Below are 115,343 nucleotides of genomic sequence, written 5' to 3'. Positions count from 1 at the left end.
AATTAATTCTGATTTAAAAGCTTGTTTTGAGAAGTTAACTCCGTTTAAACAAAAAGAATATAAAGAATATATTGCAACTGCAAAACGAGAAGCTACCAGAATTTCTAGAGTAAAAAAAATTACACCTATGATTATGGATGGTGTAGGTCTTAACGATAAATATCGTTAAAACTTTTGTTATTATTTTTTAATAATCTTTAAGGTACTGCTATTTTTTATTTTTAAAAAATACATCCCAATTGCATATTCAGATATATCGAGAGTGGCGCTTCTTCCTTTATCTATAATTTTACCAGAATTATCTAAAAGTATCCAATCATTTACGTTAGGAAGTTGTACTATTCCATTAGTGGGGTTAGGATAGAGATAAACCGTTTGCTGATCTGTATCTGGAATACTTAATGGATTTCCTGAAACCCACTTCGCTGTATTATTTGCAATGATTACTCCTGCACTTGAAAAGTTTCCACCAACAAAAACTTTATTTATTCCATCACTATCTGAAGCAAAATCCAAGGTGTTGATTTTAATATCTACTCCTACATTCATATTTGTACCTAAAGCTTCCCAACCATTAGTTTCGCTCCATCTTGCTATATTATTTACAATGATGCTATTACTATTATCAATATTTGCAGTATCAAAAGCACCACCAACGTATAGGTTGTTTCCATCGTAAATTAATGAATTTACAATGTTATTTACGCCATTGCCTAAAGCAGACCAGTTAGCTGTATTTTTATTCCATCTTGCAATACGATTTACAGTCTGACCTCCAGCAATAGAAAAGTTACCTCCTATGAATACTTCTGTTGAGCTTACCGCAATAGCCTCTACAAAACCACTAGTTCCGGAGCCTAATGTTCCCCAATTAGTTCCATTCCAAGTGGCAATTCTATTGGCAGTATTATTTCCGGCTTCATCAAAATTACCTCCAGCATAAAGTGTGCCATCACTATCTAATACTAAAGATCGAACTTCATTATTGGTACCTGGTATACCACTGGCGGCATCCGTTAATGCAGACCAGGTTGTACCATTCCATAAAGCAATATTTCGGACAGTATTTCCATCTACAGTTTCAAAAACACCTCCTGCATAAACATTTCCATTAGGATCAATCTCCAATGCTGCTACCGTTCCATCAGTTCCAGGTCCAAGTGAAGACCAATTACTACCATTCCACATGGCGATGTTTTGAGCAGAAATCCCACCAATTTCGGTAAAAGCTCCACCAGCATATAAATTTCCGTTTGGTGCTATCTTAAGAGCATTAATAGTTCCATTAGATCCTGTACCCAATGTACTCCAGCCAGAAGCTTCGTTCCATACTGCAATATTATTTGCGGTTATGTTTCCTGCTTGATTAAAGGTTCCTGCATGAAATACATCTCCGTTTGTATATGTAACTACGGATTGTACAATTCCATTAGGGATTCCTTGATTTAATTCTTCCCACTGTCCAATACCATTTACTGCAGTTCCAGATGGGGTGGATGTGCCATCTACTAGTTTATAAATTTGTGCATTACTCCCATAATCACTAAAATACAACTCACCATTTTTATCTACTCCAAAAGAAGAAACAAACTCACCAGATGTTTTAAATAACAAAGTACTATTGCTAGTTCCAGTTGAAGGATTGTAGTCTAATGCCCAAACTCTTCCGCTTACATAATCACCAAAAACGTATTTTGAACTTATATCTGGACTTAAACTAGTAATTTCTGATCCTCTATATACATAACCTCCCGTTATAGAGCGATCTCCTTGGTTACGGTTGTAGACATGTACAGGAAAAACGGTAGGTTCATTAATAGTAACATTACTATTAGCTACAGAATTCCCTTCGAATCGACTCCAACCATAGTTTTCTCCTTTTTCAATAATATTCACTTCTTCAAAAGCTCCTTGACCTACATCAGCGCCCCAAAGTCTACCTGTTACATTATCAAATGAAAACTTCCAGGTATTTCTTATTCCGTATGCATATATTTCATCCAATCCGCTTATATTAACAAAAGGATTGTCACTAGGTATTTCGTAATTTCCGTTGGGCAAATCTGAGTTGCTTTCTATTGGATTATTTCCATCCAAATCCACATCAATGCGCAGAATACTGCCAAAAACAGTATTCTTATTTTGTCCATTACCTTCGGGATCATTTCCACCACCACCATCACCGATAGAAATATAAAGGTATCCGTCTAATCCAAAAGCAATTTTACCGCCATTATGATTACTATTATTTTGATTTTTATCAAACTGAAAAAGAACTAATTCACTATTTGGATCTACAAAATTAGGATTCGTAGTGCTTACTGTAAATCTAGAAAGTACCATTCTTACTGTAATACCCGATACAGGACTATTGGTCGTATAGTATGTGTATAAATATCTGTTAGTACTATAATCAGGATGGAAAGCTAGTCCTAGTAACCCTACTTCTTGACCATCTCTAAAACGTACACGATCTGTAATATCCAAGAAAGTAGCTACATCACTAGCTGTGACATCACTTTTTCTGGGAAACACTTTGATTCTTCCTCGTTGTTCTACTATAAACATTCTATCTGTTCCATCACCGGGAGATTGTATTTCGGTAGGAAATTCGAAATCTATGTTAGAGAAAGCGGCTTCATACGTGATTTGTGCTGTACCAAAATAGGTGAAAAAAAGTAGCACGAAAACAATTGGGGTGATTAGCGTTTTCATTTTTAGAGTTTTAAGATAAGTGACTCTATTTCAACGAAAAAAAATATTACTTAGTATGATTTTTATAAGATTTCTAAAGGTGTTTACCCAGCCACTCTTTAAACTGATAAAAATTACGCGGATCTACTCCGTGGCCAACAGGGAATTCATTTAAGGATGTTTGTATTCCAAGTTTAGCAAGTTTCAATGGAGCTTTACGAGCCCAATCTATTGGAATTACTTGATCAACACTTCCGTGAGAGCAATATAAATTAAGTTTTGAAAAATCGTTACCAACATAATTTTCTTTGAGAATATCCTCATTTAAATACCCGCTCAATGCTATTACATTTTTTACTTTTTCAGGATAGGAGAGTGCTACAGCATAGCTAAGAATAGTACCTTGACTAAAACCAAGTAATGTAACATTATCAGGATCCAGATTATACGTAATTACAGCTTCATCTATAAAATTCGCTATTTTATCTCTCGATTCTATAGCCTGTGCATCATCGCTAAATTTTCCTTGTGCAGCATCAAAATAAATGGCATACCAAGCATTTCCATAGGGTTGCATAGGATATGGAGCTCTGACAGATATAATGAATAGTTCATCCTGAAGTTCAGAAGCAAATGAAAACAAATCATTCTCATCACTACCATACCCATGAAACATAAATAAAACAGGAGTTTTGTCTTTTTTTAGGGTAGGTTCTTTAATGATGTGATGCAATGATAATTTTTTGGTTTCCATACTAGTTATTTTATATCAGATTTAGTCTGCCTAAATCTATTTCAATTGTAAATGTATATGATCATCATGCCGAACTGCCTGACAACCGTGAAATCGTATTTTAGAATTTTGTATTCCTAACCTACTTTTAAGATGGGGTTCAATAAAAACTTTTCCTACCTTTTGTTGATTTACAATTGCCAAAAGTAAATCTTTTGTAGCTTTTTCTGAAAACTTAAGTTGATTATTTGAGACACCAAAAGTTAAGTATTTTGCAAAATCATATTGCCAATATCCTTTTTTCTTACAAGCTCTAACTTGATTATATTCTCTTGGATTTGGATCTTCATATACACCATAACCCCAAAGTGCTGGTTTTTTATTGGTAATTGTCCCTTTGTTATTTGTATAAATGAAAGAAATGTCAATTTTTTTTCCATCGTTATGACTTAGGTGTGGAGGTAAAGGAAATCCATTTATGAATGGAAAGTTAGCATCCAGATATACTAATCTAATGGTGTTATGACTCTTATTAATAGTTTTAGCAATTTTTTGTAAAGAGACATTTAGTTCGGGGGTTACGTAGTTTCTATTACTAAGTATTGTAAAAAATGTACAGGCTTCAATAAGATCATTATTCTTTATTTTTTCTCTGCCGAAAACAGGAGCTAGATAAGGTACTACTGTAAATGTTATTATTAAATACGTTATCGTAAAGACTCCTATCTTTATAAATCGATAGTTTCTTATAGTTTTTTTAATGGTTAATTCAATTGCCAAATAAATAATCCCTCCAATTTGAGTTGATAGTGTTAGAAATGTTATTATTAATATTTTAAAAGTTATTTTTAGAATCTTCTTCATAAAACTAAGATCTATTTTGTTTGAAATCTGAATTGACTAAAACTACGTTTTTTTAATAAACAATTATCAAGCTATCCTAGGTATATGATCTATAAAGCTCTGTTTAAATGTTAAATATGAATATTCTTACTTTTTTAAATAATTTATTTGTCTTTTTTTCTCATGTCGTATTTAATGATTTTTCATTGATTAATACTGTTAAACAAATCATAAATTTATGTTAAAAACATAAATTTATTATGGTTTTACCGTAGTATTGGTTTAAGTTTGAATAACCAAACTCAACAATCTATGAAAAAAAATACTTCTTTAGTTATTTTCAAAATTACTTGATAATCAATATTTTATTTTAATAAAAGATCTTTTTTCTTCTAAGAAATACTACAAGTTAAAAGATTTAGATTCTAAGTATACAGTGTTTTGTGTAATATGATAAATGAAATTTTAAAATTATTTTATTTCAAAATTATTTAAACTATATATTCCCTTAATTAGTTTTTATAAACAACAAGTTTTTTATTATTATTTTGTATTTAATCGATTAAAACTGTATTTCATCGATATTATATTATTTTTTTCAATCAGTTTATTGATAAAAAATGATACTTTAAAAGTAGATTTACTATGGCTAAACCGTAATACTAATTATTTATAACCCAAACTTTATGAAAAAAATTACCTACTTACTACTATTATGTGTCTGTTTTAGTTTTACACAGACAGAAGATAGTTATCAAATGACTATCACAAAAATAGCTGATGCGTATAATGCAAAAGATGCTAATAAGCTTTTCGAGTTATTCTCTTCGGATTTACAATCGTCATTTACCTTAGATAAGGTGCAAAGTTTTATAGCTAATAATCAAGCTAAAAAAGGAAATATAGGAGAGTCTTCTTTTTTAATGGATGATGAAGGCAGTAAGCGTTACTTAGTAGAATTCGAAAATTCATCAACAATTCTAATATTAAAGTTATCCTCGGATAATAAAATTACTCAATTATCCCTAGAAGAGTATTAAAAATCAATTTAAATTATAAAAAGAAAAAAATGAAAAAAAATTTAACGCTAAGATCTATGATGCTTATATTCTTGACTGGATTGGTAGCATTTGGGACAAACACGATTAGTGCCCAACAAAGTGTAAAATATGGAATGTTAACCTTTAATAAAGCGGTTAATATTTCAGGTAAGCAACGTATGCTAAGTCAGAAAATGGCTAAATCTTATTTATATCTAGTAGAGAACCCTAGTGATACAAAAGCAAAAAGAGATCTTTTAACTAGTAAAATTATTTTCGAAAAGCAAAATGGTATTATTAACCAAAATTCTGGTTATAAAGTAACTAAGGACAGAATCGCTAAGGTAGACGCTATTTGGGTAGAGTTTAAAAAGCTTATTGAAACTACTCCTAATTATGATAATGCAAAAAGTATTATAGATTTAAATACAGATTTACTTAAAGCAACAAATGATGTAGTATCTGCTGTTATTGTTGAGTCCAAAGGAGCTAATCAAAGTGATGAGAATTTACTTGAAGATGATGGTTCTAGTGAATCTGATTTAGAGCTTAAAAAAATGATAGACATGGCTGGAAGACAGCGTATGCTTTCTCAAAGATTGGCATTATATTATTTCGCAAATCAAACGACTTTGAAGACTAAAAATTCTGAGCAAATGCTGAATAATGTTTTTAATGAACTCGATGGTGCTATTACAATGTTACTTATATCTAATTTTAATAACGAACAAATTGATGAAAAGTTAGGAGTAGCTATGTCAAAATGGGAGCAAGTAAAAAACGGGAAGGAAAAGCTAATGAATCAAGGGTTTAAACCTCTAGAAATGTATAAGATAAGTAATGATTTAACAAAAGCATTTAATGCAGTAACTAGCTTATACGAAAAAGTTAAGATATAGATTATTATAAAATACCGTGAATAAAACGGGGAAAATTACGTATTTTAAACAAAATTTTTAATACGTATTTTTTTTGTCTAAACTTTTAAAAACCTATTGAGTATGAAAATAAAATTACAATTACTATTGTGTACTGTGTTATTAGCGAATGTTATAACAGCTCAGGAATTAAGTATTGATTTAGATTTTAGAGATCGATTTGAATATCGTCATGGATTCAATAATCTGGTTCCTCAAGGAGCGGATCCTGCTGCTTTTGTGCAACAGAGAGCCAGGCTAAAATTTGGGTACACTTCCGAAAAATTCAAAGCTCATTTTAGTATTCAAGATGTAAGAGTATGGGGAGATACCAGACAGATTCTGGATAATGATGCTAATAATAATTTACAAGTTGCAGAAGCCTGGGCGTCCTTGGCATTCGGAAAAGGTTGGTCCACTAAAGTAGGTCGACAAATGATATCATACGATGATCAGAGAATCTTAGGTGGTTTAGATTGGGCATTACAAGGTCGTTTTCATGACTTAGCTTTAATAAGATATGGAAACGAAAAGATCAAATTAGATCTTGGTTTTGCATTTAGTCAGAATGATCTAGATGCACTTCCTGGTAATCAAACAGGAACAATATATAATGTTACTGGTTTTTTTAGCTATAAAGCCATGGAGTATGCACACTTAACCTGGAAAGCTTCAGAAAAAGCAACGCTTAGTTTTTTAGCATTAAATAATACATTTCAGAATGTAATAAATGGTACTCCTACTGATGGATTCTATCATACACATACATTTGGTACACATTCTAAATTTAAACTAGGAGGAGTAGGTCTTGCTTTAAATGCATATTTACAAGCAGGAGAAGGCCCTGATACCACTGATCCTGCAAGTCCATCTACTGATCTTTCTGCATATTTAGTTGGACTAGAAGCCAATGGGAAAATTGGTGCTGTTGGTATTGGAGGTGGTTTTGAAATCCAAAGTGGTACAGATCAAAACGAAACGGATGGAAAAAACTATTCTTTCTTTCCTCTTTATGGTACCAATCATAAGTTTAATGGATATATGGATTACTTTTATGTTGGAAACCATGCAAACTCTGTGGGTTTAACTGATATATATGCCAAAGCAAATTTTAAATTTGGAAAATCCTCAAGTCTTCTTGTCAAAGGACACTATTTCTCATCAGCCGCTACTCTTATAGATGATACAGATGGATCAGAGGCAGACAAATACCTTGGAACGGAAGTAGATATTGTATTTACACAAAAATTACTACCCTATGCATCCGTAAAAGTTGGATATTCACAAATGTTTGCTGGAGAGGGAATGGAGTTTCTAAAAAATCAACCTAATCCAAGTGGATTACAAAACTGGGGATGGGTTCAATTAGTGATCAAACCTAATTTCCTTAAGTGGAGCCCTAAACCTTTACAATAGATTTGTTACTAGTATTTTATTCAAAAAAATCCTGATACATAAGATTCATCAGGATTTTTTGAATATTGTTTTTAAATTCTTACTACATTAAACTTAAAATTGTATAATTCTTATTTGTTAAATACGTATTAATACTTATTTTTGATGAAATTAGTGGAATATTCCCTTTTCTTAAAACCTTTTAAAATTACTTTTGCTATGAAAAAATTAATATATTTTGGTTTGTTCTTTTGTTTACACATAGGAGTAGCTCAATCAGATGCTGATTATGAAAATACAATGAAAACCATAATTGATTCATATAATGCTAATGATGCACAACAAATTTTTGATCAGTTCTCTACTGATTTGCAAGCCACTTTTACTATAGATAAAGTGAAAGAATTTTTAGCTAAAACTCTAGAAGATCAAGGCAAGTTTTCAGAATTTGATTTTATGGATCAGGACGGTGGTAACAGGTACTTAGTGCAATCCGAAAATGATTCTGTAATATTAGTTATAGTATTATCGGCCGATCTAAAACTCACTAAATTTGCTGTTGAATAGATAGATAGAGTGTTTATTTTATAAAAGTAAACCACTCCTGAAAATAAGGCCCAACGATTGGAACAGTTTTTTGTTCTTCTCTTATAGCGGTTATCAAACCAAAAACCCAAAGAACAAATATGAAGATGTAAAATGATGACGAAATTACCCATGAATCAAACATACTTACCAATGCCCCTAGTAAATAGAAGCCAATATTAATACCTAATGCTTGTCTTATATGAAAACTGGCAAACGTATTTTTATCATCTTGATTCATAAAAAAGGCTATAATCGTTCCGATGATAGTAATGTATGATATAACAGCGGCTGTTTTTCCTTGTTTTTCGTAATCTGATTCCATGATTGATGTTATTTTGTTATTCATTTTTAGTTATACTATCAAAGAAATATATCTGTGTTAGATAACTGAGGTTCTTTTTGGTTCTTATTCACCAAGTATTAATAAAACACTATTTTATTTCAATACCAACTGACCGTTTCCGACAATTCCATAGGTATTTCCTTTTATAGTCTTATTTATAAATGCACTATTCTTAGAAGTAGATAGTATAAGTTCTTCTACAAATGTAGTATTACCTTTTGGTGTAAATAATGATAAGTCAGCTTTATTTCCTTTATCAATAGAAATACTTTCAATTCCAAAAATTGATTTTCCTTGAGTAAGTAATGCTACAGTTTGTTCAATATCTAGGACATTGTTTAGTATTCCAAATGTACTTTCTAAACCAATTGTTCCATACTTGGCATTATCAAATTCTACCTTTTTATGTTCAACATCCATAGGTTGGTGATCGCTGGTTACCATATCGATAGTTCCGTCCTTAACACCTTCTAGTAAAGAATTGACATCTTTTTGAGTTCTTAATGGAGGCAATACTTTATAATTTGTTTCAAAAGTAGTTAGTTCTTCATCGGTAAGTGATAAATGATGTACAGAAACACTACAACTTACCTGTAATCCATTCGCTTTAGCTTCTCTAATCAATTGAACAGACTTAGCTGTAGATATTGTTGGAATATGTAATTTTCCTCCGGTATATTCCAGTAGGAAAAGATCTCTGGAAATTTGTAATTCTTCTGCGAGTGCAGGAATTCCTTTTAGACCTAGTACGGTGCTTTGCTCTTCTTCATTCACCATACCTTTTCCAGCAATATTATTATCCTGCGGAAAAGAAAGTACCAGCCCATCAAAGTTTTGAGCATATAATAAAGCTATTTTAAGCAAGTTCGGATTTTTAACAGATTTTTTATAATCTCCAAAAGCTACAGCTCCGGCTTGTTTCATATCATAAAGCTCTGCCATATCTACACCTTCGGACTTTGTTGTTAATGATCCAATAGGGTGCAGGTTAACTGGGTTTTGTAACGCTTTTCCTTTTAAGAAGCCTACAGAAGCACTTGTATCTGTTATTGGCAGTGTGTTTGGATTGAGAGCTATACTGGTAAAACCACTTTTAGCAGCAACATCTAATCCATTGTTTATAGTTTCTCGTTCTTCATATCCAGGTTCTCCAAAACTTACGCTACTATCAAACCACCCTTGAGATACATGCAGTGTGTCTAGTTTAATTTCTTCTATATTTTCTTTAGCCTCAATCAAAGCATCGATATCCTTAATTATTCCATTTTCGATTAGAATATCTACCGTTTGATTATGAAAGGGCGATGAGGGATCAATAATGGTAGCAGCCTTTAATAAGAAATTCATTTGAGATATTTTAATAATAGGATTTCAATTAATAAGAAAATCAGAGCAAAAATAATAAACCATTTCCAAAGTTCATGAATGCTACTTTCTTCTTTTATTTGTTCAAATAAGGAAGTTATAGAATCATTTACCACATATTCCGTCGTAGTAGAAAGATCGTAATATTGTAAATCACTTTCTGCGGTATTGTAATTATAGCTTACATTTTGGATAAGTTGCTCTTTATCTTTTAGTGCATATATTCCAGCCTTTGTAGGGACTTCATCGGTTGTAATTCGAACTTTGGCAGCAAAACTTTGTTGGAGAGGGATATTACTTTCTTCTTTAGATTCTAAAGATAATATTCCATCCTGTCCTAAAGATATCGGGATATCATAGGTGTTTGTTTGTCCAATAATGTATGATATATCAGAAAGTTGCAAGCTTTGTTTTCCAATGTTATATAAGGTAGGAACAATTAGTGGCGAATTCTTAAAATTCGAATTCTCGTTATCAATTGATGCTGTGAATATGTACAAAGAATTTGTTTTGTACAAAAAAGGTGTTTGATCCTCGAAAGATAAAATACTATTATCGGAATTTGTTCTATAGAACGAATTAACCTTTGGGTATTGAAAATTAGTTATTCTCTTGTCAAAAACTCCTCTGTATAACGGATGCGAAAAATTAATATTAGTTATACTCTTTTCCTGTGTATTTAAATCTAATAGGCCTTCTTTAGAAAAACTATTAATCAGTTGTTGATATGAAACGATATTACCATCTGTAGCAGGAATGAAGCATATAGTTCCACCTTGGTCTTCGAATGATTTAAGAGCATTAATTAATGAGACTGGAATTTGTTTTAGTTCATTAATTAGTACCAGGTTAGCATTACTAATATCATTATAATTTAGTTTTTCTAATACGGTACTTATTAGAAAGAACTCATCAGTAGTATAGATGTTTTTTATAAAACTATCGCTTGCCTCATTAATGGCTAATACCCTAATCTTTTCTGGAGTATTAATTGTAAAATACCTAGAGTTGTCAAAAGTTAAGGCAGGATCTTCTAGTACAATACGACCGTTAACCTTACTATTATCATCAACTTTAAACTGGGTATTTGTCGTCCCATTTTTAGGGATTGTAACAGAGGTTTTTCCTAATAACTTTTCGTCATTATAAAAGGCAATAGAGACATTATCAGCATTAGCATCTGTATTACTTACTAAAACATTAAGAACTAATTCATTACTTGCATTACGCTGCAATGAAAGACTGTCTATCGAAATATTCTGGCGAGTTACAGGCTGTAGTTGTACAAAATTTGTTTCGGTGTCAGTATCAAAAGGAAGATCAAAAGCTTCATTTTTTTGTTGAAAATCAGAAACCATAATAATCCGTTTAATAGTTTCTGGGGCGTTTCCGATAAGTTGTTTTCCTTTTAGGTATGCTGCACTATATGGTATCTGATTAGATGTATATTCAAGCTGAAGTAAATCATTCTGTATATCTTTTTTACTTACATCCTTAAATGTTTTGGTATTCGTAAAAATAGAGACCTTTTCATCTTCGGGTAATACACTTAATAACTCCTGGATTGCTCTCTGCAACAAAGGACCTTTAGAGCCTTTGGCTTGCATACTAAAAGAATTATCCAGATATATTGCAGTTTCACTTTTTTTACCAACGATTTCTTCTGAAGCTAAAAACGGTTGAGCAAAAGCAATAATAAGTCCTGCTAGCGCAAATAATCTTGCAAGAAGTGTTAACCATTTTTTGATCTGAGAACTTTTACGCGTCTGTATTGTAACCGCTTTTAGAAATTGCACATTAGTAAAAGGCACTTTCTGAAAACGACGTAATTGAAATAAATGAACTATAATAGGAATAACAAGTGCAAATAAAGCATAAAGAAATTCTGGGTGTCTGAATTGCATTCTTGATTAACGTTTGTCAAATATACTATAAGATTTGTTATTGACCGTTTAGGCTTAACGAATTTTTAGGGTAAGAAAATACCATAAGCTATCAAATCGTTTTTACTCATTTGTATTCTTTAATAATTCTATCAGATCTACTTTATATGTTTTTAGCCATTCCTTATTAACTGTAAAATAATAACTTTTGCCATTTTTTCTATTCACCAAACTATCGATATATACATTCGTTTTATTTTTTCTTTCTCTTACACCGATGGTTACTTTTTGTATTGTATCGTAATCTAAAACAATATTTCTAAGAATATATTTATCAAAAGTATCTCTTTTTACAATCAATATATCGTCTTTTTGGTAGTTGACCTTATCATTTTCTAATTGATGGAAAAATGAATCTTTAGACATTTTAATCATAATGTTTTTGTCTAGTTTCATAGCGGACGGAACTAAATAACGCTTTTGAGAAGTACTTAATAGAGCAAAGAAGGTTATACTTACTAAAACAGGTTTGGCTAATTTAAATACTATTGTTTTAGATTTAATTAAAAGAATAGAAGGGCTGTATGGATACAAAGGGATTAAGACTAAAACACAAATAATGTCAGTATAATCTATTGTCCTATCAAATTGTATAGTTTCTAAAGCATTCCAAAATTCAATAATCGGTTGACTATAAGATGTTTTCCAGAAGCTAAAAGCAATGGCTGTAATTATAAATATGCCCTTTTTAAATTTGCTAGCAAATGATGTTAAAAACAAAGCAAAAACTATAATTCCAAATATGTCAGATAATTTTCCGGTAATCCAATTATGAAAAGCATATTTAAGAAAGAAATCATTTATCAAAAGAATCAATAACGAACTGATAAAAATCGGATTAATGATATACTTAGATTGCATAATGTCTTTAAATTCTGTGTTTTAATAATCATTTCTATAATTAGCTAATATAATGAAGACTTACTTAGGATTTATAAAATACAGGAATTTAAACTTGATAATAAGGTATTGCATTTCGTAATAAGTAAAGTGTTTTTATAAGTTAGATTTCAAATAAATAGAGAAAACTATTAAGAAAATTTTAATACTAAAAAATAGGCGTACCTTTGCTGCTGCATTCAGAAATGGCATAACGTAATAGATTGTTGTTTCTTAAACAATTTATATGTCATTTAATTCATTAGGATTATCCGATGCTTTATTAAAAGCAATCGATAAAAAAGGATATACTGTTCCTTCTCCAATTCAGGAAAAAGCAATACCACCAATTTTAGAAAGAAAGGATGTATTAGCATCGGCTCAAACAGGGACTGGTAAAACAGCTGGTTTTACATTACCTATACTTCAATTATTATCACAAGGACAACACTATAGGAAGAGACCTATTCGAGCATTAATATTAACTCCAACTAGAGAACTAGCTGCTCAAATATTAGATAATGTAAAAGCATATAGCGAATTTGTTGATTTAAGATCTATGGTTGTTTTTGGAGGTGTAAATGCTAATCCACAAATAAGATCTTTAAGAAATGGAGTTGATATATTGGTTGCAACTCCGGGTCGCTTACTAGATTTACATAGTCAAAGGGCACTTTCTTTAGCAAAAACCGAAATTCTAGTATTGGATGAGGCAGATAGAATGCTGGATATGGGATTTCAGAGAGATATCAATAAGATATTAGCTTTGTTGCCTCAGAAACGACAAAACCTGTTGTTCTCTGCTACATTTTCTAAAGAGATCAAAAAATTAGCTAATGGTATTTTACATCATCCAGTATCCGTAGAGGCTGCTCCAGAAAATACAACTGCAGAGAAGGTAGATCAAAAGATGTATAAGGTGGATAAAGCTAAGAAATCTGAAGTAGTCATCAAGTTAATTTCTGAAGGGAGTTGGAAGCAAGTACTCATTTTTACTCGTACCAAACATGGGGCAAATCGCTTAAGCGAAAAATTAGTAAAAAACGGAATCACATCTGCGGCAATACACGGAAATAAAAGTCAAGGAGCAAGAACAAAAGCATTGACTGGTTTTAAACAAAATAAAATTAGAGTATTGGTGGCAACGGATATTGCAGCTAGAGGTTTGGATATCCCATTGTTACCACATGTAATTAATTATGAATTACCAAATATCTCTGAAGATTATGTTCATAGAATTGGACGTACAGGTAGAGCAGGAGCAAGCGGAGAAGCCATCTCATTAGTTTCTCAGGAAGAAGTTGCTTATGTAAAAGGAATAGAAAAACTATTAGGATTAACTTTACCTAAAGAGACCATAGAAGGTTTTGAACCAAGTTTTGTCTTTGATTATAATGCTGCACCTCCAAAGAAAAACCAACAAGGAAGGAATAAACGTAATAATAGAAATAATAACAGAAGACGTAAAAGATCATAAAAAATGCGGAAGTAAAACTTCCGCATTTTTTATGATCAAATGAAATATTTTTTATCATTAAAAGATATAATATCCAACAGAAAGTTGAAAAGTTCCGTTTTTAGAATCGACATTGTCTACCACATCGGTTAGTCCAAAGTTATATCTTGCTTGAGCAAAGAATTTTCCAAATTCTACACCAGCTCCTACGGCACCACTAACATCAAAGCTTTCAGGTTCTCCAACTTGAAAATCATCATTTACTACGATACCAAATTGTGGACCTGCTTCGAAACTAACGAACTTAAGAAATTTATATTTCACTAATATTGGCACATTCACATAGTCAATGTCTGTATCATCTGCTCCTTGAGCAGAATATAAAATTTCTGGCTGAATGGCAAATTTGTCAGCGATTCCCAATTGTCCAACAACTCCGATATGATACCCTGTTCTGCTGTCTAGATCCGTATCTCCGTTTATATTAGAAAAGTTAACACCTCCTTTTACACCAAATTTGATACTTTGTGCATTAGAAATTGTAGTAAAACCGATAAGCGCAATGGCTAAAAAAAATAGTTTTTTCATAAGTCTAATTATTGATTGTTCAAATCAAATATAGAAACTTATATATTAATAAAAGGTTAAAACAACGTAATTGAGATATAAATAAATATCGTTTGTTGGTATAAAACTCTGTAAACCCCAGTAATAGAAAGGATCGACAAAAGCTTTGTTTTTTCGGATTAAAAACTGCTAATAACGTATTTTGATAAAAAATAGACTTTTATTTCTCTATTTTATTTCATTATTTTCAAAAGAGATATTGTATTCTATCCCATTTTCCTGATAACAGATGGTAAAATCATTTATAATTCCAGGTCTATCTGTTGGGAGCCAATTTCTACTTTCTTTTGTTACAATGATCACTCCATTATGATCGCCAACCCAACAAAAGTTTTCTCTAAAACTATTTCTATCGATAGGGTTAATTCCGAATTCTTTAATCAATGTATTTGCCATTTTTATAGGATCTATATGTGGCAACCCGATTTCATTAAGCTTAATTACTTGATCTATAGAAAAATTATTGCTTTTGGGATAATTTACTAATGGCCGCTCAATAAATTCAACTATATTTTCATCCTTGTCATAAAAATAAATCGCTCTTCCGCTATCGAATTGAATGATGTTATCTCCTTTATAAGGTAGAAGTGAAATATTTTTATTCTCTAAAAAATCAATTGCTGTATGGATCGAACCTGTTGGTATTAAGAAAGCAAAATGATAATAAAAATCTTTTTTAGACTTTCTAAATGTTAGTATGTTTTCTTGAGTAAAAAGGCTAAGAGTGTCTGGATCTTTTTGACATTGAAATCCTAATAGGTCATTATAAAATTCCTTTTGTTGTTCTAGGTTTCTTGAAAATATGTTTAACGTTTTTATTTCCAAATATGCTGATGTAAAAGATATTTTTGGTTTGTTTAATAATAACTAAATTCAAATTTAATGGAATTAAAATTAATTAAACACGAACGTATCGAACCATTATTACTTTCTGAAGATTTTTGTATTAGCTTATTTACCATAGCAAGAAACTCAGAAGAGTCTTTTTCGGATAAATTTTCAAAGAATTTTTGTTCAGAACGACTTAATAAACCTGATGAATAGTTGCTTTTACAAGATAAAGAAGATGTATCATCAAGAAAACATTCAATTGTACCTTTTGGTTTTAATCCATTTAGTTTTTTACTTATAAACTTTGATGTTTTGTCTTCCAGATTCTTCATACTTATTGAGTTAATATAAATAAGTATGTAAACGTAAAATAGAGTTTACGTATTGTGTCATAGAAATTTAGCTGAAGATGAATCTTTTTCAAAATCTAAAATGTTTCATAATAGATATTTTTTAAAGACCTTTTATTAGGAGTAGTCAATTAATTTCTTTTTCTGCATTCCCCAAGCAATTACCTGAACTCCTTTTGAATATCCAATTTTATTAGGTTTTCCTTTCAATAAATTAACAAAGCGAGCATAGTTAACCGTTAAATTTTTAACTTCAATTTCTTGTAAGTGCCATTCTGGATGATGAATCTCATATTCATTTATGATGTCTTTAGAATCCTGAAAAAGAGCATATCGCTCCGTTAACCAAATATCCAGATTAGACTTCGTTTTTTGATCTTTCCCTATTTTAAATTGAATTTCGAAGAGGTCTCTAAAAGTATTATTAGATGAATTATAAAAATCTGATTCTCTTTTCATTTTAGAATATCGATAGGGTAGTTCTGAAATTTTCTTAGCGATTCTACAAGAAATCTTTTTTCCTCCTTCAATACTTAAGAAATAAACTCCAGTCTTTTTTCCTGATTTAATATATGTTCGAATATTAATTTCATTAAAATTAGAAATAGGAGTAAAGTACGGAAGATATTTCGGTCTAATCTTTTCCATTGAAAAAGCTACTAATGAAACCCAAGCATCTCCCTCAAATAGATCAATTTCCAGTTCTTTAGGAACAAATTTTTTAAGCTCGTCATAATCTACTTTCCAATGCAGAAAAATTGCATTATTCCATTCTTGATAGTATTTCCAAGGTTCATTAGGTAAATCCCAGGGTCTATGCCGAGTGTTTTTTAATATTTCCTGAATGGTCATTCGATTATTATTGAATACTTTTTTTAGATATCGTATTTACGTACCTTTAAAAACATGATTAAAGATACAAAATTGGCTGTCCTTATAGATGGTGATAATATACCGGCAAAATATCTAAAAGAAATGATGGAAGAGATTGCGAAGTACGGTACTCCAACTATTAAGAGGATTTATGGTGACTGGACCAAACCGTATTTAGCTAAATGGAAGAATATTCTTCTCGAAAATGCTATCAATCCAATACAGCAGTATAGCTATACTACAGGAAAAAATGCTACCGATTCTGCAATGATTATAGATGCTATGGATATTTTATATTCAGAAAAAGTCAATGGATTTTGTTTAGTCTCATCTGATAGCGATTTTACTAAACTAGCCATGAGATTAAGAGAAGCTGGTGTTGTTGTATATGGACTTGGAGAAAAGAAAACACCAGAACCATTTATAGTTGCTTGTGATAAGTTTATTTATTTAGAAATTCTGAAACAAGATACAGAGAAAAAGGATGGTAAAGAGAAGTTGGAAAAATCTAACTTAGATAAAATTACGCCTAAAGTAATAAGGTTACTAAGAAATTCTGTTTCTGATGCAGCTGATGAAGATGGATGGGCTTTTATGGGAGATGTTGGCTCTCTTATTCTTAAAAAGCAACCTAATTTTGATTCTAGAAATTTTGGATTCGAAAAATTAACACCATTGTTTAAGTCATTAAAGCAATTCGAGATCGAACAAAGAGATCAGAATAATCGAAAGTTTAAATTGGTTTATGTTCGTAATAAATAGATTTGTTTTTTTATAACATTGTATCTTCGCGAAAAATTAGAATCGATATCCTTTGCAACACGAATTCACCATACAAGTAGCACCAGAAATTGCTGCAGATCCAGACAAGCTAAAAGCTCAGGTGTCCAGAAAAAATGGTATCCCTTTAAATGAAATAAGGTATGTCCAAATTTTAAAGAGATCTATTGATGCCCGTCAAAAAGCTATTAAAGTAAATCTAAAAATAAAGGTATATGTTCAGGAAGATTTTGTCGATCAAGCTATTAAATTACCTGAATACCCGGATGTGTCTGAAGCAAGTGAAGTTGTCATTATTGGAGCAGGTCCTGCGGGATTGTTTGCAGCTTTACGTTGTGTAGAGTTAGGGTATAAACCAATAGTGTTAGAAAGAGGAAAGGATGTTCGTAACAGAAGAAGAGATCTTAAGGCAATAAATAGAGATCATATTGTGAATCAAGACTCTAATTACTGTTTTGGAGAAGGAGGAGCAGGGACTTACAGTGATGGTAAGTTATATACACGCTCTAAGAAAAGGGGAGATGTAAACCGTATTCTTCAATTGTTAGTAGGTTTTGGAGCAACTGATCAGATTTTGGTAGAAGCACACCCACATATAGGCACCAATAAATTACCTGCGATTATAGCGGCTATCAGAGAAAAAATAATAGCACACGGAGGAGAAATTCATTTTGAAACACGGGTAACTGATTTTAGTATCAAGAATTCCGAAATTACTGGAGTAACTTTACAAAATGGAGATACTATTGAAGCTAATAAAGTAATCTTAGCCACAGGACATTCGGCAAGGGATATTTTTGAGTTATTGCACAAGAAAAATATAGAAATAGAAGCAAAACCATTTGCATTAGGAGTTAGAGTAGAGCATTCTCAACAATTAATCGATCAAATCCAGTATAAATGTGAAGTTCGTGGACCTTACCTTCCTCCATCTCCTTATAGTATCGTAAAACAAGTAAAGGGTAGGGGGATGTATTCTTTCTGTATGTGTCCAGGTGGAGTTATTGCTCCTTGTGCCACGAGCCCTGGAGAAGTAGTAACTAATGGTTGGTCACCATCAAAAAGAGACCAACCTACCTCTAATAGTGGAATTGTAGTAGAGTTACGTTTAGAAGATTTTAAAGAATTTTCTGAGTATGGGCCTTTATCAGGAATGTATTTTCAGAAAAAAATAGAACAACAAGCCTGGCATCTGGCTGGAGAAACTCAACGAGTTCCTGCGCAACGATTAGTAGATTTAACACAAGGAAAAACATCTTTGGATTTACCTGAGACTTCTTATAAACCTGGTTTAACATCTGTAGATATGAATGAAGTATTTCCAAAGTTTATTCATAGTACGCTTCAAGAAGGTTTTAAAGCTTTCGATAAAAGTATGCGAGGTTATCTAACCAATGAAGCGGTTGTACATGCTCCAGAATCCAGAACTTCTTCTCCGGTAAGAATACCCAGAGATCGATATACATTAGAACATACGCAAATAAAAGGACTCTATCCTTGTGGAGAAGGTGCAGGTTATGCTGGAGGAATTATTTCTGCGGCTATAGATGGAGAAAAATGTGCTGAAGCTTGTATAGTTACTAGGACCTAAATCTTCATTTATTTTTTAATTGAGAAATCAAATGTGGTTTGTATTCCAAGATCAGATTTAACCTTGATACACCCTCCAAGTGTCTCTACTAATTTTTTTACCGTAGACAACCCTATCCCATTTCCTTTATTACCACTTCTATCAATTCCATTGGCGGTTGTAAATAATTCGAAAATAGAATCTATCTGATCCGCTGGGATACCCATACCATTATCAGTTATTTTAAAGAAATAAAAGACGTTGTCCTCTGTGTGTTCTATATCTATTATAATATGTTCTTTATCATTATACTTGATACTATTACCTATCAGATTAAAAAAAATCTGTTTTAATGCAGATTTATTACAGTTTAATGCAGGGTTTGATTCTGGGAAATTGATTGTGCAATCTGGTTTTATGCTTAGTAGCTCTGCAATTTCTCTAAGAAGGTAGTTAAGTTTAAATAGTTCGGGTTTATTTTGAGCTAAGCTATCACTTTCATAATGATCTAGGACATCATTGATATAGTCACTCATTGAAAATGAGGATTGTTTTATGTATTCAAAATATTCTGAAGTCTCCTTATCCAGATTATTTGCTAATTTTAGTTTTAATAAATCCGAAGTAGTAATAACATTAGCTAGTGGCATTTTTAAATCATGAGAAATTACTCTGGCAAATTCTTTTAAAGATTCGTTTCGTTTTCTCAGCTTATCTTCTACTTTCTTTAAATCATTATTTTTTTTATTGAGTTCAAATAAAATGATAACCTGATGAGCAAGTGATTTTAATGCTTCTAGCTGTTTGTCACTTAGTTCTTTAGGTTGACTATCAATCACGCATAAAGTTCCTAAAGCAAAACCATTTTTGTCAATAAGCGCTACGCTGGCATAAAAGATTACTGTACCATTTAATGTAAGCGGGTTATCACGAAAACGCTCATCTGTTCTTGCATCCTTAACTATTAATGGAGTTTTTGGCTCTAGAATTGCGTGTGCACAGAAAGATTCCTTTCTTGGTATTTCATTCGTAGAAAAACCATATGCGGACTTAAACCATTCTCTATCACTATCGACTAATGATATTAAAGCAATTTTTGTATCACATAAGTACGCAGCCAACGCTGTAATCTCATCAAACTTGTTTTCGGATTCAGTATCAAGAATATTCAATGATTTTAAAGCTTCAATTCTAAAATCTTCATTTATGGGGAGTGCTGGTACGATCATCTTCGTCAAGAATTGTCTTATTTGAAACAATTCTTAATAAAATTAACAAAAAAAAATCAGAAATTAAGAATTCCCTACTTAGATTATTCTAAAAACTCACAAATATCTAATATTCACCCATGTTTTCGTTTAAACTTTTTATAAATGCAATAATATCATCAATCTCCTGTTTTGTTAAATTTAAAGGATCCGGAGGTAAGGTTTGATATGGCTGATTTATTCCTATTCCGGCTCCGCCACCACGATTATAAAAATCCATTACTTCTTCTAATGTATTATATACACCGTTATGCATGTAAGGGGCTGTTATCTCTGCGTTTCTAACTGTAGGTGTTTTAAAAAAGTGTTTTCGTTCTGGTGTCTTGTACACCATATATCTTCCTAGGTCTTTACTTATAGTCGCATTAATAGTATCATTAGTTGATGGAACACCAATTAATTCTATTTCAGATTCTTTGTAATCTGGAGGAACGGTACCATTGAATAATGGAGCAAAATGACAAGTTGCACATTTGGCTTTCCCATTAAATAGGTTAAATCCGTTAATTTCACTCTTAGAAAGTGTGTTTTCAAGATTGTTAATGTTTCTATCAAATTTAGAACTAAAAGGAATAAGACTTCTGATATAGCTTGCAATAGCATTTCTGATATCATTATTGTTGATTTCCCTATTAGGGTAAACTTCAGAAAACTCTTCAACATATGCTTTATCTTCTAGAACAGCTTTTTCTAGTGTTTTTAAATCTGTATGGAATTCATTTTGATTCTCCACTACATTTATGATTTGACCTTCTAGTCCGCCAGCTCTTTTATCATAAAAGAAGGCTTGTTGTAATGCAGCGTAAACTAGTGTTGGACTATTACGAGTGACTCCTTTAGAAATTTTAAGCCCATCTGTAAATGCTTTATCAGGTTGATGACAAGTTGCACAGCTTATTTTTTTATTAGAAGAAAGATTTTTGTCATAGAACAATCTTTTACCTAGCGTTATTTTTTCTGAACTAAGTTTTTTCTGACTTTGATCAGCGAAATAATTTACATTAAAAGTGCTTGATGAGAAAAGAGAAATAGCATCATTTTTTATAGCCAATTCGAATGGAAATTTCACCTCCCAATCTGTAACTGTTTGATTCCATAGATTTAACTGTCGATGCGTATGATTTTTGATGAAATGATACCTGTCAAAGTTATTAAAATTTCCTTCTAAATTATTTAAAGTAGTTGTGATTTCAGTCTGCCATTTTTTGAATAAGTTTTCATCTTGAAATTCATTTTTGAATATTGATAAATAAGTAAATAAACTTTGGTAAACTATACGAGAATCTTCTAATGAATTTTCTAATACAGGAGAGTCAAAACCAGTAATTCCTGTAAGTGCTACTCTTACTATAGCTTTTCTAAGTAGCCATAAAAAATGATATGGTTTTAGATGATTAAAACTTGTGTTTTTCTTTATTAGTTTTAATCGGCCGGTAATTAGATTAACATGTTTTGCAACAGCGTTTGTATCTATTTTATCTACAAAAATCTCTTCTTCAAGAACTTGAAAGCCGCTTGGAGATTTAATTTTGATATCGGTAAAGTCTTCTTCTTCTACTTTTAAAATATTTGGTTGATTAAGAAAACCATAGTTTTCGACATCCAGACTCGATAGAATAGGTTCTAGTTTCTTAAAGTATTTTTTTGCTTTCTTAAAATTATATTCGATTTGAGTAGGATTATGTTTGATACTATCTGTATATGCAATCGCTAAGGTAATATCCTTATTAAATTGCTTATGCATTGTAGTATTAAATGCTATTTCTTCTGTTTTTATTTCTTTATTACAAGAGAGTAAAATAGATAAAACGAAGAGGCTTATCATACGATAAGCCCCTTTATTAGTTATATAATTTGACAATAATTTCATTTGATTACTATATGATGGTACAAATTATCTTCCTAATCCTTTAACAATATATAGCATACTACCTTCTTTTCTACTGTCTGCCACATTTGGATTGGCATTAGGATCTGTAAAAGGAGTTCCGTCGGCTCGTTCCCATCCGTGATTTTGAGTGATTAAAACAAAAGTTTCATCTACACCAATGATATCAGAGATGTCTATCATTCCTGTTATTTCCCAAGTTCTATCCGCAGGACCATAACCTTGAGCTGCTGCAGTTACTTGATCACATTCCAAAACAGCCTTTAGAGCGCCTGAATTAAGATCATATTGGTATAATCTTGCATAGTGAGCAGCGGCTGGTTTAAAGTCTTGAATTCCGTTTGGATCTTCTTGGATGTACGCATAATTTTCAGTTACTAGAATATTATCTGGACTGTGAAAAGCTTCGGCTTTGCCACCTTCTTTGTCACCATCTAAGACACAAATTATTTTACCAGCTCCTGTAGGATCATTTTCGTTTAATACTACTTTATATATTCTTCCGGAACGAGTTCCTTTTCCGATAAGGTCTGGCTTATCTCTTCCAGTTACTGCAAGATATACTTCTCTGTTGTTATCAGCGGATCCTCTTCTCCAATCGATATCTTCTAGTCTGGAAAACCCCATTACGCCTTTTGATTTAGCTTCAGTGTCTAATAGGTCAATATCTTTTTCGGTAAGTTCTACGAATTCCATATCATATGTAGTACCTTCTTCCATATCCATTTCATATGTAATTCCAGGAGAAGTTACTTTTAAACCATATAATTTTCCTCCTTCTAGATCACCTCTATTTCCAACATACATGCCTAATTGACCAGAAGGAATTTCATTATTACTATTGTCATCACCAATAAACACAACGGTTTTATCAGGGTAAGCATCTTTTCCGATTGCTACGGCATTTTCTGTAGACCATTGCCCCATTGCGGTTAACATTTTTGGAGTAGCAGCAACAGAAGGATCTCTATAGGGATCGGTAGCGAAAACTCCTTTAGAATTTCCTCCCCATTCTCCTCCTGATAAATACATAGGACCAAAACCGTGTTCCTCTGGAGTGATCATAGAACCAGAACATTGAGCCGTTTCTGCAGTAGCTACTGCATTAAGAATATGTTCTCCTTTTATAGGTTTAAAAGTTTCATCCAATGTAATTCTTGCTATAGCATAATCTGCTTCTATATTATTTATTAGCGTATATGTTCCATCTGTATTACGAAGTAAACCTGCACCATCAGCCATAGAACCATAAGTGAAATTAGGAATATACGTATCTTCAGATGAAAGTAAATTGTAGATTTCAATATCTGTAAAACCAGACATTTTTTTTAAAAGAACAGGTGAGGTTGATCTGCTTTCTAATTCAATTAGATCTCCTATAGGCGGTGTTGAGGTGTCATCATCATCGTTACAAGAGATAAATAACAAACCATAACATAGCGCAAAAGGTATTAAGTAATTTTTCATGATTGTGTAAATTTTTGTTTTCACAAATTTACTATGACTGTAAGCTGAATAACTTTATGGAAATGTTTTATGTTTATTAAAGAAACATCAACCTAATGTTTAGAATGTAAACAGCATGTTACTCTTTAGAATAGTTCTAAACTAAAATTTTTCGAAAACACCTAAGCCAAATAGAGCATAGTCATATTTCACAGGGTCTAACGGATCTAATAACCTTAGATTAACATCAAGTTGATGTAATGCTTTGGCATCATTTTGTTTTCTGCTTAGTAGATTTAATTTTCTGGCAACATTACCCGAATGCACATCTAGCGGGCAAGATAGTTGCGAAGGAGATAAGCTATTCCAGATTCCTAAGTCTACACCAGCGCCAGAATCTCTTATCATCCATCTGAAAAACATGTTAATTCGTTTAGCGGCCGAATTTTTATGTGGATCACTTACGTGCTTTTCAGTTCTGGCTTGATGTGGTAAGCTAAAAAACTCTTTTTTAAAATGGTGAATAGCAGTTTGTAGATATGCGTCGTTCGCATACTGATTATAAAACCCTTCCATATCTCCGAATTTTATATAAAGATTTTGTAAACCTTTGATAAAATATGTTAGATCAATATGATTAAAAGTTCTATGAACAAAACCTTCTAAATTATCAAGATCACTTTTCTTATGATTCATTATAAAATCATAAGGAGAATTACCCATTAGAAGCATCAGTTTATGGGCATTGGTAAGAATGCTTTTACGATTCCCCCAAGAAATTGTAGCTGTCAGGAAGCCTGCTATTTCGATATCTTGTTTTTGAGTAAAAAGATGTGGGATCTGAACAGGATCTGTTTCTATGAATTTTGGCTGTTCATAAAAAGCAGCTTTCTCATCAAGAAATTCTTTAAGTTCGGATTTGCTTAGTTTCTTCACGAAGTTTTATGCAGTGTTGAAAATTTCAGAAATTTAAAAGAGTAATTACGTTTTATCGACAATTTTACCATCTACCATAACCAATTTCCGATCTGCCATATTCGCCAATTCTTCATTATGGGTGACAATAACAAAAGTTTGACCATATTCATCCCTGAGTTTAAAGAATAATTGATGGAGATTCTCTGCTGATTCACTGTCCAGATTTCCCGAAGGTTCATCCGCAAAAATCACCTTTGGATTGTTAATTAATGATCTTGCTACAGCAACTCTTTGTTGTTCACCACCAGAAAGTTCTGCGGGTTTATGATCATATCGATGTCCCAAACCTAAAAAATCCAGTAATTCCTTCGCTCTTTTTTCTGCTTCGGCTTTAGGAACCTTTTTGATAAATGCAGGAATACATACATTTTCTAAAGCTGTAAATTCGGGTAACAACTGGTGAAACTGAAAAATAAACCCTAATTGTTCATTTCGGAATTTGGATAACTGCTTTTCGGATAAGAAATTAATAATATTATTATTGATCGATAAATCGCTTCCTTTTAACTCTGATGCTCTATCCAATGTTCCTAGAATCTGTAACAAGGTTGTTTTACCTGCTCCGGAAGCCCCTACGATAGAAACAATTTCACCTTCTTTAATATGCAGATCCACACCTTTTAATACATGTAAGTCCCCGTAATTTTTGTGAATATTCTTAGCTTTTATCATCTATATGTTTCTTGAAGCAGTGAAAATAACTAATATCCTAAAATTCGGCAAGATTATCCCTTAAAAGAACCTTTTAAATTATTTATGTCCAGAAAATATACCACTCTTAATGATAAAGTATGTTGAATAGGCTGACCAAAAAGATTATCTAAACTATCAGAATAGTTAATTGTGGAAAGTTCATCTTGATTAAAAATCTGATTTCGATAGAGTAGGGTAGCTTCACTTCCAGGAGCAAATCTCCAGCTAAAACTTAGATCAAGATTCCATATATTAAAATTTGTATTCGGGTCATTTTCAGAAATGTCATAATCGGTCTGAGTACGGGTTCCATCATTGTTTAACGTATAAAATACATTTTCTGAGTAATCTGCGGTGCTCCAGAAATTTCTAAAACGTAGATTAATCGCCTTATATGGGTCAAAGTTGTAACTAGCACTTAATGAATTTTCTATGGTAGTAATATCTCGTTGGCCCAAGAATACATCCGTATCGTCATTGTCAATATATCCGAAATTCCGTTTTCTTATAGAGTAATCGGTTGCCCAAATAACTAAGAATTTATCAGAAAATCTATATCTCGGAGAAAGGTTCATACTATAGGTTTGCTGATCATCTTCAAACCAATTACGATGGAATACACGTATATCATAAGCAAACTTTTTTCGATAATCAGAAGATACCCATAAGTTAACACCAAGATTCTCGCTGTATGTTACAAATCTGCCATCTACTCTAGGTTCAAAATAATCATCCGTATCAGAATCATAAATTGTAAACCCTCCAAAACCAAAGCGTTCTCTGGTTACGAAAAACCAATCTACCCCAACAGAATTAGAAGTTTGTACACTGGGATCATATAATCTTCGATGTCTGGCAAAGAGATTGATTCTGTAATTATTGAATAATCTTGTAGGTTCAAAAATCTGATAAGATGTACTAACTCTAAAGCTATTGAAGTTATTTCTAAAATTCACTCCTAAATCATTAATGTCAAAAGTAGTATTGGCCAGATCATGTCCAAACCCATATCTCCATTTACCTTTAATACGATCAAAATCCAACTCTGATCTAAAACCTCCAATATTATCTCCTGGCAGATTTACCTGACTTACTATTGATCGACCAGTTAGTCTATATGAATTTGCTTTGTTCGCTAGATTCCATACCAAACCAGTTACATTAGCATCTCTAAAATCACTGCCATTACGGGTTACATTAGTGTTTATTAATGAAATAGATGAGTTGTTATTAAACTGCTGATCTAGAACAAATATATTGTAGTTAGCCAGAGGTTCTACTACTTTACTTCTTTGTTCTCCGGTAATAGTATCTGTTATACGTACCTCTGTTTTTTCTGTAATAGCATTAAAAAAACCAATACCAAGATTTCCTTTAGTTCTTCCCGAAATTTTAAGAGCATTTAGTAGGTTCACCTTAGAAGGGTTGTCTTCGGCTACTTCATTTTCCATAAGTTCATCTTCAGAAACAAAACCAGAAGGTCCATTACCTACACGTCGGGAAAAGAAGATCCGTCCTTTATTAAATAGCTCTGTTCCTTCTGTGAAAAATTGCCTGTTTTCTCCAAAAGTTTGTTCGAAAGGTCCCAGATTAAGTCTAACTTCATCAAAAGCTGCTTGTCCAAAATCTGGTATTAACGTTGCATCTAATGTAAAACTATCACTTAATCCATATTTAACATCTAATCCTGCACTAAAATCAGTTTCAGTTTCTCCATCGAAGGTAGTACCTAATCCTTGTACAAAAGGAAAAAAGGTAAGTCTCACCGGAGGGTTTATATTTTCTATACCTTTTACTAATCCATTATATTGTGTTCGTTGCCCTACTTTATTATCTATAAAATTCCAAGAATGTGTTTCATTCCTATTTTGTAAGCGTCTATAAAAATTAATACTCCAATCTTGTACAGCCACTTCTGGAAAACGTAAAGCATTATAAGGGATTTTGAATTCAGCATACCAACCTTTTTCATCATAAGAAATTTTAGCATTAAAAACTACATTATAGCTAAAATCTTCATTAAACTGATCTGCTCTAGCATCTCCAATTGTTCCTGCACTTGTAATAAAAAAACGAGTTTCATTAATCCCGTCATTATAAGTGTTTATCGAAATATTAAAAAAGTCAGCTTGAGCAAAAACATCATCTCGTTGACTAAATTGCTTTAAAATTTTATCAGGTTGGTTATCATATAAATATGCGGCAAAATATACTGCTTTATTATCGTAGGCCATTTTGACTTCTGTACGCAGGTTTTCTGGAATAGTTCCTTCATTTCCAGGTTGCCACATCCTGAAATTACCGGAAGCAGGGATGTCATTCCAAATTTGATCATCTAGAATACCATCTATTTTAGGAGCTGTTGTTATTCTGTGCGCCGTAATTTGTTTTTTTTCTTGACTAAATAAAAAGGTTGCATACAGAATGAGTAGCACACTTAAGATAGGGCGTAATTTTCTATTCATGTTTTGTAAAAAAATCCTTACTTTTTCGACTTACTTGCAAAACTAGGATTTACAACTAAATGACTTACTAATGAAAAGTTAAAAAGCATTAGTGCTGTTTAGTATATATGTAAATTAGTTAAACAATATTTACTATTTAACAATATTATGGGAAAAAATAACCTAAAGACTGCTGTCTTTGCTGGTGGATGCTTTTGGTGTACCGAAGCTGTGTTTCAACGATTAGAAGGAGTATATAAAGTAATTTCTGGGTATACAGGAGGAACTATTAAGAATCCGGCATATCGAGAAATTACAACGGGAAGAACAGGCCACGCGGAGGCGATAAAAATTGAATACGATGCCGACATTATTAGTTATAATGAATTACTGGAAATCTTTTTTGCAACTCACGATCCTACAACTCTTAATAAACAAGGGGCAGATCGTGGTACTCAATACAGAAGTGCTATATTTTATGTAGATGAAGATCAAAAACGGTTATCACAAACAATGATTACGAACCTTAATTCGCAAGGCATCTTTAATGACCCTATTGTTACAGAAGTAGCAGCGTTAGGAGCTTTTTATAATGCAGAAGATTACCACCAGAACTATTATAATCAAAATAGTAATCAGGGGTACTGTCAGTTTGTGATTAATCCAAAACTAAGTAAATTGCAGGCTACTTATAAAAGTAAATTAAAAAAAGAAATACAGAACTAACATAGATATAATGCCATATAATAATTTCGAAGAATACAACATAAAAGTTACGGATGATGTAAAGGATAAATTTAAATCTATAATTACAGATCTGGGAGAAGATGTAAGTAGGGAAGGAATCGTGAAGACTCCAGAACGAGCTGCAAAAGCAATGCAGTTCTTGACTCAAGGGTATCATCAAGATCCTGAAGAAATTCTGAAAAGCGCTATGTTTAAGGAAGATTATGACGATATGGTTATTGTTAAAGATATAGAATTATATTCTTTGTGTGAACATCATATGTTACCGTTTTTTGGAAAGGCTCATATTGCGTATATTCCTAATGGTCAAATAGTTGGATTAAGCAAGTTGCCTAGGATAGTGGATGTTTTTGCAAGACGTCTTCAGGTGCAAGAACGCTTAACTCACGATATTTTAGAGTGTATTAATAATACTTTAAAACCTAAAGGTGTTGCTGTGGTAATTGAAGCTGCACATATGTGCATGATGATGCGTGGTGTTCAAAAACAAAATTCTGTAACTACAACTTCCGGATTTAGAGGACAGTTCGAAAAAATTGAAACCCGTACGGAGTTTTTAAGGTTAATTACTGCAGACTTGTCATAACAATTTTTTGGCATTTTTTTTGTTATATATTTAGTAAATAGAAACTTATGAAAAAGAACAAGTATAAATTATTAAAAAAAGGGGTTATTTATGATTTAATAGGTATGGCTTCATTGGCTATTCCTTTTGTTGGACCATTTTTAGATCTTATATGGGCTCCTTATGCTGCAAAAAAAATGATGGATATGTATCCTGGAAAGAAAGGTAAGATAGCTTCGGTAATAACTTTTATAGAGGAAATAATTCCGGGAACAGATATAATTCCTACTTTTACTATAATGTGGTTATATACTTTCGTGCTCAATAAAGAAGAGATTATGGATAAAGATGCTAAAATAATCGAAGTAGAAGTTATTTCTTAAAATAATGATATTTCTATAGTTTCAATTTAATGGAAACTATTTTTTTTATATTCTTTAATCTTTAATAAATCGAGCAAAACCCATTCTGCGAAGCATTTTTTTCTCAAACCACCAGAAGAATTTAAATTGTCCAAAAATCCATCCTACAATTAATAATATTATCTGATATACTGGAAATATCAGAAATATTCTCAATGGCCAGTATATCCATCCGGTTGTAGATTCTCTATGAAATCCCATTAATTGTATAATTGGGTCAGAAATTCTGGCTGCTGTAGAACCTGTAATGGCAAAGGCAATAAAAATCGCAATTAGCTCCCATCGATACGTAACATTCCATTTTTTTTCTAAGGGTCTAAAAATCTTTAAGGTAAATATCAATAATCCTGTAAAAATTAATACTGTTATTACGGATAATAATGGGAAATAAAAATCATGATTCTCCGTAAATTTTAAAATACCAAGTATTAATCTCTTAGCTAATAAAAACGATGAAACCAATAATCCTATTAATCCAAGGAGGGGAAAAAGTAGTTGCCAATTAGCCTGAATTTCCCAGCGATCTTTAAACTTTTGCATATCGCAAAAATACAACTTAAACTTTCCGTGTCAAAATCTTTAACCTCTACTTACTATAAATCGTTGATTATATTGTCGTTCAAAAAACAGAAAATAATTGTATAAAAGGTAGTTTACCTCGTATCCATAATCGGTCTGCAATTCATAGTTTATTCTCTGAATATATAAATTCGGATCAAATAGCTGCGGCTGCATAACCCTTTGATTATATTCAGTAACATATTGTCGATTTCTTACTTCCAGAAAACTTTGATTATAGTAGCCTCTTGGTCTCTGGGTAGCAAGCCATCCATTAAATCCAGGTTCTATTATAATAATTTCATACTCTAAACTATCATTAGCAATTCTTACAGTGTCAGAAATGCTATCCGCAGATGTAACATCGAGTTTTCTATCTTTAGTTGTTCCACAACTATAGATGCATAACACTAGAATAAATGTGTAAATACTATTTTTCATAATCTTAATAAAAATCAAATTACAAAAAGTACGTTAATTACTTTTAAGCTTTAACGTTTTTTTTGTTGTGTTAATTTATAAAAATTTATTTGAATAGGCCTAAATAGAAAAAGAGTCTTAATACAAACATCAAGACTCTTCTCAGTATTTATTAAACAATAGTTATAAATCTATTTTCCAAAAAGACCGCCTAATAATCCTCCAAGGCCGCTTTTTTTCTGACTACCGCCACCAAGTACCATACCAGCTACATCATCAAGGATACTGCCATCACCGTCTGCATCCAGAAAAGATTCTATTAGTGATTGCTGTTTAGACCCTTGTCCTCCTCCGAGCATTCCTCCGAGCATATTTGATAAACCATTAGCATCAGATACATTGTTTTGCGAAGCTTGTTTTCCTAAAACACCCATAAGGATTGGAGCAGCTACTTTAAGAATCTGAGCAACAGAACCAGCATCCATTCCGGATTTTTGACTCAATGCATTTTCTACAGCAGGTTGTTTTCCACCTAAAATATGTCCTAGAATTCCTGCTCCATCATTAGTGACATTATCTTCAACACCACCTTCAAATAACCCTCCTAGATTGTCTAAGATTCCACCACCAGAATGTTTTCCTGATAGCGCACTTAATAATCCTGATGCACCTTCAGGGGTTGACGCATTTTTCTGCATAGCACCCATTAACACAGGCATTGCCATACTTAATAAGCTTCCTGTTTTATCAGCAGATTGTCCTGTTTGACTACTAACACCGCTAACAATTTGTTGGCCCATTGGGCTATTTAAAAGATCTAAAATTCCAGACATGATTTAATGTTTTTTATTATGTGTTCTAAATTTACATTTTTATTAACAAAAATTGTAGAAAAGAAGCCTTTATTTTTTATGTAAAACCGATGAATGTTACTTTTTGTCGGTAAAATGTAATCGACTTTGTTTACTAGTGTCCCTAAGATGTTAATCATAACTTGAAACTTTCTTAATATTTGTTTTTATAGGCATTGAAACTGAATTGCTTGGACTTTTTTATACCCTGTTTAAGATTTTTATTACTTAATATTCTGGGTTTAGAGGCTAGAAAAAAAATAAAAGCCTTTAGTTTTGTCGAAGGGAAAAAATCTTTAAAAAATAACAAAATGGGAAGGATTGTTTTTATAACAGTAATGTTATTGGCTAAAAGTATGTTTGGACAGGAAATTATGTCTTCTTCTGGTTTTTCTGTTTTTGATGAAAATGTACAAGTATACTACACTATAGGTGAATTAGCAGTAACAGAAATGAGTAACTCCGACATTACTTTGAATCAAGGTTTCCATCAGGGTTTTAAAATTGAACGATTTATACAAAAAGATGAAGTACTAGTTGATATAAAAGTATGGCCTAATCCCGTTGTGAATTCTTTTAATATAAAAACAAATTCTTCAGCAATATCTTACGCTTTGTATAATAAGTTACAACAAAAAACTTCTATTAAAGGACAAGTTCCAATTCAAACTACCCAGTCTATTGAAATAGGAAATTTAGAACCTGCAATCTACCTGTTGTATGTTACTGATAGGGATAATAATACCAATGTATATAGAATTTTAAAAACAGATTAATCATTCAAACTTTGTTATGGGGAAATTTTTAAGGATTTTAATTTTAATTTATTGTGGTACGGTCTTTTCACAGACACCACAATCTTTTAATTATCAGGCAGTGGCTCGAGATGTATCTGGTAATGTAATCACTAATAAAGATATAAGTGTGCAATTCAGAATACAGCAAGGTGCTGTAGGGAATGTGGTATATGAAGAAACTCATAATGTAACTACAACAAATTACGGTTTATTCAATCTAAAAGTAGGAAGTGGTAAACCATTAGGTATCAGTAGGATTAGTGATATTTCTTGGGGAGAAGGTGAATATTGGTTAGAAGTATCAATAGACATGGAAGGAGGAAATTCTTTTTCAATTATAGGAAGTTCACAGTTACTTAGTGTTCCGTATGCTTTACATGCAGAGACTGTTGCTAACGATAAAGACACACGATATACTGCAGGCAAGGGGCTGCAATTAGTAGGAAATGAATTTTCTTTAATTGAGACTATTAATTATTCAAAAATAGGAGAAGATTCTGTATTTACTACCGTTGATGGTATTACTTCTAATGCACCAGGGGATGTGAGTGCTGATAGTTTTGTTTTTGGTAGCACTTCTATAAATAATAAAAACGGCGTAGATGATAATGCAAGGATGTTATTTGTAAAAAGTAAAGCAGCATTTAGAGCTGGAACAGCAACAACTGATCAATGGGATTTAGAGAATATAGGGAATAATTCTGTGGCAACAGGTTATAATACACCAGCTTCAAGTACATATGCAACTGCATCTGGTTTTTCTAGTAAAGCATCGGGGAATGCTTCTACAGCATCAGGGTTTATTACCAAAGCAGAAGGTAATTTTTCGTTTGCTGCTGGTTTTAAAACGAAAGCATCTGGTATACAATCGGTAGCATTAGGAAGTGAAACTCAAGCTAATAATCACGGCGCAGTAGCTATGGGAATCAAAACTATCGCTAGCGGAGCAAATTCTTTTGCTACTGGTGATGAGACAATAGCAAGTGGTAAAGGTGCAGTAGTATTGGGAACAAAAACAAATGCTACTAAGGATAATGCTGTAGCAATGGGGAATGAAACTATCGCTAGTGGTGTAAATTCATTTGTAACAGGAATTTCAAGTGTAGCAAGTGGAGATAATTCTTTTGCAACTGGTAGAAGTAGTGAAGCAAGTGGTAATAGATCATTTGCCTCCGGAGAAAGTACTAGTGCTCGAGGACAGGCTTCTACGGCTATGGGAAGTTTTAGCACAGCGATTGGAACTAGATCTTTTGCATTAGGAGGAGGGTCAATTGCTTCCGAAGCGGATGCGATTGCAATAGGGAGTAATGCAGAGGCTTCTGGAATAAGTGCAACTGCAATTGGGTTTAGTACCAAAGCAGAAGGTTCCGTTTCAACAGCATTAGGAAATAGTACAATAGCTTCAGGGAAGAATGCTACTTCAATGGGATCGAATACTATTGCTTCAGAAGAAGCTTCAACAGCAATAGGTATGGAAACAGTGGCAAGTGGAAAAAATGCATTAGCTGCAGGTCAAAATACAAAAGCATCTGGTATTTCTTCTACATCATTTGGATGGCTAACAGAAGCTAGCGGAATAATTTCTACGGCAATTGGTCATAATAATAAAGCTTCAGGATATGCATCTTTTTCTTCGGGATCTGCCTCAGAATCTTTGTCGTTTACTTCAGCTACATTTGGTGTAGGTACAGTAGCTGAGAAAACAAATCAATTTTCTATAGGTTCATATAATACAAGAGTTGGAGGTTCTAATAGTAGTACGACACCAGAATCACCACTTTTCGTAATTGGAAATGGATCTAATGAAGAGAATAGAAAAGATGCGTTACTTGTTAGGAGGAATGGTAACACAGAAATAAATGGATTAGTAACTATTAACCCTAACAATAACGAAACAGGGTATACTTTACCAGCAACAAAAGGACAAGCAAATCAGGTGCTAATAGCTAATACAGATGGTACAACTAGCTGGGGGAATACTATCGCGGAAAGCGTGTTTACAAGTGAATATCAAAATATCCCTTCAGAAGGAGGAGGTACAATACAAACGATTTTTGATAATACGGGAGCTCAAGCTTTTGTGATTGGTAAAAAGGAGTTATATATAATAGATAATACAGCACAGTATAAAACATTACTTTTTGATAGAGGAGCGTTTAGAGCAGGAGAAGTAACCGATAATTTATGGAGAAAAGAAAATGTTCCAGGACTCTCGTTTGCGGTTGGTTTGAATTCTAATGCTACTTCGGCGAGAGCATTTGCTTCTGGAACAAGTACATTAGCTAGCGGAATTAGTTCTGTGGCCATGGGTGGATTTACTAAAGCATCAGGAAATAGGTCTTTTGCAGCAGGTAGTCAATCCGTTGCATCAGAATCCGCGGCGACAGCCTTTGGTACGAGGACAACAGCTTCTGGTAAAAATTCTACGGCGTTGGGTCTAGATACAAAAGCTGAAGGTTTAAATGCTACTGCAATGGGGCAGAATTCAATCGCTAGAGGAATTGCATCTACAGTACTAGGAGTTCAAACAGTTGCAGAAGGAATTGCCTCCGTTGCTACAGGTGATTTAACCAAGGCGACTGGAAACTATTCTTTCACTTCAGGAAGTGGAACAACTGCATCAGGAATATATGCAATTGCATTAGGAGAGAATACACGTTCTATAAATAATGCAACTGTTGCTCTTGGATCTGGAACAGAGGCAAGTGGTGATTTTTCTACAGCTATAGGTAAGAATACAAAAGCTACTAGTGGAAGTTCGACCGCTATGGGGTTAGAAACATTAGCTAGTGGTGGAGTATCAATAGCAATGGGAAATAAAACTATTGCTTCCGGATCTTATTCTACAGCTACAGGAATTGAGACAAGAGCAGAGGGTTATGTTTCTACCACTATGGGTACAGGAACTATAGCTTCTGGTTTTGCTTCTTTCGCATTGGGTAGAACGACAGTAGCAGAAGGGTTTTCTTCTGTAGCAATGGGTAGTAATACGACGGCTAAAGGGGTATATTCTATATCACTTGGAAATCATACCGTTGCTGAGGAGATTTCACAAACTGTGGTAGGACAATATAACGAATTGACTGGTGTAAGTCCTGGTTTATCAAATTTAGAATCTCGTTTATTGGTTGTAGGAAATGGAGTGTCAGAAACTAATAGGAGTAATGCGTTTTATGTGGAAAGAAGCGGTAATGCAACTCTTGCAGGAACATTAACTCAAAACTCTGACCGTAGACTCAAAACAAATATTACACCACTAAAAAACACTTTAGATAAAGTTGAGCAAATAAATGGTGTGAACTATACTTGGAAAGATACTCAAAAACGAGGAAAAAATTTACAACTAGGAGTAATTGCTCAAGAGGTACAAGTACAATATCCAGAATTAGTAACGAAAGACCAAGAAGGTATTTTGAGTGTTAATTATAATGGTTTAGTTCCTGTGCTACTTGAAGCTATTAAAGAGTTAAAGTCAAAATTAGAAGTTAGTGCAAAAAGAAATGAAACCTTAACAGAAGAATTATCATTACTTACTTCTAAAGTAAACATGATCATTTCAGAATTGAGTATAGATACTGCTAAGAACTAATTTTATAGATGTTTTTAGTTAGTTTTTTGTAATGTAATAATAAAAAATGCCTCATATATTATGAGGCATTTTTTATTCTATACGTATTTATTTCTATTTTAAAATAGATATTATTTGATCGGCAAGTTCTTGACCAATTCTATCTTGTGCTTCACCAGTAGCAGCTCCGATATGTGGTGTTAATGATATTTTATTGTTCATTAATACCTTAATAGCTGGGCTTGGTTCATTTTCGAATACATCTAGACCAGCAAAACTTAATTTACCACTTTCTAACGCTTCTACTAAGGCTACTTCATCAATAACCCCTCCACGAGCGGCATTAATTAATCCAGCACCATCTTTCATTTGTCCAATCTCGGCTTTACCAATAACATAATCTTTTTGAGCAGGAACATGTAAGGTAAAGAAGTCTGCTTGTTTAAGAACTTCTTCTTTAGAAACAGTCTTTATTTTAAAATTTAATGATTGTCCATCAAAAAATTCTAAAGGAATTTCCACTTCTTCAATAAATGGATCAAATGCAACTACATTCATACCAACTCCAATTGCAATTTTAGCAGTTGCTTGACCAATACGACCAATACCTATTACACCAAGTGTTTTGCCTCTTAATTCAGTTCCACCGGCGTATGCTTTTTTAAGGTTCTTAAATTTGCTATCACCTTCTAATGGCATGTTTCTGTTTGCATCATGAAGGAAACGAACACTTCCGTATAAATGGGCAAAAACAAGTTCTGCTACTGATCCGGATGATGCAGCGGGAGTATTGATAACGTGTAACCCCTTTTCGCGAGCATAAGCAACATCAATATTGTCCATACCAACACCACCGCGTCCTATAATTTTTAAAGAACTACAATTATCAATAATATCAGTTCTTACTTTTGTAGCACTACGAACTAATAATACATTGATTTCATTTTCATTAATATAATTTACTAACTGATCCTGCGCAACTGTTGTAGTTTGTACTTCGAATCCAGCTTTTTCCAGGGCATCAATACCGCTTTGAGATACTCCGTCGTTTGCTAATACTTTCATTTTAAAGGTTTGATTTTTTAAATTTTGAATTCTTATTTCAGAATTTTTAGTTTCTAATTTAATAGGTTGGTTAATTAAGCTTTTCTTTCTAAGTCACTCATTACATCAACTAATGCAGCAACACTTTCCATAGTCATAGCATTATACATACTAGCTCTATATCCACCTACACTTCTATGTCCATTTACACCGCTGATACCAGCTTCTGTCCACATAGCGTCAAAAGTTTCCTTAAGATGACCATCTACCAAAGAGAAAGTAGCATTCATCATAGATCTATCTTCTTTTGCAGCAAACCCTTTGAAAAGAGGGTTTAACTCTATTTCAGAATAAATAAGGTTTGCCTTTTTCTCATTTTGCTCTTCAATAGCAGCAATTCCACCTAGTTTTTTCAACCATCTAAGTGTAAGCATGGATGTGTATACTGCGAATACAGGTGGCGTATTAAACATACTACTTTTACTAATATGCACCTTATAATCCAGCATCGATGGAATTTGTCTTTCCACCTTATCCAATATATCTTCTTTTATAACTACTAATGTAGTTCCAGCTGGACCCATATTTTTTTGTGCTCCGGCATAGATCAAGCTAAATTTTGAGAAATCTAATTGTCTAGAGAATATATCACTACTCATATCACAAACTAGAGGTGTATTGGTAGTTGGAAAATCTTTGATTTGTGTTCCAAAAATAGTATTGTTACTGGTACAATGCAGATAATCTAAATCCTCAGGTACATCATAACCTTTAGGAATGTAATTGTAATTAGCATCTTTAGAAGATGCCACTTCTACAACCTCTCCAAAAATTTTAGCTTCTTTAATTGCTTTATCACTCCAACTACCAGTATTGATATATCCAGCTTTTGATTGTAATAAATTGTATGCAGCCATTAAAAATTGAGTACTTGCTCCTCCTTGAAGAAAAAGTACTTTATATCCTTTACCCTCTAAGCCTAGTAATTCTAAAGCCAAACTGCGGGCTTCGTCCATTACATCTACAAAATCCTTACTACGATGTGAAATCTCCAAAATGGATAGCCCAGAATCGTTAAAATCTAATACAGCCTGGGATGCTTCTTTGAATACTTCTTGTGGTAGAATACAAGGTCCTGCGCTAAAGTTGTGCTTTTTCATCAGTAGTTTTTATTGTTTTTTATTAATTACTTTTCTTGTTATTTTCCGGCTCCTTAAACCAGTAAGAAAAAACACCACAAAGGTGCTAATAATCTAAAACAAAATCATTGTCAAAATGATAAATTATTTAGTCAATTTTTGTTAAAAATTCAATAACATCAACATTATCTGCATAATCTGATAGAGAAGGGTGTTGTGTGGTTCCGAAATCAACACTATTATCAGAAAAATTGTCGCCAACTATGCATTGTATAGCTTCTTGATCAGCTTCGAATTTTCGGAATAATTCCTCTTTTGATGTATATGTCTCATAAAACAAAGTGGCGATAGGTGAACTGTAACTTTCATCTTCTTTAAGCATTAGGAAACCATTGTCTAATAACTTAAAATTGCTCATTAAATACACGGCTTTATTATAATCATAATTATTGGCGTATTTTGCTCCATTAATGATGTCATTGTATTCATAAATAGATTTAAAAAATAAGTCAAAATCATAACCTTTTGGGACCATAAGTTTAGAAACACTTCTACAACCTAGCCCATAATAGGTAAAGATATCGCTCCCTAATGACGCTAGTTGCTCTTTGGACTCACTTCCGGTTAATATTGCTACAGAATTTCTATTTTTACGTATAATATTAGGTTTGTTGCCAAAATAATGTTCGAAATAGCGAGCTGTATTATTGCTTCCTGTAGCAATGATGGCATCAAAATCCGTAAACTTTTCTTCGGTAAAAGAAATTCGTTTTTCAAATCTTGGTTCAATCGCAATTAGATACGATGCTAGATATGGAAGTAATTGGTTGTCGTTAGAAGATTGTTTTACCAGAACATTATGACCGCTTATGAGTACCGAAATAAAGTCATGAAATCCAACTAATGGGATATTACCTGCCATAATAATACCGATTGTTTTAGCCACTTTGGTATCTAAGGAATAAGAAGACAACCATTGTTCTAAATTATGTTTTGTCAGCGTTTTACTCCATTGTGATAATGAAAACAAGATGTTTTCTTCTGTAAACCAACCATTATGATGTTTAGCAGATTCGATTTTTTGAATCATCCCATCAAAAAAATCTTCTTGACGGATAACATTGCTAATCTTCTCATAACCAGTATTTTTGAATTGACTTAAGAACTTGCCTAATTCAGTAAAAGCGACTATTCGATCATTTAATACCATTTCTAATTTGTTTATCACTAGTTTACGGGTTATTTTTGTGATGCAAATTTAGAATAAAAAAAGCTATGGCAATTATAATAACGGACGAATGTATAAACTGTGGTGCATGTGAACCAGAATGTCCGAATACGGCGATTTATGAGGGTGCGGATGACTGGAGATATGCGGATGGAACTGATTTAGAAGGAGATGTTGTGCTTCCTGGAGGCAAAGCTGTTAACTCAGAAGAGGCTCAAGAACCGGTTAGTGATGAGATTTATTATATTGTACCTGATAAGTGTACAGAGTGTAAAGGTTTTCATGAAGAACCTCAATGTGCAGCGGTATGCCCTGTAGATTGTTGTGTTCCTGATGAAGATGTCGTGGAAACCGAGGAGTTTTTATTACAGAAACAGTCATTTATGCATAAAGAATAACATATTTTTTTATAGACACCTATTATAAACCTGTCTGTTTAGGCAGGTTTTTTTATACTCGTTTTTTAAATTTTAGTATTTTCGTCAAGAATTTAACCTCAAATCTAAACATGAAATTATGAAAAAATTAATATTCTTCATCTTATTAGCAACTATTTCAGTTACTTCTTATGGGCAATATCGTTGGGAAGTAACGGGTGGTATAACAAGTTCTAGTCTTGATATTGAAAACTCTAAAAGTAACCGTGGTGTTGGTTTTCATTTTAATGCTGGATATGGATATGTAATGGGTGTTCGTGCCAAAACAAGTATTGTTTTTTCCGTTGAAATTTTACAAAGAAATAGTGAAGTTATAACAAATCTTCCCGGAGGAACGATTACTTCAGATTTTAAAGCACTGCAAGTAGGTTTTAATCCTAAATTCAGGTATTTGTTTGGTAGAGGTAAAGATCGTTTTAGACCTTTTATTAATGTTGGTCCTTCTTTTAGATTAAATACTGGTATAGAATTCGCTGGTGTGGATTTAGAATCAGATGCATATGAACAATTGGTTATTGGTGGAGTATACGGTTTGGGTTTTTCTCAGATGGTAGGAGAGATGTTTGATATTTTTTTCGAAGCTGGTGCGATGAATGACTTTACAGATAATCTAGTAGATGTTGATAGTAAATTCTTTGATATCTATGCAAGAGTAGGAGTACGTTTCCGAATTTATGATGCAAGACGATAAATTGTAATAAACATAATATTTGTTAAGATCCTGCTTCGGCAGGATTTTTTATGCAATTAAATTTAATTTTTTGTAAATTAGTTACTTACAAATATATTTAAAGGAATATTAATATGCCAAATTGGGGATACATAGCAATTATTATTCTTGCGTTTTATATCGTAGCTAGTGTAGCATTGTATTATTTGCAGGAGTATTTCATTTTCAAACCGGAGAAGTTAGATAAAGATTTTGAATTTCATTATAATAACCAAGTTGTAGAAGAGTATAATTTAGAAACCAGAGATGGCGCTATCATAAATGGGCTTCATTTTAAGGTTAAGGATCCTAAAGGAGTTGTTCTATATCTCAAAGGGAATTCTAAAAGTATTAAAGGTTGGGGGAAATTTGCAGTTGATTTTACGAGGCATGGATATGATGTATGTATGTTAGATTATCGAGGATTTGGTAAAAGTACAGGTAGACGCTCTTTTAAAGCTATTAAAAGAGATCTTCAATTTGTTTATAATAAATTAAAGGAAAAAGTAGATGAAAAGTATATCATCTTGTATGGTAGATCTATGGGATCTGGTTTTGCAACAAAATTAGCTTCTATTAATAATCCTAAAATGTTAATTCTTGATGCTCCTTATTATAGTTTGAGTAAAGTAGCGGGCAAATTTATTCCTTTTATGCCAGTTTCTTTAATTATGAGATATCCAATACCTACGTATAAGTGGTTAAAATATGTGAATTGTCCTATACATATCATCCACGGAACACAAGATAAATTAATCCCTTTTAAATCTAGTATTAAATTATCAAAAATAAAACCGAAACTGACACGATTATATACTGTTATTGGTGGAGGACATAAAAACCTTAATAATTTTGAATCTTATCATAAGATGCTAGGGGAAATTATTAATTCAAAGATGAGGAAAATAAATCTTTCTAATACCAGTATTGGTGTTAAGCATTCGTCAAAAAAAGTAAATGTCCAAGCTTAAAAAAGTCCTGCTATGGACATTGATACTATATTTTATGATATTAGGGTTATTAGGTTTCTTTCAGCATAAAATAATTTTTCAGCCTAAAAAACTTCCTAAAAATTATACTTTTCAATTTGATCATCCTTTTGAAGAATTTTTTCTAGAGACTACTAATGGCGAACGGCTAAATGCAATACATTTTAAAAACAAAGATCCCAAAGGGGTTATCTTGTATTTTCATGGAAATAAGGGAAATCTATCTAGATGGGGTAATATTACAGTTTTTTTTGCAAAAAAAGAATACGACGTAATAGTAATGGATTATAGAAGTTATGGAAAAAGCACTGGTACAATTACAGAAGAAAGTCTGTATAGTGATGCTCAATTGTTTTATGATTATACATTAAAACTATATGAAGAAGATCAAATAATAGTGTATGGTAGGTCTTTGGGTACTGGTATTGCCACAAAAATTGCATCAACCAACAAACCAGACAATTTAATACTAGAAACACCATATAATACCATGGAAGAAGTTACTTCGTATTGGTTACCGATTTTTCCTGTAAAAAGTATATTGAAGTTTAAGTTTACGTCTAATGAATTTATACAAAACGTAACCTGTGATGTTACTATTTATCACGGTACGGATGATGGAGTAGTACCTTATGTATCTGGTAAAAGATTGTTTGAAAGTATACCCACGTCAAAAAAGAGAATGATTTCTATTGAAGGAGGTTCTCATAATGATTTGATAGGCTTTAAAGAATATACTAAAACTATTGATAAAGTGTTAGAGAAAGAGTTTAACGAAAATTGGGATGCCACTTCGAGCGGAGTCGAGAAGTAGTTATTTATAGTTAAAATAATACATTTCGACTTCGCTCTAGATGACAGTATTTATTTAGAAATTAAAATCTAGTCTAGCGTAATAAAAAGCTCCGCTGAATCCCATTTGTACAGCATCCCAATATCCACCAGCTTCTGTTAAGTCGTCTTGTTGATCAGGATATTCATTGGTAATATTATTTCCACCAATAGTAAGTTTTAGTTGATCTGTTAGTTTATAACCAACGGTAAGGTCGGCTGTTATTTTTGCGTCATATACATCTTCATTATCATCAAAATCAACCAAGGTGATATCACTAAAACGAGTCAAACCAAGCCCTGCATTAAATTTATCGTTATTGTAGTTTAAGTTTAAAGCAAATTTACTTCTGGGTGCAGAAGCTAATAAAAATGCTTGTTCTCTTTTACCAAAAAAGATATCTGCATCTAAGTCTGTATTAACCGCAGTAATGTACATATTATTAACATTCCCTGCCAATAATGCAGACAACGTTCCAAAATCATAATTGCTTTTCCAGGAAAGCACCACGTCCATACCTACTGTTTCTGTATCTACTCCATTAGCAAAAAATTGAGCTTCATTTACATTGTCAAAATCAATTGCTTCAAAAGTTCCTGTTAATACAATACGGTCTTTGATATCTATATAATATCCATCTACAGTAGCCGAAAAATCACCTAATTTAGCTGTAACTCCTAAAGATGCATTAATAGAAGTTTCTTCTTTTAATCTATCTATCCCAAAAGATGCAGTTACACGACTATTATTTGGAGATAATAATGTTTCTGTAGCAATACCACCTTGGAAATCCGTAAATAATAAATTGTAATAGATTTGAGCTAAGGATGGAGCTCTAAAACCAGTACTAACCGAACCTCTGATATTAATGTTTTCTGATGCTTTTACTCTTAGTGCAAGTTTTCCATTAATAGTACTTCCAAAATCGCTATAGTTTTCAAATCTAGCTGCACCAGCTAGTAGGAAGGAATCCGTAATATCTAATTCTGCATCCGCATATAATGATAGATTCGACCTTGACCTATCCACTTCATTGGCTGGACTATATCCAGGAAACCCTTGTGATCCTCCGGGTCTTAATTGGCCACTATCAGGATCTATAGGTTGTGTTTGTGTAGCTGGATTAGTAATCGGTAATCCATTAACATCGTAGGTGGCATAAGAACCTTCTTCTCCAGCAAATATGATAAAGTTTTCTGTTCTGTATTCTGCTCCGAAAGCAAGGTTTAATCCTTTAGCTAGTTTCGGATAATACTTGGAAAAATCTAGGTTAATTGTATTCTGACTTAAACTATGTCCACCCGCATCGAATTCAGTAGGAGAATTTTCTTCAAGAGAAGCATTTAATGTACCTTCAATGAAATAGTGGAAATTATTTTTCCCCCAGGTATTACTAAGATCAATTTTCCAACCACTATCTGTCTCGGTTCTTACCCCAGCAGAAATGGAATTATCTATGATATTAGAAGTAATTCTTGGTGTAAATCCATTAGGATAAATCTCAGTCACCACACGCTCACCACCATTACGAGTAAAAGCAAAGGCATCAGTGTCACGGTAGTTTCTTCCTCCAAAAGCATATAACTCAGTTTTGTCTGATAAAGGAATACTTGCATTAGCAAAGAAATTAAATCCATCGATAGCAGCCTCACCAAAACCTCTCCTAAAATCAAATCCTGGTCTAAGTGTTTTGTTTTTACTTACATATTCTGTGGTAAAATTAATATATCCCTTTTCTCCAATACCAACTCCATAATTGGCTGTTACTTTTACAGAACCACCATCTAGACTTTTGTCATCAGCAAGTCTGTTACCATCATTTTCAGTATCTAATCGATTACCATCCGTATTTGGAGTTCCATCAGGAAAATCTCCTTTGGCATTAGTATTATATGCACCATAACTGATACTACCACTAAGTTTATCAATATTATCTCTTAGAACTATATTAATAACTCCCGCTATAGCATCAGAACCATATTGTGCAGCAGCACCATCTCTTAGAATCTCGATTCTTTTAATAGAAGTTGCTGGAATCGTATTAAGATCTGTCCCTGAATTTCCTCGACCTCTGGTACCAAAAATATTAATAAGTGAAGAAGTGTGCCTTCTTTTACCATTAATTAAAACCAAAGTTTGATCAGGTCCTAAACCTCTTAAACTTGCAGGATCAATATGATCGGCACCATCCGATCCAGATTGTTTATTTGCATTAAAAGAGGGGGCAGAATATTGTAATAATTCATTAATTTCTATTTTACCACTTTTGGTAACAATATCCTGCACATCAATGATATCCACAGCTACAGGTGTATCCGTAGCGGTTCTTTTTGGGCTTCTGGAACCTACAACGACTATGGCGCTAAGTGCTTCTCCTTCTTGAAGAACGACATCAATGTTGTCGTTGGAATCCACAAGAATTTCTTGAGTCTGAAAACCTATGAAGCTAAACACTAGTATAGCGTTTTCGTCTACAGCAATAGTGTATTTTCCGTTGTCATCTGTAGTAGTACCTTTATCAGAACCTTTTTCGATGATGTTAACAAAAGGTATAGGTACACCTGAAATATCAGTTACTGTACCTGTAATAATCCGTTGGCTAAACCCTAAAGTTGTGAATAAGCCAAATAAAATGAGTGTGAGTTTTTTCATGTAAATATATTTATTGGTTTGTTTAAAGGTATCTAATTTATTAGATTTTGCAATAAATAAGATCTTTTTATATAGATGAAATTATATGATAAGTGCTTGTAAAGAATTATTGTCATTCGATTTCAGCAATAATGGATAGTTCTACAAAGGCGTTATACGGTAATGACGTTACTCCATAAACCGTTCTAGCATGAAATTCGTTATCTGGAAAAATATTTGTAATTAGGTCAGATGCACCATCAAGCATTTTAGGTAGGTTTGTTCCCTCTATATGTCTAAAAAAGCCTTCTACTTTTACAATGCTTTTAACTTCCGAGATTGATTTATTTTTTACTAGTTGTAAAAATGCATTGAAGACAGCTATTTGAGATGCTTTATAACCAATTTCATTTATGTCAATATGATTCGTTAGTTCTTGATGCGAAGGGTATAATATTCCAATACCTGTAAAAGGCATTTGTCCTGAAATATATGCTAGATCTTTATGTATTTTTATTGCACCATAATTTCCAGCCGGGGATGGAGGAGATTTATCGAAATTACAATAAGGAATATTAGTTTCCTTTAGTTTGTTTATTAATATATCTGAAGTCATGAAATAAATGTTTAATGAATACACATCATCAAGTGTTGTAACCTGATGATGTATTGATAACTTATTATTCCAAAGGAGATAGTACAATATTTCCTTTTACTTGTTTATTAACTAACATTTCGTGTGCTAATTTGGCTTCTCTTAATGGGAGTATTTTGTCTAATTGAGCTGTTATTTTGCCTTTCCGTACTAATTCCAGACCGAATTCTAGATCTTCTTTTGTTCCCATGATTGAACCTTTTATCACTTTCTGAGGGAAAAATAAACTTCGCACGTCAAACGATACTATAGGATCATCTACAAAGCCCATCGCTACTACAATACCAGATGGTTTTAGAGCATTAATGCTTTGTTGGAGGAAACTTCCACCCAAATTATCAATTACTACATTTGCGCCTTTACCATTAGTCCATTCTTTAACCATTTCTACCAAATCGTTTTCGGAAGTATTAATAACCATATCCGCGCCTAAACTTTTGATGTATTCAGTTTTGCTTTCTGAAGTTGTGGTTGCTAATACTTTTGCGCCAAGAGCTTTGGCTAGTTGTACATGAAAGCTGCCCGTCCCAGAAGAACCACCTAGAATTACAACATTATCTCCCTCTTTTACTTTACCAACTTCTTTAATGGCTCGGACACCAGTTACCGTTACCATAGGTAATGTGGCTATTTCTTCCGGAGATAATTCGGTATTGTCTTTCACAATAAAGACTTCAGGAACTTTTACATACTCAGCGTAGGTTCCCCAGCACCCAGCTCCTAGTAGTCCATAAGAAGGAGCAAGGGTTATGGGATTTATATTATGATCTTGAATATTCATCGGAAATCCTGGCATTGGAATAACTCTATCTCCTATATTGAAATTAGATACTTGTGAACCGATTTCTATTATTTCTCCTACTGCGTCGGAACCAAGAATATGTGGTAACGGAATATTTGGCATCATGACACCTTCTCTTAGGTAATGATCAATTCTATTCACACCGGTAGCTAGAATTTTGATGATCACCTCACCTGAATTTGGACTTGGTGTTTCTATATCTGTATACTCAAACACATCGTATCCTCCAAAACTTCTTATTAATGCTGCTTTCATTTTATGCTTTTTAATTATTATTTATACAGCAAAATTCAACATTATTTAAAAATCGTCAAAACAGATTTTTTAGATTAGAATTATCTATATTTACGATTATGAATTTACAGTTTATTAAATATTTCGTTGTGCTAACGGAAACTCTAAACTTTACAAGAGCTTCTGAAAAGGTTCATGTAGTACAATCTACTTTTTCATCAGGAATTAAAAAATTGGAAGAACATCTAGAAACCAAACTTTTTCATAGAGATAAGCGAAATGTGAGTTTGACTAGATCAGGCGAGGTCTTGTTGCCTAAGGCGAAAAGATTATTGGCATTGTGGTCAGATATCGAGGAAGATTTTTTACAAACCGAATGGAAAACATTGGAACTTGGATTTGTCCAAAATTTGTCTCTAGACGCTGTTATTCCTTATATTAATGAGTTTAAATCCTTTTGCCCTCTTTCTGATGTAAATATTACAGAAGATAAACATAAAGCATTATTAAAATTGACCAAAAACAATGAGTTGGATGCCTTTTTTACAGAACAGCAGGAGATAAATGTTGACAGTTTAGAAGCTACTGTGGTTGCTTCTGAAAAACTTTTTTTAGCAGTGAATCGTAAACACCATCTTGCAATAAAAGATAGTTTAGAATTAACTTGTTTACATAAAGAAAGGTTCGTGGAAAGAAGTCATTGTGCTTTGTATCAAGATGTCTTTTTAAGATTCAATGAGCTCAGTATAGAGCCAAACAAGGTGTTCACCGCACATAATAATGAAACTGTCGCAGCCTTAGTTTCTTCAGGGATGGGTATAACGCTTATGCCAAAACCTATTTTTTCTTTGCCGGAAATAAAATTTATCCCTCTAAAAAATGATGAATTTGTAAGAGATATTCTTTTGGTATGGAACAGAAATTCTACCAATACCGTTTTAAGAGATTTTATTACAATGGTAACTAGAGCGTGAAAAAACTAGTAGATTATTTTTTCATGTAATAATATTCATTGGTTTAAGAATTAAAGATATTCAATAAATCTTAAAGCAATAGGGTGTGCACTATTTATTACAAACTTTCAGTAATGAAATGTAAATACTTGATAATTTTTGAATTTTTTTAGATTGTTTTTGACAAGTTTTTCTTCTTTTCTTAACTCCGTTAGCTGTTGGTTTTAGTTAAACAAAATAGTTTTGAAAAAAATACGCTCAATAATTTGTTTGATAATTATGTAATTATAGAATTGTTCAAAACGATAGAAAGATACTATTTGTAGGATTTTTCGCTTGTTCTGATTGGTTTTTAAGTAAGCTTAGGTTGAGTATTCATTCCATACTCAAATTACGGATATGAAAATAAATTGATAATTATTTTACGAAAACGTTTGCGGACTGTTAAAAAAATAGTAATATTGAAAAATTGGTTGACCAATTTAATCAAATCGGTAGTTTAAAGGGAAAAACGTTAACATTTTAAAAAAATTACTAACAAATGAAAAAATTACCAGCTATTAGGGGAAAGATGTCTTATTTGTCATTTATCACTACACTATTATTGTTGCTATTTATTTCAGCTGTAAGCTGCACAAATGAACAAATTGAAGATGAATTTTTAGAAGAGATAAAAGATGATTCTGAAATTAGAGCTTCAATATTAATTCAAAATCCAGGATTTGAATCGGGCGAAGTAGGTTGGGGAGATAATGCTAAATATGCAATCTCTGGTGACGAGTATTCTGGATCAAGAGCTGGTAAAGTTACTAACTCTTCTGGTAAAATAGAACAAACTGTAAATGTAAGTCAAAACACTGATTATATATTAAAAGCCTGGGTTAATGGAAACGGAAAACTTTCCATTGGTGGGCAAACTAATGATTTTAATACTAGCAATTATCAGGAAATTACAGTTTCATTTAATAGTGGTAATTCATCTTCTGTAAGAATTCTGGGAACAAGAGATAGCGGAGATGTTCGTTTTGATGATTTTACCCTAAATAGTGAATCAGAAGGTCCACTGGGAACTGGTCGAATCGTACCACAAAGTGTTTCTGCTAATGGAAATCAATCTGGTTATGGACCAGAAAACACAATAGATGGAGAAATCCAAAATACAGAATCAAGATGGTCATCTAATGGCTATACAGGAAAATATATCACATACGATCTTGGTGTTTCAAAAACAATATCAAGTTTAAAAATCGCTTGGTTTAAAGGTGATGAGCGAAATGCATATTTTAAAATTAGAGTAGGTAACTCAACATCTTCTCTAAGTACTGTATATGACGCAAAAACAAATGGTAGTAGTGGAACAACAGAAGGATTAGAAACCTATGATTTTGATAATGTAGAAGCTAGATATGTTAGAATATCTTGTTTTGGTAACTCGAGTAGTAGTTGGAATAGTATTATAGAAACAGAAATTCATGGAGAAGGAGGTAATCCAGGAGATACAACTCCTACCGGACCTGTTTCTGAATTAAATGCAACAGCTGGTAATGGTTTTGTCGCTTTGAACTGGAATAATCCTGGTGATGCTGATTTTAATAACGTACGTATAACATATAATGGTGGTAACGTCACCACTTCAGGAGAGAATAGAACTATTAGTGGTTTAACTAATGGAACATCTTATACTTTTACGTTGGTGGCAGTAGATAATGCAGGTAATATATCTTCTAGCAAATCTGTTACAGCTACTCCGCAAGGTACTACAGGAGGAGGTACCAATCCTTCTGATATTTTATCTAATCTGGATCAATGGAAAATTACATTCCCACTTGATGGAAATGGTAAGGATAGTACTAATGATGACAAGTCAGGAAATAACTGTAATGATAGAAATAGGAATGCTTCTGATAGCGAAATAGAAATGGGAGATCTTATCGGAGAAATTCCTATGCCTTATGCTGAGTATTTTTATGTAGAAGGTGATGAAGTAGTTTTTAAAGCACATTGTGGTGGAGCAACAACTGGAGGATCTAGCTATCCAAGATCAGAATTAAGACAAATGCCAGGAGGCAATGATAATTATTGGAGTATGAATGATTATCAATATTTAGATGTACGCGTTAGAGCTACACATTTACCTGTAGAGAAACCTGAAGTGTCTATGGTGCAAATTCACGGTCCAGGTGATGAGCCTTTGCGTGTGGAGTATAGGTCAGATGAGCAAGGGTTACATGTGGTTCAAAATGATGATATTGAGATAGATAATGTATTACCCTACAGTTTGGGAGAGCAATTAAGAGTTACAGTTACCGTTCAAAATGGCAGAGTTTATTGTAGGATAGAAAATGAAAGTAGATCTGGTTTAGATGCTTGGACAGATGATTGGGAATCTGCAGATAGTACTGGGTATTTTAAAGTAGGATGTTATACGCAATCTACAATGTTCTTAGAAGATTGTAAATCAGGAGAAGGCTATGATAATGAATCCCCTGATGCTTATGGAGAAGTTAGAGTTAAAGATATGACATTGGATGTAACATATTAAAATAAGTTATCTAGTAATAAAATAGGCTACTTCTAAAAGAGTGGTCTTTTTTATGATTAGAAGACTTGAAAATTATTGAAAGCAAGCTATTCACTTAAATATGTAAAATTAGTTTTATTAAAAATTAATGTTAAATATCTAATAATCTGATAATTAATTTTTAAATATTTTACGAAAACGTTTGAGTTGTGTTAATAAATCATTAATATTGTGATAACTAAATTGGTTAACCAATAATACAATTGGATAACCAAATATTTAACACAAATAATATTAATAATTAAATTTCACAATTATGAAAACTAATGTAAACCACAAGATTAAGGTGTTTTCGCCTTTTTTTGTCAAAATTTTCTTGTTACTAACCTTTGTAGCTTTTGTTTCTTGCGAATCAGAAGAGTTAGTAAATTCCACAGAATCTGATTTAGAAGAAGATGTTTTTCAAAAAGCAACTCCGGTTGCAGGGAAAACTTATTATTTGAGAAATAAAAAAAGTGGATTACATATGGATGTAGCTAATAAAAGTAATAATAACGGAGCTAATATTCAACAATGGGGTAATGCCAGTGGTACCCATAGACAATGGCAAGTTATTAGTGTTGGTAACGGTTATTTTAGACTTAAAGGTATTGATAGTGGTAAGTCAATTACTGTTAAGAATGGAAGTAATAGTAATGGAGCTAATATTGAATCAAGAGCTTATAATGGAAGTAGTCATCAAGAATGGCAAATAATAAGTGTTGGTAGTGGATATTACAGGCTGAAGTCTCGAGATAGCGGGAAATCTATAGGAGTTGCAGGAGGAAGTACTTCTAATGGTGGTAATGTAGAATCACGCTCTTGGAATGGTAATGATAAATTCAGATGGTTTTTTACAGAGGTAGGAGGTACACCACCACCACCAACAGGAGGAACTGCTGCTAGTATTATAGGAAATGGTTGGAAGTTAAATGGTTTTAGTGGTAATCTTAATGTTGGTAGTAATAATAACGGACTGAGTTATGCAGATAATGCAAGTAAAAATGAAAGTCATTTCTTCTTTGATAAAGATGGATACGCTGCATTTAGATGTTACCCAGGAAATCCTACCTCTGGAGGATCTAGTAATCCTAGATCTGAGTTAAGAGAAGTTATTAATGGAGGAGATGGCTATTGGAATGGTAATACAAATACAGAACACTCGATGAAATGGAGATTTAAAATAGAAGATTTACCTCCTTCTGGTAAATTAGCATTTGGTCAAATCCATGAAAGAGATGATTTTTATGATGATGTTATTAGAGTCCAGGTTCAGGGAAGTAGTGGTCAAAATTCAGGATCTGTTGATTTAAGAATATTAGGATATGTTACCGAAGAAATAGAAGGAAGTGGAAGAACCATTAATTTTAATATGCAAATGGATACAGAGTATTATTTTGAGTTAGCTATGAAGAATGGGGTAGTAAGTTTATATAACCTTAATAATAGCGGAAACAGAACGTCGACCTTATTTAGATCTGTCGATATAGGTAATGCGAATGAAAATTATTTTAAGGCAGGTTGTTATCTACAATCAACAAGTAGTAGTCACGAAAGTTCGAATGTTTATGGTCAGGTGTTAATTAAAAACCTACAAGTGTCTCCTGATAATTAATATAATAAGAATAACATTTTATAACGTAAAAACCTCCTAAATAAAATCTAGGAGGTTTTTTGTCTTAATAAAATAACCTATCTGTTTTGAGGTCATTTTGATACATTATAATACAGTTTATTTTAATTTGTAACTTAACGTGATAACAGAATCCTTAACTGTATCATAGGTTTCCATAATTAGATTTTTAGATTCATCAAAATGCCCTAAACAATTATCTTTTGGTCCCATATTTACTAAATAATATCCATTAGAAACAGGTTTAGCTTTAGATGTTTTTTCTCCTTTTTCATCAATGAGCGTTAATATATAACCTGAGCCATCAGGGATACTACTATATATCTTTTCGCTAGAAGTAGTTCCTGAGTTTTTGATAGATACTTTTTCTGGAGCATACACAGCTGTTCTGTTTGTTTCTCCGTCTTCCTCATCAGGACTTAGTTTTACTTCACTTTTTTTAGTAATCACCTGTTGTTGTTTGATTACTTTTTCTTCTCCATTAGCACCTTTAATTCTGATTATTTTAGTAACCACTTCCTCAGAAGTATTTTCTTTAGCTTTCATTTCCTCAGCTTTCTCTTTTTCTTCTTTTTTATCTTCGGATTGTGCATAGTTTATGAAGGTGCACAAGAAAAGCATAATTATTACTAAGTTTTTTAATGTTTTCATTGGTTTGTTTATTTAGTATTGTAAAATTACGAAAAAGTAATAAAATCATTTTATAATGTTAAATTATAAAGGTAATTATTGTGATAAACGAGATTGAATATATTTTCTTTTAATTGTAATCTCTTTACATAGTATTTGTATACTACGTGTTAATACTCTTATCTTTGCATTCTCAAAAATTTGAGCAAATATCACATTGGCTCTTATACATACATAAATATGAAAGCAGGAATAGTTGGATTACCAAATGTAGGAAAATCAACACTTTTTAATTGTTTGTCTAATGCGAAGGCGCAAAGTGCTAACTTTCCATTTTGTACGATTGAACCAAATATAGGCGTTGTAAATGTGCCTGATCCGAGATTAGAAAAACTTGAAGAATTAGTAAATCCTGAGCGTGTTCTACCAGCCACTGTAGAGATTGTAGATATTGCCGGATTGGTAAAAGGAGCAAGTAAAGGAGAAGGTCTGGGAAATCAGTTTTTAGGAAACATTAGAGAGACTGATGCTATTATTCATGTATTACGTTGTTTTGATAATGATAACATCGTTCATGTTGATGGTTCTATTGATCCAATTCGTGATAAAGAAACTATTGATATAGAATTACAATTGAAGGATCTTGAAACACTTGAAAAAAAGTTAGATAAGATCAAGCGTGCTTCAAAAACGGGTAATAAAGAAGCTCAGAAAGAAGAAGCAGTATTACTAAAGCTAAAAGAGGGGTTAGAAGCAGGAATGTCTATTAGAGCAATTGAAGTCTCTGAGGACGATCATCTAGCGTTTGTAAAACCATTGCAATTCATTACAGATAAACCAGTATTATATGTTTGTAATGTAGACGAAGGTGCCGCTGTTAATGGAAACGATCATGTAAAAAGAGTAAAAGAAGCAGTCGCATCAGAAAATGCAGAAGTAATTATTTTGGCCGTTGGAACCGAAGCAGATATAACAGAATTGGACGATTACGAAGAAAGACAACTATTTCTTCAGGATATGGGATTAGAAGAGCCTGGAGCATCTGTATTGATTCGTGCAGCATATAAGCTGTTAAATCAACAGACGTATTTTACTGCAGGAGTAAAAGAGGTAAGGGCTTGGACAATTCCGATTGGTGCTACAGCTCCTCAGGCAGCGGGAGTGATTCATACAGATTTTGAAAAAGGATTTATACGCGCAGAAGTAATTAAGTATAATGATTATGTGTCTTATGGCAGTGAAGCTAAAGTAAAAGAGGCTGGTAAGCTTGGAGTAGAAGGAAAAGGATATGTTGTTAGTGATGGTGATGTAATGCATTTCTTATTTAACGTATAATATAAGTTTATTCTTTATACAAAACCTCTTAGAAAATAATCTAAGAGGTTTTTTTGTTGGACATCGTAATTTTTATCAATTCAGAAAAAAAGCAGAAAATATTGCGATTACTTTTATACAATGAAAAAATCTAAACAGACTTCTTTAGGAATCATTTTAGCAGTCATTGGTGTGGTTTTATTCTCCGCAAAAGCAGTAATGGTTAAGATGGCCTATAAGTATCATATAAGCTCAGAACATTTGTTATTATTTAGAATGTCATTTTCTCTTCCTTTTTATTTTGCAATAGCTGTATTTAACAAACCTTCAAACCCTGAGAAAATAAGAAAAATAGACTATTTGTGGATTATATTCTTTGGTTTTGTGGGGTATTATTTGGCTAGTTACTTTGATTTCTTGGGCTTACAGTATATAAAAGCAGGATTGGAAAGGATAATTTTATTTGTATATCCTACTTTGGTTATTATCATTTCTAGAATATTTTTAAAAGATAAAATAACAAAACAACAGTTAGTAGCTATAATTATTACATACATAGGAGTAGTGATTACCTTTTGGCAAGAACTTCAATTGGATACATCTAACCTTGTTTTAGGAGTGTCTCTAATTTTTCTCAGTGCCCTTACCTATGCAACCTATTTAGTTGGTAGTGGTTGGTTAATACCTAAGTTTGGAGTTATTGCATTTACCTCATATGCAATGATTGTATCTTCTTTATGCATAATTTTTCAATATATAGCTTTTGATAGAGGAAACCTTTTAAATTATTCTTCAGAAGTATATGTCTTGGGTATGCTGATGGCTTTTTTTTCAACTATAATTCCGTCATATCTCATATCATATGCAATAGGAAAGTTAGGAGCTTCGAATGTAGCTATCATAGGTAGTCTTGGTCCAATATCTACTATTATACTTGCCTTTTTCTTTTTAGGAGAAAGTTTATCTTTAATACAAATTATTGGAGCTGGTATTGTGATTTTTGGAATTTACAGTATCACAAAAAAAAGTAAAAAAAAGAAGTAGTGTATGAGTGTATCTTAATCTTAACCTAACAAAATCAACGATTTTCTGTTTTTTTTTAGTAAATTAACCATACAGATTGAATTCATTTATTGATAGTTCATATCATTGTGTTAGAGAAGTTAAGGCATTTATAAAAGTTACATATTTTGAGGAAAATATTACTATTTACATATTTCATATTCTCTATTCCCTATTTGGTTTACAGTCAGAAAGAATCTAAATTCCCCATTAATGATAGTTTGCAATATTTAATAGATACTGCAAATAACCTAACCTTTGAGTATAAGATTAAAGAATCTCTTGAGTATGCAATTAAGGCAGCTAATTATGCACATGAATTAGATAATGATCATTATAAATCTGAGGCCTATTATTTAATGGCTTATAATTATCAAACACTTGCCGATTATAAAAATGCAGAACAGTATTTCAAAAAATCATTAAAATATGCTGAAGAAGCAAATGATTCATTACTTATACTATGGAATAATAATGGCTTAGGTAATGTATACTCTGATGGTTATAAAGACCTGGAAACTTCTTTGGTTTTTTATAGTAAAGCTACCAAGTTTGGGAAGTTGTTAGATAATTCACAAGAATATATGACTCCCGTAATTAATCTTGCTTGGACTTATATAGATGCAAAAGAATTTGATAAAGCTATTCCATATTTAGAAGAAGCGAACAAATTAGTAGTAGAAAATAGAGATATAGAAGGATATTGTGAGGTATATTATCTTAAAGGAAGGCTTGCATTAAGTCAAAATCAGTATGTAAAAGCAGAGGAGTATTTTAAAGAATCCATGGAGATTGCAGAAAAACATAATATGTTATTAGAGTTATCTTATCTTTATGAAGCAAGGGCAGAGATGTATGAAAAGAAAGGTAACCTTACAGAAGCTTATAATGATATTAAAAGTTTTCAGGAGTATAAAGATAAGGTTTACAATAAGGAAAAACTGAAGCAGATAGAGATTGCAAGAGTTAGTTTTAATGTAGATGAATATAAAAGAGAATTAGAAGTAACAAAAACTGAAAAGGAGTATCAAACCAAAATGGCAAATAATAACAGAACAATTAATATTATTTCTGTTGCGGCTTTGATATTTTTATTTGCTACAGCATTTTTTCTATATATAGGATATCGATCAAAGAAAAAATTGAATAATGTACTGAAAGATAAAAACAAACAACTTGTAGAGGCTAAAGCGGAAGCAGAAAAGCTAACTCAAGTAAAGTCTCAATTTATATCTACAGTTAGTCATGAACTGAGAACTCCTTTATACGGTGTTGTTGGAATAACCTCATTGTTACTAGAAGATAAAGATGTATTAGAGAAACATAGACAACTATTAGGATCTTTAAAGTTTTCTGGAGATTACCTTTTAAATCTAATTAATAATGTACTTCAGATTAGTAAGATCGAATCTAATAAGGTAAGATTAGCAAAAACACCTACAAATCTTTTTAAGTTATCACAGAACTTATTGAATTCATTTGAGTATCAGGCAAAAAGTAAAGAAAATGAACTCATTCTGGATGTGCCAAATGAGCTACCAGATTCTCTTAATGTTGATTCACTTAGATTATCTGAAATTCTGATCAATTTGATTGGGAACGCCTCTAAGTTTACCGAAAATGGAAGAATATGGTTAAGAATTAAAATACTCAATAAAGAAAATAATACCATCTATATTCGTTATGAAGTTGAGGATAGTGGTGTAGGAATTCCCGAGGATAAAAAAGATTTTGTATTTGAGAAATTTTCCCAAGTAGATAGGGAGTCTAATAAAGTAGAAGGTACAGGTTTAGGACTTTCCATTGTAAAAAACCTTTTAGAAATGATGGACAGTAAGGTCTATTTGGAGAGTAACGAAGGACGAGGAGCTAAATTTTATTTTGATTTAGAATTAGAAATATTAGAAGAAGGAGAAGAACATTCTGTAAACGAACGGAATAATGGAGCAACTAACGTTTATCGTAGAATATTGGTAGCAGAGGATAATAAAATTAATCAAATTGTAACTAAAAATTTATTGAGTTTGATTGGATATGACTGTGTTATTGTCGAAAATGGTTTTAATGCAGTGCAAATGGTTAAAAAGGAAGATTTTGATTTGATATTAATGGATCTTAATATGCCTTATCTAAATGGTAGTGAGGCTACAAAAAGAATTAGAGAATTTGATAAAACCACTCCTATAATAGCACTAACTGCTGCAGAATTAGGAGAAGTTCAGGAAGAATGCTTATCAATTGGTATGAATGATATCATTAATAAACCATTAAACAAAAATGATCTTCGAGATATTATTGCTAAAAATTTGTTGCCTTAATTAGATCCTTATAGCTAGTTATTTTCTTCGTGTATTGATCCTTTCTACTGTTATAAATTTAGGGTAAAATCTGTAGTTTTCTTAAGAACAACTTCTGTTGCCTCTTTATGTGGAGTGTGACCTACATTTGGTATAATAAGAGATTTAGAATCTCCAGAGGTTTTTCGAACAATACTAGAAACTTGATCCATCGAGCCATACTCGTCATTTTCACCTTGAATAATCAGAGAAGAGCATTGTATTCCAGGAAGATAACTTTCTATATTCCAGTCTTTAAATGATGGAGAAAGCCAAGTTTCTGTCCACATTCTAAAAACATCTTCTGTTTTTTCACCGTGATATTTAGCAAGCTTATCTTTTAAGTTAGTAGTTTCATAAGCAACTTTCGCATCTTTTATTCCTTGCAAAGTTTCTTTTTCTACAAAAACGTGCGCTCCTTCTGTAATAATTCCTTTTATTTTTTCTGGATATAAGGAAGCTGCAAGCAATGCAATACTTCCGCCATCACTATGACCAAATAGGATCACGTTTTTTAATGCAAGTTGATCTATTAACTTAGCAAGTACATCCGCTTCTTTATGAAGATATTTTTTGTTTCTTTTTAATTCAGAAAAACTATCTGATTTACCATAACCTTGACGATCATAAGAAAGTACGTTGCAATTGGAAGACTTACTTAGTTCTTCAGGAAAATCTCTCCAAAGTTTTATACACCCAAGAGAATCGTGTAGAAATATAATTGTAGAAAGTAAAGGATTAAATGATTTTGGATCGTTAGAAAGCCATAATCTATTTGTGTCAATTAAAATATCCAAACTGATATATAAATAAGTAAATAATTATCAAAAATAGGTTAAAGTCTATACAAATTATATATTTTGCGCGACCAAAGTTGTAACACTTACTAATTTTTTGCGTCTAGCATAGTAAATAATCGAATACATGAAGAACATATTTATTACACTATCCATTGGTTTTTTGCTAATTGGATGTGGATCTGTTAACCAAACAAAAGACATTGCTTCTAAATTACCAATTGCTACAGAGGTAGATTTAACACAAATAACAGATGATAAAGTTCCTGTTGTAATAAATCCAGGACGTTTTATTCAGGATACAGTAAAATACTACTTACCAAAAGTAGTACAAGGAACATATGCAGTTAGTGATTTTGGGAAATTTGTGGATGGTTTTAGAGCGCTGGATTATAATGGAGCAGAGTTGGCTACAGAAAAATTAGATGCTAATACGTGGTTAATTACGAATGCAAAACAATTAGATAAAATTGTATATCAGGTTAATGATACATATGATATAGAAAACACTGAGGTAGAAACACCTTTTTCTCCATCTGGAACGAATATAGAGGCGGATAATTTTGTATTGAACTTACATGGATTCATAGGATATTTTGATGTATTAAAAAATAATCAATATGCATTGGAAGTAAAAGCACCAACTGATATGCAAAGAACTTCTGCATTACAGAATGTTGGATCATCAACTAATGAAGATGGAACCATTACTACGGATAAGTATTTTGCCACAAGATATTTTGATATTACAGATAATCCAATGATGTATGGTAAGTTAGATGTAGAAGAATTCGAAGTAGGAGGGATTAAAATTGTTCTGAGTGTTTACTCTCCAAATAAAGCCTATACAGCAGCAGGAATTAAAGAAACCGTTTTTAAAATGATGAAGGCTCAAAAAGCGTATTTAGGTGATATCGATAGCACACCTCGATACGATATCTATTTATATCTTGCGCCTCAATCACAAACAGCACCTACAGGTTTTGGAGCGCTGGAGCATCATACATCTACAGTCGTTGTATTGCCAGAAGCAATTCCAGAAGATGCATTGACATCAGCAATGATAGATGTGGTATCTCATGAATTTTTTCATATAGTTACTCCCTTAAGCGTACATTCTGAAGACGTTCACTATTTTGATTATAATGACCCTACTTTTTCTAAGCATTTATGGATGTATGAAGGGGTTACAGAGTATTTCGCAAGTGTTTTCCAAATTAATCAGGATTTAGTAGCAGAAGATGAGTTTTATACTAAAATGATGGGTAAGATAGAATCTGCTAGCAGGTATGATGATGCTATGAGTTTTACCGTAATGAGTGAAAATATTCTGAATGAACCTTATGCTAAGAATTATGCCAATGTTTATGAAAAAGGAGCTTTGATAGGAATGTGTATCGATATACTTATGAGAGGAGAAAGTAATGGAAATCGAGGTATTTTATCATTAATGAAGGAATTATCATTAAAATATGGAAAAAACAAACCTTTTGAAGATGATAAGATTATTGAAGAAATCACCGCAATGACATACCCATCTATAGGAGAGTTTTTAAAAACTCATGTGATAGGTAACACTCCAATTGATTATAATGATTTCTTTAAAAAAGTAGGACTTTCTATAGGTGTTAAAAATATAGAAACTGATTATGTTAGAAATGGTAGTGCAATTATAGTTGGAGGAGATCAGGAGAAAGGAACTATTTTCTTTACAGAATTGGTAGCCGAAAATAGTTTTTGGGCAGATAATGGAGTACGAGCGTATGATGTAATAAAAGAGGTTAATGGAACAAAATTAACTTTAACAAATGCTAATTCGGTATTGCAGGGAACACTTCAATGGCAAGAAGGTGATGATGTAGAAGTAAAATTGGATAGAGCAGGAGAAGAGGTTGTTATAAAAACTAAATTGACAAAATCTTTTACAAAAGGAGAAGTTTTGAGTGATATTGAAACTCCAACAAAAGATCAGTTAGCGCTCAGAAATGCTTGGTTAAAGGGATAATGAATACATAGGAAAAAATATAGAGCGAAAAAACGGGTCATATTGACCCGTTTTTTTTACTTAGTGCACAATTTTTGATCGTATTATACGCATTATTATGGTTCAGGAAAACCACCCACGCCAGCTGCTAAGCGATCTTTTTTTACCTGAATTTTTTTACGCATCCAATCAGGATATTCACTGTCGTCTTCTGCTTCATAAATCTTAATGTTTTGATTTTCATCAGGTACTATCAGATCTTCCTGTCTACACTTAAGAATTTTTGACGCAGTCTCTACTCCAGAATAACCGGCTCCTGCTACTCCATGAGATAATACGCTAGCACCGCATAAATATAAGTTTTCAATTTCGCTTTTTGATTTATAAGCGAAAGGTCCAATTTGCCAGAAACTTTTTTCCGTTCCATACACACAGCCATTAGTAGAATTAATGTAGTACTCATTGGTTATTGGAGTACCTAATTCTTTTTGTACAATCTTATCACCAATTTCTGGAATGACTGTTTCCAGAGTTCTTATCATTTTTTTGATCAGCTTATCCTTAAAGCTTAGATAGGATTCAGAACGTCTGTCACTTTCATTTTTAAAAGCATTGAACGATTCATGATTAATATATGTAATTGCTTCAATTGTATGGTATCTACCATCAAAACTTATAGGATCTTTTAAGGTTGTGCAGCTAATAAACATTCCGGGAAATCTATCTCCTTCCAAAAGATCTGTTTTTTGTGTTTCCTCAAATACCTTGTCAAGGTCTTCGTTATTCATCATCCAGATATTGCCAGAATCTAAACCAGCTTTTCGCACATCCATATCCACAGTTAAGAAAAGCATTAAGGAAGTGCAAGAGTATTTTGTTTTATCAAGCCGTTTACTTAGTTTTTTACTTATATTATTTCTTCCTACTAAATCAAAAAATGTCTTATCAGGGTCTGCATTAGAGATAATTCTTTTGGCAAAAATCTTTTCACCATTTTCTAATTGTACTCCAATAGCTTTCTTTTTCTTATCTCCATCAAGCAAAATTTGCTTTACTTTTTGACTAGTTCTGATTTCTCCTTTATGTTTTTTAATAGCATTGGTCATAGCCTTTACCAATGCTCCACCACCACCAATAGGATAGTAACCTCCACTAGAATAATGCCCCATAACAGCTGCGTGTAAAGGAAAACTGGCTTTAGAAGGTGGTAAACCGTGATCTCCTATCTGGATATTTAGAACAGCTTTGAGTAATGGGCTCTTGATATGTTTTTTTATTACTTTTCTTAAACTAAAAACACTGTATTTACCCATGTTCTTAGTGCGGAAAGGTATGGTAAGGTGTGCCCAAAACCCTTTTACTTTGGGAATTAATTGTAACTCATAGCATACATCGCTAACCAACTTTAAATAACTTGCAACCCCTTTTTCTTCTTCCGGAAATCGTTTAGCCAATACTTCTTTTATGTTTTCATATCCAGCAGGCATATCGATACGTTCATCGCCGATCCAGCAGTGTTCATAAGCATCAGGATTCATTCTGAAAAAAGAAATATCATTAGCAATACCAAGTCCTTCATACAGTGTACTTGTAGATTCTCCTTTGTTTAGTAAACCTACATAATGAACTCCAGGTGTAAAACGGTATCCATTTAGGTAAAAACTATGACACCATCCTCCAGGAACATCATGCTGTTCTAACACTAATACTTTCTGACCTGAACGAGCCAAACATATCGCTGCAGAAAGCCCTCCTGCGCCAGAACCAATAATTATGGTGTCATACTCTTTATTTTGATTAAGAGAGTCCTTATCACCTTTTTCTTTTTCCATAAACTTTAATACCAATAATTACAATTTGTTTTCTATAGCATTTTTTTGTTAAAGGTATTATTTTTTTAGGATAGGAAAGAAATAGCTGAATAGCATATCTCATTTTTTTAGTATTAAATACTTAAAAGCAATAATTCTTAATGAGTTATTGTCCGCATTACTCTTTATCCGAAATATCTACAAATGATCCTAATCTATCAAAAACAGATCCCCAACCGTTCATGAAGCCCATTTTTTCTTGTTGCTGACAATACTCTTCAGTAGCATGGACTACATTAAAAGTAAAATTGGTTTTATCTCCATCTTCTTCAAACAGTGCTTGTATTTCTACTCCTTCGGTCATAGGTTTAAAATTAGCTGATGAAATTATTTTTTGAAACGGCACAATTTCTTTATAAATACCATCTGCTATAAATTCATTGCCATCTGGCATAATCATAACGTATTTCCATATCCCACCTTCACTAAAATTATGTTCTATAATTTTAGTTTCCATTCCTTTTGGTCCCCACCATTGTGCTATATGCTCAGATTGTGACCAGGCTTCCCAGACTAATTTGATAGGTGCATTAAAAGTTCTCTTTAAGGATAAAGTGCGATTGTTTAGGTTACTCATTGTCTTTTGTTTTAGATTGTAATTTATTTAAATAATTTTCGAAGGAGTCTAATTTTTCCTCCCATAAAGTTTTGTATTGATCGATCCATAGAAATGCTGGAATCAAGTTTCTAGGTTGAATTAAGCAGTATCGTTCTCTACCTTGTTTGCTAATAGAAATGATACCACATTCCTCTAAAATTTTTAGATGTTTGGAGATTGCAGGACGACTTATATCGAATTTTTCTGCGATAGCATTGATAGAGAGAGTTTGCTCTGCTAAAAGAGAAATAATATCTCTTCTCACGGGGTCTGCAATAGCTTGAAAAACGTCTCTTCTCATTCTTAAATGTAACTGATTGGTTACAAATTTAAATGTAATCATTCGGTTACGCAAATAATTATTCAGATTTATTTTATAATGATCATTTGGGTAGTATAGATATTATTGATTGTAGATTCATTTAAATATATGATTAATCTATACAAAGTAGTATGGCAATTCATTAAATTTGAGAAAACATACTTTAAAACTCAATAACATTATGGATAATACTAACAACGGGGGTGATATTAGTAAGTGCCCATTTATGGGAGGACCTCAAAAAGAAAGCGCTGGGGCTGGAACATCAAATAGAGATTGGTGGCCTAACGAATTAAAATTAAATATTCTTCGTCAGAATGCAACAAAATCTGACCCAATGGGGAATGATTTTGATTATGCTGCGGCATTTAATAGCATTAATTATGATGAACTGAAAGCGGATATTATAGCTTTAATGACAGATTCTCAAGATTGGTGGCCTGCAGATTATGGTCATTATGGAGGATTAATGGTGCGTATGGCATGGCATAGTGCTGGTACGTATCGAGTTGGTGATGGTAGAGGTGGAGCAGCTACAGGTAATCAGCGTTTTGCACCTTTAAATAGCTGGCCGGACAATGGTAACTTGGATAAAGCACGTTTATTATTATGGCCTATTAAACAAAAATATGGCAAGAAAATTTCTTGGGCAGACTTAATGATTCTTGCAGGTAATTGTGCAATAGAATCTATGGGTTTAAAAACATTTGGTTTTGCTGGTGGTAGAGAAGATGTATGGGAACCCGAACAAGATGTATATTGGGGAGACGAGACAGAATGGTTAGCTAATAAAGAGCGTTTTGCAGATGGTATTCTCGAAGGTCACCTTGGTGCAGCTCATATGGGATTAATATATGTGAATCCAGAAGGCCCAAATGGCTCATCAAACCCATTAGAAACAGCTAAACTTATGAAAGAAACTTTCGGAAGGATGGCCATGAATGATGAAGAAACAGTGGCACTTACTGCAGGAGGTCATACTTTTGGAAAGGCTCATGGTGCAGCCGATCCAGATAAATATGTAGGTGCAGAACCACATGGGGCTTCTATTGAAGAAATGAGTTTGGGATGGAAAAATACTTATGGAACAGGAGTATTAGATGATGCTATTACTAGTGGTTTAGAAGGAGCTTGGACACCTAATCCAGATAAATGGGATTATGATTTCTTCAAAGTATTATTGGATTATGATTGGGAATTAATAAAAAGCCCGGCAGGTGCAAATCAATGGACTCCTAAAGCAGATTCTGGAGCTCCAACTGCGCCAACAGCTGGTGATCCTTCAAAAAGACAAGCACTAATGATGACAGATGCTGATATGGCATTAAAAGTTGATCCTGATTACTTAAAAATTTCTCAACGCTTTCGTGATAATCCAGAAGAATTTGAAGATGCTTTTATTAGAGCATGGTATAAATTAACGCATAGAGATATGGGACCTGTTTCGCGTTATTTGGGTCCAGAAGTTCCAACAGAGGAATTAATTTGGCAAGACCCAATCCCAAAAGGAACATCTCTTCAGGATTCGGATATTACCTCCTTAAAAAAGATGATCTCTGTTTCTGGTTTGACTGCATCCCAGTTGGTAACTACAGCTTGGGCATCTGCTTCTACATTTAGAGGTTCTGATAAGCGTGGAGGTGCAAATGGAGGACGACTTCGTTTAGAACCTCAAAGAAGTTGGGAAGTAAATAGACCAAAGGCTTTATCTAAAGTTTTAGATGTTTATGAAGCTATTAAGAATGATTTTTCCGGAGATGTTTCTATTGCAGATCTTATTGTGCTTGGAGGAAATGTTGGAGTAGAACTAGCCGCTAAAAATGCAGGATTCGATATAACTGTTCCTTTTTCCAGTGGTAGAGGAGATGCCACTCAAGAGCAAACAGATGTCGATTCTTTTGGACATTTAGAGCCTTTGGCAGATGGTTTTAGAAATTACTTAAGAGGTAATTTAAAATTAGCTGCAGAAGAACTGTTAATAGATCGTGCACAATTACTAACATTGTCTATTCCAGAAATGACTGTTCTTGTTGGGGGGTTAAGAGTTATAGGTACAAATTATGATGAATCTAATCATGGCGTGTTTACCGATAATGTTGGAACATTAACTAATGACTTTTTTACAAACATTCTTGATTTCACATATACATGGAAGCCTACATCAACAGACGATACTTTGTTTGAAGGTAGTGATCGTAGAACGGGAGAGGCTAAATTTAAAGGTACTAGAGCTGATCTTATTTTTGGTTCTAATACAGAATTAAGGGCAATTGCAGAAGTGTATGGATCCGAAGATGCGAAGGAAAAATTTGTTAAAGACTTCGTAGCAGCCTGGTCAAAAGTGATGAACCTGGACCGATTCGATTTAAAATAGAAATGAATTAGAAAAATTAAATGTTTTAAAAAGGTGATCTTTTATTAGGTCACCTTTCTTTTGTTATGGCGTGTAAATTAAAAAAATAAGAAAATTAACATTGTATATGATAAAACTGACCATGTTTTATGTTAATCCATTGTGTGCCAATTAATCAACAAAAATCTTGTTATAATTGTTAATTACTTTGTAGTGTACCTATTTTAATTCAGTAAGTGAAACGTTATATTAGCAAGCATTCTACCCAAAATTTTATGAGTAAGGAAACTAAATATACCGAAGACAATATACGATCCCTCGATTGGAAAGAGCATATCCGTATGCGACCAGGTATGTATATTGGTAAACTAGGTGATGGATCATCCGCAGATGATGGAATTTATATTTTACTAAAAGAAGTACTTGATAATTCTATTGATGAATATGTCATGGGTGCTGGTAAAACTATCGAGATTTCTATTCAAGGAGATAAAGTAATTGTAAGAGATTATGGTCGTGGTATTCCATTGGGCAAAGTAGTGGATGTAGTTTCTAAAATGAATACTGGGGGTAAATATGATTCCAGAGCATTTAAAAAATCCGTAGGGTTAAATGGAGTTGGTACTAAAGCTGTAAATGCATTATCAAAGTACTTTAGAGTAGAATCCACACGTGATGGAAAATCTGCTTCAGCAGAATTTGAGAAAGGAAATCTTACCAATCAAGATACTTTGGGAGAAACTTCGCGTAGAAGAGGAACAAAAGTTTCATTCGTACCAGACGAAACAATTTTTAAACACTATAAGTATCGTACGGAGTACGTGGCCAAGATGCTTAAGAATTATGTGTATCTAAATCCAGGGCTAACCATTATTTTTAATGGAGAAAAGTATTTTTCAGAAAATGGGTTAAAAGACCTTCTTTCTGATAATATTAATGAAGATGATCGATTATACCCTATTATTCATTTATTAGGTGATGATATAGAAATTGCCATTACTCATAGTAAGACTCAATATAGTGAAGAGTATCATTCTTTCGTAAATGGACAGCATACTACACAAGGAGGAACACACCAGGCAGCTTTTAGAGAAGCTGTCGTAAAAACCATCAGGGAGTTCTATGGTAAAAACTATGAAGCAAGTGATATTCGTAAATCGATTGTATCTGCAATTAGTATAAAAGTAATGGAACCGGTCTTTGAAAGTCAGACTAAAACCAAATTAGGTTCTACCGAAATGGGAGGTAATCTTCCAACAGTTCGTACATATATCAATGATTTTGTAAAAACGAAGCTGGATAATTTCCTGCATAAAAATTCGGACACTGCAGAGGCTTTACAAAGAAAAATACTTCAAGCAGAAAGAGAACGTAAGGATTTATCTGGTATTCGTAAGCTGGCTCGCGAACGTGCTAAAAAAGCAAGTTTACATAATAAGAAGCTAAGAGATTGTAGAGTTCATCTTACAGACAGTAAGAAAGATAGAAATCTAGAAAGTACTCTGTTTATTACCGAGGGAGATTCTGCAAGTGGTTCTATAACCAAATCAAGAGATGTAAATACACAGGCTGTGTTTAGTTTACGCGGGAAACCGTTAAATAGCTATAACATGAGCAAAAAGATTGTGTATGAGAATGAAGAATTTAATCTTCTACAAGCTGCTCTTAATATTGAAGAATCCTTGGAAGATCTTAGATATAATAATATTGTAATTGCCACAGATGCCGATGTAGATGGAATGCATATACGATTATTGTTGATCACATTCTTTCTTCAATTCTTCCCAGAAGTTATTAAAGAAGGGCATTTGTATATTTTGCAAACTCCATTGTTTAGAGTCCGAAATAAAAAAGAGACGATCTATTGTTATTCTGAGCAAGAAAGAAGGGATGCGATCGAAAAATTATCAGGAAAACCAGAGATTACTCGATTTAAAGGATTAGGAGAGATATCACCAGATGAATTTGTACATTTTATAGGAGACGATATCCGTTTGGATCCTGTTATGTTAGATAAAGAAAAGTCTATAGAAGAATTGTTGTCTTTTTATATGGGAAAGAATACACCTAGTAGGCAAGAATTTATTATAGAAAATTTAAAAGTAGAATTGGACGTAGTAGAAGAGTAAACTAAAAGAATACAAAAAAGTGCCCCGGAAATAGGTATGGATATAGAGAACGAAAACGAAAACGAAGAACTACATAATGAATTAAACCCAGAGGATCATCAACCTCAGGAAGTAATTACCAAAGTAACCGGAATGTATAAAGACTGGTTTCTTGATTATGCATCGTACGTAATACTGGAGCGGGCCGTACCTGCTATCGAAGATGGATTAAAGCCTGTACAACGTAGGATTCTTCATTCTATGAAGGATTTAGATGATGGTAGATATAATAAAGTAGCTAATATTGTAGGACATACTATGCAGTACCATCCACACGGTGATGCTAGTATTGCAGATGCTATGGTACAAATAGGCCAAAGAGATTTGCTAATCGATATGCAAGGTAACTGGGGTAACATCCTTACAGGAGATAGGGCAGCGGCATCTAGGTATATTGAAGCACGTTTATCCAAATTTGCATTGGATGTAGTGTATAATCCCAAAGTTACAGATTGGCAGTTATCATATGACGGTCGAAAAAAAGAACCGATTAATCTTCCTGTGAAGTTCCCTTTGTTGCTAGCACAAGGAGCAGAAGGTATAGCAGTTGGATTAAGTACTAAGATACTTCCACACAATTTTATAGAACTTATCGAAGCTTCTATAAAGCACTTACAAGGTAAACGTTTTACAATATTACCCGATTTTCCAACAGCAGGAATTGCGGATTTCACGAATTACAATGATGGTAATCGTGGAGGGAAGGTGCGAGTGCGCGCAAAAATATCTCAATTAGATAAAAATACATTGATTATCAATGAGATACCTTTCTCTACTACAACTTCTAGTTTAATTGATTCTATCCTAAAAGCTAATGAAAAAGGTAAGATAAAAATTAAGAAAATAGAGGATAATACAGCTGCCGAAGTTGAGATTTTGGTACACTTACCGGGGGGCATTTCTCCTGATAAGACTATTGATGCTTTATATGCTTTTACTAATTGTGAATCATCTATTTCTCCTTTAGGATGTGTGATCGAAGAAAACAGCAGGCCAAGATTTATTGGAGTTTCTGAAATGCTGAAGCGTTCTACAGATCATACATTAGAATTACTGAAGAAGGAATTAGAAATTCAGTTAAATGAATTGCAAGAACAATGGCATTTTGCATCTCTAGAGAGAATTTTTATTGAAAACCGTATTTATCGAGAAATAGAAGAAGAAGAAACCTGGGAAGGTGTGATTCAAGCAATTGATAAAGGATTGCAACCTCATATAAAACACTTAAAACGAGCGGTTACAGAAGAAGATATTGTTCGTTTAACTGAAATTAGGATTAAAAGAATTTCCAAGTTTGATATTGATAAAGCTCAGCAGAAAATTGAAGCTTTAGAAGAGGATATTGCCCAGGTAAAACATCATCTGGAACATCTTGTAGAATATGCTATTTCTTATTTTAAAAGATTAAAAGACACCTACGGTAAAGGTAGAGAGCGTAAAACCGAAATCAGGATTTTTGACGATATCGAAGCGACTAAAGTTGTTATCAGGAATACAAAATTGTATGTAAATAGAGAAGAAGGTTTTGTTGGTACATCACTTCGTAAAAACGAATATGTTACTGATTGCTCTGATATTGATGATATCATATGCTTTACGGCAGAAGGTAAACTCATGATAACAAAAGTAGGTGCTAAGACTTTTGTAGGTAAAGATATTATCCATGTAGCAGTCTTTAAAAAGAAAGATAAGCGCACTATTTATAATATGATTTATCAGGATGGTCGAGGAGGCGCGTCTTATGTAAAACGCTTTGCGGTTACTGGAGTTACGAGAGATAAAGAGTATGATTTAACACAAGGGAAGAAAAGTTCTAAGGTTACTTACTTTACCGCAAACCCAAATGGAGAAGCAGAAATAATTACTATTTTCTTGCGTCAGGCAGGAAGCGTGAAGAAATTGAAGTTTGATCTCAATTTTTCTGATCTATTGATAAAAGGACGAGGTGTTAAAGGTAATATTGTTACTAAATATAACATCAAGAAAATTGAATTAAAAGAACAAGGTGTTTCCACATTGAAACCTCGTAAAATTTGGTTTGACGATACTGTTCAACGACTTAATGTGGATGGAAGAGGAGAATTACTAGGTGAGTTTAAAGGAGAAGATCGATTGTTGGTTGTTAGTCAAAAAGGGATTCTTAAAACTATTGTCCCTGAGATAACTGTACACTTTGGTTCTGATATGGTGGTTCTTGAAAAATGGAAACCAATGAAGCCTATCTCAGCTATTTATTGGGACGGAGAAAAAGAGCGGTATTATGTTAAGCGATTTTTAGTAGAAAATGCAGATCGCGAAGAAACGTTTATTTCGGATCATCAGAAATCATTTTTAGAAATTGTTTCTACAGATCATAGACCTGTTGCAGAAATAGTATACAATAAGCTTAGAGGGAAAGATCAAAAACCAAATGATGAAATTAGTTTGGAAGATTTTATTTCTGTAAAAGGAATCAAGGCACAAGGAAATCAATTGACTACTGAAAAGGTGAGACAGATAAATTTATTGGATTCATTACCTTATGATGAGCCAGAAGAATTACCAGCCGAAGAAATAGAGGTAATAGAGGAGGAAGCGGTTTCTGGTTCCAACAATATTTCTGAGGGTGATAATCCCGAAGATGATGAGAATAGTGATCAGCCAACATTATTCTAAAAAAAATATAGGAGAAAACTAGATCATTTCTCTGATTATGACTTATGTTTCTTGTTAATAGATGATTAGTTTATCTACAACTCTTTGTTTATCAATATTTAGTGAAATAAAGTAAACACCCTTTGTTAAATTAGAGATTTTATCTGTGTTCTCGGTATGATTATAGTTTTTTGATATTATCGTTTTTCCGGTAGCGTCATATATTTTGAGTTTTTTTATTGAACTAGACGTGTTTTTAAATTTTATATATGCTTCATCTTTTGTAGGATTAGGATAAATCTCAAAGTATGAATTAGGGGTGTTACTATTGTTTATTCCTAAAGTAGTATTATCTGCAAATACGTCGAGCTCCGTAAATTCGAAATTACCGCTACTTTGATATCCTTCTACAACAAAAGAAACTTCATGTAATTTACCTAAATTCATATCGATAGATTCCCATTGTTTAAAATGCTCAGAAATATCTATAGTACCGCTATTTCTTGTGTTTCTTCTTATACTAAAATATTGTTGAAACGTAGCAATACCTATAATCGAAGGTTGATTCACTCTTGTATTCTCGTATACATCATATATGCTTCCATTTATTTCAAAAGATTTTTTTAAAACAGCGCCATCTGCCATTGATGGAATCCAATTACGCCAATCTTCAATGATATAATATTCTACAAGAGGCTCAATAGTCCATCCATAAATAGATAAATAGGAATTCCCTGAATTGGTAGAAGGGTTGTAATTACAATTGTAAATGGTGTAAAAATCTCCAATTTCATGATGTAGTTGTGTTTGATCATATCCTAAACCTCTTCTTGCCAAATAATTCAATATGCCATCCCATTCTCCACTAAATAATGCTTCATTCCCAAGTGTCATGCAAGCAGTTCCTTGTGAGTTTTGGTTCCATAATTCATATCTGAATCCGTCTTCTTCTCCAGCAATCTGTTCTGATCCTGATTGTATGCAATAGGTTTGCGCTTTACCATTTAGAATATTTCCTAGAAAAAATACAAATAGTAATATTGGTAGAATTATTAGATTTTGTGGTTCAGAAAGCAATTTTTTCATGTTGTTTTATTTAGATAAGAATTTTATATTAAATAGTTTAAAGCAGTTGATTTAAAGCAACACTTTAACTATTTAAATTAGAATAAAATTCTTTAATAACAACGAAAAACAAAAATTATTGAGGATATTAAATGTTTTTTTTACTTAAATTTTAAGTAATCTATTGTTTATATACTTTAAATAAATGGATTAAGATTTCTTTACAAACTTGGTCAAAATCACGATGTGCTGACCACTGACTTTACCTTCTATATGTTCTGCATTGTCATAAACTAAAGAGATATTACGAACCGCAGTACCTCTTTTAGCAGTAAAATTAGCACCTTTTACGTTTAGGTCTTTAATCAACACAACATTGTCTCCAGCTTGTAAAATAGCTCCATTAGAATCAATATGCTTTAAGATGTCGCTTTGATCATCTCCTTCACCAGTAGCTTGAGCCCATTTTATGATGTCATCATCAAGATATAGCATATCGAGAAGATCCTGTGGCCACCCTTCAGATCGTAACCGGGTTAATATTCTCCAAGCCATAACCTGAACTCCAGTAACTTGACTCCACATACTATCATTAAGACATCGCCAATGATTAGGATTCATTTTCGAAGGATCTTCGATTTGTTCTTTGCAGGTTGAGCACACTAAAATACTGGAGTCTAGCCCTACATTAGGTGATTCAGGAATATCATATACTAATAAATCCTCGGTAGTGCTACATAATTCACATACAGATCCACTACGATCTTGTAATTCTTTTAATTTGCTCATTTGTTTCCTTCAATAGGTGAGATCACCATAGTTTTCTCAAAAATGTAATAAATTTTAATTTTCTTGACCACTCAATTTTCCTTTTTTACGAAGTTTGAAGTTAATAAACTCTACAAATAACGAAAATGCAATAGTAAAATATAAGTATCCTTTAGGAATCGTACCAACCTCACTATCAAATAATTGTAAGTGCGCTAGATGTGCTGCTTCCGCAATCAACATAAACCCTATTAGAATCAAAAACGAAAGACCTAGAATCTGAATAGAAGGATGTTTGTTTACAAAACGACCAACTGGTGTTGCAAACAACATCATGATTAAAACAGAAATTATAACAGCGATAATCATTATAATCAGTGCGTCCGTTGGGTTGTCGCTTAGTCCATTAGTCATACCAACAGCAGTAAGTATGGAGTCAAAAGAGAAAACTACGTTGATAAGTGTGATTTGAACAATTGCTTTGGACAATGAACTTGAACTTTTTTCTTTAATTTCTTTCTCTTCTTCCCCTTTTTCGTCAACTTTTTCGTGAATTTCGTGAACACTTTTATACAGTAGAAATATTCCTCCTCCGAATAATATCAGAGACTGCCCACTAATTCCAGCTTCGATCCAAGGTAGGTTAATATGCCAGAAAGGAGCTTCCATTGCTACAAGCAAGGAAATACCAAAAAGTAATACAATCCTCATAACCATGGCTAGTAATAAGCCGATGTTGGTTGCTTTTTTCTGTTCTTTATTAGGTAATTTACTTGAGGCTATTGAAATGAATATAATATTATCAATACCCAACACAATTTCGAGAAAAGTCAATGTTAACAAGGCTACCCAAGCATCAGCAGTTGCGAAAATCTCTAACATTATTTTATTTTTTTAGCGGTTCCTCTTTGTTTATTTTTTTTAGCACCTACCAATCCATATTCGAAAGTATAAGTGTCTTTGTCAGTAGTTAATATTTTCATGTGAATTGCTTTTTCTTCTGCCATGTTTTTTGGATGTAGTTTCTTTACTACATACTCGCAGTCATTGATCCATCGAATACTAGCAGTATCGCTTTTGCCCTGAAAATAATCAATTTCGATAGAGTCATTACGCACAAATGTAGTTTTAGCAAGTTCTCCGTTTAGATAGGTTTCAAATTCAAAAGTACCAGTATGAAAATCTTTACAGTCCCTTTCCTGTTGATAACAACTGGAAAACAACACAGTAATAATAAGTAAAAAAGCAGGTCGCCACATAGCATTATAATAATGATAAACGAAAATAAATCTATTTAAACAGATTTTACAGCAACAGTGAGAAAAGTTGTTAAGATTTTTAATTCTTGTAAACATCAAAAGTACCGTCTTTATAGAAAAAAACAATTTGATTAATTTCTTTAGTAACAGAAGGAGTCTCGATGATCTGTTTTTCTTTGTTCTCTGTGATATCCGAAGTGTTATTTTGAATATCGGATTCAGGGAGGGAAAATAAATCTTGTTCAGGTTCTTTAGTATTTGGTGTTTCGGCTAGAGTAGGAGTTGTTGGTGTTATTTGAGAAATTGTCTCTATAGATTTGTTGCTCTCTTCAGATTTAGGAAATGTACCCTTACCATATAGCAACCAATATAATTCTGCTTCTGGATACGCTTCAGTAATTTTCATTACAAAATCTAAACTAGGTTTATTTCTACCAGAAAGAATATGAGAAATGGAAGAACGACCTACGCCCATAGCGTCGGCAAATCCTGAAGCTGAAACATGATAAAATTTCATGATTTCTTGTATTCTTTTTCCGAAAGCAGCTGTGTTGACGATTGTAAACAGTTTTAAATTAACAAAGTGATTACAAAGTTAAACAAATCAAATACAACATGAGTTTACAATTGTAATTTAATGATAAATAAAAGAATAATGTATTAAATTAAGAGTTTAATTTACTTAGTTTAATCAATTGAAAATAAAATAATTACTGTAAATAGTTTTAATTATTAATCTAATTGTTAATAACTCACAAGTTTTAGATAATTAAGCAGTATTATCTGTTTAACATTCTAAACAATTAAAATTTTCAAGTTGTTTACATATGTAAAAGCACACAATTTACAATTGTAAAAATCATTATGGTTTACATATGTAAAAACTATACTATTTGCTATGAATCTTCAGTAAACAGTAGTAATTTAGGCGCTTTAATTAGCTTATGGATGTTGATAAATTATCTCATTGGTTCGAAATTTATAAAGAACCATCTTTGTCAGGACGTTATATACATTTAGGACATATAGCTCCGCTTTTGGATGATCTTTCGAAAACAGTAAATATTGAAGTTTTAGGAGTTTCAGAAAATAATGCTCCTATTCATCTTATAAAACTGGGTAGTGGAAATAAGAAGTTATTGTTCTGGTCACAGATGCATGGAAACGAAAGTACTACTACAAAAGCAATGTTGGATTTTATAAATATGTTAATGGATGATTCTAATGATCTTTCCAAGCATATTTTGGCATCTTGTACTTTATATATGATTCCTATGTTAAGCCCTGATGGTGCTAAAGCATATACCAGACTAAATTATAATCAAGTAGATCTTAATAGAGATGCTCAGGATAGGACTCAAAAAGAAAGTGTTATACTAAACAACCTAATTCATAAGATTCGTCCTGATGTTGCTTTTAATCTTCATGGTCAGCGTACTATTTTTAGTGCGGGAGAAACTTATTTTCCCGCTACAGTCTCTTTTCTTTCTCCTGCAGGAGATAAAGAGCGTACTATTACTAATTGTCGTAAGATAGCTATGGAAATCATCTCTGAGATGAATTCTGTGTTGCAACAGTATATACCAAAAAGCGTGGGGAGGTATGATGATGGCTTTAATATTAATTGTGTGGGTGATACTTTATCCGATATGGGGATACCTACCATATTATTCGAAGCGGGACATTATGCTGATGATTATGATAGAGATAAAACCAGAACCTATATATTCTATGCACTGGTTACTGCGGTTCGATATATTTCAGAGAAAAATATAACAGGAAATAAGTATGAAGAATACTTTGATATTCCTGAAAATGGAAAATGTTTCTATGATATTATTATTAGAGATGTTATTCTTGATAAAAAAAATGTAGATATAGCGATTCAGTATACTGAGCAATTATCCGAAAATGATATTAAATTCATTCCAAAAATTGTTAAAATTGAGAATTTAGGAAATTTTTATGGTCATAGAGAAATTATCGGTAACAAAAGGACGATATATAACGAAAACGTTACAGTAGAGGTACTTCCGGAAAATGAGTTGTTAAAATTCCGCCTAAACGATGAATTATTCTCAACAGAATTGAGAAAAAGTTGAAAAAAAATGTATGAAAACATTATTTTTCTGTTATTTTTGCAATGTAATTAATCGGGAAAATTTATTAGAATTACTATGGCAAAATTTAAATTAGACGAAGTAGATCACCAAATATTAGACATGTTGATCGAAAATACACGTACTCCTTTTACGGATATTGCAAAGAAATTACTGATTTCTGCCGGTACGGTACATGTGCGTGTAAAGAAAATGGAAGAAGCTGGAATTATTGAAGGATCTTCTTTAACATTAGATTATAAAAAATTAGGGTATTCTTTTATTGCGTATGTAGGTATATATCTTCAGAATACATCACAAACTAAGTTTGTATTACAAAGAATTAAGGAAATACCATTTGTTACTGTTGCGCATATTACAACGGGTAAATTTAATATCTTTTGTAAAGTAAGAGCAAAGGATACGAATCATGCGAAGGATATTATTTTCCAATTAGATGATATCGATGGTGTGTACCGTACAGAAACTATGATTTCGTTAGAAGAAAGTATAAATGATAAGAAACGTTTGATGCATTCTATCTTTCAAGAAATGTAAAGGGCATTCTATTCAAACATATAAACCCTTTAGGAACCAATCTTAGAGGGTTTTTTAATGTAAAATAATTTATTAATCAACCATATTCGTAACCACAATTATGGCAAGACAACCAAAAATAGAACGTTTTAACCATAACGTTCTTACTAAATATCAGATATACAACAGTATATTTATTACGTTACCTTTTGATGAGATCACTAATACAGGTGTTTTATTACCACTGTTTAAAGAGGTTTGTGAAAAAGGGTATGATGAAAAGAAAAATCCTTCAGAAATTGTAGAAAATTTTTTCAAGCTATATCAGGATAATCCTTCTGATAATGATAAACACGATCTTTTATTTAGGTTTATCCAGTATATAGAACGTCAGGTAGTATTATTTGATGCGATTGAAGATGCAGCTTTCCCTGTTGTTAATAATATGGACGGTCGCGGTACGCTAAGAAGTATTAAAGAAGAAGCACAGGCAAAGGGACAATTAGAAGAATTAAAAGATTATCTAAGAAGGTTTAAGATTAGACCAACCTTAACAGCACATCCTACACAGTTTTATCCAGGAACCGTGTTAGGGATTATTCATGATCTTGATACTGCTATCCGAGATAATGACTCGCAAAGAATCAAAAAATTATTAGCCCAATTAGGTAAAACGGCTTTCTTTAAAAAAGAAAAACCGACACCATATGATGAAGCGGTAAGTTTGATTTGGTATCTCGAAAATGTTTTTTATCATTCGGTAGGGACGATCTATAATTATATTCAGCAGAACATTTTTCAGGGAGAAGATCTGGAAAACGATCTTATTAATCTCGGGTTCTGGCCTGGTGGGGATAGAGATGGTAATCCTTTTGTAACGACAGAGACAACACTTAAAGTTGCAAAAAGATTGCGAAAAACAATTCTTATCAATTATTATAGAGATATGCGTAAACTAAAGCGCAGAATCACTTTTGGAAACCTACAGGATAAGCTCGGAGTTCTGGAGGAAGCATTATACGATAATTTTTATTATGCAAAAACTGCAGAACCTTTATCGATTGAAACATTAATGAATGGTTTGCTTGAAGTAAGAGAAGAATTGATTAACAAACATCAATCACTCTTTTTGGAAGAATTGCAGGATTTAATTAATAAAGTTAAGATTTTCGGATTCCATTTTGGGACCTTAGATATCCGTCAGGATTCTAGAGTACACCATAGTGTTCTTACAGAGATAGTAAAAAAGACTAACGATTTAGGGTTAGGTTTCTTTCCTGATAATTATGATTCCTTATCAGAAGAAGAGCAGATACAAGTATTATCCAATGTTACTGGAAAATTAGATCCATCGGTACTAGATGATGATATGGCAAGAGCAACAATGGAATCTATCTACGCTATACAAACCATACAGCAAAATAATGGAGAACGTGGAGCAAATCGTTACATTATTAGTAATAACGGAAGTGTTCTTAATGTGATGGAGACCTTTGCGATGATTAGATTAAGTGATTGGGAGCAACCATCAGTAGATGTGATACCGTTGTTCGAAACCGTTCCAGATCTGGAAGTTTCTCATCAAGTTATGGAGGCATTATATAGTAATCCTGTATACATGGAGCATCTAAAACGTCGTGGAATGAAGCAAACAATTATGCTTGGTTTCTCTGACGGAACAAAAGATGGAGGATATCTAATGGCAAATTGGGGTATTTTTAAAGCTAAAGAAGCGTTAACTGAAATGTCAAGAAAATATGGTGTAAAAGTCATATTCTTTGATGGTCGTGGAGGACCACCAGCAAGAGGAGGAGGAAACACCAATCAGTTTTATGCATCACTAGGGCCAACGGTAGAGCATGAACAAATTCAGATAACAGTTCAGGGACAAACAATTAGTTCTAACTTTGGAACTTTAGATTCGTGTCAGTATAACCTAGAACAATTGTTAGGTGCAGGTGTGGAAAATCAATTAACTGATAATGAGGCTAATTTGTTTTCTAAAGAGAACAAAAAGACCATGCAGGAATTGGCAGATGTTAGTTACCAAACCTATGTAGATTTTAAGAACCATCCTAAGTTTTTACCATATTTGGAACACATGAGTACGCTTAAGTACTATGGAAAAGCCAATATCGGTAGTCGTCCTTCTAAACGAAGTAAAAGTAGTAGCTTAGATTTTGGAGATTTACGAGCAATACCATTCGTAGGTAGTTGGAGTCAATTAAAACAAAATGTTCCTGGATTCTATGGTGTGGGAACTGCTTTAAAAACCTATGAAGACAGAGGAGAGTTTGATAAGATAACAGCACTATACAAAGGGTCTGCTTTCTTTAGAGCTTTGGTGGGTAATAGTATGATGAGTTTGACTAAATCATTTTTTCAGCTTACTGCCTATATGAAAGACGATAAGGAGTATGGTGCTTTTTGGAATATTATTCATGAAGAATATGAGCTAACCAAGCGTCTTTTATTGAAATTAACAGGATATACTGAGTTGATGGAAAACGAGCCAGCAGGTAAGGCATCCATTGATATCAGAGAAAATATTGTATTGCCATTACTTACCATTCAGCAATACGCTCTGAAGAAGATTCAGGATATTACCCGATCAGGTAAGGATACAGAAGATTTAGAAATCTATGAGAAAATGGTGACTCGTTCGTTATTTGGTAATATCAACGCCAGTCGTAATTCGGCATAGGAAACTATAATTTTTATGTAAAGACCACAGCAGTAATGAATTGCCCCCAAAAAGTTAGATACTATTTGGGGGTATTTTTATGTATAGAAAAGTAAAGTTCAGTTTAACATTTAAGAAAGAGTGTTTAGATTTGATTATTTTAGGTAATCATTCTATGAATAGTATTTCAAAACAAAAAGGTATCTCTAGGCACATGTTAAATACATGGTTAGATCTCTATAATCAAAAAGGGGTAGAAGAATAAAAACTACTGCTAACAATGTGCATAATTTATTGTTAGTTAGAACCTACAGGGGGAAGTCCTCGTGGACTTTCTATTCGTGATTTATTTGCTAACTTTAGTGCTTAAACACACAACATACTTATACATTAGACCGTCGTATTCAATTATGAAAAAATCATTACTATTAATATGTATGTTATCATTTATAAATCTTTATTCTCAGGATAAACAGCAAGATTTATTGGTGAAAAATAAAATAACAAAGAAAATAATTCAAGGATTTGAGTATAAGAATGACTCTCTAATTAAACAAACTTATCTCGTTGACGATTTAGATAAATTCGGTAACACAATATCATTTAAAGAATACGATTTAAATAATTCATTAATAAAAGAAACTAAATACAAATTTTCAGATGATGGAATGACCGAATATGGAGAAATGCGTGATAAAGAAGGTAGCTTAAAATATTCTATGGTTACTATCAAAAATAAAGAAAAACGTTCAATTAGGCGCATGCAAATAAACCCAAAAGGAGATACACTTGTTGAACAAATATGGATTAGAGATAAGAACCTGAATGATAGTATTCTATTTAGGATAAGAAATGGAAAACGAATTTTAAGCCAAAAATGGAATTATAATCAAGATGGTATTCTCAATTCGAAAAAGCGTTATGATAAAAATGGTGACGTATTGTTGAGCGAATCATTTACATATCAAAAAAATGGAAATTGTATAAAGAAAAAGAATAGTAGAAGTAAGTTAGTTTCAATTAGATGTATTGAAGGAAATAAAGAAACTTGGAAAATTCTTAAAAACAGTGAAGGCTATAGTTCGGGAATAAAAGTTATTTCGGAAAAAGGAGGTGAAAGAATTGTAACCAAATCAGAAAATGGATTTGTTGAAAAAATTGAATATTTTTCGAAAAAAGCAAAGTTGTTAGCTAAAGTAAAGTATACTTATTTAAAAAATAACTAAGTTCAATGTCTCATCTATATTATTTGAGCTCACCATATGGAAACTTCAAAAACTTTTTTTAAAAATACAACGATTGATAATCCAAAAGTCTTAATGGAGGATATAAAGCAATGGCTAATTCATCAAGAGATTATATCATCAAAAGAGCAGCCATTAGAGCTAGAAGCACCTAACACCTATTATGGAGGTATAAATTATAAGAATATAATAGAAGAAGAAGGTTTTTATGGAAAGGTTGAGTTCGTTGCTAAAAGAACTGAAATAATGCATAGAGTAGGTTGGGATTGGGGTGTAGATTTTTTATTACCAGATGTTGTTTTATGCCCTCAATGCAAAAAAGATTTAATAAAAGGAATTGACCCTGCAACCTTTTATGGAGAAAATAATTTAGAACAAGACCCTAATGGAATTAGAATTTTACAAGAATTAAGAGCTGGTATTTCATTATGGGAATCAAATGAGGAAGTTAATATTACCTGTTATAACTGTGGTGTTCAAAACTTGATTGAAGAGTATGATTACAACAACAGTTTAATTTTTACAAATTTTGCTATTATTTTTTGGAACTGGCCAAAATTAAAACCAGAATTTAAAAATACTCTGATAAACAAATTAGGTGTGGATACAACATTATTTATTGATATGTAAAACAATTTATAAGAAACTTGTAGGTTATCTGTTTTAAATACAAGTCACTATATATGTTTACTACTAACACTCTTGACAAAGTTACAATTACTGGTCAATTAATATGCAACTTTGGAATTTCAAGCACTCCAGGATAGATTATATTTTAGCAAAAAGAAATAATTATTTCAGAAAACACCTTGTATCCAGATGGAGATATGTATCACTACACAGCAAATGAAGAGTATATCCCTTAATTAGAAAGTAATTAAAAAATAAACGGTTCATCTAAAATAAACAACAACTGCTAATGGTGTATATAAAAAACAGTAGCGTAAGTACTTAATTCAAGGCGAGTTTTATATATTTATCTTCAGTTATAAATAGGAAAAGTAAATATGTGAGAAATTGCTGCTTTAGAAGAGTAAGAGAAGGATGATAAAATTTTTAAAAAAAATTAGACGAAACCTCTTGAGTGAAAACAAGTTTAAGAAATATTTGATCTATGCTTTCGGAGAGATTATACTTGTCGTATTTGGAATTTTAATAGCAGTATCAATAAATAACTGGAAACAATCTATTGAGTTAAAAAAGGTGGAGCAAAATTTATACGGCGACCTTAAACAGGAATTAGAAACTGATTTAGGAGAAGTAAAAGATAATCTTGATTATAACCACCAATATTTATTGAGATACAACCGCGCAAGCGAAATAATCCTAAATGATTCTCAAAGGTTATTGGCAGATACTTTGGCAGTTATAGCAACAGAACTCACCAATTTTTCGGATTTTAAAAATGATCAATCAGCTTACAACAAATTAGCCGCAAGTGGTAAACTAGAATTAATATTGAACAAAGAGGTTCTAATGCGTTTACAAAACCTTGGAATACTTTACAATTATATTAATAGGTTAGAGAAAAATCAAGAACAATTTATGTATACAATTGTTCCTAAAATCTCCAAATATTTAAGAATAAAACCGTTTAAGGTAATGATGCCAGAACAATTGTATGACTACAAATTTCATAATGATATTGAGTTTATGATAAAAATAGGAGTAGAAAAGGATGGGTTATATAAACAAGCCGAGAACGATTTAAATCACTTAATTAAAGTATTGGAAAGAGAATTGAATTAAAAACAAATACTAACAATAAAAAAACGAGATTAAAACAATCATTTCTTCCGACCTATAAGCATACTTCAAAAGTAACAAAATCGGACTTTTAATATTATGAAGCTTTTTTGTACGTAAGAGTTTTTAGCTTACCTTTTTTCTTGCAAATCCAATAAAGATAAGAGGCGAGTATCGTCATAAAAAGAATGGAGAAAAAAGAGTCTTCTATCCCAAACTCAGAGCCTATAAATAAACTAGGTCCACTAAATTTACTAGATACTAAAGCATTAAAATTAGTATCACCAGAAAGAGGTGTACCATACACTATCTGGGTAAAATTCCAACTAAAATGAAAAAAGAATGGTAACCAAAGCCTTTGTGTATACGTATACAAAAGACTTAAAACAACGCCTAGTATTATCACGAACCAGACTGAAGTAATCGTAGCATTTACATTCGCATAATGTAATACACCAAAAAATAAAGCCTGACTTAATGCGATGTTAGTACCAAATCGTTCTTCTAGAATTCTATAAATAATTCCACGGAAAATAACTTCTTCAAACAAAGCCGCCGATACTAATAATGTAAGCGGTAGTAATATAACTGATAATTCATTAAAACTATATACTTCAAAATATCCCAAAAGGTATAGTATGCCTACACAAAGTGAAATGAGTCCAAAACCACTAGAAATACCAATTGAGAAATCTTTTCTAATTTTATTCAGGGATAATTCGTGAACCTTCCTTTTCTCTAAAAATTTATAGAAAACATAATAAATACTGATGATCACAAAACCAGATATTAAATTCTGGATTCCGTCTTTTATTTCTTGAGAATCTAGAATTAACCCAAGTATTGGCTGAGATATAGCTTTTTTAATAATTAATACACCTGAGATGCATATAATAATTCCTAAGGCTATTCTTAGGATCCAATGTTGTATAATTTTTCTTAATTTAATATTCATTATATCCATTTGAATTTTGATACTGTTTGTTCACAATATGTATCTCCTGTATGTTTTATTTCTGATGGCTCAAATAGTACTAACCAACATTCTTCTTGGGCTATAGGTTTATGTTTTATTCCTCTGGGAACAATAAGCATTTCACCTTCTTTAATCGTTTTTTCTGAATTTTCAAAACATATTTTTATAGACCCTTTAATAACATAAAACAACTCATCTTCATGCTCATGAGTGTGATAAACTAGTTCTCCTTTTACTTTTACAACTTTAATTTGTTGTCCATTCAATTCTGCTACTATTCGTGGATTCCAATAATCCTGAAATAAATCATATTTCTCTTTTAGATGAAATGTTTTGATCATGGTTTTATGCTATTTAGGTCTAAAGCTACTTCATAAGTTCCATTTGCACAAGTAGTTATTTTAATATAACTTAGTCTTTAAATTAGACTAATACTGTTATTACTGATTAAATTTTAAAATAAAAACATGAATAAAGACAAGATAATGTATGATAATTGTCCAGTTGTATATTGTATGACAAAGATTGGAGGAAAATGGAAGCCCATAGTTTTATATCTAATTTCTAAAGATCTTAATCGTTTTGGGAAACTATATAAAAGAATTCAAGGTATAAGCAAACAGATGTTAACCACACAATTAAGGGAACTTGAAAGAGATGAAATTATAGTTAGAAAAATTTATGCGGAAATTCCACCAAGAGTCGAATATTCTTTAACAGAGACAGGTGATTCATTAATGCCTATTATTCAGAGTATGCAGCAATGGGGTAAGGAAAATAAAATTAAATAGGAGTTTATGAAGTTAATCATTGCTGAAAATACTTAATAAAATAAATGAAAGTTTCTATTCTGTTAGTAATTGCCAACTTGTTAACTTAAACTATTTAAAAAATATCTAAGTGAGTATTAAGGTTAACCAATACGTTACGCAACCTATTTCATTTTGTAACATCTAAAAAGAAAGAAATGTTTAAGAAAGTACTCAAATTTATATGTATTGCGCCATTATTAATGGCTTTTCAATGCGATGATGAAATTGGAAACCAACTAAGGTTTAATCCTTATAAAATAAATATAACACCAAATGCTACTTTATCTTTAAACGATACAATTTGGATTACGGCTAGAGTTTCATCAAAAGTTTATGATTTATCAACCAACGATTCTATTTTTAACGAAGATCCAAATAAGATCTTTAATCAATTTACACTTTTTAAATTAATAGAACCTATAAATGATAGGGCTGCAAACACTGAAGGGGCTATACATAAGTTTGATATAATTTATGATATAGGAGATTACTCTCCTAGAACCGTTTGCGAAAATACCAAAAAAACAATATTTCCAGAATTGAATAATGATGGTTCGTTATATATGTATAGAATAGGATTAAAACCACTAGTTGTTGGGGATTACATGATTAATTGGCCTTCGATTAATAGTGCAGTTGTTCAAAATGAAAATAGGAATGAATCTATTATCGAAAATTATCAAATAGAAAATCGTCCATACCAAATTGATTTTAATCAATGCGGCAATCGTTCTGTATTATTTATAGATGAAACTGAAAGGATCTATTTTTTCAGCATTCGATAAACATTTTATAATTTTTAACAAGCATAATTTTAAACCTTTCTGAGAGTTTTTTCATTTTTATAATGACTGCTAAATCAATTGATTTACAACTTCATTTTTGTTTTTTGATAGTTGTTAGTTTTTAGTGTACTTTGAAATAAAAGATGAAACTAAACTTTTCCCTGAATGCTTACTCAAAAGTTTAGTACTTTTAATTTATAGGCTGCCTATAGTAAAAAACCTAATGGCAATTATTACAGAATATAACAAATGAAACTCCAAGAACCAGATTATACATTAATAAATTAAAGTTAATCATATTCATTGAGTACAACAGAATCTTGTAAATTTACAGGATGATTTCTAAAACTCAGGTACAGTTTTTACGTAAACCATTCATCTATAAAAAAATGATACAATAGACTATAATGTTTTAAATATCATAGTTCTTTTTGGAGGAATACAAGGATTTACATTGTGTCTTTATTTGCTTTCCAAAAGAAGAGAGAATAAAAGAGCATTTAATTATTATATGTTATTTTTATTTTCCTTATCCTTTTATAATCTAACATATGCATTCTTGTATATGAATGTAGATTCAATAGGGTTTATTCCTTTAGCTTCTTTTCCATTTCCTTATAAGTATCTAATTGGTGTGGGCTTTTATTTCTATATAAAAAGCCAAATTAATAAGAAGATAGACGTTATTTCTTCAATCGAATATTTACTATTTATTCCTGCTATTTTGTATGGAATATTAAGAGCTTACTGGTATGTTATGCTCCATAGCGGTATTGACGAATATATCTTTTATAGAGTGTATCAAACTGGATTTTTCTTGTATAATGATTTTGCCTATCTAATTTTCAATCTACTACTGATGATTAGTGTTCTAGGGTTTATAAAGAAGAATAAAGACAGGATAAAGGGATCTGTGTCAATACGTAAAAATTGGGAATGGTTGGCGATATTCTCCTGGATGTTTATTGTGTTTATTATACTTAATATATTACATCAGGTTATTGCAGTACTTTTTAATCTTCAGGATAGTGGAGAATTTTATTATATAATATTAGTTTTAAATTCTGTCTATATATATTGGATAGGTTTTATTGGTTTTACTAAATCTAATCTGTTGTTTAAAACTTTTAATCTAAAAGATCAAAAAGAAGAGGATCAAGGTGATTTGTTAAAAAACAGCATCGAACATTATATGAAGAATGAAGAAGTTTTTACCAATCAAAATCTTAAAGTTTCAGATGTAGCTTCTTTATTATCTATATCCGAAAAAGAACTCTCCTTATATATTCATGATATCTATCATATGTCTTTTACAGATTTTATAAATACCTATAGAATAGAAAAAGTAAAATCATTGTTAGTTTCTTCTGAACAAGAAAAATTCACATTGTTAGCGATTGCAGAAAAATCCGGTTTCAGTTCTAAATCTTCGTTTAATTCTGTGTTCAAAAAAATGACAGGTTTAACTCCTACTCAGTATAAAGCAAACCATAAAAACTAATATGTCCAGTATTTATTTTCTGGACATTATTCCGCTGTTTCCTAAGTTATTTTCCTATAAAAGCCAATAGTTTTGAAATCATAAAATTTTAAAACTATACTTATGAGAAAATTATTTTTAGCCGTGATGATTAGTGTTTCTATACTATCTTCAAAGGTCTATGGTCAACAAAAAGTTATGTCAGTTCAGGATAGTATTAATGTGTTCTATGATCAGTTTTTTGAAGAACTAGAAGCTAATTACTTATATCGAAAAAACGTTAATTGGAGCCAAATAAAGCCATATATAAAAAAGGAAGCACTAAAAAGTGGAACCTTTGAGAAATCATTAGAGATCAGTTCAAAACTTTTTGACACTATACGAGGAGATCATTTATTACTATTTTCAGAAAAAGGAATGTATCAAAGTAATCTCAAACGAAAAATTGTAAAAGAAGACTTACATAAAAGCTTACTCATAGCATATAGTGAAGAACCAAAATTTGAGGTAAAAGTAATCAATGATCATTATGGGTATGTTTTTATTCCTGGGATGCTTTTACTTAACGCTACGGAGAAAGAGTTAAATGAAAGGGCACAAAAAATATACGATGCTATCTTAGAATTGAATAAAACTAAAAAAATCAAAGGATGGATCATCGATTTGAGATTAAACATAGGAGGCAATTCTAATGTTATGTTAGCTGGATTATATCATTTAATAGGAGATAACACCGTTTCATTGTATTTAGATGCAGATAAAAATGTAAAAAACCGTTCGGGTCTGCATAATGGTATTTACTATGAGGATCAAAAAATACAAGCACGTGTAAAGACAATTCCAAAACCTAATACCGAAATTCCTGTTGCTCTAATTACAGGAGTGATGACTGCTAGTGCGGGAGAGTTTGTGGCTTTAGGGTTTAGAGGAAGAAAAAAATTAATCATTATAGGAGAGGAGAGCTTTGGACTGACTACAGCTAATGATTTATTTGAGTTACCATTTAAAACAAAAGCTGCAATTACATTAAGCTATGCAACAGATAGATCAGCAGTATTTACCAACAATATTGAACCTCAAATAGAAATTGTTAAAGAGGCTAATTTTCAAGATTTAGAAAAAGACAAAAATATTATCGAAGCAATTAAATTTATAGATAGTAAGTAATGGAAGTATCTACTTAGAGTATTTGTTTAATTAAATATGTTTTAAATTAGATAAAGTTTTAAAACCATACTTATGAAACTTAAATACGTATTTTTTTTATTAGCTATTTTCGGACTATGTTATACTTGGTATTTTAACATTCAGTTTTATATAAACGCCGAAGATACCTCTCTTTTAAACTATATTGCTCAAACAAAAACTACATTTCCGGCTAAATCATTTAATGCAGATTTATTAGTTGTTGTATTTACTTTTTTTGTTTGGTATATCCCGGAAGCTATTAAATTAAAAATGAAACATTGGTGGGTATTTATACCATTAACTTTTATGGTAGCTATAGCATTTGCCTTTCCACTGTTTTTATATTTTAGAGCACGTAGGTTGGAAAAAATGGCAGTGATTGAAGAGTGAGATGTGTGTAGATAATAAAGAACTGTTAATGATTTTATGGATTGAAATAAGAATTAGTACATTTCTACTTTATTTATAAATAATAATGTATGCAGTCTTTACTAACTTCGGGAGAGTATAATCCTTATTACGGTGTATTTATTGATCAAGCTGAAAACGCTAATATTGTGACAGGCTTACAACAAAGTAAACAGAAATTCATTGATTTTGTAAACGCTATTTCTGATGAAAAATTAACATATGCCTATGCTGAAGGGAAATGGACAGTTGCCGAAGTGCTCCAACACATAATTGATACAGAACGCATTTTTTCTTATAGAGCGCTTCGTTTTGCCAGAAATGACAAAAGCCCATTGATTGGTTTTGATCAAGACGAATACGTTCCTAATTCTAATGCGAATAATTATAGTAAGAAGGAATTCATAGAAGATTTTGAAGCTGCTAGAAATAACTCGATTGGATTATTCAAAAGCTTTACGCAGAATATGTTAACCGAAATAGGAGAAGCTAGTGGTAGCCCAATGAGTGCGAGAGCGGCAGGTTACATACTTTCGGGTCATCAGAAACATCACCTGAATGTAATTAAAGATCGATATTTATAATTTGCAAGGCCTATCAGTTTTAAAAAAATGGTAGGTCTATGTGTTTTTATCAACAAATGAAATGACTAAAGAAGAAGTAGCAAGAAAGTATCTTTTCTTTTTAGAAAAAGGAGAGATGGATAAGGTAGTTGATTTGTTTACAAGGGATGGTGTGGTAGAGTCTCCATTATATGGAGTGCTTTCTGCCAAAGAATTTTATAAAACCTTAGCAGCAGATACAAATTCCTCTAAACTTAGTTTTGACGGATTGTTCTTTGAAAAGAATACGAATAGGGTTTCTTTGCTTTTTGATTATGTGTGGGTCCTAAAAAATAATAAAACTGTTGAGTTTAAAGTAGTAGATATTTTAGAGCTTACTTCTGAAAACAAAATCAAAAAGTTAATCATTATTTATGATACGGTGAATGCTAGAAGTTTGATAGACACATTATAAAGTTTTTTTTCTTTAAATTACTTTAATTTCAAACAATATTCTTTAAAGATTCTATATCTAATTCGTGACCTCCAGGATGTGATCTAAATGCTATCTGTGGTAATATACCCTCTACTCGAATTTTTTCGGCTTCTACTTTGGCAATTTCAAAATAAGGATCCTTATCTCCTAAAATATGTGTTACACTAGTTTTGCTAGTCAAAAATGTAAAATCTTCTTTCCCTAATTCTTTCGGAAAACCTCCAGAAATCATTACAAAACCATCTGGTTGTATTTTTCTACTGGCAATCCATCTACTTGCAATACTTACACCTTGTGAATATCCAAGAACAACAAACTTAGCAGTAACGGGAAGTTTTTCTTCTTCAATAACAGCATCTATATAATTGAGTACATTTTTTGTTTCGGTTTTTGTGTTTTCCTTAGTGAGCCAGCTAGATCCTACTTTCTTATAATCATTATTTTTGTAATATTTAGAAGGAGCTTGCGGAGCAATGATATAGTTTTTATTAGCATCCAGACTTTGGAATAATCTGATGAAATATCTACTTAGATAGCCGATCCCATGAAAGACTAACCAAACGGTTTCTGTTTCAGAAGTTAATTTATTTAAAGTGTCGTAGGTATTTGTGGATTGATAAACAACCTCTTTTTGCATAACTAATAGCTTTTTATAGTTGGAACCATTCATCGATTAAAGGCCACAAGATATTCTGATTTTTCTTTCTAAAAAAATCAAAATGCCCAATTGTTTTTAGATTATAATCGGATGGTTTTAAGTGTTTTCTAATGGTTTTAGCATTTTTGTATACTTGATCGCTTAATATGTCTACTGATTTTCTGGGAGCAAAAAGGTCATCATCAATGCTTACTAGTAACATAGATTCTTTAATGTCCTGATAGTATGTTTTAGAGCTTCCTTTGGTAAAATGTAACATGGAATCAGGATGTAACAGGAAAGTTGCCCAATCTTTAGCAGCTTTTGTGGTTAGTGGTCTTCCTAATCCGAACCAACTTGATGGGTAGTATCCCAAAATAGAAGTAGTTAGAGGAACAAATATCTTAAAGTTTAGATATATCAAAGCACGCATTCTTGGAGTGAAATGTTTATAAAACCCAAACTGAGAACCAATCGTAAGATATTTGTCATAATATTGAAACGCATCACTAAAACCTACGCTATTTCCACCATAACTATGACCTATCATATATTGTATATTGTCAGGGAACTCCTCTTTTGCGTATTTGGATACTGCTTTAAAATCCATCGCCCAAGAAAAGAAACCATGCTCTTTTAGGGATTGAATACTTTGTGATGTTGAAGATCCAATACTACGATAATCAAAAGTAAAGACATTACATCCCTTTTCTGCTAGGTATGTAGCCATATTAAAATAGAAATTTTGAGGAACAGCTACGGCTGGAGCAAATACAATGGTCTTATGATTAGATAATTTTGGAACAAATTCGTGAACCGAAATTGGGTAGTTATCGGTGGATTTAACAGTGTATGATTCCATTACTACGATTTTAAAATTGAGTTTTGTTGTAAATATTGTTCAGTTTGTGAGTCGAAAAAAGTCACAATTTTATTGAAGTAATCATGTCGAGACTTTGATTTTGGTATCTGAGCATGTTTTGCGTTAGAAATAACGTGTAATTCTGACTGGATTGGTATAGCTTGATTAAAACAATATCCTGCATCATCTTTAATGAGTTCATCCTTATCTAGATATATAAAAAGAACTTTTTGTAAACTATGAGCATCTTTAATCCTATCAATCATCCGTATTTTCTTTTTTAACTTAGGATTAAGAGTATTTAGTGTCTTTAAAGCAAAATTTGCAAAAGGATATTGAACCCAGAAATCATCAAGTGTGTTAGCGGCACTTTCTATAATAGCAAAGTCATAATGATGCTTTTCTGCAAAGGCAATAGTGGCCCATTGTCCGCCTAATGAGATCCCAAAATACCCTAGAGGAGTATTCGGGAATAGGTCCTTAGCAATATTTCCTGCCGAAATTATATCTTCGTGATAATAGAAATTTCCGACTTCACTTTCTCCAAATCCATTGATGTCAAAAATGAATACATTATAACCTTGATTTCTTAGTATATCGGTATATCCATTTTTAAGAAAATAACCTTTAGCTTCTTTTCCCATCGGATGACCTAATACTATCGTGGCTTTAGGTAGATCAGAAATAGGTGATGAGTACATTCCTTTTAATAAAGCGCCTGATTTGCTTTTAAAAGAAATAAAAGTCCATTCTTTGTTTTGTTCTTCAGATAACGGGCTTTTCCAAGGTATCATAAAACGTCCGAAAAATGGTTTTTTTGCAATTCTATAGTATGTTTTCATTGTTTCAGAATTATTTTTTCCATTCTGGAAACTGCATTGTTAATGTATTTGTGATCATTATAAATGCGCATTAATAATATTCCGCCTTCAAGATCTTGAACCATTTGTTCTGCAAGTGCTAGTGATTCTTCTTTAGAATAGTTAGGTTCTAATAAAACTTGCAGTCCAGCTATAAAATCTTCAAAAAAATAAAGAATCTCATCTTTATAAATAGGGTCAAGGTGAGCGCTTTCCAGGGCAGTGTTTGCCATAATACAACCGCTATGAGCATTTTTAAACATTTTGTCTATAAGCTCGTGTACTTTTTTAAGCTTTTGTTCAATAGAAAGATTATTGTTTTCAATTACTTTAAATAGATTATGCTTAAAATAACTATTTACGGTAGCCAGCACTTCTTTTATCAATTGTTCCTTATTACTAAAATAATAATAGAAGTGCGATTTTTGAATTTCGCAGGCTTTGGCCAACTCACTCATGCTGCTTTTAGATATACCACGTTCTCTTAATATAGGAATCACCTTGCTGAGAACTTCTTCTTTTGATGTCTTGACTTTCGGCATTTTATTGAACGTTCGTTAAAATAATAAATAAATATAGTTAGAATTATTTAATGTCAATGTTTATTTTTACTTAAAATTTTTAAAAGTATGCAATTAACTGAAGAGGAAATATTGAAAAAATGCGCAGAGATGTGCAAGAATACACTGATGGAAACATTAGATATTTCTTTTTGTGAAGTAGGTAAGGACTATTTGATTGCCAAAATGCCCGTTACCCCAAAAGTTCATCAACCTGACGGTGTGTTACACGGTGGTGCAATGGTAGCATTGGCAGAAAGTGTAGGTAGTGCGGCTTCACATATGTTCCTAGATACCAAAGAATTTTACATAAGAGGTTTAGAGATTTCTGCCAATCATGTAAAAAGTGTAAAAAATGGGTATGTGTATGCAAGAGCAGAGGTTTTACACAAAGGAAGAACTACTCAACTTTGGGATATCAAATTACGCGATGAGGAAGATAGTTTGATCTCTATTGTAAAATTAACCACCATTGCATTGACTAAATCCAGATAATATGGATGTTTCAGCAATATATGCTAAAATCCAATCTCAATTGGATAAACAATTACCATTTGTTGTATATAGAAAATCTGGAGAAGAAGAAGTGAATTGTTTTCTTCAAAACGATGATCAGCTGTATGAAATGAACTCATATGAGACTTCTGGTTTTGTTTTCGCTCCATTTGATAGTGAAAACAAAACAATAATAATACCGACAAATATAAGTAGTTGCTACAGAGCGGTTATGCGATCCGAGAGTAAAGTTGAAAATTATCATTATGATCAATCTTTCTCGGTTGAAGATGACCATAAAGCAAAAAAGGATCATCTAAAACTGGTTCAGAATGGAATTAAAGCCATTAATGATGGTTTCTTTAAAAAAGTAGTGTTATCCAGAAAAGAAGAAGTGTCTTTTCCTAAGGAAGATTATTTAGAAGTCTTTCAAAAGCTAATTGATAGTTATGCTGATGCTTTTGTGTATTATTGGTTTCATCCAGCAGTAGGAATCTGGTTAGGAGCAACTCCAGAGACCTTAGTTACCATAAGGGAAGATCAATTTTTTACAATGGCGTTAGCCGGAACTCAGACTTATGAAAGTTCTTTAGAAGTAGATTGGGGAGAAAAAGAGATAGAAGAACAAGCTATGGTAACAGATTTTGTTTTGAATGAACTTTCATCTAAAGTAAATAGTATTGAAAAATCAAACACATATACATATCGGGCAGGCACGCTGTTACATCTTAGAACAGATATTAAGGGTTTTTTAAAAAATAAAGATTCTAACGTAGAAGATATTATCAAAGTATTGCATCCCACACCTGCGGTATGTGGTTTGCCTAAAAAAACTGCAAAATCTTTCATTCTTCAGAATGAGTCGTATGATCGAAAATATTACACAGGTTTTCTTGGTGAATTACATATGAATAAAAATGAAAAAACGGAGTCTAATTTATATGTAAATCTTCGTTGTATGGAGATGTCTTTTGGTAAAGCAAACATTTATGTAGGAGGAGGTATCACCAAAGACTCTATCTCCGAAAAAGAATGGGAAGAAACTGTACGAAAGACTGAAACTATGAAAAAAGTTTTGCATTAAAACACTGGCTTTAATTACCGCTATATTGTAATTTAGCTACTCGAATGAAGAAACAATTATATTCCAAAATTCCTTTGTCGCAAACTATTGTTGCTTTGTGTGAATCAAAAGGAATTCATCATATTGTAATATCTCCAGGATCCAGAAATGCACCGTTAACTATTGGTTTTACTGAAAATCCTGATATGCACTGTTATAGTATTGTTGATGAGCGGTGTGCCGCTTTTTTTGCGTTGGGAATTGCACAACAGCTTAAGCAGCCTGTAGCGCTGGTGTGTACATCGGGTAGCGCATTGTTAAACTATTATCCAGCGGTTTCAGAGGCTTTTTATAGTGATATTCCTTTGGTAGTATTAAGTGCCGATAGACCTATTGAACGTATTGATATAGGTGACGGACAAACGATACGGCAAAAAAATGTATTCGAAAATCATATTCTGTATTCTGCGAATTTATATTCTGAAATTGTACCAGAAACGGAAATAGACGACCTTAAGATAAAGCAAAAACAACACGAAGCGCAAAAGCATAATGAAAGAGAAATCAACCTGGCTCTTAACGTTTCTATAGAAAAAAGCGGTCCAGTTCATATTAACGTTCCTTTCTATGAACCATTATATGATACAATTGATCAACCAACGATTTCCCCTAAGAATATTCCTGTTGAGCGAGTGGAGCAGCGTATATCAGATGCTTTACGATCGAGCATGCTTGCTGAATGGAATAAAGCGAAACGTAAAATAATATTGATAGGTGTTAATGCACCAAATAGTATTGAGCAAAGGTGGATAGATCATTTTGCCAAAGATTCTTCTGTGTTGGTTTTGACAGAAACCACATCAAATATTCATCATACTAGCCATATTAATTGTATTGATCAGTTAATTACATCTCTGAAAGAAGAAGAATTTAGAGCATTGCAACCTGAGGTACTACTCACTTTTGGAGGAATGGTAGTTTCTAAACGGATCAAAGCCTTTTTTAGAAACTATCAGCCTAAAATTCATTGGCATATTGATGAGAAGAAGGCTTATGATACATATTTCTGCCTAACAGAGCATATAAAAATGAATCCTAATTCCTTTTTTTCTGATTTTCTTCCAGATACTGTACCTATAAAAAATAATTATAAGTCATTTTGGATTTCTCTAAGAAACCAAAGAAGAGAGCGACATGCTGAATATTTAGAACATATAGATTTTACGGATCTAAAAGTTTTTGAAACACTTTTTAATCATATTCCGGATGATCAGATGATTCAGTTAAGTAATAGTTCTACGGTACGATATGCACAATTATTTTCATTGAATCCTTCTTTTAAAGTATATTGTAATAGAGGAACAAGTGGTATTGATGGAAGTACATCTACCGCTATCGGTGCAGCAGTAGCTTCAGGGATTCCTACAACCTTGATCACAGGAGATCTTAGCTTCTTTTATGATAGTAATGGATTATGGAATGATAATATCCCTTCTAATTTTAAAATTATTCTAATTAATAATAGTGGAGGAGGAATTTTTAGAATTTTACCGGGTAAATCAGAGACGGATAATTTCAGTACTTATTTTGAGACGAAACATAATCTTACTGCAGAGCAGCTATGTAATATGTTTGGTTTTAAATATATGCAGATAAGTGAAATAAAAGGGCTAGTAGCAGGAATTGAAAGTTTATATCTAAACAACGATTCACCGCAGTTATTGGAAGTTTTTACACCAAGAAAAATGAATGATAGTGTTTTAATCGATTATTTTAGGTATTTTATCTAAAAATCACCAGAGAATATAATTTATAAATGAATTATTCATTTATAAATAAGTTATATTTGAGATAACATAATAAATTAACTAAAACCTAAAACATTATCACCTTATGAGTAAAAGAGACGAATTAATCACTAAGTATGCGGCTGATATCAAAGATAAAATTGGTCAGACACCAGATGTAGATTTTTTAACTAAAGTTACGATTGGTTGTGGACCATCTATTTATAATAAAGACGCTGCTACCGTATCTGGTAGTGATGCTGCAGAATTAGAAACAGTAAAGAAAAATTTCTTGATCAAAAAATTAGGGCTTTCTGATGGGCCAAAATTAGATGAAGCAATTGCTTCTGTGATGGATGCTTATGGTAAATCTAACAGAAATAAGTACAGAGCAGTAGTGTATTATCTTCTAGCTAAACACTTCAAAAAAGAGTCTGTATATAAATAAAAATAGCAGCTCATAAAAGAATAAAGGGTGTTCTCTGATGAACACCTTTTTTTGTTTTAATATGGTACATAGGAAGATTAAACAATTATCTTTGCGCAAAAAATAGAACATGCTTAAGCTCGGTAAATATAATACATTAGAAATCGTAAGAGAAAGGGATCAAGGGATTTATCTAAGTGATGATGATGGGAATGAAGTGTTATTGCCTAATAAATACGTTCCGGATGAATTTATGATTAGGGACGAAATTAAGGTGTTTTTATATTTAGATCATGAGGAGCGTATTGTTGCTACTACCTTAGAACCCTATGCTGTGGTTAATTCATTTGCTTACTTGAAATGTACTACAGTTTCTGATATTGGTGCTTTTATGGATTGGGGACTAGAGAAAGAACTTTTTATTCCCTTTAGAGAGCAAGCTTCTAAGATGAGAATTGGTAGTTGGTATCTAGTTTATGTGTATTTAGATGAAGAGACAAACAGACTCGTTGGTTCTAGTAAGACGAATGCTTTTCTTGATAATTCTCTAGTATTGTTATCTGCCTATGATGAAGTAGATTTAATGGCATCACATCCTTCTCCGTATGGTTGGAATATGATTGTAAATCAAAAACATTTGGGGCTGGTATACGAAGATGAAATTTTTCAAAAGATTACTCCAGGAGACCAGCTAAAGGGTTTTGTGAAAAAAGTACGTCCTGACGGTAAAATAGATCTTACGTTACAAAGGCACGGATATAGAGCTATAGAACCAAATGCACAACAAATATTGAATGAGTTAAATAATAGAGGAGGCTTTATAGATCTTAATGATAAGTCGAATCCTGATGATATTAAAGAAGTTTTTCAATTAAGCAAGAAAAGCTTTAAGAAAGCAATCGGTTCTTTATATAAAGCCAAAAAAATCGTTATAGAAAAAGACGGTATTCGATTGGTGGAATAAAGTTTCTTATCACAAATGTTTTTGGTAGAAGTACCTTTAAAAAAATATTAGTTTCTAATCCTTGATGTTAAAGGCAATCCAGTTACAGGACAATAGATTCCTGTATAAGTGCTGGCGTCTCTATAGGCTGTGTTTTTAACACCGCCATTATTAGTACTACTGCTATTGTAACCACCGTTTCCAGTGATTGTTATTCTGGCATTACTTTTTACAGTACTAGGAATAGCTACAGCATAATCAGATTGAATGAATTTATTCTCCGGAAGAAGTAGGATAGGAGTATCATTTTTCAAATGCTGCTTTCGTAAATCTACAGAAAGATCTATTTCCATCAGCTGATAAGTACCAACGGATACTATTGGTTTAATAAATGATAAAGAAGGCGTGATTTCTTTGTGCTCAATGGTGTACATAAAATCATTTTCTGATAAATGTGTGTTCATTTCATCCCATGAAATAGAAAAAGAAGTTTTTTCTTGCCCATAAGAAGTAAAGCCGATACAAGCTAAAAGTAATCCCAAAAAGATCCTTATCATAATATTTACTTTATGTAATTCGATTAAAAATATCAAAAATCGTGCAAAACCTATGTTAATTTAGTAGAAAGTTAAAATAATATTGATTTTTTAACTTGATTTAACTCACTTAATGATATAGCTTGGTACAATATATTATATTATTTTTGATAGCATTAAAAAAACATATGATGAGTTCAATAAATTGGAAAACTGCAAAAGAATATCAAGATATAACATATAAAAAATCAAATGGTGTAGCCAGAATTGCGTTTAACAGACCAAATGTGCGTAATGCTTTCAGACCTCAGACTACAAGTGAACTGTACGATGCATTTTATGATGCACAAGAAGATACTTCAATAGGAGTAGTGTTACTTTCTGGAGAAGGACCGTCTACTAAAGATGGTGTATACAGTTTTTGTAGTGGAGGAGATCAGAAAGCAAGAGGGCATCAGGGATATGTAGGACAGGATGGAATGCATAGATTAAATATCTTAGAAGTTCAAAGACTTATTCGTTTTATGCCAAAAGTGGTAATTGCTGTGGTGCCAGGTTGGGCTGTAGGAGGAGGGCATAGTTTACATGTGGTTTGTGATCTTACTCTTGCGAGTAAAGAACATGCTATTTTTAAACAAACAGATGCAGATGTTACTAGCTTTGATGGAGGATATGGATCTGCATATTTAGCTAAAATGGTGGGACAGAAAAAGGCACGGGAGATTTTCTTTTTAGGCAGAAATTATTCTGCACAAGATGCATACGAAATGGGTATGGTAAATGCCGTAATACCTCATGATGAATTGGAAGATACCGCATATGAATGGGCTCAGGAAATCTTAGAAAAATCTCCAACATCCATAAAAATGTTAAAATTCTCTATGAATCTAACAGATGATGGTATGGTTGGGCAACAAGTTTTTGCAGGAGAAGCTACACGATTGGCATATATGACAGATGAAGCTAAAGAGGGTAGAAATGCGTTTTTAGAAAAGAGAAAACCTAATTTTAAAGATATTAAGTGGATACCATAATAGTGTAATGTTGAGCTTTAAATTTAAAATTGATAATGAAAGATAAAGAAGACGAATTATTATCGGTACAATATAGGATTGAAAAATCCGGAATGAAACAGCAGAAGCTGGAGAATCGTCTTGTTTCTATATCAGAAGAATTAAAAAAGAGTAAGAGGAACAGTTTAGTTTTTATGATTTTTTTTCTGACTGTTATCGCTGTAATGGCCGGAGGAATATATTATCTAAGTGAAAAAGATGCTTTGTTTTCTGCTGATCAAAATGAGGATACGCAGGTTGAGATAGATCAAATTCAGAAAACTAACGATTCTTTACAGGAAGAATTAATGAAGCTTAAATCTGATATTGCTGATTATAAAAGAGGATTAGCTTATAAAACAGATAGCCTTAGTGCAGAACCTACTGAAATTGATAGCACTGATATAGAAGGAAATAACCGAACAGCTACGGATACAATAAAGAAACTAAAATTTGAAAGAAATCATTGTTATGTTAAAAAAGTATTTAGAAACAATGGCGTAATTTTTATTGAAGCCGATTTTATAGAATATTTTAAAGGAAGAAAAGCCGTAGAAAAAGCCAAAGAAAATAATGAAGCAGAATATGATATTGATAAAAACGGAGATACGTTATATTTCTTATATGATAATTACTACGTATCTAACACTAGTAATAAGTTAAGAAGACTCGAGTTGAATGACAAAGTTCGTATTCAGGATATAAATCAAATTTCTAGAGGGTTTCCTTTGAAAGCCTTTCAGAAAATTATTGCAGATAAACCTATTATGATTTTAGAAATGAATGATGGAATTGTTTATAAAATAAAGAAACAGAAATTACCATAAAGCCTATAAATCGTTCTTAATACCCCCTAAAAAAATGCCAGATATTAAAAATGAAGATCTTTTATCATTGCATTATCAGATAGAAAAAGCTGAGGTTGAACAACGAAAGCTAGAGGATCTTCTTAATGATAAGTCATTAGAACTTAAAAGGAATAGAGCATCTAAAATGATGTTTAAAATACTTTGCTCTGTTTTATTAATTACTACAATAGCGTTAATTATATATACAGTATTCTGGGTGGATAATAGTGATAGTACTGTAACAGTTACTAAGAATAAAGAGTTCTCATCTTTTCAATCGGAGATTAATGGACTTAAAAACCAACTGAATCAATTAAAAAAGGATCAACCCGATCTTAAAAACATAAAAGATCTTTATTTATACAGGAGTTTAATAAACAAAGATACTGTGTATTCTGTTCAGATACAATCGTTTACAACAGACAAGGTTTCTTTGGTGTCAGATAAATTCACGAATACTCTTTTTTATAATGATATGTATTATTATAAACTTAGTTTAGGGATTTTTGAAACCCTCGAAGAAGCTCAGGAATTTAGAAAGATCTTACTTCAATCTGGGATTATTGATAAGAATATATTTGTTATTTCTTATAAAGAAGGAGAGCGTATACGGATAGAAGACCCATTTTAAAAACAAAACTCCTCAAGAAAGAGGGGTTTTGTTTTTCTAAGCTTGTCGGCAAAGAACAATATATATGTTTATTAGACCGGATGCTTCGGTTTTTGACTAAGGTTTTATGTTTACCTTAATTTAGGATATTCTACAGGGTTAACCTCATTCATTAAATCATAAACTTTCTCAAAAATATCCTCTGTAGATGGTTTGCTAAAATAATCTCCATCTGTACCAAATGCAGGACGATGAGGTTGTGCACTTAATGTTTGCGGCTCGCTGTCCAAATATTGATAGATGTTTTGTTCATCTATAAGTTTGTGAAGTATATAACCTGTAGCTCCGCCAGGAACATCTTCATCAATAATCATTAATCTATTGGTTTTAGCCACACTTTTTACGATATCGTGAGTTAAATCAAATGGGATTAATGATTGTACATCAATTACTTCAGCATTAATACCTAGTGATAACAATTCTTTAGCAGCTTGTTCTACTAGTCTTAATGTTGATCCATAGGAAACTAACGTTATATCATTTCCTTCCTTTACGGTTTCAACTACACCAACAGGTGTTCTTATTTCCGCTAAGTTAGATGGCATTTTTTCTTTAAGGCGATATCCGTTAAGACATTCTATTACTACAGCTGGTTCGTCACTATCCATTAAAGTATTGTAAAATCCAGCAGCTTTAGTCATATTTCGCGGTACGAGAATATGTATTCCACGCAATAAGTGAATTAAACCACCCATTTGAGAACCAGAATGCCAGATACCTTCTAATCGATGTCCTCTTGTTCTGACAATTAATGGTGCTTTTTGTTTAGCGAATGTTCTATATCTTAAGGTAGCAAGATCATCACTTAATCCTTGTATACAGTATAAAATATAATCAAGATACTGTATTTCGGCAATAGGTCTAAGTCCTCTCATTGCCATTCCAATTCCTTGTCCAATTATAGTTGCTTCTCTAATACCAGCATCAGAAATTCGTATATCTCCAAATTTTTCTTGTAATCCTTCAAGTCCTTGATTTACATCACCAATTTTACCACTATCTTCTCCAAAAATTAAGGATTCAGGAATTCTACTGAATATTTGATCAAAATTATCTCTAAGAATCAAACGAGCATCTACGGTCTCAGCATTTTCTGAATATTGTGGTATAACCTCTTTGATCTTAGTTACATTACTATCAAAATCATTATAGAGATGATCGCTATATTTAGGTTGAATTTCTTCCATATAACCGTTAACCCAATTCTGAAGTGCAGTTTTCTCAGGAAATTCTTCTTTAACGATATATCGTAATGTTTTTCGTGTTGCTTCTAGAATATCTTTACGGATCGGTTCATCTTTATCTGCTAGTGTTTTTATAAGAGGAGCGATGAAATTTTTGTTAGCACTTTTAGTTTCTACAGCTTCTAACACAGTAAGTGCTTGTTTTTGTTCAGTAACAATTTCAGATAAGTAAGCGTTCCAAGCAGCAGTTTTACCTTGTCTAACTGTTTTTTTGCAAGATTTTTCTAATGCTAGTAATTCATCTACTGTCGCTACATTATGATCAATAATCCATTCCTTAAACTTCTTATTGCAGTCGTGTTCGCGTTCCCAGTTTAATCTTTCCTCACTTTTATATCTTTCGTGAGATCCAGATGTAGAGTGACCCTGTGGTTGTGTTAGTTCTTTTACATGAACTATAACAGGAATATGTTGTTCTCTAGCTAAATCTTCTGCAGTTTCGTAAGCTTCCACAAGAGCTGGATAATCCCAACCGTTTACTACTATAATTTCATATCCATCGTGTTTTTCATCACGTCTAAATCCTTCTAGAACGGCCGAAATATTTTCTTTTGTAGTTTGATGTTTTGCATGCACGGAAATACCATATTCATCATCCCAGACACTAATAACCATTGGTACTTGTAAAACTCCGCCGGCATTTACGGTTTCCCAAAAAAGGCCTTCACTAGTACTTGCATTACCAATAGTTCCCCAAGCTACTTCATTTCCATTGATAGAAAAATTAGTGTTTCCTTCTACGCTTTTCTCATTACGATATACTTTGGATGCTTGTGCTAATCCTAGTAATCTAGGCATTTGACCAGCAGTAGGAGAGATGTCAGAACTAGAATTCTTTTGTTTTGTTAAATTTTTCCAAGACCCATCTTCGTTAAGACTATGCGTTGCAAAGTGACCACCCATTTGTCTACCCGCGGCAAAAGGTTCTTTCTCAATATCAGTATGAGCATATAAACCTGCAAAAAATTGTTCTACAGTATATTGCTCTATTGCCATCATAAATGTTTGATCTCGATAGTACCCTGATCTGAAATCACCATCACGGAATACTCTAGCCATTGCTAACTGAGGTAACTCCTTTCCACCACCAAAAATTCCGAATTTGGATTTTCCTGTAAGTACTTCTCTTCGTCCTAATAAACTACACTCTCTACTTATTAAAGCAATTTTGTAATCTCTAAGTATTTGATTTCTATATTCTTCGAAAGAAATATTAGGTGTAATTGTTGTTTCAGGCTGCATGTGAACGATGTTTTACGGTGCGCAAATTTAGCTAAAATCCAAGCCAATTCCAAGACAAGAAGTATTAAATTTATTAAGGATAATTCATTTAAATTGACTTTTTGTTATCGAATTCTTTTTTTAGTTTACTATTTTAAGAACTGATTAACAAATATTCAAAATTTTCACATTTGTTATTTTGTAGGTTCATTACTTAAAATGTTTGAATTAGTATTTTGTAAATGCTTGTTTGACTTACACTATAAATAGTACTTACATATTCCGATTATATGTTGTTTTACCCTTAAGCTGTTTATTTTTTAAATACAGGTTGTTTACGTTTTTTGTATTTTAAATAATTGATTATCAAATTTTTAAAATTTATAGTTTTTAAGGTTTAGTGAAGTAGGTTTAAGGTTAACTAGGTTTTTTTCCTACAAATCCAAAAAAAAATATAACTTAGAAGTGTGGTTGAAGATCATAGTAGTACCAATATTGATTCTTTGATAAATAGAAATGTAACGGTGTATTTTTGAAAAACATAAGACTAACAGATATATTATTCTATTTGACTTTTGCAGTGGTTATTATAATTGCTGTTTTTTTCGATAGAAAATATTTAGCTTATGCCTTACCTGCAATGATAGTGTCTATAGGTATCATATATTTAGAACGTACAATTAAAATAAACTTTTGGTATGTACTTAGTTTAATTTCTATGATTATTTGTGACGCTCTTATTTATACCGATTTCGTCCAAAATTTTTCAATCATATGTATTTTAACATCCATTTACTTTATATCGTGTACACTGGCGCTGAGAAAGTATTTATTAGTTAGAAACATTAAGCGTAGTACTTTTTTATCAATACCCATTTTAGTAAGTTCTGGATTAGTTTTGTATTTGATATATGCTATTTCGCAATTGCTTATTGATGTGGTGAAAGAGGCTGTTCTGGAAGTAGTTGTTTGTCTGATAGGATCTACTTCTTATTTGCTAGTATCCTACCTGATATATGTACAGGATATGTCTAAGGAAGGCTTAAAATTAATTGTTATAGCTTTTTTATGCATATTTATAGTGTCTTTGTTACCTATAAATGAGTTGTTTTATTCAAGTAAAATTTTCACGGTATTCATTAATATTGCCCATGTATTAAGTCTCTATCTTTTAATGAAATTTTTAATAAGAACTACTCCGGAAAAAGAACTTCCGATTCATGTAAATTATCTTTGATAATGATCGACCTGATCTAGAGAGTATTAAGGTTAGAAGACTAAATCTCTATTAATACCATTCTCTTGTGAATAAGCCAATGAGTGTTTGAGGACTTAATGTAATGATAAAACGAATTTGCTCGTTGTAATTAGGTTGATTGATTTCAAAACCATTATTAGAAGCTATTGGAAAGAAAAGTTCAAAATAGTCAGCAACGAGACTTACTCTGACACCAGCATCATATACAAATTTTGGTGATATTCCTTTATTTTTAACAAAACCAACATCTCCATATGCATATATCCATTTCCAAATATTAGTATTGGCATTAAGTGTTGTAATCCATTGATTAGCAAAAGGGTATTCAAGTTGAGATTTAAATCCTCCTTCTGCTATAATAATTTGTTGACTAACTAATCCAGTGTCTTCACTACGCCCTAAGTAGTTAAAATCAAAAAGATAATCGGTTGGTCGATCTAATGCAAAGCTAAAGAAATCACCATCTTTTTCAGTATCATTATAAAGGAAAGTCCCAGCAAATAAACGAAGATTTATTTGTCTGTTGTTCAAAAAAACTTTTCTATAATTAAAAGTAGCAGATAATTTACTGAAGTTTTTGGCTATTTGATAATCGAATATATAAGATGTGAAATCCAAAAGATTAAAATCAGAATACCTATATCTAACGTTAAAAACACTGTAATCCGGTGTTTCTACTGGATTTTCGTCATCCCGCTCTCTAAATACATTTACACTACGTATAGATAGTCGTTGTCGCTCATTAGATCTTAGATCTTTTGGTCTCCAAGAGAAATCAACAGAAGGTGAGAAACGCCTGAATAATAAATCAGGGGCATAACTAAACATACTACCACTAAATGCGTATTTAATTTGGTAAAGACCATAATCGGCAATTTGGTCTCTATATTGAAAAAAAGCACCACCTATCAGCTTTTTAGACAGAAAACCATAACTAGGAGTGATTCTATAATCAAAATCTCTTCTTATAAATGTTTTATTATAGAATTTAGAACCAATCGTTAAACCATCATACACATTAAATTCAAATTCAGGAATGTAAAATATCTGACTACGAGTAGGATCTTCTACATCCTGTAAAAACCTGAATTGTATAGGTTTATTAAAAATACCTTTTAGGTTTCGGTGATTATTTCTGCGATTTACTTCTGGAATATTTTGATCGTAATCTAAAACTAATTTGTCAATATCGTCATTAGCAATTTTCACCTTTTTCTTGCCTGTAATATTAGTGACCCAAGTTTTAGAAACTAATTGTCCATCTCTTAATCCAGCCAATGAGATAGGCATCGCGTTATTTCTTTTATTCTTTATAGTAACCTCGAGAGAGTCTTTTCTTTTTTTAATCGATTTTATTTTGAAATCTAATTTTTCATTAGTAGGAATGAAATCTTCAAAAAACCAATCTATGTTTTTAGGAGTTAAATCATTTAAAATCTTTTCGAATTCCTTAGAATCTGTAAGTTTTAAAGCATTATTGCTGTAGTAATTTTTAACAGCTTCTGATAAGATATTATCATCTTCCAAATAATCTTCTAAGTACTTAAAACCAATTCCCGCTTTATAGGCATTGGCAATATTTTTATTAAATTTTATGAGCTTATCTTGTGGTTCAGTAAGAGGTTGATCCAGAAATAATCTAGCCATATTTTTGTATCCTAGAAAATACTGGTCGTTAAAATCCAAATCTGCCGCATGAAACCACCGGATACCAATAACTTTACTAAGGTTTCCTATGATCTTCATATCTGGATAATACTGTTCGGTGTACGCCATCATTAAATAAATATGCATAGCATCCTTTATCCAGGCATCATATCTGGAATTTATTATTAATGTTTTTTCTAGATAGCTTTCGGTGATTGATTTTAGCTGTTTAATTTCATATTGAAAACCATCTGGAAACGGTCGCAATATATCTGGTAACTGATTTAAACCATATACTGGATTATTTTTGTAATCATTTTCAGAAACTAAAATTTTTCCAAATGGATATGGGCCTAATCTTTGTTTTAAGAACTTAATGATTCTTTTGGTTGCCACACTTTTCATCTCAGGCATTAAATCATTATCCTCGATATTACTAATAAGTTTTAACCCATTCATCTGAAAGTCATAAAATGAATTATTTTTTTCCAGATATAAGTTTACTTCGTTTCTGTTTTTACCAAGAAGTTGCACATTTTTGGTTTCCTCATTAGACGATGATATTTCTTTCTGATCAAATTCACTAGTAAGGTTATAGTCTGATGGTAAGGTTATATTTATGGTGTAATCCGCTAATGGAGCATATAAGTCATCAAGGTGTTTATGGCTGTAGACATTCCATTTTGTATCATATACAGCTGGGATAATATACCAATACTTTAGACTGAAATCACCATTTTTATGATACCCATATCGCGTGAATTTTTCGCTTGGGATTTTTACTTTATAGGTTAGATTAAATGTGAAACTATTTCCAGGATATAATGGTTTATCAATCGTTAATTTTATAATATCAGGAACTTGATTATAATGTGTCCATTTTAGACCGTTTTTAGACTGATCTGTAATGGATTCGATTGCAGTAGCACCACGTTCATAATCTTTTGCAAAATAGAATCGTTTTAAAAAATCTTCAGAAAAACGTTCCCCAAGAGGAGTGGTTTTACTGTTAAAACTATTTGCCCAATCGTGTAAAAATATTTCTTGTAGAGTGTCTTTAGAATTGTTAGTATATATGATTTCTTGTTGTATCGATATTACTTTATTTTCTACGTCCAAAATTCCATCAATTCTAATATTGTGCTGAGCTGATGTAGCTTGCAATACAAAAAGAATTAAAATGATATGGAATATTTTGGAGAAGCTCAACTTTTCTTTAAAAATTTAATCGTGTTACTATTTATACTAACAGGAATAAGGTAGTACATCCCTTTACTTAATCCAGATACAGGAATATCGGTAATGCTATTTCCATTTGCAGAAAAAGATGCCATTTCTTGTCCTAAAGTATTATATATTTTGAAATCGATTGGCTCTGGATGATTATTTATTTGTAACGAAAGTATATCATCAATTATAGTACCACCGTTTAATTGTATTGTTTTTAAATTTTCGACAAACTCTGGATTACTAAGTAATTGTTGATTTACTTGTAATTCCATCACAACAGGTAAATGGTCACTCATATTATATAGTGCATCTCTAAGAGTGCTATCAAATGGTCCCGTGCAATCAACATTATCAATCCTTTGGTTGTAACAATTACCATTATTACCATATGCAGAGTAGGAGTTAGGTTTGTAACTTAATTCGGGGCTATTTACCATGTTTTGCGACATCAAAATAAAATCAAACCGATCATCTAGTCCACCGCCACTTCCGAAATCATCAAATTCATCACTACTTATACGTGTACTCTGCGTATGTATATCTGTAAAAGTATTGTTACTAGTCCAATCACCAGGAGTATTGATAGGATCTACCATGATAATTTTATTATTAGTGTCTAGTAATTCTTGATAAGCAGGCTCTTCGGATGAATATAAATTAAAGTCTCCTGCAAAAATCACAAAATCGTTTTCATCTAAGTTTGCATAATTATCCGTAAACGCTTTTACCATATTTAACCGTTTGGTCTCATTTTCGGCACCTCTGCTAGCTTTAAGATGTGCTACAAAAACTTCTATTCTGATAGGGTTATCAGCCTGATCATCAGATATTAATTCTAGTGTATACCAATTGATATCTCTGATTGTGTTTATTAGTCTTTGGCTTTGTAGTAAAGTAAACTTTTGATTATTGTAATACAGTAATTGATGTAATTCTACATCAGAATTAGAAAAATTGCTTAAGAAAGGGGCACTAGAATAATTATTATTATCATCATTTAATGAATCATTAAGTATTTCTTCTCCACCAGCTTCAGTTTCCAATTCACAGATCATAAAAATATCAGGTTCATAACTGTCTATGATAGTTTCTAATATTTCTTCTCTATTTGTAGGGGGAGCAGCAGGGTAGTTTAATACATTATAAAACATGGTTTTAATGGTCGCCTGGCTAAATGAAAGCTGGGCAAAGCACAGTATTATAACGTTTATTAATGTCCTTTTCATTGTTGAGCTTGTTGAGTTTGTGTGAAAAAAGATGTTTTTTTAGAAATTCGGACTTAGATTGTATTCTCCATAGAATTTATCTAGTATGTGTAATACTTCTTCTGGTGTATCTACGACATGAATTAAATCCAAATCTCCAGCACTAATATTTCCGAATTTATCTAAAAGGGTACTTTTCACCCAGTCCATTAGTCCACCCCAGAAGTCAGTACTTACTAAAATAATAGGAAAAACGGCAATTTTTTTTGTTTGGATCAAAGTAATCGCTTCAAAAAGTTCGTCTAATGTCCCAAATCCTCCGGGCATCACTACAAATCCTTGAGAATATTTTACAAACATTACTTTACGAACAAAGAAGTAATCAAAATCTAAACTTTTATCACTATCAATATATGGGTTATCATGTTGTTCGAATGGTAATTCGATATTAAGTCCTACAGATGTTCCGCCTCCTAAATGAGCTCCTTTGTTACCTGCTTCCATAATACCTGGACCACCACCGGTAATAACCCCATATCCATGTTCTACGATCTTTTGGGCTACATCTACAGTTAATTGATAATACTTATCATCTGTCTTGGTTCTTGCCGACCCAAAAATAGAAACACAAGGTCCAATTTTGCTCATTCTTTCGAATCCATTAACAAATTCTCCCATGATCTTAAAAATAGCCCATGAATCATTTGTTTTTATCTCATTCCATCCTTTGTGACGTTGTTCTTTTCTCATAAATTATATTTTATAACTGCTTCGTTAATTGACCGATACAGTCTTGATTGGTTGTTTATGTTTATTTATTATAAAATTGAAGAATGTATTTTCATCATTTTTGTTAATTACTGATTTCTAATTCTTTCTTCAAAAACTTTGCGGTATAGCTTTTTTTATTTTTAATAATTTCTTCTGGAGTTCCTTTTGCCACGACTTCACCACCATTTTTTCCACCTTCATATCCAATATCGATGATATAATCTGCCATTTTCACGACATCCAGATTATGTTCGATTATGAGTACGGTGTTTCCTTTGTTTACTAATTCATTTAGCACTTCCATTAATACCCTTATATCTTCAAAATGAAGTCCGGTAGTTGGTTCGTCTAATATATAAAAAGTATTTCCGGTGTCCCTTTTTGATAATTCGGTTGCTAATTTAATACGTTGTGCTTCACCACCAGATAAGGTAGTAGATTGTTGTCCCAAGGTAATATATCCTAGACCAACGCTCCTAATAGTTTTAAGTTTTCTAAATATTTTAGGAATCTGATCAAAAAACTCACAGGATTCATTAATGGTCATTTCTAACACATCAGAAATAGATTTTCCTTTATACCTTATTTCTAAGGTTTCTCTATTAAATCTTTTTCCCTGGCAAGTTTCACATTCGACATAAACATCTGGTAAGAAATTCATTTCGATAACACGTAGACCGCCGCCTTTGCATGTTTCACATCTTCCTCCTGTAACATTAAAACTAAATCGTCCCGGTTTATATCCACGGATCATAGCTTCGGGTGTTTTAGAGAACAATGTTCTGATTTCAGAAAACACTCCTGTATATGTCGCAGGGTTAGATCGGGGTGTTCGACCAATTGGAGATTGATTAATATCAATTACTTTATCTGCGTGTTCTAAACCTTTAATTTTTTTATAAGGCATCGGTTTTTTTACCCCATTAAAATAATAAGCATTAAGAATAGGGTAGAGCGTTTCATTAATAAGAGTAGACTTACCACTACCAGAAACTCCTGTAACAGCTATCATTTTACCCAAAGGGATGTCAATAGAAACATTCTTTAAGTTATTTCCGGTTGCTCCGGTCAAAGAAATTTTCTTACCGTTTCCTTTTCTTCTTTTATCAGGAACTTCTATTTGTTTTTTACCACTTAAATAATCAGCAGTTAATGTATTGTGATTTGTTAAGTCTTCGGGAGTTCCTTCGCTGATAATTTCACCACCATGTTTTCCCGCTCTAGGACCAATATCAATAACGTGATCCGCTCGTTCGATCATATCTTTATCGTGTTCTACAACAATAACCGAGTTCCCAATATCCCTAAGCTGAACTAAAGAATTGATCAGCTTTTCATTATCTCGCTGATGTAATCCGATACTAGGTTCGTCTAAGATATAAAGCACTCCAACTAATTGAGATCCTATCTGAGTTGCTAAACGGATTCGTTGTGCTTCACCACCAGAAAGTGATTTACTACTTCGGTTTAGGGATAGGTATGTTAACCCTACATCAATTAAGAATTGTAATCGAGCATTAATTTCTTTAAGGATTTCTCCAGAAATTCGCTTTTGTTTTTCATTTAACTGACCTGGAAGATCTTTAAACCATTCTGCTAGTTCGCTAATATCCATATTAGCCAAGTCTGCTATGTTTTTTTCGCCAACTTTAAAATACAAGGATTCTTTACGCAGTCTGGACCCATTACATTCGGGACATTGGATATTGTCCATAAAATCTTTTGCCCATCTTCTCAAAGAAGTAGAATCATTATTGGTGTAGGTATTATCAATAAAAGTGGCAATACCTTCAAAATCTATTTTGTATTCTCTGGTAACTCCCAGTGTTTTACTATCCACAGTGAATTTTTCTTTCCCTCCATAAAGAATGACTTCCATGGCTTCTGCAGGAATCTTTTTGATGGGATCACTTAGTTTAAAATCAAAGCGCTGTGCGATTAATTCTAATTGCTTAAAAATCCAATTATTCTTTTGTGGTCCTTGTGGAACTAAACCTCCATTTTTAATGGATTTAGAATCATCAGGGATGATTTTTTTGATATTTACTTCGTATAGGTTGCCAATCCCATTACATTTAGGACAAGCACCTTTTGGAGAGTTAAATGAAAAGTTATTTGGCTCTGGATTGGGATATGATATTCCGCTGGAAGGACACATTAAATTTCTACTAAAGAAACGTGCTTCTTGAGATTCTTGCTCAATCACCATCAATACATCATCACCGTGATACATGGCGGTATTGATAGTCTCCATCAAACGTTTAGAATTATCTTTATCGTCACTAACGGCTAAACGATCAATAACGATCTCTATATCGTGCATTTTGTAACGGTCCAACTTCATTCCTTTGGTGATATCTTTGATTTCACCGTCGGTGCGTACTTTTACAAAACCTTGTTTCGCTATTTGCTCAAAAAGTTCGCGATAATGTCCCTTTCTGGATCTTACAATAGGAGCCAGGATGTTGATTCTTTTTCCGTTAAAATCTTGAAGAATTAGGTCTTTGATCTGCTCATCGCTATAACTGACCATTTTTTCGCCTGTGTTATAACTATAGGCATCACTTCCACGAGCAAACAAAAGTCGTAAGAAATCATAAATCTCTGTAATGGTTCCTACTGTACTTCTTGGGCTTTTACTGGTTGTTTTTTGTTCTATAGCAATTACAGGAGAGAGCCCATCGATTTTATCTACATCCGGTCGCTCCAGGCTGCCTAGAAATTGTCTGGCATAGGCAGAGAATGTTTCTATATACCTACGCTGTCCTTCTGCATAAATTGTATCAAAAGCCAGTGATGATTTACCAGAACCCGAAAGTCCGGTAATAACTACTAATTTTTCACGAGGTATGGTTACATCAATGTTCTTAAGATTATGAACTCTTGCGCCTAAAACCTCTATATTTTCATCTGATATCGCCATAAATTTTTAACCAAGATTGCAAATGTAGTTATTTGATAGCTCTTAGTAAAATGGGGTTGGCTTTTACAATTGTTAAATAGCTGTTATAATTTTGGGAATTAGGGTGATTCCAGTTGAACCGGACTTCGAGAGCCTCAGTCCTCGAATAAAACTTCTATTCTGTGGCTGCTGAGTTTACTGGACTTCGACTACGCTCAGTCCTCGAATGGAGATACTATCGAACCCTGAGCGGAGTCGAAGGGTGAGTACACGTAGTAACAAATACCGTATATAATACACATTATAATATGAACACATAAATATCAAATCAATGACAGGGTATATGTACATTTTAGAATGTAGTGATGGTAGCTATTATACCGGAAGCACCAAAGATCTAGATAGGCGATTGAAGCAACACCAAAACGGAGAAGGAGCAAACCATACTAAAAAGAGACTACCTGTAAAACGATTGTATTATTAAGAATACAATCGAATTGACACTGCATTTTATCGAGAGAAACAAGTGCAGGGTTGGAGTAGAGCTAAAAAGGAGGCATTGATGAAGGGTGATTTAGAGGAATTACATGATTTAGCAGAATGTCTTAATATTACACATTTTTCGGGCTTCGACTCCGCTCAGCCCTCGACTAAAGATATTGACGACCCCGAACCCTGAGCGGAGTCGAAGGGTGAGTTTGCCGAAGTCCGAATATAGGGAAATTTCCTCAATTACATTTTTTGTAATAGATTTTCTGCTGCATCATATCTGTTAAATCCTCATACTTTTATATTTTAGCTTAAAAACAAATACCAATGATATTAGGAATAGGTTCTAGAATAAAACATCCAACGTATGGATTGGGTGTAGTTACCAATGTAACTGCAAAAATGTATTGGGTAACTTTTATAGAAAATGGATTAGAAACCATTGATGTAGACGAAGATTTTGAGGTGATTGATGGAGTAGAGGACGAAGTGGATACGGTAAGTTTCTTTGAAGTAGAAAAAACCTTTAGAGAATTATTAAAACGCTACAGCGATATCTCCGAAATTGTTCCGATTGCTGATAAATGGAAAGGTGGTAAGATGATATTAGAGCCGGGAGATACAAATCTTGCTTCTAAAGAAATTCCGATAGATACCTTTTTTCATAAAATAGTAATGGTACGAGATCGCATCCGTGTGATGGAACAAAAAATCAATAGCTCTAAGGTGATAGATGATCAGGATAAGGTAGATTTACAACAATACATTACACGTATGTATGGTAGTTTAACTACATTTAATGTACTGTTCAGTAATAAATCACAACAATTCACCGGAAGTAGCAAAAAATAAATGACACTCTATCCACTGATTAAAAAAATTGGACTGATTGCAGGACCCATATTGTTTCTGGTGTTGATCAATCTTCCGGTAGTATTAGTTTCTGAAATTGCAGACAAAGTACTTTCAGTAGCGGTATGGATGATTGTTTGGTGGATTACAGAAGCAGTTTCTATATCGGTAACGGCTTTGATACCGTTGATTTTATTTCCGCTGGTGGGAGTTTTAGACCTAAAAACCGTTTCACAAAGTTATGGGAGTCCAATCGTATTTCTGTTTTTTGGTGGATTTGTGATGGCGTTAGCCTTAGAAAAAGTGAATCTGCATAAACGTATCGCCTTATCTATCATTAAAATCACAGGAACAAGCCCAGATCGTGTCATACTCGGATTTATGATTGCCACGGCTTTTATGAGTATGTGGATCAGTAATACTGCATGTACAGTCGTGATGTTGCCGATTGCACTATCCGTAATTCAGTTATTAGTGGATGATGAGGATGGTTTTACCAAGAATGATCGAAATTTTGCATTAAGTATTATGTTGGGTATTGCTTTTTCTGCTAACGTAGGAGGTGTGGCGACCATTATTGGAACTCCACCAAACTCTGTTTTAGTAGGGTTTTTAGAAAATGAGTATCAGATAGAAATCTCTTTTCTGAATTGGATGTTACTGGCATTGCCTTTTTCTGTTTTAATGATCGGAATTGTATACGTTGTAATTGTAAAATGGATATATCCAAATCGGATTGGAAGTTTTTCGGCATCCAAAGATGTAATTGATCAAGAATTAAAAAAACTAGGAAAGATCAAACGTACAGAGCGCAGAGTACTTACTATTTTTTGTGTAGTGATTTTTTTATGGATTTCCAGAACTACGATAAATGGCTTTTTTCCGGATCTTAAGTTATCTGACACAGGTATTAGTATGATGGGAGCCTTTGCGTTATTTGTGATTCCATTTCGCTTAAGTAAAGGAGAGTTTACCTTAGTTTGGAAAGATACTCAGAAACTACCTTGGGGAATCCTTATTCTTTTTGGTGGTGGATTGGCTTTGGCAAGTGGGTTATCTCATGCAGGACTGATAGAATTGGTAGCTAATATGATTGCCGCCAATAAAGGATTGAGCTTATTAGTCGTTACCCTATTACTGATTGTTTTTATGCTTTTTATGACAGAATTGATGAGTAATGTAGCTTTGGTAGCGATTTTTGTACCTGTGGTGGCTGGAATAGCACTTGGGTTAAATATACCGATGCTTCATTTATTAATTCCTGTAACAATGGCTGCGAGTTGTGCATTTATGTTACCCATGGCCACACCACCGAATGCGATTGTATTTGCCAGTGGTTATGTAAAAGTTTCTGAAATGGTAAAAGCGGGATTAATTCTAAATATTATCTCTGTAATACTTTTGGTCTTGTTGTTTAAATTTTATGTGTCGTTGTTGTTTTGAGAGATAGTATTAAGTACAGAGTAATGAGTATTAAGTATAAATATTAAGTTTAAAGTTTTTTAGTTAATTACCATCAACCATCAACCATCAACCATCAACCTCTGACTATTCATTCCAAGCCCTCAAATTGCTTATGGGAATCCCGATTCCTACTAACTTATGTTTTTGAGATAGATAAGCTCCACTTTCTGTAGTTGTCCAATTCTGCCAGGTGGCTTCGATACCACCGATTGGTAGTAAAGAAACCCACATCTGATAACTTTTCGGGAGGTAATTTTGATCTACTTTCCATAAATAAGAATCACCAGGTGTAGTACCTCCAGAACTATAAGTGACTAGTAAGCCTTTAGATCCATCTTCAAGAATAACTATTTTTCTGGTAACACCTTCATCAAATAGTTTGTGTGGTGCTACTACCCAAAAAGAATCATTATTAAAATACGACAAGGCTTTCTCTAGTAGTTTATCCTTTTCTGGATTATCAATAGGCGCATTGTTTTTTGTTATTGTACTATTTATAGAGTTTAGAAGATCTAAGTTAGCTTTATAGCCTTCCCAGGTTACTTCGACTGTGCCAGATTTTTTATTCCAGAGATAATGATTTTTATTCCGAAAAGTCCATCGTATATAATCGGTATTCACATATTTATCGTGCTGTACCGCTTTTTGTATCTGCATAGCAAAATTATCAGCTTCTGCTCCCGGTGTTCCTTCCGGCATCTTTTTGTGTAATGAAAAGTATAGGATCGCTACCAAAAAGATAACAATCACTAATAAACTGGCAAAGAATATTTTGAGTAGCTTAAATAGTCGTTTTTTCAAGATGTTGTGCTTTAATTAGGTTTAAAGATATTAAATCAAACCGATATTAAAGTGAAGTATTTTATGATAAATATAGATGATTTGCTTATCAGAAAGTGTAAGGATGTATTTAAATTAGTAGATAAATTATTGATACTCTGAAGGAACACCTTTGTATTCATGTAATTAAATTATTTAGGTTTTATCTCAAAAACACTATATAATCCAATAGCTCCGTATTTATCAAAAGCTTCTTTTCCTTTCCACCATTTGACTTGCCTACGTCTTGTTTTTTTAAAAACTACAGAATCCTCATCGCTTAATTCAATTCTCTTTTTTAATTTCCCATTTATAGAAAACATTAACTCACTATTAGTTAGACTATCGATATAAGATTTTCTGAAATATGGTTCACAATTTTCTAATATTAAAAATTCATCTTTTGAAATTATTTTGATTTTTTTGTCACAAAATTGTTCTATTGTTAAAGCATTATCATCAGGATATTTAGAAAGCAAACAGTTTTCCGCAATAGTTTGAAATACTGAATCATTTATTTTTTTTAGTCGAAAAGTAACATCTGTAGAAGGGAATAGTCCTTTTGGAAAAGTTTTTATACGTAATTCTGTATTTTTTAAAGTAACTTCGTGATGTCGGAGAGATTCGGAAAAATAAGTTATAAATATCCCTTCATCGGTTATATCATCTCGACAGTATCCTTCGTAACCACTATTATCTAAAAGAGATAATAAAAAGAATGATAATAAATTAATACTTCGCATAGATAATACTTATTTTCACTGATCTTCTAGCGGTACACCTTTGTATTCAAATAATTTAAAAAGCCGTTCTCTAAAAATAAATTCTTTATCGTTTTTCCAGTAGATTGTATCGTTTTTTACATCATCCATTTGTACTTTGATCATAATGGTATCTGTTATGGGATACTCGGCAGGTCTGGGGTTAGGATGATAGACATAATATGTTGAATCATTTAAAACTTTGTAATTAGGAAACCAACCATAAGAGTATTGCCCTCTTCCACCAGATATAACCAAAGTGCTATCTGTTCTAAAATCAATACTATTATAAAGAACCGAAGGTTCTTTAGTATATGAATATTCATATATTTTATCAATAACTTGTCTTTGAGCAGAACAACTACTTGATAACAAGAATAGAAAAATCATAAAGCTAATACTTCGCATAGATAATAGGTTTTTTCTGTATAAAAACTTTAATGTATTCAAGATACGGTTTTTTCTTATCCGCAGAGCCAAGACTGATGTTTAATATCCTTTCGAACCTATTTTCTTTGTTCGCATTAAACACCTCTTTGGTACTGCTATGAATATCCAGTTCTTTCTGTGAGATTCTCTGATATAAACCATCTAAAGCAAAACTATCAGATACTTTAGCAATCACAGCGACCTTAATATCCTTCATTCGCTTAATCTCTATTGTGCCAAAATTTTTGTCACCTGTAAGCACTCTGTTCACCCCTGCAAAAATTTCCTGTTCTGATAATGAAATACGCATCTTTAATACTCCATCAAATGCATACTGTCGTTTATAAGTGGCTAATTCATCAAAAACATCATAGGTTAAACCTGGTACGGGTTTATTTTCTATTTCTAAAAATTCCATTTGCCCGGATTCAAACTG

At 32.4% G+C, this 115,343-nt stretch carries 104 protein-coding genes (2 of these 104 running past the window's edge); 52 read left to right on the top strand and 52 right to left on the bottom strand.

The window, feature by feature from the left end; translation table 11 throughout:
* Positions 1–169: the end of a DUF1801 domain-containing protein gene (locus Q0829_RS05090; protein WP_298540655.1), read on the top strand. 422 nt of this gene lie to the left of the window's left edge; only the last 169 of its 591 coding nucleotides appear in the window; its start codon lies beyond the left edge, outside the window; it ends in the stop codon at positions 167–169.
* Between the two features lie 11 nt (positions 170–180).
* Here the strand turns inward: Q0829_RS05090 and Q0829_RS05085 are convergent, their stop codons facing one another.
* From Q0829_RS05085 to Q0829_RS05075, 3 genes are all read right to left on the bottom strand, one after another.
* On the bottom strand, positions 181–2,715 hold the full coding sequence (locus tag Q0829_RS05085) for a PQQ-dependent sugar dehydrogenase (RefSeq protein ID WP_298540653.1): 2,535 nt from the start codon (positions 2,713–2,715) through the stop codon (positions 181–183).
* Between the two features lie 73 nt (positions 2,716–2,788).
* Complete coding sequence (locus Q0829_RS05080; protein WP_298540651.1) at positions 2,789–3,448, bottom strand: alpha/beta fold hydrolase; 660 nt, start codon at positions 3,446–3,448, stop codon at positions 2,789–2,791.
* 36 nt (positions 3,449–3,484) lie between these two features.
* On the bottom strand, positions 3,485–4,291 hold the full coding sequence (locus Q0829_RS05075; protein ID WP_298540649.1) for a hypothetical protein: 807 nt from the start codon (positions 4,289–4,291) through the stop codon (positions 3,485–3,487).
* A 665-nt stretch (positions 4,292–4,956) separates the two neighbouring features.
* On the opposite strand from Q0829_RS05075, the gene Q0829_RS05070 reads away from it, so the two are divergent.
* The 4 genes from Q0829_RS05070 to Q0829_RS05055 all read left to right on the top strand — a co-directional run bounded on the left by Q0829_RS05070 (position 4,957) and on the right by Q0829_RS05055 (position 8,189).
* Positions 4,957–5,310 (top strand): hypothetical protein, encoded by a 354-nt coding sequence (locus Q0829_RS05070; protein WP_298540647.1) that lies wholly within the window; start codon positions 4,957–4,959, stop codon positions 5,308–5,310.
* 29 nt (positions 5,311–5,339) lie between these two features.
* Complete coding sequence (locus tag Q0829_RS05065; RefSeq protein WP_298540645.1) at positions 5,340–6,209, top strand: type IV pili methyl-accepting chemotaxis transducer N-terminal domain-containing protein; 870 nt, start codon at positions 5,340–5,342, stop codon at positions 6,207–6,209.
* A gap of 102 nt (positions 6,210–6,311) precedes the next feature.
* On the top strand, positions 6,312–7,643 hold the full coding sequence (locus tag Q0829_RS05060) for an alginate export family protein (protein WP_298540644.1): 1,332 nt from the start codon (positions 6,312–6,314) through the stop codon (positions 7,641–7,643).
* Between the two features lie 198 nt (positions 7,644–7,841).
* On the top strand, positions 7,842–8,189 hold the full coding sequence (locus Q0829_RS05055; protein WP_298540643.1) for a hypothetical protein: 348 nt from the start codon (positions 7,842–7,844) through the stop codon (positions 8,187–8,189).
* A 13-nt stretch (positions 8,190–8,202) separates the two neighbouring features.
* Here Q0829_RS05055 and Q0829_RS05050 read toward each other — a convergent pair whose 3' ends face one another.
* The 4 genes from Q0829_RS05050 to Q0829_RS05035 form a co-directional block, all read right to left on the bottom strand.
* Positions 8,203–8,556: a hypothetical protein gene (locus tag Q0829_RS05050; protein ID WP_298540642.1), complete on the bottom strand. Its 354-nt coding sequence runs from the start codon at positions 8,554–8,556 to the stop codon at positions 8,203–8,205.
* A 90-nt stretch (positions 8,557–8,646) separates the two neighbouring features.
* Positions 8,647–9,900 carry a dihydroorotase gene (locus tag Q0829_RS05045; RefSeq protein ID WP_298540641.1) on the bottom strand — a complete coding sequence of 418 codons (1,254 nt, stop codon included), beginning with the start codon at positions 9,898–9,900 and terminating at the stop codon, positions 8,647–8,649.
* Positions 9,897–11,822 carry a BatA and WFA domain-containing protein gene (locus Q0829_RS05040; RefSeq protein WP_298540640.1) on the bottom strand — a complete coding sequence of 642 codons (1,926 nt, stop codon included), beginning with the start codon at positions 11,820–11,822 and terminating at the stop codon, positions 9,897–9,899. Before Q0829_RS05040 ends, Q0829_RS05045 begins: the two co-directional genes overlap by 4 nt.
* 102 nt (positions 11,823–11,924) lie before the next feature.
* Positions 11,925–12,722 carry a hypothetical protein gene (locus tag Q0829_RS05035; RefSeq protein ID WP_298540639.1) on the bottom strand — a complete coding sequence of 266 codons (798 nt, stop codon included), beginning with the start codon at positions 12,720–12,722 and terminating at the stop codon, positions 11,925–11,927.
* A 265-nt stretch (positions 12,723–12,987) separates the two neighbouring features.
* Here Q0829_RS05035 and Q0829_RS05030 point away from each other — a divergent pair, with 265 nt between their 5' ends.
* Positions 12,988–14,217, top strand: coding sequence for a DEAD/DEAH box helicase (locus Q0829_RS05030; protein ID WP_298540638.1), 1,230 nt, complete (start codon positions 12,988–12,990; stop codon positions 14,215–14,217).
* A 57-nt stretch (positions 14,218–14,274) separates the two neighbouring features.
* Here Q0829_RS05030 and Q0829_RS05025 read toward each other — a convergent pair whose 3' ends face one another.
* The 4 genes from Q0829_RS05025 to Q0829_RS05010 form a co-directional block, all read right to left on the bottom strand.
* Positions 14,275–14,784, bottom strand: a complete 510-nt coding sequence (locus tag Q0829_RS05025) for a porin family protein (RefSeq protein ID WP_298540637.1) — start codon at positions 14,782–14,784, stop codon at positions 14,275–14,277.
* Positions 14,785–14,991: 207 nt separating this feature from the next.
* Positions 14,992–15,648 (bottom strand): hypothetical protein, encoded by a 657-nt coding sequence (locus Q0829_RS05020; RefSeq protein WP_298540636.1) that lies wholly within the window; start codon positions 15,646–15,648, stop codon positions 14,992–14,994.
* 32 nt (positions 15,649–15,680) lie between these two features.
* Positions 15,681–15,986: a hypothetical protein gene (locus tag Q0829_RS05015; RefSeq protein ID WP_298540635.1), complete on the bottom strand. Its 306-nt coding sequence runs from the start codon at positions 15,984–15,986 to the stop codon at positions 15,681–15,683.
* Positions 15,987–16,121: 135 nt separating this feature from the next.
* Positions 16,122–16,856, bottom strand: coding sequence for a DUF2071 domain-containing protein (locus Q0829_RS05010; RefSeq protein ID WP_298540634.1), 735 nt, complete (start codon positions 16,854–16,856; stop codon positions 16,122–16,124).
* A gap of 54 nt (positions 16,857–16,910) precedes the next feature.
* On the opposite strand from Q0829_RS05010, the gene Q0829_RS05005 reads away from it, so the two are divergent.
* Together Q0829_RS05005 and Q0829_RS05000 are read left to right on the top strand one after the other, a co-directional pair.
* Positions 16,911–17,639 (top strand): NYN domain-containing protein, encoded by a 729-nt coding sequence (locus Q0829_RS05005; protein WP_298540632.1) that lies wholly within the window; start codon positions 16,911–16,913, stop codon positions 17,637–17,639.
* 52 nt (positions 17,640–17,691) lie between these two features.
* Positions 17,692–19,248 carry an FAD-dependent oxidoreductase gene (locus Q0829_RS05000; protein WP_298540630.1) on the top strand — a complete coding sequence of 519 codons (1,557 nt, stop codon included), beginning with the start codon at positions 17,692–17,694 and terminating at the stop codon, positions 19,246–19,248.
* A gap of 8 nt (positions 19,249–19,256) precedes the next feature.
* Here the strand turns inward: Q0829_RS05000 and Q0829_RS04995 are convergent, their stop codons facing one another.
* The 6 genes from Q0829_RS04995 to Q0829_RS04970 form a co-directional block, all read right to left on the bottom strand.
* On the bottom strand, positions 19,257–20,456 hold the full coding sequence (locus Q0829_RS04995; RefSeq protein ID WP_298540628.1) for a GAF domain-containing sensor histidine kinase: 1,200 nt from the start codon (positions 20,454–20,456) through the stop codon (positions 19,257–19,259).
* A 106-nt stretch (positions 20,457–20,562) separates the two neighbouring features.
* Positions 20,563–22,320 carry a cytochrome c peroxidase gene (locus Q0829_RS04990; protein ID WP_298540626.1) on the bottom strand — a complete coding sequence of 586 codons (1,758 nt, stop codon included), beginning with the start codon at positions 22,318–22,320 and terminating at the stop codon, positions 20,563–20,565.
* 69 nt (positions 22,321–22,389) lie between these two features.
* A complete protein-coding gene (locus Q0829_RS04985; protein ID WP_298540624.1) occupies positions 22,390–23,850 on the bottom strand; it encodes an alkaline phosphatase PhoX in 1,461 nt (486 codons plus the stop codon).
* Between the two features lie 141 nt (positions 23,851–23,991).
* Positions 23,992–24,765 carry a TIGR02757 family protein gene (locus Q0829_RS04980; protein WP_298540622.1) on the bottom strand — a complete coding sequence of 258 codons (774 nt, stop codon included), beginning with the start codon at positions 24,763–24,765 and terminating at the stop codon, positions 23,992–23,994.
* A 45-nt stretch (positions 24,766–24,810) separates the two neighbouring features.
* Positions 24,811–25,479 carry an ABC transporter ATP-binding protein gene (locus tag Q0829_RS04975; RefSeq protein ID WP_298540620.1) on the bottom strand — a complete coding sequence of 223 codons (669 nt, stop codon included), beginning with the start codon at positions 25,477–25,479 and terminating at the stop codon, positions 24,811–24,813.
* 53 nt (positions 25,480–25,532) lie between these two features.
* Positions 25,533–27,965 (bottom strand): DUF5916 domain-containing protein, encoded by a 2,433-nt coding sequence (locus tag Q0829_RS04970; protein ID WP_298540618.1) that lies wholly within the window; start codon positions 27,963–27,965, stop codon positions 25,533–25,535.
* Between the two features lie 147 nt (positions 27,966–28,112).
* Between Q0829_RS04970 and msrA the strand changes: the two genes are divergently transcribed.
* From msrA to Q0829_RS04955, 3 genes are read left to right on the top strand one after another with little or no spacing between them, the layout of a single operon-like run.
* Entirely contained in the window at positions 28,113–28,670 is a 558-nt protein-coding gene (gene msrA, locus Q0829_RS04965) for a peptide-methionine (S)-S-oxide reductase MsrA (RefSeq protein ID WP_298540615.1), read from the top strand.
* A gap of 10 nt (positions 28,671–28,680) precedes the next feature.
* Complete coding sequence (folE, locus tag Q0829_RS04960; RefSeq protein WP_298540612.1) at positions 28,681–29,277, top strand: GTP cyclohydrolase I FolE; 597 nt, start codon at positions 28,681–28,683, stop codon at positions 29,275–29,277.
* A gap of 47 nt (positions 29,278–29,324) precedes the next feature.
* Positions 29,325–29,639 carry a hypothetical protein gene (locus Q0829_RS04955; RefSeq protein WP_298540610.1) on the top strand — a complete coding sequence of 105 codons (315 nt, stop codon included), beginning with the start codon at positions 29,325–29,327 and terminating at the stop codon, positions 29,637–29,639.
* A 54-nt stretch (positions 29,640–29,693) separates the two neighbouring features.
* Here Q0829_RS04955 and Q0829_RS04950 read toward each other — a convergent pair whose 3' ends face one another.
* The 3 genes from Q0829_RS04950 to Q0829_RS04940 form a co-directional block, all read right to left on the bottom strand.
* Positions 29,694–30,218, bottom strand: a complete 525-nt coding sequence (locus tag Q0829_RS04950) for a DUF6787 family protein (protein ID WP_298540608.1) — start codon at positions 30,216–30,218, stop codon at positions 29,694–29,696.
* Positions 30,219–30,257: 39 nt separating this feature from the next.
* On the bottom strand, positions 30,258–30,677 hold the full coding sequence (locus Q0829_RS04945; RefSeq protein ID WP_298540606.1) for a DUF6146 family protein: 420 nt from the start codon (positions 30,675–30,677) through the stop codon (positions 30,258–30,260).
* Positions 30,678–30,847: 170 nt separating this feature from the next.
* Positions 30,848–31,489, bottom strand: coding sequence for a DUF937 domain-containing protein (locus tag Q0829_RS04940; protein ID WP_298540604.1), 642 nt, complete (start codon positions 31,487–31,489; stop codon positions 30,848–30,850).
* A 329-nt stretch (positions 31,490–31,818) separates the two neighbouring features.
* Between Q0829_RS04940 and Q0829_RS04935 the strand changes: the two genes are divergently transcribed.
* Positions 31,819–32,283 carry a hypothetical protein gene (locus tag Q0829_RS04935; RefSeq protein ID WP_298540602.1) on the top strand — a complete coding sequence of 155 codons (465 nt, stop codon included), beginning with the start codon at positions 31,819–31,821 and terminating at the stop codon, positions 32,281–32,283.
* Positions 32,284–32,299: 16 nt separating this feature from the next.
* Positions 32,300–35,893, top strand: a complete 3,594-nt coding sequence (locus Q0829_RS04930; protein ID WP_298540600.1) for a tail fiber domain-containing protein — start codon at positions 32,300–32,302, stop codon at positions 35,891–35,893.
* A gap of 93 nt (positions 35,894–35,986) precedes the next feature.
* Here Q0829_RS04930 and Q0829_RS04925 read toward each other — a convergent pair whose 3' ends face one another.
* From Q0829_RS04925 to Q0829_RS04915, 3 genes are all read right to left on the bottom strand, one after another.
* On the bottom strand, positions 35,987–36,937 hold the full coding sequence (locus Q0829_RS04925; protein WP_298540598.1) for a D-2-hydroxyacid dehydrogenase: 951 nt from the start codon (positions 36,935–36,937) through the stop codon (positions 35,987–35,989).
* Positions 36,938–37,011: 74 nt separating this feature from the next.
* Positions 37,012–38,076 carry a 3-phosphoserine/phosphohydroxythreonine transaminase gene (serC, locus tag Q0829_RS04920; RefSeq protein ID WP_298540596.1) on the bottom strand — a complete coding sequence of 355 codons (1,065 nt, stop codon included), beginning with the start codon at positions 38,074–38,076 and terminating at the stop codon, positions 37,012–37,014.
* Between the two features lie 127 nt (positions 38,077–38,203).
* Positions 38,204–39,265 (bottom strand): acyl-CoA reductase, encoded by a 1,062-nt coding sequence (locus Q0829_RS04915; protein ID WP_298541210.1) that lies wholly within the window; start codon positions 39,263–39,265, stop codon positions 38,204–38,206.
* Positions 39,266–39,330: 65 nt separating this feature from the next.
* Here Q0829_RS04915 and Q0829_RS04910 point away from each other — a divergent pair, with 65 nt between their 5' ends.
* From Q0829_RS04910 to Q0829_RS04895, 4 genes are all read left to right on the top strand, one after another.
* Complete coding sequence (locus tag Q0829_RS04910; protein WP_298540594.1) at positions 39,331–39,681, top strand: 4Fe-4S dicluster domain-containing protein; 351 nt, start codon at positions 39,331–39,333, stop codon at positions 39,679–39,681.
* 118 nt (positions 39,682–39,799) lie between these two features.
* Positions 39,800–40,411 carry an outer membrane beta-barrel protein gene (locus tag Q0829_RS04905; RefSeq protein WP_298540592.1) on the top strand — a complete coding sequence of 204 codons (612 nt, stop codon included), beginning with the start codon at positions 39,800–39,802 and terminating at the stop codon, positions 40,409–40,411.
* Positions 40,412–40,524: 113 nt separating this feature from the next.
* Complete coding sequence (locus tag Q0829_RS04900; RefSeq protein ID WP_298540590.1) at positions 40,525–41,400, top strand: alpha/beta fold hydrolase; 876 nt, start codon at positions 40,525–40,527, stop codon at positions 41,398–41,400.
* The gene (locus Q0829_RS04895; RefSeq protein ID WP_298540588.1) at positions 41,387–42,232 is read left to right on the top strand and encodes an alpha/beta hydrolase; all 846 of its coding nucleotides are present in this window, start codon (positions 41,387–41,389) and stop codon (positions 42,230–42,232) included. The genes Q0829_RS04900 and Q0829_RS04895 overlap by 14 nt, the downstream gene beginning before the upstream one ends.
* 54 nt (positions 42,233–42,286) lie before the next feature.
* On the opposite strand, the gene Q0829_RS04890 is transcribed toward Q0829_RS04895, so the two are convergent.
* The 3 genes from Q0829_RS04890 to Q0829_RS04880 all read right to left on the bottom strand — a co-directional run bounded on the left by Q0829_RS04890 (position 42,287) and on the right by Q0829_RS04880 (position 46,593).
* Positions 42,287–44,902 carry a TonB-dependent receptor gene (locus Q0829_RS04890; RefSeq protein ID WP_298540586.1) on the bottom strand — a complete coding sequence of 872 codons (2,616 nt, stop codon included), beginning with the start codon at positions 44,900–44,902 and terminating at the stop codon, positions 42,287–42,289.
* A gap of 112 nt (positions 44,903–45,014) precedes the next feature.
* Complete coding sequence (locus Q0829_RS04885) at positions 45,015–45,497, bottom strand: RidA family protein (RefSeq protein WP_298540584.1); 483 nt, start codon at positions 45,495–45,497, stop codon at positions 45,015–45,017.
* A 64-nt stretch (positions 45,498–45,561) separates the two neighbouring features.
* On the bottom strand, positions 45,562–46,593 hold the full coding sequence (locus Q0829_RS04880; RefSeq protein WP_298540582.1) for a zinc-binding dehydrogenase: 1,032 nt from the start codon (positions 46,591–46,593) through the stop codon (positions 45,562–45,564).
* Positions 46,594–46,691: 98 nt separating this feature from the next.
* Between Q0829_RS04880 and Q0829_RS04875 the strand changes: the two genes are divergently transcribed.
* The 3 genes from Q0829_RS04875 to Q0829_RS04865 all read left to right on the top strand — a co-directional run bounded on the left by Q0829_RS04875 (position 46,692) and on the right by Q0829_RS04865 (position 51,700).
* A complete protein-coding gene (locus Q0829_RS04875; protein ID WP_298540580.1) occupies positions 46,692–47,546 on the top strand; it encodes a LysR family transcriptional regulator in 855 nt (284 codons plus the stop codon).
* Positions 47,547–48,066: 520 nt separating this feature from the next.
* Positions 48,067–50,067: a polysaccharide lyase family 7 protein gene (locus Q0829_RS04870; protein WP_298540578.1), complete on the top strand. Its 2,001-nt coding sequence runs from the start codon at positions 48,067–48,069 to the stop codon at positions 50,065–50,067.
* A gap of 295 nt (positions 50,068–50,362) precedes the next feature.
* Complete coding sequence (locus tag Q0829_RS04865) at positions 50,363–51,700, top strand: RICIN domain-containing protein (RefSeq protein ID WP_298540576.1); 1,338 nt, start codon at positions 50,363–50,365, stop codon at positions 51,698–51,700.
* 117 nt (positions 51,701–51,817) lie between these two features.
* On the opposite strand, the gene Q0829_RS04860 is transcribed toward Q0829_RS04865, so the two are convergent.
* Positions 51,818–52,369, bottom strand: coding sequence for a hypothetical protein (locus Q0829_RS04860; protein ID WP_298540573.1), 552 nt, complete (start codon positions 52,367–52,369; stop codon positions 51,818–51,820).
* 219 nt (positions 52,370–52,588) lie between these two features.
* On the opposite strand from Q0829_RS04860, the gene ychF reads away from it, so the two are divergent.
* The 3 genes from ychF (at position 52,589) to Q0829_RS04845 (ending at position 57,042) form a co-directional block, all read left to right on the top strand.
* The gene (gene ychF, locus Q0829_RS04855) at positions 52,589–53,683 is read left to right on the top strand and encodes a redox-regulated ATPase YchF (protein WP_298540571.1); all 1,095 of its coding nucleotides are present in this window, start codon (positions 52,589–52,591) and stop codon (positions 53,681–53,683) included.
* A 120-nt stretch (positions 53,684–53,803) separates the two neighbouring features.
* Positions 53,804–54,706, top strand: a complete 903-nt coding sequence (locus Q0829_RS04850; protein WP_298540569.1) for a DMT family transporter — start codon at positions 53,804–53,806, stop codon at positions 54,704–54,706.
* A gap of 146 nt (positions 54,707–54,852) precedes the next feature.
* The gene (locus Q0829_RS04845; RefSeq protein WP_298540567.1) at positions 54,853–57,042 is read left to right on the top strand and encodes a response regulator; all 2,190 of its coding nucleotides are present in this window, start codon (positions 54,853–54,855) and stop codon (positions 57,040–57,042) included.
* A 50-nt stretch (positions 57,043–57,092) separates the two neighbouring features.
* Here Q0829_RS04845 and Q0829_RS04840 read toward each other — a convergent pair whose 3' ends face one another.
* Positions 57,093–57,857 carry an alpha/beta hydrolase gene (locus Q0829_RS04840; protein ID WP_298540565.1) on the bottom strand — a complete coding sequence of 255 codons (765 nt, stop codon included), beginning with the start codon at positions 57,855–57,857 and terminating at the stop codon, positions 57,093–57,095.
* A 127-nt stretch (positions 57,858–57,984) separates the two neighbouring features.
* On the opposite strand from Q0829_RS04840, the gene Q0829_RS04835 reads away from it, so the two are divergent.
* The gene (locus tag Q0829_RS04835; protein ID WP_298540563.1) at positions 57,985–59,862 is read left to right on the top strand and encodes a peptidase M61; all 1,878 of its coding nucleotides are present in this window, start codon (positions 57,985–57,987) and stop codon (positions 59,860–59,862) included.
* Between the two features lie 95 nt (positions 59,863–59,957).
* Here Q0829_RS04835 and Q0829_RS04830 read toward each other — a convergent pair whose 3' ends face one another.
* The 3 genes from Q0829_RS04830 to Q0829_RS04820 all read right to left on the bottom strand — a co-directional run bounded on the left by Q0829_RS04830 (position 59,958) and on the right by Q0829_RS04820 (position 62,611).
* Positions 59,958–61,673, bottom strand: a complete 1,716-nt coding sequence (locus Q0829_RS04830; RefSeq protein WP_298540561.1) for an NAD(P)/FAD-dependent oxidoreductase — start codon at positions 61,671–61,673, stop codon at positions 59,958–59,960.
* 157 nt (positions 61,674–61,830) lie between these two features.
* Positions 61,831–62,289, bottom strand: a complete 459-nt coding sequence (locus Q0829_RS04825) for an SRPBCC domain-containing protein (RefSeq protein ID WP_298540559.1) — start codon at positions 62,287–62,289, stop codon at positions 61,831–61,833.
* Entirely contained in the window at positions 62,282–62,611 is a 330-nt protein-coding gene (locus Q0829_RS04820; RefSeq protein WP_298540556.1) for a metalloregulator ArsR/SmtB family transcription factor, read from the bottom strand. The genes Q0829_RS04825 and Q0829_RS04820 overlap by 8 nt, the downstream gene beginning before the upstream one ends.
* A 202-nt stretch (positions 62,612–62,813) precedes the next feature.
* Here Q0829_RS04820 and katG point away from each other — a divergent pair, with 202 nt between their 5' ends.
* From katG to Q0829_RS04805, 3 genes are all read left to right on the top strand, one after another.
* Entirely contained in the window at positions 62,814–65,006 is a 2,193-nt protein-coding gene (gene katG / locus Q0829_RS04815; protein WP_298540554.1) for a catalase/peroxidase HPI, read from the top strand.
* Positions 65,007–65,260: 254 nt separating this feature from the next.
* On the top strand, positions 65,261–67,114 hold the full coding sequence (locus Q0829_RS04810) for a DNA topoisomerase IV subunit B (protein WP_298540552.1): 1,854 nt from the start codon (positions 65,261–65,263) through the stop codon (positions 67,112–67,114).
* Positions 67,115–67,150: 36 nt separating this feature from the next.
* Positions 67,151–69,808, top strand: coding sequence for a DNA gyrase/topoisomerase IV subunit A (locus tag Q0829_RS04805; RefSeq protein WP_298540550.1), 2,658 nt, complete (start codon positions 67,151–67,153; stop codon positions 69,806–69,808).
* A 54-nt stretch (positions 69,809–69,862) separates the two neighbouring features.
* Here Q0829_RS04805 and Q0829_RS04800 read toward each other — a convergent pair whose 3' ends face one another.
* From Q0829_RS04800 to Q0829_RS04780, 5 genes are all read right to left on the bottom strand, one after another.
* Positions 69,863–70,873 carry a glycoside hydrolase family 11 protein gene (locus Q0829_RS04800; protein WP_298540546.1) on the bottom strand — a complete coding sequence of 337 codons (1,011 nt, stop codon included), beginning with the start codon at positions 70,871–70,873 and terminating at the stop codon, positions 69,863–69,865.
* Between the two features lie 189 nt (positions 70,874–71,062).
* Positions 71,063–71,641, bottom strand: a complete 579-nt coding sequence (locus tag Q0829_RS04795; protein WP_298540544.1) for an alkylphosphonate utilization protein — start codon at positions 71,639–71,641, stop codon at positions 71,063–71,065.
* Between the two features lie 54 nt (positions 71,642–71,695).
* Positions 71,696–72,502, bottom strand: coding sequence for a TerC family protein (locus Q0829_RS04790; protein WP_298540542.1), 807 nt, complete (start codon positions 72,500–72,502; stop codon positions 71,696–71,698).
* A complete protein-coding gene (locus Q0829_RS04785; protein ID WP_298540540.1) occupies positions 72,502–72,879 on the bottom strand; it encodes a DNA topoisomerase IV in 378 nt (125 codons plus the stop codon). The genes Q0829_RS04790 and Q0829_RS04785 overlap by 1 nt, the downstream gene beginning before the upstream one ends.
* A gap of 79 nt (positions 72,880–72,958) precedes the next feature.
* On the bottom strand, positions 72,959–73,408 hold the full coding sequence (locus tag Q0829_RS04780) for a helix-turn-helix transcriptional regulator (protein ID WP_366892764.1): 450 nt from the start codon (positions 73,406–73,408) through the stop codon (positions 72,959–72,961).
* 415 nt (positions 73,409–73,823) lie between these two features.
* On the opposite strand from Q0829_RS04780, the gene Q0829_RS04775 reads away from it, so the two are divergent.
* The 6 genes from Q0829_RS04775 (at position 73,824) to Q0829_RS04750 (ending at position 81,191) form a co-directional block, all read left to right on the top strand.
* On the top strand, positions 73,824–74,981 hold the full coding sequence (locus Q0829_RS04775) for a M14 family zinc carboxypeptidase (RefSeq protein ID WP_298540536.1): 1,158 nt from the start codon (positions 73,824–73,826) through the stop codon (positions 74,979–74,981).
* A gap of 75 nt (positions 74,982–75,056) precedes the next feature.
* Positions 75,057–75,536, top strand: a complete 480-nt coding sequence (locus tag Q0829_RS04770; RefSeq protein WP_118456411.1) for a winged helix-turn-helix transcriptional regulator — start codon at positions 75,057–75,059, stop codon at positions 75,534–75,536.
* 100 nt (positions 75,537–75,636) lie between these two features.
* The gene (locus Q0829_RS04765) at positions 75,637–78,219 is read left to right on the top strand and encodes a phosphoenolpyruvate carboxylase (RefSeq protein ID WP_298540534.1); all 2,583 of its coding nucleotides are present in this window, start codon (positions 75,637–75,639) and stop codon (positions 78,217–78,219) included.
* Positions 78,220–78,608: 389 nt separating this feature from the next.
* Positions 78,609–79,424: a hypothetical protein gene (locus tag Q0829_RS04760; protein WP_298540532.1), complete on the top strand. Its 816-nt coding sequence runs from the start codon at positions 78,609–78,611 to the stop codon at positions 79,422–79,424.
* Between the two features lie 36 nt (positions 79,425–79,460).
* The gene (locus Q0829_RS04755) at positions 79,461–80,072 is read left to right on the top strand and encodes a hypothetical protein (protein ID WP_298540530.1); all 612 of its coding nucleotides are present in this window, start codon (positions 79,461–79,463) and stop codon (positions 80,070–80,072) included.
* A gap of 450 nt (positions 80,073–80,522) precedes the next feature.
* Complete coding sequence (locus Q0829_RS04750) at positions 80,523–81,191, top strand: DUF6090 family protein (RefSeq protein ID WP_298540528.1); 669 nt, start codon at positions 80,523–80,525, stop codon at positions 81,189–81,191.
* A 94-nt stretch (positions 81,192–81,285) separates the two neighbouring features.
* On the opposite strand, the gene Q0829_RS04745 is transcribed toward Q0829_RS04750, so the two are convergent.
* Complete coding sequence (locus Q0829_RS04745) at positions 81,286–82,143, bottom strand: type II CAAX endopeptidase family protein (protein WP_298540526.1); 858 nt, start codon at positions 82,141–82,143, stop codon at positions 81,286–81,288.
* Positions 82,143–82,505, bottom strand: coding sequence for a cupin domain-containing protein (locus Q0829_RS04740; RefSeq protein ID WP_366141943.1), 363 nt, complete (start codon positions 82,503–82,505; stop codon positions 82,143–82,145). Before Q0829_RS04740 ends, Q0829_RS04745 begins: the two co-directional genes overlap by 1 nt.
* Before the next feature lie 174 nt (positions 82,506–82,679).
* Between Q0829_RS04740 and Q0829_RS04735 the strand changes: the two genes are divergently transcribed.
* The 7 genes from Q0829_RS04735 (at position 82,680) to Q0829_RS04705 (ending at position 87,854) form a co-directional block, all read left to right on the top strand.
* On the top strand, positions 82,680–82,955 hold the full coding sequence (locus Q0829_RS04735) for a helix-turn-helix domain-containing protein (protein WP_298540523.1): 276 nt from the start codon (positions 82,680–82,682) through the stop codon (positions 82,953–82,955).
* A gap of 176 nt (positions 82,956–83,131) precedes the next feature.
* Positions 83,132–83,761, top strand: a complete 630-nt coding sequence (locus tag Q0829_RS04730) for a hypothetical protein (RefSeq protein WP_298540520.1) — start codon at positions 83,132–83,134, stop codon at positions 83,759–83,761.
* Positions 83,762–84,326: 565 nt separating this feature from the next.
* On the top strand, positions 84,327–85,262 hold the full coding sequence (locus Q0829_RS04725) for an AraC family transcriptional regulator (protein ID WP_298540516.1): 936 nt from the start codon (positions 84,327–84,329) through the stop codon (positions 85,260–85,262).
* A gap of 102 nt (positions 85,263–85,364) precedes the next feature.
* Positions 85,365–86,408 (top strand): S41 family peptidase, encoded by a 1,044-nt coding sequence (locus Q0829_RS04720; protein WP_298540514.1) that lies wholly within the window; start codon positions 85,365–85,367, stop codon positions 86,406–86,408.
* A 72-nt stretch (positions 86,409–86,480) separates the two neighbouring features.
* Complete coding sequence (locus Q0829_RS04715) at positions 86,481–86,819, top strand: DUF2834 domain-containing protein (RefSeq protein ID WP_298540512.1); 339 nt, start codon at positions 86,481–86,483, stop codon at positions 86,817–86,819.
* A gap of 89 nt (positions 86,820–86,908) precedes the next feature.
* Entirely contained in the window at positions 86,909–87,421 is a 513-nt protein-coding gene (locus Q0829_RS04710; protein WP_298540509.1) for a DinB family protein, read from the top strand.
* 61 nt (positions 87,422–87,482) lie between these two features.
* Entirely contained in the window at positions 87,483–87,854 is a 372-nt protein-coding gene (locus tag Q0829_RS04705) for a nuclear transport factor 2 family protein (RefSeq protein WP_298540506.1), read from the top strand.
* Positions 87,855–87,882: 28 nt separating this feature from the next.
* Here Q0829_RS04705 and Q0829_RS04700 read toward each other — a convergent pair whose 3' ends face one another.
* From Q0829_RS04700 to Q0829_RS04685, 4 genes are read right to left on the bottom strand one after another with little or no spacing between them, the layout of a single operon-like run.
* Entirely contained in the window at positions 87,883–88,512 is a 630-nt protein-coding gene (locus tag Q0829_RS04700; RefSeq protein WP_298540504.1) for an esterase, read from the bottom strand.
* Between the two features lie 13 nt (positions 88,513–88,525).
* On the bottom strand, positions 88,526–89,374 hold the full coding sequence (locus Q0829_RS04695; protein ID WP_298540501.1) for an alpha/beta hydrolase: 849 nt from the start codon (positions 89,372–89,374) through the stop codon (positions 88,526–88,528).
* Between the two features lie 2 nt (positions 89,375–89,376).
* On the bottom strand, positions 89,377–90,216 hold the full coding sequence (locus Q0829_RS04690) for an alpha/beta hydrolase (RefSeq protein ID WP_298540499.1): 840 nt from the start codon (positions 90,214–90,216) through the stop codon (positions 89,377–89,379).
* On the bottom strand, positions 90,213–90,776 hold the full coding sequence (locus Q0829_RS04685; RefSeq protein ID WP_298540497.1) for a TetR/AcrR family transcriptional regulator: 564 nt from the start codon (positions 90,774–90,776) through the stop codon (positions 90,213–90,215). Before Q0829_RS04685 ends, Q0829_RS04690 begins: the two co-directional genes overlap by 4 nt.
* Positions 90,777–90,863: 87 nt before the next feature.
* Between Q0829_RS04685 and Q0829_RS04680 the strand changes: the two genes are divergently transcribed.
* From Q0829_RS04680 to Q0829_RS04660, 5 genes are all read left to right on the top strand, one after another.
* Positions 90,864–91,289 carry a hotdog fold thioesterase gene (locus Q0829_RS04680; protein WP_298540495.1) on the top strand — a complete coding sequence of 142 codons (426 nt, stop codon included), beginning with the start codon at positions 90,864–90,866 and terminating at the stop codon, positions 91,287–91,289.
* Between the two features lies 1 nt (position 91,290).
* Positions 91,291–92,373, top strand: a complete 1,083-nt coding sequence (locus Q0829_RS04675; protein ID WP_298540493.1) for an isochorismate synthase — start codon at positions 91,291–91,293, stop codon at positions 92,371–92,373.
* 44 nt (positions 92,374–92,417) lie between these two features.
* A complete protein-coding gene (gene menD / locus Q0829_RS04670) occupies positions 92,418–94,142 on the top strand; it encodes a 2-succinyl-5-enolpyruvyl-6-hydroxy-3-cyclohexene-1-carboxylic-acid synthase (RefSeq protein ID WP_298540491.1) in 1,725 nt (574 codons plus the stop codon).
* Positions 94,143–94,245: 103 nt separating this feature from the next.
* Positions 94,246–94,587 carry a DUF2853 family protein gene (locus Q0829_RS04665; protein WP_298540489.1) on the top strand — a complete coding sequence of 114 codons (342 nt, stop codon included), beginning with the start codon at positions 94,246–94,248 and terminating at the stop codon, positions 94,585–94,587.
* A 109-nt stretch (positions 94,588–94,696) separates the two neighbouring features.
* A complete protein-coding gene (locus Q0829_RS04660; RefSeq protein ID WP_298540488.1) occupies positions 94,697–95,530 on the top strand; it encodes a S1-like domain-containing RNA-binding protein in 834 nt (277 codons plus the stop codon).
* Between the two features lie 47 nt (positions 95,531–95,577).
* Here the strand turns inward: Q0829_RS04660 and Q0829_RS04655 are convergent, their stop codons facing one another.
* Complete coding sequence (locus Q0829_RS04655; RefSeq protein ID WP_298540485.1) at positions 95,578–96,066, bottom strand: hypothetical protein; 489 nt, start codon at positions 96,064–96,066, stop codon at positions 95,578–95,580.
* A 170-nt stretch (positions 96,067–96,236) separates the two neighbouring features.
* Between Q0829_RS04655 and Q0829_RS04650 the strand changes: the two genes are divergently transcribed.
* The 3 genes from Q0829_RS04650 to Q0829_RS04640 are packed head-to-tail and all read left to right on the top strand — an operon-like array spanning position 96,237 to position 98,576.
* Positions 96,237–97,079, top strand: coding sequence for a 1,4-dihydroxy-2-naphthoyl-CoA synthase (locus Q0829_RS04650; protein WP_298540483.1), 843 nt, complete (start codon positions 96,237–96,239; stop codon positions 97,077–97,079).
* A 35-nt stretch (positions 97,080–97,114) separates the two neighbouring features.
* The gene (locus Q0829_RS04645) at positions 97,115–97,924 is read left to right on the top strand and encodes a hypothetical protein (RefSeq protein WP_298540481.1); all 810 of its coding nucleotides are present in this window, start codon (positions 97,115–97,117) and stop codon (positions 97,922–97,924) included.
* Between the two features lie 34 nt (positions 97,925–97,958).
* Positions 97,959–98,576, top strand: a complete 618-nt coding sequence (locus Q0829_RS04640; protein WP_298540479.1) for a hypothetical protein — start codon at positions 97,959–97,961, stop codon at positions 98,574–98,576.
* A gap of 110 nt (positions 98,577–98,686) precedes the next feature.
* Here Q0829_RS04640 and Q0829_RS04635 read toward each other — a convergent pair whose 3' ends face one another.
* Entirely contained in the window at positions 98,687–101,101 is a 2,415-nt protein-coding gene (locus Q0829_RS04635; RefSeq protein WP_298540477.1) for a thiamine pyrophosphate-dependent enzyme, read from the bottom strand.
* A gap of 511 nt (positions 101,102–101,612) precedes the next feature.
* Here Q0829_RS04635 and Q0829_RS04630 point away from each other — a divergent pair.
* A complete protein-coding gene (locus tag Q0829_RS04630; RefSeq protein ID WP_298540474.1) occupies positions 101,613–102,317 on the top strand; it encodes a hypothetical protein in 705 nt (234 codons plus the stop codon).
* 51 nt (positions 102,318–102,368) lie between these two features.
* Here the strand turns inward: Q0829_RS04630 and Q0829_RS04625 are convergent, their stop codons facing one another.
* The 4 genes from Q0829_RS04625 to uvrA form a co-directional block, all read right to left on the bottom strand.
* Positions 102,369–105,149, bottom strand: a complete 2,781-nt coding sequence (locus tag Q0829_RS04625) for a metalloprotease (RefSeq protein WP_298540472.1) — start codon at positions 105,147–105,149, stop codon at positions 102,369–102,371.
* 41 nt (positions 105,150–105,190) lie between these two features.
* Positions 105,191–106,441 carry a T9SS type A sorting domain-containing protein gene (locus Q0829_RS04620; RefSeq protein ID WP_298540470.1) on the bottom strand — a complete coding sequence of 417 codons (1,251 nt, stop codon included), beginning with the start codon at positions 106,439–106,441 and terminating at the stop codon, positions 105,191–105,193.
* A 39-nt stretch (positions 106,442–106,480) separates the two neighbouring features.
* Positions 106,481–107,170, bottom strand: coding sequence for a TIGR00730 family Rossman fold protein (locus Q0829_RS04615; RefSeq protein ID WP_298540467.1), 690 nt, complete (start codon positions 107,168–107,170; stop codon positions 106,481–106,483).
* Positions 107,171–107,273: 103 nt separating this feature from the next.
* Entirely contained in the window at positions 107,274–110,114 is a 2,841-nt protein-coding gene (gene uvrA, locus Q0829_RS04610) for an excinuclease ABC subunit UvrA (RefSeq protein ID WP_298540464.1), read from the bottom strand.
* Between the two features lie 322 nt (positions 110,115–110,436).
* Between uvrA and Q0829_RS27600 the strand changes: the two genes are divergently transcribed.
* The 3 genes from Q0829_RS27600 to Q0829_RS04595 all read left to right on the top strand — a co-directional run bounded on the left by Q0829_RS27600 (position 110,437) and on the right by Q0829_RS04595 (position 112,877).
* Positions 110,437–110,577, top strand: a complete 141-nt coding sequence (locus Q0829_RS27600) for a GIY-YIG nuclease family protein (RefSeq protein ID WP_366892654.1) — start codon at positions 110,437–110,439, stop codon at positions 110,575–110,577.
* A gap of 332 nt (positions 110,578–110,909) precedes the next feature.
* A complete protein-coding gene (locus tag Q0829_RS04600; protein ID WP_298540462.1) occupies positions 110,910–111,434 on the top strand; it encodes a hypothetical protein in 525 nt (174 codons plus the stop codon).
* Positions 111,435–112,877: a DASS family sodium-coupled anion symporter gene (locus Q0829_RS04595; RefSeq protein WP_298540459.1), complete on the top strand. Its 1,443-nt coding sequence runs from the start codon at positions 111,435–111,437 to the stop codon at positions 112,875–112,877.
* 105 nt (positions 112,878–112,982) lie between these two features.
* Here Q0829_RS04595 and Q0829_RS04590 read toward each other — a convergent pair whose 3' ends face one another.
* From Q0829_RS04590 to Q0829_RS04575, 4 genes are all read right to left on the bottom strand, one after another.
* On the bottom strand, positions 112,983–113,699 hold the full coding sequence (locus Q0829_RS04590; protein ID WP_298540457.1) for a hypothetical protein: 717 nt from the start codon (positions 113,697–113,699) through the stop codon (positions 112,983–112,985).
* A gap of 170 nt (positions 113,700–113,869) precedes the next feature.
* Complete coding sequence (locus Q0829_RS04585; protein ID WP_298540455.1) at positions 113,870–114,460, bottom strand: hypothetical protein; 591 nt, start codon at positions 114,458–114,460, stop codon at positions 113,870–113,872.
* 15 nt (positions 114,461–114,475) lie between these two features.
* Positions 114,476–114,886, bottom strand: a complete 411-nt coding sequence (locus Q0829_RS04580; RefSeq protein ID WP_298540453.1) for a hypothetical protein — start codon at positions 114,884–114,886, stop codon at positions 114,476–114,478.
* Positions 114,873–115,343, bottom strand: partial view of a hypothetical protein gene (locus Q0829_RS04575; RefSeq protein ID WP_298540451.1) — the 3' portion only. The gene runs 405 nt beyond the window's last position; the window shows 471 of its 876 coding nt (coding positions 406–876); its start codon lies off the right edge, out of view — the gene reads right to left on this strand; the stop codon is at positions 114,873–114,875. The genes Q0829_RS04580 and Q0829_RS04575 overlap by 14 nt, the downstream gene beginning before the upstream one ends.

Source organism: uncultured Aquimarina sp. (assembly GCF_947492405.1).
Classification (GTDB): Bacteria; Bacteroidota; Bacteroidia; order Flavobacteriales; family Flavobacteriaceae; genus Aquimarina.
This window is presented reverse-complemented; position numbering and strand designations above follow the sequence as displayed.

Excerpts from the sequence above, each read along its gene's own strand:
- Q0829_RS04935 (WP_298540602.1), top strand. The coding sequence starts at position 31,819 with ATGGGAAGGATTGTTTTTATAACAGTAATGTTATTGGCTAAAAGTATG.
- Q0829_RS04945 (WP_298540606.1), bottom strand. The coding sequence starts at position 30,677 with ATGAAAAATAGTATTTACACATTTATTCTAGTGTTATGCATCTATAGT.
- Q0829_RS04895 (WP_298540588.1), top strand. The coding sequence starts at position 41,387 with ATGTCCAAGCTTAAAAAAGTCCTGCTATGGACATTGATACTATATTTT.
- Q0829_RS04600 (WP_298540462.1), top strand. The coding sequence starts at position 110,910 with ATGATATTAGGAATAGGTTCTAGAATAAAACATCCAACGTATGGATTG.
- Q0829_RS05035 (WP_298540639.1), bottom strand. The coding sequence starts at position 12,722 with ATGCAATCTAAGTATATCATTAATCCGATTTTTATCAGTTCGTTATTG.
- Q0829_RS04685 (WP_298540497.1), bottom strand. The coding sequence starts at position 90,776 with ATGCCGAAAGTCAAGACATCAAAAGAAGAAGTTCTCAGCAAGGTGATT.
- Q0829_RS04885 (WP_298540584.1), bottom strand. The coding sequence starts at position 45,497 with ATGACTTCAGATATATTAATAAACAAACTAAAGGAAACTAATATTCCT.
- Q0829_RS04755 (WP_298540530.1), top strand. The coding sequence starts at position 79,461 with ATGGAAACTTCAAAAACTTTTTTTAAAAATACAACGATTGATAATCCA.
- Q0829_RS04790 (WP_298540542.1), bottom strand. The coding sequence starts at position 72,502 with ATGTTAGAGATTTTCGCAACTGCTGATGCTTGGGTAGCCTTGTTAACA.
- Q0829_RS04875 (WP_298540580.1), top strand. The coding sequence starts at position 46,692 with ATGAATTTACAGTTTATTAAATATTTCGTTGTGCTAACGGAAACTCTA.
- Q0829_RS04865 (WP_298540576.1), top strand. The coding sequence starts at position 50,363 with ATGAAAACTAATGTAAACCACAAGATTAAGGTGTTTTCGCCTTTTTTT.
- Q0829_RS05060 (WP_298540644.1), top strand. The coding sequence starts at position 6,312 with ATGAAAATAAAATTACAATTACTATTGTGTACTGTGTTATTAGCGAAT.
- Q0829_RS04985 (WP_298540624.1), bottom strand. The coding sequence starts at position 23,850 with ATGAAAAATTACTTAATACCTTTTGCGCTATGTTATGGTTTGTTATTT.
- Q0829_RS04910 (WP_298540594.1), top strand. The coding sequence starts at position 39,331 with ATGGCAATTATAATAACGGACGAATGTATAAACTGTGGTGCATGTGAA.
- Q0829_RS04720 (WP_298540514.1), top strand. The coding sequence starts at position 85,365 with ATGAGAAAATTATTTTTAGCCGTGATGATTAGTGTTTCTATACTATCT.
- Q0829_RS04775 (WP_298540536.1), top strand. The coding sequence starts at position 73,824 with ATGGATGTTGATAAATTATCTCATTGGTTCGAAATTTATAAAGAACCA.
- Q0829_RS04595 (WP_298540459.1), top strand. The coding sequence starts at position 111,435 with ATGACACTCTATCCACTGATTAAAAAAATTGGACTGATTGCAGGACCC.
- Q0829_RS04655 (WP_298540485.1), bottom strand. The coding sequence starts at position 96,066 with ATGATAAGGATCTTTTTGGGATTACTTTTAGCTTGTATCGGCTTTACT.
- Q0829_RS04955 (WP_298540610.1), top strand. The coding sequence starts at position 29,325 with ATGAAAAAGAACAAGTATAAATTATTAAAAAAAGGGGTTATTTATGAT.
- msrA (WP_298540615.1), top strand. The coding sequence starts at position 28,113 with ATGGGAAAAAATAACCTAAAGACTGCTGTCTTTGCTGGTGGATGCTTT.
- Q0829_RS05085 (WP_298540653.1), bottom strand. The coding sequence starts at position 2,715 with ATGAAAACGCTAATCACCCCAATTGTTTTCGTGCTACTTTTTTTCACC.
- Q0829_RS04700 (WP_298540504.1), bottom strand. The coding sequence starts at position 88,512 with ATGCAAAAAGAGGTTGTTTATCAATCCACAAATACCTACGACACTTTA.
- Q0829_RS04695 (WP_298540501.1), bottom strand. The coding sequence starts at position 89,374 with ATGGAATCATACACTGTTAAATCCACCGATAACTACCCAATTTCGGTT.
- Q0829_RS04925 (WP_298540598.1), bottom strand. The coding sequence starts at position 36,937 with ATGAAAGTATTAGCAAACGACGGAGTATCTCAAAGCGGTATTGATGCC.
- Q0829_RS04805 (WP_298540550.1), top strand. The coding sequence starts at position 67,151 with ATGGATATAGAGAACGAAAACGAAAACGAAGAACTACATAATGAATTA.
- Q0829_RS05010 (WP_298540634.1), bottom strand. The coding sequence starts at position 16,856 with ATGACCATTCAGGAAATATTAAAAAACACTCGGCATAGACCCTGGGAT.
- Q0829_RS04835 (WP_298540563.1), top strand. The coding sequence starts at position 57,985 with ATGAAGAACATATTTATTACACTATCCATTGGTTTTTTGCTAATTGGA.
- Q0829_RS04800 (WP_298540546.1), bottom strand. The coding sequence starts at position 70,873 with ATGAAAAAATTGCTTTCTGAACCACAAAATCTAATAATTCTACCAATA.
- Q0829_RS04990 (WP_298540626.1), bottom strand. The coding sequence starts at position 22,320 with ATGATAAGCCTCTTCGTTTTATCTATTTTACTCTCTTGTAATAAAGAA.
- Q0829_RS04860 (WP_298540573.1), bottom strand. The coding sequence starts at position 52,369 with ATGAAAACATTAAAAAACTTAGTAATAATTATGCTTTTCTTGTGCACC.
- Q0829_RS04905 (WP_298540592.1), top strand. The coding sequence starts at position 39,800 with ATGAAAAAATTAATATTCTTCATCTTATTAGCAACTATTTCAGTTACT.
- Q0829_RS04620 (WP_298540470.1), bottom strand. The coding sequence starts at position 106,441 with ATGAAAAGGACATTAATAAACGTTATAATACTGTGCTTTGCCCAGCTT.
- Q0829_RS05005 (WP_298540632.1), top strand. The coding sequence starts at position 16,911 with ATGATTAAAGATACAAAATTGGCTGTCCTTATAGATGGTGATAATATA.
- Q0829_RS04585 (WP_298540455.1), bottom strand. The coding sequence starts at position 114,460 with ATGCGAAGTATTAATTTATTATCATTCTTTTTATTATCTCTTTTAGAT.
- Q0829_RS05065 (WP_298540645.1), top strand. The coding sequence starts at position 5,340 with ATGAAAAAAAATTTAACGCTAAGATCTATGATGCTTATATTCTTGACT.
- Q0829_RS04635 (WP_298540477.1), bottom strand. The coding sequence starts at position 101,101 with ATGCAGCCTGAAACAACAATTACACCTAATATTTCTTTCGAAGAATAT.
- Q0829_RS05045 (WP_298540641.1), bottom strand. The coding sequence starts at position 9,900 with ATGAATTTCTTATTAAAGGCTGCTACCATTATTGATCCCTCATCGCCC.
- Q0829_RS05015 (WP_298540635.1), bottom strand. The coding sequence starts at position 15,986 with ATGAAGAATCTGGAAGACAAAACATCAAAGTTTATAAGTAAAAAACTA.
- Q0829_RS05030 (WP_298540638.1), top strand. The coding sequence starts at position 12,988 with ATGTCATTTAATTCATTAGGATTATCCGATGCTTTATTAAAAGCAATC.
- Q0829_RS04890 (WP_298540586.1), bottom strand. The coding sequence starts at position 44,902 with ATGAAAAAACTCACACTCATTTTATTTGGCTTATTCACAACTTTAGGG.
- Q0829_RS04710 (WP_298540509.1), top strand. The coding sequence starts at position 86,909 with ATGCAGTCTTTACTAACTTCGGGAGAGTATAATCCTTATTACGGTGTA.
- Q0829_RS05040 (WP_298540640.1), bottom strand. The coding sequence starts at position 11,822 with ATGCAATTCAGACACCCAGAATTTCTTTATGCTTTATTTGCACTTGTT.
- Q0829_RS05075 (WP_298540649.1), bottom strand. The coding sequence starts at position 4,291 with ATGAAGAAGATTCTAAAAATAACTTTTAAAATATTAATAATAACATTT.
- Q0829_RS04880 (WP_298540582.1), bottom strand. The coding sequence starts at position 46,593 with ATGAAAGCAGCATTAATAAGAAGTTTTGGAGGATACGATGTGTTTGAG.
- Q0829_RS04770 (WP_118456411.1), top strand. The coding sequence starts at position 75,057 with ATGGCAAAATTTAAATTAGACGAAGTAGATCACCAAATATTAGACATG.
- Q0829_RS04765 (WP_298540534.1), top strand. The coding sequence starts at position 75,637 with ATGGCAAGACAACCAAAAATAGAACGTTTTAACCATAACGTTCTTACT.
- Q0829_RS04950 (WP_298540608.1), bottom strand. The coding sequence starts at position 30,218 with ATGCAAAAGTTTAAAGATCGCTGGGAAATTCAGGCTAATTGGCAACTA.
- Q0829_RS04870 (WP_298540578.1), top strand. The coding sequence starts at position 48,067 with ATGAAAAAATTACCAGCTATTAGGGGAAAGATGTCTTATTTGTCATTT.
- Q0829_RS04580 (WP_298540453.1), bottom strand. The coding sequence starts at position 114,886 with ATGCGAAGTATTAGCTTTATGATTTTTCTATTCTTGTTATCAAGTAGT.
- Q0829_RS04745 (WP_298540526.1), bottom strand. The coding sequence starts at position 82,143 with ATGAATATTAAATTAAGAAAAATTATACAACATTGGATCCTAAGAATA.
- Q0829_RS05025 (WP_298540637.1), bottom strand. The coding sequence starts at position 14,784 with ATGAAAAAACTATTTTTTTTAGCCATTGCGCTTATCGGTTTTACTACA.
- katG (WP_298540554.1), top strand. The coding sequence starts at position 62,814 with ATGGATAATACTAACAACGGGGGTGATATTAGTAAGTGCCCATTTATG.
- Q0829_RS04735 (WP_298540523.1), top strand. The coding sequence starts at position 82,680 with ATGACAAAGATTGGAGGAAAATGGAAGCCCATAGTTTTATATCTAATT.
- Q0829_RS04740 (WP_366141943.1), bottom strand. The coding sequence starts at position 82,505 with ATGATCAAAACATTTCATCTAAAAGAGAAATATGATTTATTTCAGGAT.
- Q0829_RS04995 (WP_298540628.1), bottom strand. The coding sequence starts at position 20,456 with ATGATCGTACCAGCACTCCCCATAAATGAAGATTTTAGAATTGAAGCT.
- Q0829_RS04760 (WP_298540532.1), top strand. The coding sequence starts at position 78,609 with ATGAAAAAATCATTACTATTAATATGTATGTTATCATTTATAAATCTT.
- serC (WP_298540596.1), bottom strand. The coding sequence starts at position 38,076 with ATGAAAAAGCACAACTTTAGCGCAGGACCTTGTATTCTACCACAAGAA.
- Q0829_RS04825 (WP_298540559.1), bottom strand. The coding sequence starts at position 62,289 with ATGAGTAACCTAAACAATCGCACTTTATCCTTAAAGAGAACTTTTAAT.
- Q0829_RS04650 (WP_298540483.1), top strand. The coding sequence starts at position 96,237 with ATGAGTTCAATAAATTGGAAAACTGCAAAAGAATATCAAGATATAACA.
- Q0829_RS04730 (WP_298540520.1), top strand. The coding sequence starts at position 83,132 with ATGTTTAAGAAAGTACTCAAATTTATATGTATTGCGCCATTATTAATG.
- Q0829_RS04675 (WP_298540493.1), top strand. The coding sequence starts at position 91,291 with ATGGATGTTTCAGCAATATATGCTAAAATCCAATCTCAATTGGATAAA.
- uvrA (WP_298540464.1), bottom strand. The coding sequence starts at position 110,114 with ATGGCGATATCAGATGAAAATATAGAGGTTTTAGGCGCAAGAGTTCAT.
- folE (WP_298540612.1), top strand. The coding sequence starts at position 28,681 with ATGCCATATAATAATTTCGAAGAATACAACATAAAAGTTACGGATGAT.
- Q0829_RS04820 (WP_298540556.1), bottom strand. The coding sequence starts at position 62,611 with ATGAGAAGAGACGTTTTTCAAGCTATTGCAGACCCCGTGAGAAGAGAT.
- Q0829_RS04930 (WP_298540600.1), top strand. The coding sequence starts at position 32,300 with ATGGGGAAATTTTTAAGGATTTTAATTTTAATTTATTGTGGTACGGTC.
- Q0829_RS04940 (WP_298540604.1), bottom strand. The coding sequence starts at position 31,489 with ATGTCTGGAATTTTAGATCTTTTAAATAGCCCAATGGGCCAACAAATT.
- Q0829_RS04850 (WP_298540569.1), top strand. The coding sequence starts at position 53,804 with ATGAAAAAATCTAAACAGACTTCTTTAGGAATCATTTTAGCAGTCATT.
- Q0829_RS04900 (WP_298540590.1), top strand. The coding sequence starts at position 40,525 with ATGCCAAATTGGGGATACATAGCAATTATTATTCTTGCGTTTTATATC.
- Q0829_RS05080 (WP_298540651.1), bottom strand. The coding sequence starts at position 3,448 with ATGGAAACCAAAAAATTATCATTGCATCACATCATTAAAGAACCTACC.
- Q0829_RS04725 (WP_298540516.1), top strand. The coding sequence starts at position 84,327 with ATGAATGTAGATTCAATAGGGTTTATTCCTTTAGCTTCTTTTCCATTT.
- Q0829_RS04705 (WP_298540506.1), top strand. The coding sequence starts at position 87,483 with ATGACTAAAGAAGAAGTAGCAAGAAAGTATCTTTTCTTTTTAGAAAAA.
- Q0829_RS04660 (WP_298540488.1), top strand. The coding sequence starts at position 94,697 with ATGCTTAAGCTCGGTAAATATAATACATTAGAAATCGTAAGAGAAAGG.
- Q0829_RS04645 (WP_298540481.1), top strand. The coding sequence starts at position 97,115 with ATGAAAGATAAAGAAGACGAATTATTATCGGTACAATATAGGATTGAA.
- Q0829_RS04810 (WP_298540552.1), top strand. The coding sequence starts at position 65,261 with ATGAGTAAGGAAACTAAATATACCGAAGACAATATACGATCCCTCGAT.
- Q0829_RS04690 (WP_298540499.1), bottom strand. The coding sequence starts at position 90,216 with ATGAAAACATACTATAGAATTGCAAAAAAACCATTTTTCGGACGTTTT.
- Q0829_RS05050 (WP_298540642.1), bottom strand. The coding sequence starts at position 8,556 with ATGAATAACAAAATAACATCAATCATGGAATCAGATTACGAAAAACAA.
- Q0829_RS04830 (WP_298540561.1), bottom strand. The coding sequence starts at position 61,673 with ATGGAAAAAGAAAAAGGTGATAAGGACTCTCTTAATCAAAATAAAGAG.
- Q0829_RS04680 (WP_298540495.1), top strand. The coding sequence starts at position 90,864 with ATGCAATTAACTGAAGAGGAAATATTGAAAAAATGCGCAGAGATGTGC.
- Q0829_RS04615 (WP_298540467.1), bottom strand. The coding sequence starts at position 107,170 with ATGAGAAAAGAACAACGTCACAAAGGATGGAATGAGATAAAAACAAAT.
- Q0829_RS05070 (WP_298540647.1), top strand. The coding sequence starts at position 4,957 with ATGAAAAAAATTACCTACTTACTACTATTATGTGTCTGTTTTAGTTTT.
- Q0829_RS04785 (WP_298540540.1), bottom strand. The coding sequence starts at position 72,879 with ATGTGGCGACCTGCTTTTTTACTTATTATTACTGTGTTGTTTTCCAGT.
- Q0829_RS05055 (WP_298540643.1), top strand. The coding sequence starts at position 7,842 with ATGAAAAAATTAATATATTTTGGTTTGTTCTTTTGTTTACACATAGGA.
- Q0829_RS04915 (WP_298541210.1), bottom strand. The coding sequence starts at position 39,265 with ATGGTATTAAATGATCGAATAGTCGCTTTTACTGAATTAGGCAAGTTC.
- Q0829_RS04795 (WP_298540544.1), bottom strand. The coding sequence starts at position 71,641 with ATGAGCAAATTAAAAGAATTACAAGATCGTAGTGGATCTGTATGTGAA.
- Q0829_RS04640 (WP_298540479.1), top strand. The coding sequence starts at position 97,959 with ATGCCAGATATTAAAAATGAAGATCTTTTATCATTGCATTATCAGATA.
- ychF (WP_298540571.1), top strand. The coding sequence starts at position 52,589 with ATGAAAGCAGGAATAGTTGGATTACCAAATGTAGGAAAATCAACACTT.
- Q0829_RS27600 (WP_366892654.1), top strand. The coding sequence starts at position 110,437 with ATGTACATTTTAGAATGTAGTGATGGTAGCTATTATACCGGAAGCACC.
- Q0829_RS04665 (WP_298540489.1), top strand. The coding sequence starts at position 94,246 with ATGAGTAAAAGAGACGAATTAATCACTAAGTATGCGGCTGATATCAAA.
- Q0829_RS04970 (WP_298540618.1), bottom strand. The coding sequence starts at position 27,965 with ATGAATAGAAAATTACGCCCTATCTTAAGTGTGCTACTCATTCTGTAT.
- Q0829_RS04975 (WP_298540620.1), bottom strand. The coding sequence starts at position 25,479 with ATGATAAAAGCTAAGAATATTCACAAAAATTACGGGGACTTACATGTA.
- menD (WP_298540491.1), top strand. The coding sequence starts at position 92,418 with ATGAAGAAACAATTATATTCCAAAATTCCTTTGTCGCAAACTATTGTT.
- Q0829_RS04715 (WP_298540512.1), top strand. The coding sequence starts at position 86,481 with ATGAAACTTAAATACGTATTTTTTTTATTAGCTATTTTCGGACTATGT.